Raw genomic sequence first — 115343 nt, forward strand, 5'->3', positions numbered from 1 at the left:
AAATTAGTTTAGGCGGCACTCCCCAGGTGCCGTTTGAGGAACTTGATGTGGGAATAAGTTTCATCGAGCATTTGCATCTGACGCTCAATTAAATCTGTTGTTGCTTCTGGCGATTCGCTGTTTAGGGCGTCACGGAATTGTTCGAGTGCAACACTCTCCGCTTTTTCCAGCTTTCTTAACAAGGCGATTTCCATATCATCTATCTCGGTCCTTAATGGCCTAAATAAATCTGAAGTCCGACCATCGCCGATCTCCTCTTCTGCTGCTTCACCGGCAATCGAAAGCGCGTGTAATCTAAGGTTAATTATGACGCTTTCTCGTGTTGAGGCAATCCTTCGGAAGGTTTCCCCCAAACTCCGACTTTTCGTGCGATACGCCGCAGTTGCGTAGAATTCACGCGCGTCTTCGCAAATGTTAATGAGATCACTCAGCATCTCTATCGTCGTATTTGGCATAATAAAACTTTCTTTGGCCTCTGCGTTCATTCGCATCAGCACCCCAACCAACAAACTGCTGAAAAAAAAGTTCCTGAATGTGGGAACCTTTTGGCGAGTTCGGTGTTTGTCATTTGTGTAACGACTTCTGAACACAAAAGAGGATTAGATAATGCAAAAGAAATTTTTAGCGACAGCATCCATCATCGCCCTTATGGCTGTATCTCCCGCGCTTGCCGGAACCGCAAATACGGAAGACAGTACGGCGAAACAAGCCACTGAGCAGGTTAAAGAAGGCTGGGATAAAACCAAAAAGGCAGTCAAGGAAACTGCCGAGGATGCCTCTGATGCAACGAAAGACGCTTACAGGGATTTCAAGGCCTTTATCTTCAGTGATGATGACGGAAAGCTCGGCGTCGAGCAGGTTCAGGTTAATCCTCGTACGACGGCAACGGGCATCATTGGAGAACCCGTTTATAACTTTAATGATGAGCGGGTTGGCGTCGTAGAGGACGTTATCCTCGATCAGGATGGCAAGGCCGTCATGGTTATCATTGGTGATGGTGACTTCTTCGGTTTGGGCAAACTCGCGGCATTTGACTATAACTCCATGGTCGAAATGGATGCGGATGGCGATATTGTCATGCCCCTCACGGAAGAAACCATCGAGCGTGCCGCTGAATTCTCATTTGACCGGAATGACACAGGCGAGAATGTTCGCTTGATGCCGGCCAGCGCATACAGCGTGGAAAAACTTCTCGATGCCCAGCTCGTGAACGCAAAAGGCGAGACGTTAGGTGAAGTCGATGACATCACCTTTAAGGACGGGCAAGCCGCTCAATTGATCGTGGGATTTGATAAAATTCTCGGCTTTGGCGGAGAGGAAGTAAGCCTGGCTTATAACGATGCGAAGCTCGTCAGGGACGGCGATGACGACGTCAAATTCACGCTTTCTGAAAAGAAGTCCTCGCTTATCAGTAATCATAAATCATTGATGAACTAAGTTTATTGGGCGAACTGAAAAGGAGAACGAAATGCTAAACCAAGATATCCTGAAGGGTAAATGGAAACAGATCAAAGGCGAGGCCCAGAAGAAATGGGGCAAGCTGACCGATGATGATCTGGAACAGATAGACGGCGACCGTGAGATATTCCTGGGGAAATTACAGGAGAATTATGGAGTTGCCAGAGAAGAGGCCGAAGACATGTTGGATGATTTTGAAAGAGATCAAGTGTCATAGGCTAACCTGACCTAAGAGAGCGCTGCATTCTATATGCGGCGCTCTTTTTGATTCTGACCTATTGCGCAGACATTAAAGGCAGGTTTCGTAACGTCGAAGCGCTACTGCACGTCGTCTTGTTTGCACAAATAGACTAAATGCAGCTATCTAGGTGAAATTCCCTGCAGCATCCACGCGGTGACAAGCAACACTATGTTCAGCGCTGATTTCGCGAAGCATCGGTGGGGTATCCTCACAGCTCTCAACGGCGAAGGGGCAGCGGCTTGCAAAGCGACAGCCTGTCGGAAGGGAAATGGGGCTGGGCGGATCACCATCGAGCATGATGCGGTCCTCTCGCGGCTTGCCGATTGAGTCAGTCGACGGCACTGCGGAGATGAGGGCTTTCGTGTATGGATGCCGGGGATTGCGAAAAATATCCTTTTTGCTGCCCTGCTCAACAATCTGACCGAGATACATCACCGCAATTTCGTCACAGATATGCTGGACAACAGCGAGGTCGTGACTAATGAAAAGATAGGTTAGCTCAAACTCTTTCTTGAGCTTGGCGAGCAGGTTGAGAATCTGTGCCTGAATGGCAACATCAAGAGCTGAGACAGGTTCATCGCAGACAATCAGGTCCGGCTGAGTTGCAAGGGCGCGGGCAATACCGACCCGTTGTCGCTGGCCCCCTGAAAACTGATGCGGGAAAAGCTCGCTCTGTTCAGGCCGAAGGCCCACAATCTCGAAAAGTTCCTTTACCCTTGCGTCACGTTCCGTCGCGGTCCCGATATTCATTAGCTTCAAAGGGCGCTTCACAATCGAACCGACGCGCTCCCTCGGGTTCAGGGAAGCATAGGGATCTTGAAAGACGATTTGCATCTTCTTGCGCGCATCACGCAGGGAGGTGCCCTGAATATTGGTGATGTCATCTCCGCCGAGGGTAATCTGCCCCGCCGTCGGATCGACCAGGCGAACGCAGGCGAGTGCAGTTGTTGTCTTGCCGGAGCCGCTTTCCCCGACGAGACCAAAGGCAACGCCGCGTTTGATGGAAAAAGTGACGCCATCCACGGCATGTACGATAGCACCGTCGCGGGTTGGAAAATGGACTTTAAGGTCGGAAACCTCAAGTAATGCGTCTTTTGAACTCATACGGTTTCCTCCTGTGCAAGCCAGCAGCTAACCGATCGATTGTTCTCTATCTGAGTGCTCGGCGGAAATTCTACTTTGCACCGGTCAATCACATTTGGGCAGCGCGGCGCGAAGGCGCAGCCAGGTTTCGCAAGTTCAACAGCGCTTGGAACCACGCCCGGAATTTCGAAAAGAGCGTCTGGTTCATCCGGGGGGTCGGCCTGTAGCGTGGGAATGCATGAAATCAGGCCCCGCGTATAGGGATGCTGCGGGGCGCGGATAAAATCGATCGCCGGGCCTTTCTCGATATTGCGGCCCGCATACATGACCATTACCCGGTCCGCCATTTCTGCAACAACCCCGATATCGTGGGTGATCAGTATAATGGCCGTTTTGGTCTTCTCTTGCAGTTCGCGGAAAAGATCAAAGATTTGCGCCTGAACCGTTACATCAAGTGCGGTCGTCGGTTCGTCGGCGATCAGCAGTTTTGGTTCACAGACGAGGGAAATCGCGATCATTACGCGCTGCCGCATACCGCCGGAAAGCTGATGCGGATAATCATCAACGCGCTTCTCAGGTGAGGGAATGCCGACAAGGCGCAATATCTCAATCGCCTTGTTCCGCGCTTCCGCCCGGGAAAGGCCGAAGTGAGCCCGCGCAGTTTCGGCGATCTGCTCGCCAACAGTAAATACCGGATTGAGGGAGGTCATGGGTTCCTGAAAGACCATGGACATGTCGTTCCCGCGCAAGGCTTGCAGGTCTTTCTCGCTGGCCGTGGTTATATCGATCCCTTCCAGCAAGATACTCCCTTTGGAAATACGTCCGGGAGGGTTCGGAACAAGCCCCATAATGGCGAGGGCTGTCATGCTCTTGCCGCAGCCGGACTCACCAACGATACCGAGTGTTTCTCCATGTTCTACATCAAAGCTGAGATCGCGAACGACGGGTACGTCTGAGCCGCCGATTTGAAAAGAAACCTCAAGATCGCGCACAGAAAGAAGAGGTGCCTGCATTATCGTTTCCTCAACTTCGGATTCAGGGCATCATTGAGCCCATCGCCGACAAGGCTGATTGCCAGGACCGTCAGGAAGATTGCAATTCCCGGGAAAGTGACACCCCACCAGCTATCAAGAATATAGGGCCGGTTGTCGCCAATCATGCGGCCCCAACTCATATTGTTAGGGTCACTCAAACCGAGGAAAGCGAGGCCTGCCTCAAACAGGATCGCGGTGCCGATGCTGAGAGCGGCGGAGACGATAAGCGGTGGTGCGGCATTGGGCAGGATCACAGCCCATATGATCCGCCGGTTCTTGGCGCCGATAGATCGTTCCGCCCGGACATAGTCCATGCTGCGCAGTCGCAAAAACTCCGCTCGTGTCAGGCGTGCCGTGCTTGTCCATGAAACAATACCGATGGCAATGGCAATGTTTGTCAATGTCGCGGAGAAGAGCATCACGACGACCATGGCCAGCAGAAGGTTGGGCAAAACCTGGAAAAACTCGGTTACCCGCATCAACAGATTATCGACCCAGCCCCCGTAGTATCCGGCGAGGGCGCCGATCGTTACCCCTATCACAATAGTTAGCAATGCGGCCGACGCGCCGATGGCGATTGTTATCCGCCCGCCATTGATAAGACCGGCCAGAATATCACGCCCGAGATAGTCCGTGCCCAGCAGATATTCCGATTCAAGCGGCGGGGTGAGCGGCATCCAGACCATTTCTGTTGGGGCAACTTGATAGACAAGAGGTCCAACCAAAGAAAAGATCAGCACAATGGCAAGCAGGATCAGACCGGCGACGGCCGATTGGTTGCTGCTGAACATCTTCCATGTCTGGCGCGCGGGAGATGCCGGTTTTTCCATCGGTTCCGTATTAAAATTATCAAGGGAGCTATCAATCATTTTGCGCTAATCCTTGGGTCGATAATCCGGTAGGCAATATCAACGACGATATTGACGACCAGAACGAGCACTGCAGAGAAAAACAGAATCCCGAGCAGGGTGGGGGAATCCCGTCTCAAAATGGATTCGAACGCCAAAGTTCCCAGGCCGGGCCAGGCAAATACAGTTTCCACCAAAACCGCACCGGAGATAACTTGTGCGAACTGAAGGCCTGCAAAAGTGACGACCGGCAAGACGGCGTTACGGAGGGCATGCTTATAGACAACAAGAAAGCGACTCAGCCCTTTTGCCCGCGCCGTCCGTATATAATCGGATTCCAAGACTTCCAGCATGCTGGCACGGGACAGACGACTGTAAAAGGCGAGATAGATGGAAGCAAGCGTCAGAGCAGGGAGAACGAGATGCCAGACGACATCAAGGATATAGGCAAAGTTACCTTCCGGTTCATCCGCTGTGGCCATGCCAGCAATGGGGAAAATTGGGAGAGCGACGGAAAGCAGCAGAATCAGCATGATCCCGATCCAGAACACCGGCGCAGAAAACCCTGCGAGCGATAATAAGGTAACAACATTGCTCAGCAAAGAGTTGCGCTTTTGGGCGGATGCGATGCCGAGCGCTGTTCCGACGAATAATGCAAATAGAAGGGCGGTGATGACGAGCAGAAGCGTGGCGCCTATGCGATCAAATATGAGTTCTGTTACGGGCTTGTCATAGTAAAAGCTATAACCAAGGTTGCCCTGCAGGACATTCCCAAGGTAGGTGAAAAGCTGTACATGAAAGGGTTGATCAAGGCCGAAATCGGCGCGAAGCTCTGCGAGAAGTTCTGGTGTGGCGCCACCCATTTCTCCGGCAAGAACTTCAACCGGATCGCCGGGGGCAATATGGATCAATGTAAAATTAAGGACCAGTACCGCGAGTAGCAGTATGACTGCATTGCCTATTCTTTTGGACAATGATTTTACCATTTAATGCCTCATGCATACCGCGAATGGAGACCGGGGCGAGGGTCTCTGTATAGGCCGCCGCCCCGGATATTCGTTTTAGTCTTTCAGATACACGTCATGCCATGGCGCCAGCGGGCCGAAGACACTTGACGGAGGATTGCCGACCTTATCGGAATAGACGGTCGCGGTGAAATCCTGCGGCATATAGATAAAGACAAGATCTTCTACTGCTTTACGCTGAATTTCAGCATAGGTAGCTTTACGTTTGTCGAGGTCTGTTTCAACGGCGGCAGCATCGAGAAGCGCATCCATAGCCGGATCGCAATACCCTTGTGTATTTGACCAGATCACATTGCGGATATTGTCGCAATCGAAATGCCGGTGAACGCCGATGACGGGATCCGGATAGTTGAAGGAACCATTCATTGTCGCCTGATAGTCAAAGCTGGAGATGCGTTTAACCCAGGTACCAAAGTCAGGTGCCTGACGGAGTTCAACTTTTATGCCAATCTTGCCGAGCTGAGACTGAATATATTCCCCCATCGGACCATGAGCTTGTTTCGCCCAGCTCGGAATATCGAGGGTGAAGGAAAAACGCTCGTCATTTGCGCCGACCGGGTATCCTGCTTCATCAAGCAGAGCCGCTGCTTTCTCGAGATCGGCTTCAAAACTCGGCACATCACCAGAATAGAACACGCTCCCCGTATGAAGTGGACCGGTGCCGGCATTGACACGGCCACCAAACAGAATTTTAGCGATAAAGGAGGTATCAATCGCATGTGCCAAAGCCTCGCGTACCTTGAGATCACTGAAAGGTTTGTCGCGAAGGTTCAGTTCCAGATAATGAATATAGCCAACCGCGCCATATCCCTCCGTTGTCACCGTAAGGCGACCCGTTTTTTCCAGGCGTCCGGCGTCAGTTGCGCGAATACCGGAAAATCCGACATAATCAATTTCACCCTTTTCCATCATAAGAACGCGTGTCAGGCTGTCTTTTACGATTGAAAAAACCAGCTTGTCGAGGTAGGGGCGGCCTTCAATAAAGAAATCTTCATTCTTCACAAGAACCAGCCTTTCCGCAGGAGTGTTCTCTGCGACCTTGAAGGGGCCGGAACCAATAACATTCTCCATGTTGCGCGGATGCTTCTTAAGTTCTTGCCCGTCGCCATAAACATGTTTTGGAATGATAGGCAGTAACAATGGCTCCATGGAAAGGAGCAAGCCCGGAATGGGAGCTGAGAGACGGAAGACAGCGGTGCTCGCGTCCGGTGTTTCAACGGCTTCAACATTGCTGAACATCGCCTTGCCGAAGGGGTGGTTGGCTTTCACTGTTTCCAGTGAAAAAGCAACATCTTCCGAGGTAATCGGCTGCCCATCGTGAAACTTCGCACCTTCGACCAGCTTGAAACTATAGGTCAGGTTATCGTCGGACACAGTCCAGCTTTCGGCAAGATAGGGTGTTGCCTTGTAATCTTCATCAATCAGGACAAGTCCGGCGAAAATCTGCGAACCGGGAACACCTGTCGCAGCGCCTGATTGCACTGCCGGGTTTAATGTACGGTAGCCGGTGGATGTTGTGTTCAGCGTGCCGCCTGCCTTCGGCTCAGCTGCGGAAATTGTTGTCGCGCTCAGCAAGGCAGTTATCGCCAAAGGCGCAATAATTGAAAGCTTACGCATTATTCTTGTATGAAACATATCCAGATATTCTCCCCACTAAAAATCGAGATTGCTAATTTCTTCGAGATGAAAAGGGTTGCATCATAACTGAAAAATTGCAACATTATTTTCAGTAACACGAAATTTGTTGTGAAAGTTTCCATATTATGTCGGGTAAAGGTAATAAAATTTCAGCGCAGGGTGTGAGCCCTGAAGCGCAGGTTCCCGTTGGGCTGCAAATCCGTGAATTGCGCCGTGCGCGCGGGCTGACGTTAACGGATATGAAGGAAATTACAGGCCGCTCTGTTGGCAACCTCAGTGAAATGGAGCGTGGTGTCAGCCCCATTACCATTGAGGCACTGGATATCATCGCCCGGGCGCTCGATGTGTCCATCAACTGGTTTTTCAGTGGAACCGCCGTTGCAGCGGCAGCGGAACGCGACGTTATTGTGCGCCGTTCTGCTCGTCGGGAGATTAACCTGAGTCAAGCCGGGACACGCGAAGAGTTATTGTCTCCCAACCTGAAGGGCCAACTGGAATTGATCCTGACAACTTTCTCCCCCGGCGCCGGAACGGGAGAGGCGGGTCGCGCCCGCAAGGGTGAAGAAGGCGGCCTGGTGCTATCCGGAAAATTAGAGTTGAGCGTAAATGGAAACACGCATGTTCTGGAAGAAGGAGACAGTTTTCAGATGCGCGGCGTCGGCAAGCATTGGTGCCATAATCCGGGCGAGGTGGATACGGTCGTTGTTTGGGCGATCAGTCCGGCATCCTACTAACCAGAACTGGGAATGACAGGGAAAGATATGAGCGAAATAACCGTCTTTACCGCGCGGAAAATCCGCACAATGAATCCGTCCATGCCAGAAGCGAGTGCGGTTGCCGTTCGTGACGGACAGATCATTGAGGTCGGAACATTGCAGACTATGAAGCCTTGGCTTGATGCGCATCCCCACCGCATTGACGAAAGTTTTGTAGATCATGTCCTGATGCCGGGGTTTATTGACCCGCATCTTCATCCGTCGCTTGGCGCGGTCCTTTTGTCCTGCCATTTCATTACGGCCATGGAATGGAAGCTACCGGACCGGACTTGCGCGCCGGTTCGCAGTCACGAGGCCTATCTTGCAAGGCTTAAGGAAATTGACGAAGGCATTGAGGATCCGGCAGAACCGTTGATTACTTGGGGATATCATAAAATTTGGCATGGTGCGGTAGATCGTGAGGCGATTAATGCGGTCTCCTCAACACGCCCCATCTTTGTCTGGCAGCGGTCCTTTCATGAAATTATTGCCAATGATGCGGCAATCGATTGGATGGGGCTAGACCGCGCAGAACTTGAGCGTCATCCTCAGATTGAACTCGACTCCGGGCGCTTTTTTGAAACGGGACTCTCCATCGCGGTGAAGGCCATGAACCTGTATTTGTTTGAGCCGGATCGGTTTAAGAACGGGTTGGAGCTGGTCAAGAAAGCCGTTCATTATGGTGGCCACACGACAATCGGGGAGATGGCCTATCCGCTTCTTGATGATTCGGCGGAGTGGAATTTCTTAGGTGAGGCGATTGAAAGGGACGATGTGCCCTTCCGCATGCAGATCATTCCACGTGGCGCTCTACGCGGTGTTTGGGATGGCGAGATCGAGGATGAGGTTGCACGTGTAGAAAGCTATGCGTCTCGTGGAAGTCATCGTCTGATCTTTGGTAATGGTGTAAAGCTCTTCACTGATGGTGGCTTCTTTGCAGAGCTGATGCAGATGCAGGAACCGGGTTTTATCGATGGTCATCATGGTGAATGGCTTATGGCGCCGGAGATGTTTGAGGCGCTTGCGCGTGCTTTCTGGAATGCCGGAAAACGTATTCATGTACATTGTACTGGCGATTTGGGGGTGGAACTTGCGCTCGATACGCTGGAAATGCTGCAGTTTGAGCGGCCGCGGGTAAATCACCGCTTTACGATTGAGCATTTTGGCGTCTCCACACCGGAGCAGGTTCGGCGGATTGCGGACCTCGGCGCGTTGGTATCGGCGAATGTCTATTATGTTCATGAACTGGGGGAGGCGTACTGGCAGCATTCGATCGGCTATGAACGGGCCTCCCAGATGGCGCGGCTTGGTACCCTTGCCCGTCATAATGTGACCACCGCGCTTCATTCCGATTTCACCATGGCACCGGCCTTGCCGCTTAATTCCGCCTGGGTTGCCGTGAACCGTATTGCCGAATCCGGAGCCGTGATCGGCCCGGAAGAACGGATAGACCTTGATGCGGCTATGCGGGCAATCACCATTGATGCCGCCTATGTGATCGGTATGGAACATGAGGTTGGGTCCATTCGCGCAGGCAAGAAAGCCGATTTCACGGTCCTTGAGGCCGATCCATGGGAAACGCCGGTCGAAAATCTGAAGGATATTCCGATTTGGGGCACCGTTTTTGAGGGCCAGCCCTTTCCGATCGCCAAATGAACGGGCGTATTCCGATCATCCTGATATCGGGGTATCTTGGCGCGGGCAAGACCACGCTTATAAATCATCTGCTCGCGGCGGATCATGGTCGCCGGATTGCCGTTCTGGTCAATGATTTTGGGGCGATTAATATTGATGCTGCCCTGATAAGCGATCAGACAGAAAACACCATCAGCCTGACTAATGGCTGCGTTTGCTGTTCAATTACGGATGATTTGGGCACCGCATTGGATGCCCTAACCCTTCGGGAGGAACTCCCGGATCTAGTTGTTTTGGAAGCAAGCGGCGTGGCAGAGCCTTCCCGCCTTGCCCGACATGCCGGCAATTGGCCAGGCTTCGAACTCGATGCCATCATCACTTTGCTGGATGCCGAGACAGTACAGCTAAGGGCCGTAAATAAATTCGTTGGGCAGCTTGTGAAAAGCCAGATAGAGGCCGCCGATTTATTGGTCCTGACCAAGGCCGACCTTGTTTCAAATGAAACATGTGAGAAATTGGCCGGGTGGATAGAAACTCTGGCGCCGGGTGTTTCTGTCATCATGGCCGAGGCAGGCAAAGTTGCACCGGAATTGATTGTTGGTCTGCCTGCCCGATCAAATTTATCCCAGACTATGAAAGAAGAGCCGCATGAGGACAATTTTTCCACATCCCACTGGACACCTCCGGGCCCAATACGCAAGGATAACTTGATCCGCAAGCTTGAGGAACTACCGTCATCGATCCATCGTGTAAAAGGTTTTTTTGTCGATGCGGACACAGGTGAGGCGGTTCTGCTGCAAAGAGTTGGATCCCGTTTTTCGTTTGAAGATGCGCCAACAAAAGCTGAGGTAGGTTTTGTGATGATTTCCGCCGGATCGCCGGATGAGTTGGAGAGAGGTATGAAAATCCTTTCAAGTATTGTGGATGTTTCTCCTCTCCACGGGCCGTCTGTCGTTCATTTCAATTAGTAACCCTTCGTTATATCAAGGAATAGATCATGAGTGAGTTGCCCAGCAAGGCCCGCGTTGTCATCATTGGCGGAGGCGTGATCGGATGCTCGGTTGCCTATCATCTAGCGAAACTTGGCTGGAAGGATGTAGTCCTTCTGGAGCGAAAGCAGCTCACGTCGGGAACCACCTGGCATGCGGCAGGGCTTATCGCGCAGCTCCGGGCTTCAAAGAATATGACGCGGTTGGCGAAGTACAGTCAGGAACTTTACGGCACACTGGAGGCGGAGACTGGCGTGTCCACCGGTGTCCGCGAAACAGGGTCAATTACTGTTGCCCTCACGGACGAACGGAAGGAGGAGATTCTCCGACAGGCATCAATGGCACGTGCTTTTGATGTTGAGATCGAAGAAATCAGCGCGGCAGAGGTTAAGGCGCGGTACGACTACCTCAATCTCGATGGCATAAAAGGGGCCGTCTGGCTTCCCCGCGATGGTCAGGGGGATCCGGGAAATATCGCGTTGGCCATGGCGAAGGGCGCACGCCAGCGGGGTGCGCAAATCTTTGAACGTGTGGCGGTGACGGATATCCGCCACGCCGGGCGACGGGTGACGGGCGTTGATTGGCAGCGGGAAGAGGGTGAAGCTGGGCATATCGAGGCCGATATGGTGGTGAACTGTGCTGGAATGTGGGCTCATCAGGTTGGCCGACTGGCCGGCGCCAATGTGCCCCTTCATGCATGCGAACATTTTTATATCGTCACTGAGAGCATAAAAGACCTCCCGCAGCTCCCCGTTCTTCGTGTGCCTGACGAATGTGCCTATTACAAGGAAGACGCAGGGAAAATCCTGCTTGGCGCGTTTGAGCCGGTTGCGAAGCCTTGGGGCATGAAAGGCATTCCGGAAAATTTCGAATTTGATCAGCTGCCGGATGACTTCGATCATTTTGAACCGATCCTGAGCGATGCCGTCAATAGAATGCCGATCCTGGCGGAGGCGGGCATTCATACCTTCTTCAATGGACCAGAGAGCTTTACGCCCGACGATGCCTATCACCTTGGCCTCGCGCCGGAGCTGGATAATTTCTGGGTTGCGGCCGGGTTTAACTCCATCGGCATTCAGTCCGCAGGCGGCGCAGGCATGGCGCTCGCCCAATGGATGGAGGATGGTATGAAGCCGTTTGATCTGGGGGATGTGGATATTGCCCGGATGCAGCCATTTCAGGGGAATCGCCATTATCTGTTTGAGCGGTCAAAGGAAACGCTCGGCCTTCTATATGCGGATCATTTCCCGTTCCGTCAAAAAGCAACGGCACGCGGTATTCGCCGCTCCCCCTTCCATCACGACATGCTTGAGCGCGGCGCGGTGATGGGGGAAGTCGCTGGGTGGGAGAGACCGAACTGGTTCGCCAATCCAGAGCAGGAGCGCAGCTATCAGTATAGCTGGAAACGCCAAAACTGGTTTGAAAATGCGGCGGCGGAACATAAGGCCATCCGAGAGAATGTCGGGATGTACGACATGACTTCTTTTGGCAAGATCCGTGTTGAGGGGCCGGATGCGGAAAAATTCATGAACTATGTGGGCGGTGGGGATTACGCTGTTCCTAATGGCAAGATCGTCTACACACAGTTTTTGAATGAAAGAGGGGGGATTGAAGCAGACGTCACAGTAACCCGACTCACGGAAACCGCCTATTTAGTGGTGACGCCGGCTGCAACCCGGCTTGCGGATCAACGCTGGCTGGAGCGTCATCGTGGTGACTTCAGGGTCGAGATCACTGATGTAACGGCGGGAGAAGCAATTCTGGCGGTGATGGGTCCGAATTCCCGCAGGTTACTTGAGCTGGTCAGCCCGAATGATTTTTCCAATGATCATAATCCTTTTGGAACAGCCCAGAATATAGAGATCGGAATGGGCCTCGCGCGTGTGCATCGTGTCACCTATGTCGGGGAACTTGGCTGGGAAGTCTACATTTCAACGGATATGGCGAGCCATGTATTCGAGACATTGATTGACGCCGGAGAAGAAATCGACCTGAAGCTCTGCGGAATGCATATGATGGATAGCTGCCGTATGGAAAAGGCGTTCCGTCACTTCGGACATGACATCACATCGGAAGATCATGTTATCGACGCCGGGCTTGGCTTTGCTGTGAAGGCGACCAAACCTGATTTTATTGGCCGCGATGCAGTGCTTGCGCGCAAAGAAAGCGGCCCGCATAGCCGCCTAGTCCAGTTTCTTCTGAACGATCCTGAACCGCTCCTGTTCCATCACGAACCAATTATTCGCGACGGAGAAGTGGTTGGGTACCTTAGCTCAGGGAACTATGGACATACGCTTGGCGGTGCTGTCGGACTTGGGTATGTTCCGAGCAAAGGCGAAAAACCTGCCGATGTTCTCGCCTCGGACTATGAGATTGAGGTAGCTGGTCACCGTATAAAAGCGACGGCATCTTTGAAGCCAATGTATGATCCGACCTCAAAACGGGTGAAGGATATGTAGGCTGTGTTATTCTCTATGATGTTTGGACCGATAAAAGTATATCCGAGGTCTTTTGATATTATGGGGAAATGACTTGTCTTTCGATCTGAAAACTCTGGAGCTGTTCGTTCGTGTCGCTATGCTTGGCGCGATTGGCCGCGCGGGTGCAGAGTTTAAGTTATCTCCGACGAACGCGACGCAAAGAATACAGGCTCTAGAGACGGGCCTTGGTGTAAAATTGCTCAACCGAACGACGCGGGCTATTTCGCTGACTCCGGACGGGGAAATATTCCTGGAGCACGCCAAGCGCATACTCGACGATGTAGAAGAAGCAAAAACAGCATTGTCGGATACGTCGACATCAATATCGGGATTGCTTCGGGTGACCGCTTCCGCGTCTTTTGGGCGGTCACATATCGTGCCGTTCGTCCCGGAATTTATGCAGCTTTATCCTGACGTGACGCTGGAGCTGAACCTATCGGATACCATCGTGGATATTGTTGAAATGGCTTATGATCTCGCGTTTCGCATAGGGGATCTTGCGCCTTCTACCCTGCTTGCCCAAAAGATTGATGATAATCCGAGAATGCTGGTGGCGTCCCCGGACTATCTGGCCCGTGCGGGAGCACCGCAAACGCCGGAAGATTTAGCGGACCACGCCTGTTTGCTGCTCGGGGCAACACGGACATGGGAACTTATCGGCCCCGATGGTGCGGTACATAAAATCCCCGTGAAGGCGCCCGTGACAGTCAACCTAGGCGACGCTGTCGGTGCCTGGGCCTTGGCCGGTATGGGCATTGCGCAGACTTCTTTATGGCATGCGGGGCCAGATTTGCGTGCAGGCCGTCTCGTGCATGTACTGGCCGGGTTTCGGGTTTGGCCCGAAATGAAAATCTGGGCTGTTCGCCCTCCCGGACGTCTGATGCCTGCGCGCGTTAAGGCATTCCTTGAGTTTATGCAGGAAAGAATTCTCGCCACGAATGAGCATATGTATGGCGGACTGATTGATTAAATTCCGCGAAATTATGTCGTCAGCATTTTGCATTAATTAAAGTTATGTCTTCCAACTGTTTTGGCCTTGCATTACTTTGCTCGCTCCTCACATCGAGAAAGAATAAAGGGATATGTGGATGAGCGGTGCGTTGCCTCTAACTGGAATTCGGGTCATTGAAATGAGCCATATGGTGATGGGCCCGACCTGCGGCATGATCCTCGCCCAGCTTGGTGCGGAAGTAATCAAGGTGGAACCTCCCAAAGGCGATAAGACCCGAAGCCTGAAAGGTATGGGGACAGCATTTTTCCCGCTTTTCAACCGGGGAAAGCGTAGCATGGTATTGGACCTGTCTCTGGAGAAGGATCAGCAAACCTTGCATGCGCTTCTCGATACGGCCGATGTTTTTCTTGAAAACTTCAAGGATGGCCATCTTGAACACCAAGGGCTGGGGCATGAAGAAATGCTCAAAAGACATCCATCCTTGATTGTCGCCGGCCATAAAGGTTTTCTATCCGGTCCCTATCAACATCGCCCTGCGCTAGACGAAGTGGTGCAGATGATGTCTGGCCTTGCCATGATGACAGGCACTAAAGAGAAACCACTTCGCGTTGGCTCTTCCGTTAATGACATCATGGGCGGGATGTTTGGCGTTATTGGTATTCTGGCCGCCTTGCGTGAACGGGACAAAACCGCACGCGGCAAGAATATTCGTATCGGGCTTTTTGAGAACAGCCTATTTTCCGTCGCGCAACATATGGTGCAGTATGAAATGACGGGCGTTCCCTCTGTGCCGATGCCTGAGCGAACGCATGCTTGGCCGGTTTATGATATTTTTGAGACGAATGATGGGCAGAAAATCTTTATTGCCGTTGTCACCGATGGTCATTGGAACGCTTTTTGCGAGACCTATGACTTGGATGAATTTCTGAAGGATGAGCATCTCAAGACGGCGACGGACAGGATTGAAGCGCGGTCCTGGACGATCCCGAAGGTAGCAGAAAAGGTCAAACATTATTCCATGGAGGCGTTGAGTATGAAACTTGATAGTCTCAGTATTCCGTTTGCACCAATTAACAGCCCGGAAGATTTGTTCGACGATCCGCATGTTCTGCGCGAAGGAGGTCTCGTGCATTTTGAAGATAGCGATGGGCAGATTTATCGCGCCCCGACAATGCCGCTGGAGTTGGATGGTGAATCGCTCGGGGAGGGGCTGCATGTACCGGCGTTGGGAGCGGATACTGATGACATCCTGAAAGAACTTGGTGTGACCCGAAAGTAAAATCAGGTTGTATTTTTGGTTACTAATTGCGTAATAATAATCTTAGAAATAAAACAATAACCCTGAGGGAGGGAGTTATGAGAAAACTATTCACAATGGCCGTTGGCCTTTCAGCCGTGCTTGGCACATTTGGTGCGACGGGCGTGGCTTCAGCCGCAACCGAAATGCGGTGCAGCCATCAGTTGCCGCCGGCGCATCATATTGCAAAAGTTATTGATCAGTGGGCAGCGGAAATCGAAACCCTGTCGGACGGTGAAATTGATGTACAGGTTTTCGGGGCAAACAGCCTGACCGGCGCAAAGGAAAATGCGACGGCAGTCGCCAAAGGCGATATTGACTGCGCCTTTTCGATTAATCCACAGTGGGGCAAGACATTACCACTGATGAATGTGACGCTTGGACCGTTCGCGGTCAGCAGCCTGGAAGCACTTCAAAAATGGGACGGCTCTGAAGCAGCGGGTTTTCTGGAAGAAAAATTGATGACCAAGGGCGTGAAGAATGTCGTCTGGCTATTCACCACACGCAGCACCGCCATCACCTCCAGCGGGAAGCCGTTAATCAAGCCAGCGGATTTTGAAGGTGTCAAGATCCGTGGGCTGGGACCTGTTCCCGATGCCGGGTTTGTCGCGATGGGTGCGGCTCCCTCTGCAATGTCGGGAAGCAAGGTCTATCAGGCGCTGTCGACCGGCGTGATTGATGCGGGCCTGACAGATGTTTCTGCGGCCGTCTCTCGTAAATATTATGAGGTGCAGGATCACGTGACTGTTCTGCCGCTTTTCAGCATTTACTTCCACGGCTATGTGAATCCGGCCTGGTACGATGGCCTTTCCGACAAGGGAAAGATGGCTGTTGATGAAGCTGGCAAAAAGGCCGCTGTTTGGGCGATTGAAGCCTCGGAAGCATCCGCAGCTGATGCACCGGAGCAGTTGGCGGCAAAGGGAATGAAGGTTCATATTGCGACGGATGAGGATATCAAGGCTTTGAACGCAGTAATGGCTCCGGCATTTTATAAGGCATTTAGCGATGCTTCAGGCGAGGATGGCAAGAAGCTTCTTGATTTGTTGAACTAGTCTGAGTTTGCCAATTCCATTATGGATATAAATGATAAATCGGCGGAAGAAGGAGCCTTCTCCTCTTCCGTTTTTATCCGTGTAATTGAGTATTTTTCTTTTGCCGCCGCAGTCATCAGTGCGGCCTTGGTCGTGTTTACACTTTTCATGACCGGTTACAGCGTTTTTCAACGATATATTCTTGGAACGCCGCTTACCTGGACGGATGAAATGTCCGGTTTTCTCGTGGTCGCTATCGTTATGCTCGGTGCGGCAGAAACTCTTCGGCGCGGGGAGCATATAAGCGTTGATCTTCTTTCTTCAAAAGTGACGGGTAGATCAGAAAAGCTGCTCGGTATCTGGAGCTATCTGGCGACCGCATTTCTCGCGGCTGTAATCTTCATTAGTGCATGGGAGGCAGTGCAGTTCTCCTACGCTATTGGTGTGTATTCCAGCGGCTATCTTGAGGCGCCGCTCTGGATACCCCAATCCTTTTTACTTGTTGGCGCGGGCCTCCTGTTTCTGATTTCCATCGCACGTGCCTTGGAAGAAATGTTGAAGCGGAGGGGGAATTAGTGGCCACGTTCCTTGTCCTGTTATTGCTGGTTCTTTTGCTCCTGACCGGCATCCCGATTTTTGTCGGCTTGGGTGTTGCATCCGTCATTATTATGCTGCTGACGGAAGGAAGTATTTCCAGTGTCGCGGATACTGTTTTTGCGAAGCTTGATAATGGCCTTCTGACGGCAATTCCCATGTTCGCCTTTATGGCGCATGTGATGATCAAGTCGAGGGTGGTGGACGATCTCTATGATGCGGCGAATGCCATGGTCGGGCATTTTAAAGGAGGGCTGGGGGTTGCCACAGTTCTCTCCTGCACGATTTTTGCGGCGATCTCGGGGTCTTCTGTGGCGACGGCGCTGACAATTGGATCCAGCGCCATTCCCCAGATGCAGCGTTTTGGATACCGCGCCCGGGATGCCTATGGTGTTATTGTCGCGGGGGGCACGCTTGGCATCCTGATCCCACCGTCCGGGCCTTTGATCCTTTACGCCATTGTCTCTGAGACGTCGATTGGCGCTCTTTTTATGGCCGGATTTATTCCGGGAATTTTGATGGCGCTGATTTTCGCCTGTTTTTGTATTTCGCAGGCCTATATCCGGGGAGATGCCAGAGGCAGCGATTGGGTTGGTTGGCGCGCGGGTCTTAAGGCGATCCGCAAATCGTTCTGGTCGCTTTCGATGCCACCGTTGGTTCTTGGCGGAATATATCTTGGCATTTTCACAGCCTCGGAAGCGGCGTCCATTGGGTGCATTTATGCTCTTCTTGTTGGTGCGCTGGTGTATCGAAATTTCGGACTAAAAGAACTTGCGGAAACGGCGTTTGAAACGGTCCGGACGACAACAATGCTGTTCATGATCCTGGGGGCTGCGGCATTATTCAGCCGGGCAGTCACGATTATTCGCCTCCCCATTGAGTTGATGGAAGGTGTGGTTACGCTCGGCCTCTCGCCGCTAGGCTTTATTCTCGTCGTCATGTTCGTCATTCTCATTTTGGGTATGTTTTTGGAGACGATCTCCATTATCCTGATCACAACGCCGATAGTCTTGCCGATCCTGATGCAGCTTGATGTTAACCTGATCTGGTACGGCATTCTTCTCATGATCAATTTGGAACTCGCGCTGATTACGCCACCAGTTGGTATGAACCTGTTTGTAATCAAGGGAATAGCCAATGCGCCGCTGGTTGAGGTGATTCTCGGCGCCATCCCTTATGTGCTCCTGCTCCTTGGGGGGCTTGCATTGGTAATTATATTCCCCGATCTTGCTCTCTGGCTTCCTGACCTTGCAGGCTTCGGCCGATAAAACCATATCTATTCGAGGAGGGACTGGCCCTGATATGCCGTTTGAGGCAAATCAATACGCCGCGCTTGCAATGTGATACTATGGCGACTTGCCGGTTCTATTACGTCAAGTGTAAAGGTGAAATTATAAGGTGAATGACAATCCATATGATTTGCTCGGCGTGAAGCCGACTGCTTCGGATAAGGAGATCAAGTCAGCTTATCGCAAGCTGGCGAAAAAATTGCATCCGGATTTGAACCCGGGAGATGTGTCCGCCGAAGAAAAGTTCAAGGCGATATCCAGTGCATATGCAATTCTGGGCGACAAGGACCAACGCGCTCGCTTTGATAAAGGCGAGATTGATGAGACTGGCAAGGAAAAACCGGACCCGCAATATTACCGCTCTTATGCCGATGCCGGGCCTGAGAATCATTACTATACCTCAGAGGGTTTCGGCGACTTCGGCGATGAGAGTGATTTATTCTCGGAGCTTTTCCGTCGATCGCGCGCTGGTGGTGGATCGGACGGCCGTCGAGCCCATGGGCCGATCCGCGGACAGGATGTTCAATATCAACTGAAGATCAGCTTTATGGATGCTGTGCTTGGCGCGAAAAAGCGGATAACGATGCCAGAAGGTTCTACATTGGATGTGTCAGTGCCTGCAGGAATACGCGACGGTCAGAGTATTCGTCTCAAGGGTAAAGGAACGCCGGGATTTAACGGAGGGCCCAACGGCGATGCTTATGTGAAGATTGAGGTTTCTTCCCATCGCCACTTCCGTCGGGAGGGGAAAGATATCCTGCTTGACCTTCCGATATCTCTAGATGAGGCTGTCCTTGGCGCAAAAATCGCTGTTCCGACAATTCATGGAAAGGTGAATATGACTGTTCCCTCCGGTGCGAGCAGTGGCCAGACATTGCGTCTTAAGGGAAAAGGAATTGCCGCCGGAAAAAATGCGGCCGCGGGAGACCAGCGGGTTCGTTTGAAGGTTATTTTGCCAAAGAAGATCGACCCAGAGCTAAAGGAGTTTATGGAGCAATGGCAGAAAGATAACGCTTACTCCGTGCGGGATGAACTGGAAGGAGCAGCGAAATGATCAGTGAACAGGACGTTGTTGAGCAACTGCAAGGTGTCAGCCCGACAAGACTGCGGGTTTGGATAAAGCGCGGCTGGGTTAGCCCGACTAAAACCGGCACGGTATATTATTTCCGTGAAATTGATGTTGCCCGCCTGGACCTTATTCGCCAGCTTCAGATGGATATGGCAATCAATAACGAGGCGGTCCCTGTTGTTCTGTCGCTTATCGATCAAATCCACGGGTTGCGATATGAGCTGAAAACTCTGGCCCGCGCAGTAGAGGCCCAGCATGAGGATGTTCAAAGTGCGATCCTTGATGTCTGCACTTCCATGCGGCCCGAGAAGGATGATAGTTGATGCGGGCGCTCCAAATTTGTAGAGACGGGAATTGGCGATGAAGCAGGTACCAGGCTGGACGTGGATAGCTATTGCGGGAATTTTTATTTTCTCGGTCCTGATGATGAGCCAGGTTGCGCGTGCGCCGGTCGATCCCGCGATATCCTTCAGCGAATTTAAGAAGATGGTATCCGACGGAGACGTTGCCGAGGTTACCTTGACAGGAGAGAATGCAGCGGTTGTCTTAAAGTCTCCTATAACATTGGGTGGTCAAAAAGTCGCCACAAAGGATTTGCAAACGGTCCTCCCGAGTAATGGCGATCCGGATCTGTTGCGCCTGTTCGAAGAGCAGGGAGTCATCGTCTGGAATCATCCTGTTGAGACCGGAAGTAATTGGTTTCTCTCTTTGTTGCCCTGGATTATATTCATTGGAATATATTTATACATCATGCGCCGTATGCAGGGTAATATGATGGATCGGTTTGGAGGACGGAGCAGTAGTGACTTTTTGACGGGGTCGGCCGCTAAAGAAGAAAAATCTGGCCGGCGTGTGACATTTGATGATGTGGCAGGGCAGGAACAAGCCAAAAAAGAAGTCGCCGAACTGGTCGAATTTCTAAAACACCCTGAAGGCTTCAAAAAGCTGGGAGCAGAACCACCGCGTGGAGTGTTGTTGGTTGGTCCTCCCGGAACAGGTAAAACATTGCTGGCGAAAGCACTTGCAGGAGAGGCAGGTGTCAATTTCTTTAACATTTCGGCGTCGGAATTTATCGAAATGTTCGTCGGGGTCGGCGCATCGCGCGTTCGGAAAATGTTTGACGAAGCCAAAAAACGAGCGCCCAGCATAATCTTTATCGACGAGCTGGATGCTGTCGGGCGGGTGCGTGGCACAGGACTTGGTGGTGGAAATGATGAACGGGAACAGACGCTCAACCAGATCCTTTCGGAAATGGATGGGTTTTCGGGTCGGGAAACCGTGATCGTTCTTGCGGCCACGAACCGCCCCGATGTCCTGGATCCGGCTTTGCTCCGTCCGGGTCGGTTTGACCGGCATGTGACGCTGGAGCTCCCCGACAAGAAAGCGCGAAAAGCCATCCTGCAGGTTCATACGCGCAAAGTACCGCTCGCAAAGGATGTGGACCTTGATCTTGTATCGGCGGGATGCCCGGGATTCTCCGGAGCTGATCTCAAAAATCTTGTGAACGAAGCGGCGATCGCGGCGGCGCGTGAAGGGGTTGAAGAAGTCAACATGCATCACTTTGATGAAATGCGTGACAGAATCATGATGGGTACCGTTCGTACGCTCGCAATTCAGCCGGAGGAGCATCACCGTCTGGCGGTTCATGAGGCAGGTCACACCGCTGTCGCATATTTTTTGCCCCATGCTGACCCGCTCTATAAGGTGACAATTATTCCTCGTGGACGTGCATTGGGTGGTACGCATCTCCTGCCAACGGAAGAGCGCCATACTCTGGATGAAGACTATTTACGGGATCGCCTTGCAGTGTCTCTCGCGGGACGTGGGGCGGAGGATTTTTTCATCGGGAATGTCAGCTCCGGTGCGGATGATGATATCAAGAACGCCACCAAACTTGCCCGTGCGATGGTGTCGCAATGGGGTATGTCCGATGACGTGGGTCCCATTGATTTACGTCAGAGTGAGGAGCATCCGTTTTTGGGACGGGAAATTGCACAACCGCGCCGATTCAGTGAGGAGATGTCGAGCCGTGTAGATGATGCTGTCCTCAAATTAATCCGCGAAGCGGAGGCACGAGGTCTCGATATTCTCAAAACGCATAGACCTCAAATCGAACTGTTGATTGAAAAACTTGAAAAAGAAGAAACAGTCAACTGGCCGGAAATCGACGCGACCCTCGGCCCAAAAGCTGCAAAGCAGGAAACAGCGTAGCCTGTCACTCAATGACCGGTTGATCAGGATCAATGACGGGCATGGGGTTTCTTATAATAATTCCAAACTAACGGTACCAAAATCAGTTAGGGGAATGCGAGAAAACCATGAGCAACTATCCCGTAAATATGAGCATCAAACCTGAGATTAAGGCTTTCTTTGATCAGGATACATTTACCTTCAGCTATGTTGTAAAAGACCCGGGGAGCAAGATATGCGCGATAATTGATCCGGTTATGGATATTGATTATGCCGCTGGGAGAATTTCATACGGCGGCGCAGATCGTATATTGGACTATGTCACGGAAAACGGTTTGACGGTTGATTGGATTATAGAAACTCATGTTCATGCCGATCATATGACGGCCGCGCACTATATCAAGGACAAGATTGGTGGGAAAATTGGAATTGGCGAGAAAGTCCGGATCGTTCAGGAGACATTCGGTAAAATTTATAATGAAGACAACCGTTTCAAACGGGATGGCTCGCAATTTGATCGGCTGTTCAAGGACGGTGATACGTATGAGATCGGTTCAATGCCGGCATTTGTTATTCACACCCCGGGGCACACTCCGGCTTGTATGGTCCATGTGATCGGGAATGCCACCTTTGTCGGAGATACCCTGTTCATGCCTGATGGCGGTTCTGCAAGAGTTGACTTTCCGGGTGGTGATGCGGCTACACTCTATGACTCCATACAGAAAGTTCTTTCTTTACCCGATGAGATGCGCCTTTTCATGTGCCATGACTATGGGCCGGATGGCCGGGACTACGAGTGGGAAACGACCGTCGGAGATGAAAAGCGGGACAATATTCATTTCGGTGAAGGAAAGACAAAAGAAGATTTTGTCAAACTCCGAAGTGAGCGGGACCCAACACTTGGGATGCCTCGTCTGATCCTGCCATCACTACAGGTCAATATGCGTGCAGGTGAAGTGCCAACGGATCGTGATGGGAACCAGATGTTGAAAATTCCGGTCAACGTGCTTTGACATAGGCTGACGTATGCGGTGACACCCAAGAGAAGGATATGAAGATGGACGTTAAGAGAATTAGCGAAACACTGTCCGTAAGCCCACAGATTCTACCTGATAATATTTCGGAACTCGCAAAACTGGGCTTTAAGGCGATTATATGTAACCGTCCGGATGGGGAAGGGGCGGATCAGCCGACCTTCGCCGAAATTCAGGAAGCTGCGCATAAAGCCGGTATGGAGGCGGCCTATATCCCGATCATCGCAGGTAAGGTACAGGACAGTGATACGACGACTTTTGGCGATACCTTGGCTTCACTTCCACATCCCGTGCTGGCTTATTGCCGGACGGGTACCCGTTCTGCGACTCTCTGGTCATTGAATGAAGGGGCGAAGGGCCGCCCGCTTCCAGAAATTCTGCAGACGACAAAAACTGCTGGCTATGACATGTCCGGTGTGGTCCGACGTATTGCAAATGGCGGCCGAACGCCCACGGATGTTGCCGATGCGACCCATGATATTGTGATTATCGGCGGCGGGGCCGCCGGAATTTCCGTCGCGGCAAGCCTGCTGCACCGTAAAAAAGGTCTTGATATCGCGATTATTGATCCCGCCGATGTGCATTACTACCAACCCGGATGGACAATGGTTGGTGGCGGCATATTCGATGCGGAGGATACGGTCCGGACGATGGGGTCTCTCATTCCGGAGGGAGTTCATTGGATCAAGGCAGCGGTATCGGCGTTTGAGCCGGAAAAGAACGCTGTTATTCTGGATGGTTGCCGCGTCGTTAAATATAACCGGCTTGTCGTTGCCCCAGGCTTAAAGCTCAATTGGAACGGCATTGAAGGGTTGGTTGAAACGCTTGGCCGGAATGGGGTTACTTCTAACTACCGGTATGACCTCGCACCCTATACTTGGGAGTTGGTGAACAGCTTGAAGGAAGGACGGGCGCTTTTCACCCAGCCTCCTATGCCGATTAAATGTGCAGGCGCCCCCCAGAAATCGCTCTATCTGTCCGCCGATCATTGGTATCGTAACGGCGTCATTAACGACATTGACATTGAATTCTATAATGCAGGCGGCGTTCTGTTCGGCGTGAAGGAATATGTTCCGGCACTTATGGAATATGTCAAAAAATACAATGCGGATCTGAAGTTCTCGCATAATCTTGTGCGTATTGATGGGCCAAAGAAGACGGCATGGTTCAATAAGACAGATGCGGACGGCAATAGCGAAGTTATTGAAACACGCTTTGATATGATCCATGTGGTACCCCCTCAATGTGCGCCGGATTTCATTCAGGTCAGTCCGCTTGCCGATGCGGCGGGATGGGTGGATGTTGATCAAACGACGCTCCGGCATAAGACCTATGAGAATATTTGGTCGCTCGGTGATGTCATGAATGCGCCAAATGCAAAAACGGCCGCTGCGGCTCGTAAGCAGGCGCCGGTCGTCGCGAATAATTTACTAAGTGATATGGGCGTTACTTCTGGCGTTGCACATTATGATGGGTATGGTTCCTGCCCTCTTACCGTAGAGCGGGGGAAAATTGTACTGGCGGAGTTTGGTTATGGAGGGAAGTTGCTTCCCAGCTTTCCGAGCTGGTTGATAAACGGGCAAAAGCCGAGCCGGCTTGCTTGGCTAATGAAGGAAAAAATTCTGCCGCCTATTTATTGGCAAGCCATGCTTCGGGGACGTGAATGGCTCGCTCAGCCGGAGATTACGGATTAACTTCCTAGAAATTGGCGAAAAGGGCGAGGGCAACGACGGCAAGCATTGCCAGCGCCATGAGAAGATTGATCCGAAATTGAATATGTGGAGCAAGCTCAAGCCGTTTGACCATGATACCTGCGGCGAGCCACAAGAAGTGGACTGGTACCCAAATTGCGTTCAGAAGTGCGAATTTGAGTAATGTCTCCCAGACAAGCGTATCGGCGAAGAAGGGAAACCCGGTAAAAAGTGTTGTGTTGACGGCGTAGGCTTTGGGGTTGATCATTTGCAGGGTGATGCCTGCAAAAATGCCGGGCTGTCTGGCGGATTCGATAAAAGCGATTTTCGCGCCTGCCGTGGCAATTCTGAACGCGAGATAAAGAAGATATGCTAGGGATAACACCAGCAGCATATTGCGTACTATCGGCACCGCGAAGACAATTGCTGCTAACCCCGAAACAACAGCAAGTGCCACAAGATTATTACCGATAAAAAGCCCGATCACATAGCGAGTTCCGGCTGCGCGGCCAAAAGCAGAGCCAACCCCGGCCGTTGAAAGAACGCCGGGCCCGGGAGTAATCACCAAGAAAAAAACCGCCAGGAAAAATGCAATCATCCTTATTACCCCGCAACGTCGGCGGGATCAGCCTGACGTGTTATCTGTTCTTTTTTCTTACCAGCGGACAACATATACAGCGAGCGCTGTCGTCGCACCATAAATTACCATGGCGGCCCCAATCAGCGCGAAAATCGTCCATTCCGGAGTATTGTTTGTGGCCAGAATCCAGCCTCCCAGTGCAACGATAACAAGGCGAAGGGTGCCAGCGATAACAGGCCCGAGTACTTTGCCTGCGCCTTGCGAGGAAAAATAGAGGCATAAAGCGAGCCCGAAGAGGCCATAGAAAGGGCCAACCCATGCAAAGTAGAGCCCTGCGGACCTCATCACAGGGAGGTCATCCGTAAACATCCCCGTCCAGACATTAGGAAAGAGGGCAACGAACAGCCCGATGGCTCCGATGAGTATTCCTGCACTGATGGCACCGGTCCAGGCCACCTGACGAGCGCGGGCGATATTTCCTGCGCCAATGGCCATGCCGACCATCGGGACACAGGCGACGCCAATGGCAAACGCGATGGGTACCAGCAGGAATTCCAGTCGTGCACCGATCCCGTATCCTGCGAGAACCTCGACCCCGAACTCCGAGGTTAGCCGCGTCAGAATAAGGACCGTGAAGACGGTTTGTAATGGCGATATACAAGAAACCGCGCCAACTTTGAGAATATCTCGAAACATCTCCGCTTTTAGCTGGACGCCTCTCAAGGTCAGCTTAACGCGGCCCTTTCCAGAGACCAGATACCAAAGAAGAAATATTGCCGAAGTACTAAAGGCAACGACTAAGCCAAGACCAATGCCCGCCATCCCGAGCGCTGGAAACGGCCCCCAGCCAAGGCTGAATGCCCCAGCTAGCAAAAACTGTGATAAGGCAACCGCAAGCAGGGTAATCGATGGGACTTTCATGTCGCCACCGCCCCGAATGACAGATGCAAAAGTATTGGTCAGCCAAAGACCGACTGTGCCGAGAAAGACGATATTGGAATAGGCCAAAGCCTCTGTGATTACTGTACCAAAACCACCGAGTAGCCGATAAATATACTCACCAAATATCAGAAAAAAGATGCCGAATACAATTCCTGCCATAGCGCCAATAACAACTGCATGGAAAGCAAGTTGTTCTGCGCGGTGAGTGTCATTTGCCCCGAGGGCCCTACTGATAGCGGATGATACGCCGCCGCCCATCGCTCCGCCCGACAACATTTGTTGCAGCATGACCATTGGAAACACAAGGGCAAGCCCGGCCAGCGCTGAAATACCAAGTTGCCCCGCATAGGCAGTTTCAGCAATGGCGACGATGGCCGCGGCGGACATCGCAAGCACATTTGGGATGCTGAGGCGCGCCAGTGTGCCAAGGATTGGAGCTGTCAGAAGGGGATTGACGTTCGCTGCAACTGCAGGAGAGTGGCTTTCAGCCGTCATTGGAGTTTCTTTCTATAATGACTGTATATACAGATATGTAACCAAAAAAATTCACTCCCTAAGGTCTTCTATCATCTGGTCAATTTTTGAAGATAGCAAACGGCCGTCTTCGGGTCCCAGAACATTTGCAATCCTCTCCTGCGCGGCTTGCCATCCTGGACGAGCGGCCTTGTATTTCTCAAGTCCAGTTTTTGTCAGGCTAAGCTTGCGGCTGCGACGGTCCTTGTCATCCTGGGTCAGGGACACAAAGCCTTGTCTTTCAAGGGGACGCAGGTTCCGGGTCAAGGTGGTTGGGTCCATTACCAGTTTTTCGGCAAGGCTGCCGACACTGATGCCATCGAAATATTTTAAGTGACCAAGCAATCCATATTGTGTGATTGTCAATCCGTAAGGCTCTAGCAATTGATCATAGATCTGCGTAATTCGGCGCGCGGCCTTACGAAAGCGCGACGCGCTACAGGTGGACTTGAACTCTCGATTTGCGTTTGCGGTCATACAGACTATATATCTGCATATGCAGGTAATTTCAATCGAAATTACTTTATCGCTTTGAAGCGCTGTTCTTAGCGGCCGATTATGTTGCGGGGGACAGCTTTCGGGCGGATTTGAAAGAGACGAGTCGTTGAGAGTTTTCATCCCACAGTGCGAGCCGTAAACAGGCAAAGCTTTCCCACAGACTGATTCGGTTCAGGGATTTGAGCGCCGGCAGTTCTGCAAGGCATGCCCCGAGGCGATAATTTGGGATACGGCAGGAAAGATGATGAATATGGTGAATACCAATATTTCCGGATAACCAACGGAGCGGCTGAGGAAGGTCATAATAGCTGCTTGCCATCACCGACGCTTCATGAATGTTCCAGTCTTTTTTGTTACGCCAATATGTATCTTCAAATTGATGCTGTACGTAAAAAAGCCAGACACCTGCCGTGGAAGATAACAGAATGACTGGAATCTGCACCATCAAGATGTCCATGAAGCCAAAACTAAACCCTAAGGCCAGGGTGATCGCAACAATCCCAAGATTGGTGCCCATAACCCCGATCAGCAGTGCTGGCCGTTGACGTATAAGATCAAGAGGCAATCTGTATTTAACTACAAATAGATACAAAGGGCCAATGCCAAACATCACGGCTGGCGTCCTGTAAATGCGATAAAGAAAACGCTGCCAACGGCTTAACGCCTGGTACTCGGCAACAGTGATCACATTGATATCGCCAATGCCGCGCTTTTCAAGATGTCCGCAGGTTGCATGATGGGTGTTATGAGAACGACGCCAATATTCATGCGGTGTAAGAGTGACAACGCCAATTAGCCGCCCCACCAGATCATTGAGGCGCGGTGACCGGAAAAAGGAATGATGTCCGCAATCATGTTGGATGATGAATAGACGAACCGTAAATGCTGCCGCCGGGATGGAGAGCAATAGCGCCAACCAGTACACATCGTCTACAACGATGATCATGCTTGCCCATAGGATCACCAGTGGAACAATCGTGGTCAACAGCTGCAGAACACTGCGCTTCGCATCCGGAGCGGCAAATCTCCGGGCAACTTCCGCCCATTTTTTGTCAAATGTTCTCGGAGAAGCGCTCGGCGCTTGTAATTCGCCGGATAACGGTGCGGCCTTTAGCGGCCCTGATAAACTGGAAATAGTCGTTCTACCCTGATAAAAAAGTCGACCAGACAATACCCGTCAATGCCTCAAAATACAAGTTGAAACGTGTTTCGCCACAACACTTCTGCGTTATATGGGCTCAGCAGCTTGCAGCGGCATGCCGAAAAGTTCTCGTAGATCTCGGAAAATTCGGACGATCCGTTCGACAAATGGTCGTTGGGACCTTATCGTTGAATTCGGCGCAGAACCCGTGACCTGTAAAAAAATGGTGGAACTCTATGACTCAACTGTCCGTGCTGGATCTGGCCCCGATCATCGAGGGGAGCAATGCTGCGCAATCATTCAAGAATTCTGTGGAAATAGCGCAACTTGCAGAGAAATTGGGATACAAGCGCTATTGGCTAGCAGAGCATCATAACATCCCCGGCATTGCGAGTGCGGCAACTGCTGTTCTGCTGTCCCATGTCGGCGCCCACACCAAAACAATCCGCATCGGTTCGGGTGGCGTCATGCTGCCAAATCATGCGCCGCTGATCATAGCGGAACAGTTTGGAACGCTCGCCTCCCTTTATCCGGACAGGATCGACCTTGGTCTGGGCCGGGCGCCGGGAACGGACGGTTTGACAGCGCAGGCGCTTCGCCGCGCAATGAACGCAAATGTGGACAGCTTCCCCCGGGATGTGCTTGAGCTGCAGCAGTATTTCGCGGATCTGGAGCCGGGCCAGAAAATTCAGGCGGTACCGGGTGCGGGACTTCACGTGCCGCTCTGGATACTCGGCTCCAGCCTTTATGGCGCAGAGCTGGCGGCACATTTCGGATTGCCCTACGCGTTTGCCTCACATTTCGCGCCGACAGATTTGCGTCAGGCGCTCCATATTTACCGGCAGAATTTCAAACCCTCCGTGCAGCTTGATAAACCCTATGTCATGGCGGCGATGAACCTGCAGGCTGCCGATACACGAGACCATGCAGAGCTTATCACGACTTCCCTGATGCAAGGAGTTCTGGGTCTTGCACGGGGAATGCCGATCCGGTTACCTCCGCCGGTAGAAGGATTCGCCGAAAGGCTCGGGCCACAGGAAATGGCAGCCATATCCCGATTCATGACCTATACAGCGCTTGGAGATGCAAATGACGTGTCAGAACGGCTGCAGGAATTCAAGGCGGAGACAAATGCGGATGAAATTATCCTGACGGCGCAGATTTTTGACCACCAGGCGCGCTTGCGGGCCTTTGAGATTGCGGCGAAGGCAATGGCAGCAATCGCCTGATTCAGGCGAAATTCAATTTATTCAGCTTTTGGCGGACTAAGTTCGGGTGTGTGAAATGCCGTTATATTGTGCAATATTGCTTAAATTTAAAGCATTGAAATTATTATTATAAATCTAATTTTTTGCACCGCAAAATAAAATCCATTTTGTTCGACAAATATACTTTTAAATACTGTATTTTCGGCTATCATGACATCCGGAAAAGCTGATTGCACGACACCCGCTGCAGTCCATTTGTAATAAAAGCGTCGCTAAACCCGTTCATTTACTAAAGATCTCGAAGCTATAAAATTCAAGGGAGTATAGAATGACCGTTAAATCTCAAAAACCCACACAGGCAGATGGAAAATCAACATCAGTCGTCAGTCGCCGGAATGTATTGAAAACGGCGACAGCTGTTGGTGCTTTTACTGTAGCTGGACCCGCGATTGTTAAAAACGCGTTCTCCTCTTCAGGGGAACTTAACATCTTGATGTGGTCGGATTACCTGCCGGAACCTTTCATTGCAGATTTTGCAAAAGAAACAGGCATCAAAATCAACTACACAGGTATTGGCTCGAATGAAGAGATCATCAACAAGATGAAGGCAAACAAGGGTCAGGGCTTTGACATTGTTTCGCCGACAAATAACCAGGGCTTGGAATGGGGGCCGCTCGAACTCTTACAGCCGTGGGATATGAGCCGTGTTCCTGTTGATAAAGTGAGCCCGACAATGGCGGCCATTGGAACAAAAGATTGGGATTTTGAAGGTAAGGGATCTCATTGGCTTCCACATATCTGGGGAACGGAAGGTATCGCCTGGCGGACCGATAAATGGGCGCCGGCTGGTGCTGCACCAAGCTACGGGGATGTCTGGGCTGAAGAGAACGCCGGCAAGACTATGGGACGCCCGCATTCCATGATGCTCTGTGCTGGCCTGTATATGGAAACAATCGGCGCACTTAACCCCGGCGATATGTGGAAAGCATATGAGTCTGAAGAGACGATGCGTCCGATCTGGGAAAAAGTGACAGACTGGTGCATCGCCCGCAAAAAGAATATCAAGCTTCTTTGGAATGATGCGGATACGCAGAAAAATGGACTGTTGAACGAGGGTGTCGTCGTTGGCCAGACTTGGGACGGTCCGCCAATGTCACTAAAAACTGCTGGTGATCCAATCATGTATCAGGCGCCGGTTGAAGGGGCGATGGCCTGGGTTGACGGCATGTCGTTGCCTATCGGGGCGAAGAATATGGATCAGGTTTATGAATTCATCAAATTCTCCTATGACGCCAAAAATGCCGGTAAGGCCATTGATTCTCATGGTTATAATTCGCCGGTTCTAGGGGCTGATCAATATGCGGGCGATGCCTATAAGAAGAACTTTGCGGATGCGTATCCAGGCGATTCACTCGATAACTTGAATCCTTGGCCACCTCAGGCACCTTGGTATGCTGCCGTACGTACTGAGTATGTGAACAAGTTCAAGAGCTCTTAAATCTTGATAAGATATGCCGGATCCGCTCTCGCGGGTCCGGCGCAATTCCCGTTTGTTTTCTTTGGGCCGAGGGGGTTTCGATGGAAAAGGGTGTCAATTGGGGAATGATCCATGACCAAAGGGGTTGATGTCGATCTGGAAAATGTCTGGATCAGGTTTGGTGATTTCGTTGCTGTACGTGAAGCGAATGTGAATATTAAGGGAGGAGAGTTCTTCTCGTTTCTTGGGCCGTCTGGGTGCGGTAAGACAACAATCCTGCGCTCCGTGTCGGGCTTTCTGGAGCCTAGCGAAGGCACAGTTCGAATTGGCGGCAGGGATATGACCGGGATCGGGCCGAACAAACGTCCGACGGCTCTTATTTTCCAAAATCTCGCCCTCTTTCCTTTAATGAAAATATGGGAAAATATTACCTTTTCTATGGAAGTGAAGGGTGCCAGTAAGGCGGAACGACGCAAGCGGGCCGACGAGCTCCTTGAAATGATTGCGTTGCCGGATCAGGGTGAAAAACTTCCATCCGAATTGTCCGGCGGGCAGAAGCAGCGCGTTGCAATTGCCCGTGCGCTCTGTGCGGAACCAGACGTTCTATTGCTTGATGAGCCGCTTTCTGCGCTGGACTTGAAACTTCGGCAGCATATGCGCACAGAACTTCGTGAAATTCAGCAGCGCGTTGGTATCACCTTCATTTATATCACGCATGATCAGGGCGAGGCATTGACGATGTCCGACAATGTTGCCGTCATGCGGGCCGGGGTCGTCGATCAGATCGGTTCGGGGCATACGGTTTACAATGATCCGGCAACACCTTTTGTGGCGTCATTCGTCGGGGAAAATAATGTTTTCCGGGGTAAGGTGAAATCCATCGATGGTGATATGGCCCTAATCAGCACCAATCGGACGGGAGAGTTGCTTGCCCGCATCGCAACGACTGCGCAGGGTACCTTGAAAGTTGGCGATCCCGCGATGTTGTTTGTTCGCCCCGAGGCGCTCAATATCGCGCCGGATATCACACCCGCGCCGAACCGTTTTGCGGCTATGGTCAAGCATGAGGAATTTGAGGGACAGATATATAATGTTTTCCTTGAAGGTTCCGAGGGCAAGGAAATCAAGATGTCTCTCGTGAATATCGGAACAGAACGGCAATCGGCGGAAGGTATGAACCTGACACTTGAGTATGTGCCTGAGCAGGCGGTCGTCTTGCCCGCCGGTGAGCTTGCCAGCGAATAGGATGGAACGATGAAAGTTGCACAGCTGTTCCGGGACTATTTTGCTAAAAACGGTATCGGGCTCGGTAGTTTCCTATTGGTCGCGGTGTTGTTCTGGGTTGTTATCCTGATTGTCCTGCCGCAGCTTTCCATGCTCGACTTTTCGTTCCGGCATCATCTTCCCCCTCCGGAGATGGGAGGGCCGAAAGACACCTATACGATTGAGCATTATAAATATCTGGTTCTCGGGGCACCGGGCGCGGATACGACTTATAATGTTGTGGATCTCGGCGTATTTGGCCGGACGCTTCTGGCCGCGTTATTTGTGACCATCCTCGACCTCGTGCTATGCTATCCGCTTGCGTATTACCTTGGTCAGTCGAGGGGCGGCGGGGCAATTCGCATTCTGGTACTGCTGCTGATTATTCCATACTGGATTAATGAAATTCTGCGCGCCTTCGCTTTTCGCATTATTTTCGGCGAAAGCGGCCTGATCAATGAAATGATGTTGGCTATGGGGTTGATCAGCGACCCCGTTGACTTTATCCGGGCAAATGTGGCGCTCTATGCAGGGCTTGGGTATGCCTATATCTTGTTGATGATCTTCCCGATATACAATGTGATCGAAAGCCTTGACCGTAACCAGATCGAGGCGGCGCGCGATATGGGCGCGCCTTGGTGGCGTATTCATTGGCGGGTGGTTATCCCTTACGCCAAGCCGGGCATTTCGTCGGGCTGTACAATGGTGTTCATGCTTTCGGCGGGCGCGCTGGCGGCCCCGCAAATTCTGGGTGGCCCCTCCAGTCTCTGGTTTACGCAGATTATCTATCAGTGGTTTAACACAGGCGGTAACTGGCCCCGCGGTGCGGCCTTTGCCATCGTCCTGCTTGTCACCTGTATTATCATCGTTCTTAGTATGATGCGGCTGTTCAAAGTGAAGATAGGAGATATTGGTAAATGAAGACCAACAATATTCTCCTCAAATTTATTCTAGGTGCCTATCTCGTCGTCTTTTTTGGATATTTGCTGGGCCCGCTTGTCGTTATGAGCATTACGGCTTTCAACTCTCCATCTTTTCCGAAACTGACGCCTTGGGAATGCCTAACGTTCGAATGGTTCGATGTCCTTGCCCATGATGAGCGGATATTGAACGGCATCGAGAACAGCTTCGTTATCGGTATTGGCACTGTCATTCTCTCCGTGATTATGGGACTTGCGGGCGCCCTGCTGCTAACCCAGATATGGCCGAAGCTTCGGGCAACCTATTACACCATCGTGATCGCGCCGATCCTTATTCCCGGGGTGGTGCTCGGTATTTCCACGCTCGTATTCTGGGATCGGATGAGCATTATGCTCGGTATGAGTAGCGGGGGCATTCTGCATAACGGCATATTTCTCACTATTCTGGGCCAATCGACCTTTATTGCCTCTTACTGCATGCTCGTCTTTATTGCCCGGTTGCAGCGTTTCGATACCGGCCTGACAGAGGCTGCGCTGGATCTCGGGGCGACGCAGGTACAGGCTTTCCGAAAGATCTTGCTGCCCTTCATGAAGCCCGCCATTGGCTCGGCCGCAGTTCTTGCATTTCTGGCGTCCTTCGAGAATTACAATACGACTACCTTCACCTTCGGCAAGTACCCAACGCTGACTATTGAACTTGCGCAAAAGGTTAGATATGGGATCAACCCATCCATTTCTGCACTTGCCTTCATTATTATAGCGCTGACTATTCTAGGCGCGCTCGCGCATGAAATCTATCGTCGGAGGCAGCAACTGGCGCTCGCAAACGGCGCCCCCGTTGCAGCGGTCTCGGGTGGGTTTCAGCTACCGAAATTCTTTCGGGGTAATCCGGCTGCTATTATCCTTGTCCTGTTGGCGTTGGGTGGTGCCTCCACGATATGGTTTGCCCAGAGTTACAGCCCGAATGCTTGCAAAATGGATGTTCGAGAGCAAAAGCAACTTCTGCAGCAGGAGCGGATTAAGGCCATTCGTGAAAAACGCCAATTGGAACAGCAGCAGAAGCAGCATCAAGGACCTGATGTGTTTAGTGGCAGTAAGTCAGGCTCACCGGCAACGCAAAGCCCGGGGAAAGGTGCTTTTGGCAATGTGTTTGCTCCGGGCAATCTTGATAAGAGTGGGCCAGCTGCAAAACCCGATGAGCCCGCCAAGAGTCCCGGGAAAGGGGCATTTGGGGATGTGTTCTCTCCGAAAAACCTGGATCAAGCGGCACCGAAGGAAGACTAGGGCAAGTCAGTCAATATCGGATAACTTGGGAAAGTCAAGAACTTGTCGAAGGCTGTCAAACTGGCTACCGCTCGCATCAATGCGATGCCATGTCAGGCCGGAAATGCCGCGCTTTACCTGTTGATGCACGACCGCCGGGGTCGCATCGGATGCGTCGCCCTTTCGTGCCTCCACGCGTGCGGAGATAACTTTTTCATCCGCCTCTAGCCAGATACCGATGAAAGGAACGTCCAGCTCTTCCGCGAGAGTCTCAAATTCCGCCCGTTCACTCTCCTTGGAGAAGACAGCATCGATAATAACTTTCTGTCCAGACTTCAGGCCGATGCGGGTTTTATGCAGCAATCTGGCATAAACCTTATCGTTCACTTCCTGAGTATAACTGGATGGGTCCAGCCGTTCTGTCTCGGATACGTTGAAAAGTGCTTTTCGTTCAAGATCCGTGCGGAAATGCAGGAAACCCGGCGCATGTTCCAGCGTGCCAGCGAGCAATGACGCGAGGGTGGTTTTCCCCGTCCCCGAGTATCCACCAATTGCCACCAGCGCGGGCTTCTTTGGCGATAGATATTGCATGGCGGTGGAAAAATATTTCCGTGCCGCCATTCTTTCTTCTTCTGCAGCCTTGCCGGAAAGCTGCCGCGCGTGATCATTGGCGACCATGGCTCTAATCCCTGCGCGGATCGCAAGGAAGAGCGGCATGGCCTTCATCCCGTAAATATCCTCAAGTGCGCCGGAAAGATAAAGATATCGGTTAAGAAGCTGATTTGCGCTTGGGCTCATTTGCTGCTGATCAAGATCCATGAGAAGGAACGCGAGATCATAGAGAGTATCAATAGTCGCCAGTTCCTCATCAAACTCCAACGCATCGAAAAGAACGGGTTTATCGTCGATAAGGACAATATTGCGAAGATGAAGGTCACCATGGCATCGGCGGATAAATCCATGGCGCCCCCGAAATCGCAAGCAAGAGTAGGCGAAGGATAGATGCTCTTCTGCCAGCTGTTGGAAACGTAATACATCTTCTTTTTGAAAAAGCTTTGGCGCGCCCTGAAAGCTATCTCTTAGTTCGTCAATTAATAGCTGAATACGCTTAGGGCCATCTGAGGCTCTCTCGATTGGAGCCTTTTGATGATAGTCGAAAACTGACTTGGCCAGCTTCTCGATCAGTGCCTTTTCAGTAACTCTGCTGTGCGGAAGCTGGTCAAGCATCATCTCCTGCTCAAAGCGTTTCATCTTTACCGCCCATTCAACAGTTTGGCCGGCTCCGTCAAATGTCAGGCTTCCATCAGATTCCTTTGTGATGGCCGTTAGGCCCAGATAAATCTCCGGCGCACCGGGCTGATTGATCGATATTTCCCGCTTACAAAAATGTCGCCGCTTTGCAAGTGTTGAAAAATCCATATAGGGAAATTTGACCGCCTTCTTTATTTTGTAGGCGAAATCACCCGCAAGAAAAATCATCGCGCCGTGGGTTTCATGCACGTCAACCATTTCAATCTCAGTTGGATAATTTGCGGGGTTCTTTAGAAAGGAGATTATCTCCTGTTGTGGTATGTCCGGATATTCTTGAGCCATCAGGCGCAATCAAGGTCTTTGAAGGCATCGTGGGTGCTGAGGTAAACTTTACCGGGCTTGAGATGCTCAAGGAAATGAGTTCGTTCCAATCGATCCATCACCGGCCCCTTCACTTCGGCCAGATGAAAAGTGACACCCGCATTTTTCAAGTCTGAAATGAGAGTCTCCAAAGACTCGAGCGCGCTGCCGTCGATCGCGTTGATGGCACTGCATATAAAGACAACATGTTTTACTTCTGGCTGGTCGACAATCGCTGAAAGGACATAATTTTCAAAATATCGGGTGTTGGCGAAGAACAGGCTTTCATCCACCCTCATCGCCAGAACATGCGCGCAGGTCCGGACCGTGTGACGCTTGATGTTGCGAAAATGTTCGCTGCTTCCAACGCGGCCAACGATGGCGATATGCGGTTTACTGCTGCGCCAGAGGAAGAGGATAAGCGAAACCACAATTCCCGCGATAATACCCAATTCGATACCTTCCGCCATGACAACGGCGAAGGTAACAAGCCAGGCGGCGGCGTCACTCTTGCTATAGGTCCAGTTTACTTTAAGGGCCTTTAGATCGACTAGTCCCAAGACCGCAATGATTATAATGGCCGCGAGTACGGCCTGCGGTAGGTAATAAAAAAGTGGTGTGAAGAAAAGCACGGAAAGTGCAATTAATGCGGCGGTTATAATGGCCGCTAACTGTGTATTCGCACCCGCATCAAAATTTACCACAGAACGACTAAAGCCGCCGCAAACCGGACTGCCACCAGTAAAAGCGGCACCGATATTGGCGACGCCAAGACCAACAAGCTCCTGATTGACATCTATCTTCTGGCGGCGCTTGCTGGCCAGAACCCGCGCGATGGCAACGCTCTCAACAAAACTGACAAGGGCGATCAGGGCCGCCGAAACCGCCAATTCACGCCAAAGGGTAAAATCGAAACTCGGCACGGTGAGCGGCGGTAGGCCTGCGGGGATACTTCCCACAACGACAAGCCCGTTAGTTTCATTCCACAGCATTTTCGCCGACAAAAGGGTCATCAACAGAACTACAAACATAGGCCCTGCTTTTACAAGCGTCTTGGCAATTTTTTCCGATAATCCAAAGCGAATGAGTAGGGGGCTAAGATACTGCCGCAAACTATACAAAAGTATGAGGCTTATCCCACTGATAATCACGGTTAAACCGTTAATGTCGGAAACATGATTGAAGATATAACTAAGCGATTGGTCTATGCGGCTACCGCGTGGAATTTCGATGCCCAATAGATGTTTTAGCTGGCTAAAGGCAATGACAATTGCCGCCGCGCTGGTAAAGCCAGACATTACAGGGTGGCTCAGGAAATTGGCGAGAAAACCAAGTTTTGCAATTCCCATGATCAGGAGAAACAAACCGATTAGGGCGGAAAGAACTAGCGCAGCATAGATATAATCAGCCGACCCCGGAATGGCAATGGTACCAAGTGCTGCCGCGACCATAAGTGAAGCAACGGCGACGGGACCAACAGCGAGAGTGCGGCTACTTCCGAAAAATGCGTAAAGAATGGGCGGCAGGATGCTTGCGTACAAACCTACTTCCGGCGGAAGTCCGGCAAGGATAGAATAAGCCATCGCCTGCGGAACCAGCAGGATAGCGGTGATAATTCCCGCAGTGAGGTCTCCCGGCAGGTCGTTGGATGAATAAGATTTAAGCCATCCAACAGCAGGTATAACTTTCTCAATTCCCTGAGTGGCCATTTGAACCCTCACTCATTGCCGTGTTGGAGGATATTAAAAGTCGCATCGGCAATCACACTTTCTTCATCGGTGGGAATAACTGAGACAACAATTTCAGAGTTTGCACCACTGATTATATGAGCGTTTGACTGATTTGCTTCACTGTCGAGGTTAACCCCGAGCCATTCCAGATTTGCACAAATTTGTGCACGAATGGGTGCGGAGTTCTCGCCTATGCCGGCCGTAAAAACGATGCCTTCCAGCCCTTTAAGCGGGACCATCAGGGACGCAATCTCGCAGGCCGCTCGATAACAGAAAAGATCAATGGCTTCCTTGGCGTGGGCATGATCGCTTTCAAGTAGTACCTGCATATTATTGCTTATCCCGGAAACGCCAAGCAGACCGGAATCATTGTATAAGAGACGCTGGATTTCCTCCTCATTCATGCCACGCTCCTGCATGAAATAAAGAACGACGCCCGGATCAAGGGTGCCACATCTAGTTCCCATCACCAACCCGTCAAGTGCCGTAAAGCCCATACTTGTGGCAACACTTTTCCGGTTTTGCATGGCGCAAAGGCTTGCGCCGTTTCCAAGATGTGCAACAACAATACGCCCCTCCGCTTTTTCTCCGAGGGTTTTGGGCAAAATACTTGAAATATACTGATAGGAAAGGCCATGGAAGCCGTATCGGATGATGCCCTCATCAGTAAGGTGACGGGGAAGTGCAAAAAGCTCTGCCAGATGTAACTGAGTTCGGTGAAATGCCGTATCGAAACAAGCGACCTGCAAGAGATCTCTGTTGCGTTTGATAAGTGCGTCTATCGGAGCCAGATTGTGGGGCTGATGGAGCGGCGCAAGCGACACAAATTGTCTTAGTTCTTGCAGGATTTCGATACTGATTTTAACTGGCGTGGCATACTCGCGTCCGCCATGCACAACACGGTGTCCAATGGCAACGACGTTATTATCCTGGTCATGAACATCCAACCAATCGAGTAATAGACTGGTTAGGTGTTGATGGTCGCTTGTGACTTCTATCGCAGCAAGCGGCCCTTTATCTATATTGCGGCCGGAAATATCTACCGCATTAAATTCCGGGGCGCGGCCTATTCCTTTTATTTTGCCACGGATCAACGGGCTGCTCGGTGTCTGCGCAGCTGGGTACAAGGCGAATTTGATACTCGACGATCCGGCGTTCAGAACTAATATTGTTTCTGTCATGGCGTTTGTTGCTGGACATAATTTGCGAAAAGGAGAGCAAGGGCGGAAGAGGCGAGGCGGGACAATGTGCCATCCGCTCGGCTTGTCAGAATAATGGGGACACGAGCGCCCAGGACAATTCCGGCAGATTCCGCGCCGGCAAGATAAATAAGCTGCTTGGCGATCATATTGCCGGCCTCAAGATCGGGTGCAATCAGGATATCCGCCTCTCCTGCAACGGCAGAGGTAATGCCCTTTGCTTCCGCCGCTGTTTTGGAAATGGCATTGTCAAAGGCGAGTGGCCCATCAAGCAGGCCACCGGTTATCTGTCCCCTGTCGGCCATTTTACAGAGGGCCGCGGCATCAATGGTTGAGGCAATCTTTGGATAAACTGTTTCCACGGCTGATAAAACAGCGACTTTCGGCACATCAATGCCAAGCGCGTGGGCAAGGTCGATAGAGTTTTGAATAATATCCCGTTTATCGTCCAGATCAGGATAGATATTGATTGCCGCATCGGTAATGAAAAGGGGCTTTGGATAATGCGGTACATCAAGCACGAAAACATGGCTGATGCGCCGTTCAGTTGTCAGGCCGTTTGCGCGATCAACAACCGCCTCCATAATTTCGTCTGTATGCAGTTTGCCCTTCATCAAAGCGGAGACAGTGCCTTGTCGGACCATTTCGACTGCTTTTTGGGCAGCTGCGTGACTGTGGGGCACATCAATAATGTCAATAGCGTTGATGTCGTAATTCGCTTCCTCTGCGGCGGCCTGTATTTTTTTCTTCGGCCCGATCAATACAGGGACAATTAGGTCATTTTTTGCGGCCTCCAGTGCACCGATCAGGGATATCGTATCGCAAGGGTGAACAACAGCCGTACGGATAGGGTCCAAGTCTCGAGTTGCGGCAATCAATCGCTGATACTGGGCGCCCGTCTCGTGTAAATGTACTTCGGGCAGGAGAACCCGGGGGCGACGGACCTTTTTGGTCGGGGCTATAACGGTCGCGTCGCCATCGATAACGATCTCGCCATTTTGATTGATACATTCACAGGCGAGTGTAACGCGGTAGCCTTTATCGTGTTTTTCTTTCACTGTAACCCGAACGGTGATCATGTCACCCAGTCCGACAGGTTTATGAAAATTAAGAGACTGATTTAGATAGATTGTGCCCGGACCAGGCAATTCAGTCCCCAGAACGGCAGAGATCAGGGATCCACCCCACATGCCGTGGGCAATCACCTTGTGAAACATATCTGACTTTGCATACTCTACATCTAAATGGGCAGGGTTGACGTCTCCGGACATAACCGCAAAAAGCTCAATATCCTTCGTGCTAAGCTTCCGTGCCAAGTCTGCGCTGTCGCCAACCTCTATTTCGTCAAATGTCTTGTTTTCGATATATTGCATGTTCCGCCCTGTTTACGACATTACGTGATAGCCCGCGTCGACATATGAAATGTTGCCAGTAACATTCTTTGCAGCATCGCTGACTAGGCCAACAGCCATGTTACCGACATCTTCAATAGTTACCAGACGATGTTGCGGCGCTCGTGCGCACGCCTCGTCGATCAATTCATCAAAATGCGCTATGCCGGAGGCCGCACGCGTCTTCAACGGGCCGGGTGACAGAGCATTTACGCGAATGCCTTTGGGGCCGAGTTCCGCCGCCAGATAATGCATGGAGGCTTCAAGCGCTGCCTTGACCGGACCCATAATATTGTAGTGGTCAACAACCTTCTCTGCGCCATAATAGCTTACGGTTAGCAAGCTCCCGCCATCTTTCATTAGCGGTTCAGCGTGTCGTGCCAGCCGGATAAAGGAATGACAGGAGATGTCCATCGCTTGGGCAAATCCAGCGCGAGAGCAGTCTATGACGCGTCCTTGTAGATCCTCTGCGGGGCAGTAGGCGATGGAATGCAATAAAAAATCAAGGCCACCCCATTCCTTTGTAATTCTTTCAAATACGGCCTCCATCTGCGAATCGTCCTCGACATCTAGTGGCAGCAGCATCTCGGCATTAACGCTAGTTGCGACCTTCTCAACATAAGGTCGCGCCTTTTCATTCAGATAGGTGAGCGCGAGTCGTCCTCCGGAGCCATGAAAGGCGCGCGCACAGCCAGCGGCAATTGAATGATCATTGGCAATGCCGACGACCAACCCCCGTTTGCCACTGATTAAATTCGGAATCATATGCAAATCATCCTATTCCTGAAAAACGTATGTACCGGGAGCATTTCCCAAAATTTCATAGCCTTGGTCGGTCAATCCCATAGCTGGCGGGGAGGTCTGCTGACCTGAACGGGCTTTTAGCCAAGCACTAAACTCCGGCCACCAAGATCCTTCCTGCTCCGTCGTGTCTTCATACCATTGCTCTGGATCCTTATAGCGATCATCCAATTTATGGAGGGCAAGACGATAGTGGCGCCGTGGATGTCCCGGCTCAGAGACAATCCCTGCGTTATGGCCGCCATTGGTTAGCAGGAATGTAATTTCGGTGTCGGACAGGATATGGAACTTATATACGGATTGCCACGGTGCAACGTGATCCCATTCGGTTCCGACCGCAAATATGGGCACAGTTATGTCTGAAACAGCGACTGGTCGCCCTTCGACGAGAAAGCGGCCTTCGGCAAGATCGTTGTTCAGGAATAAATGCCGTAGATATTCGGAATGCATACGGTATGGCATGCGCGTGGCATCCGCATTCCAGGTCATTAGATCATTGAGGTCTGGCTCTTCGCCCATCAGGTAATTTCGGACTGAGCGGGACCATATAAGATCGTTGGAACGTAGTAATTGGAATGCACCCGCCATCTGTTTTGTATCCAGAAACCCTTGTTCCCACATCATGTCTTCCAGGAAGGTGACCTGACTTTCATTGATGAACAGCATCAACTCCCCAGCCTCGGTAAAGTCGGCTTGGGCTGCGAAAAGCGAGAGTGATTTAAGTCGATCATCATTATCTCGACACATGGCTGCTGCGGCAATCGTTAGCAAGGTGCCGCCAAGGCAATAACCAACGCCATGCACTTTCTCATTCGGTATGATATTTTCTATAACATCAAGTGCTGCCATCACCCCGAGGCGTCGATAATCATCCATCGATAGGTCGCGATCATCAGGGTCCGGGTTTTTCCAAGAAACCATGAAAACTGTATACCCCTGCTCTGTTAGGAATTTAACGAGAGAGTTTTCGGGAGAAAGATCAAGGATATAGTATTTCATGATCCAAGCAGGCACGATGAGGATCGGTTCCGGATGAACCTTTTCCGTAGCGGGCTCATATTGGATTAGCTCTATCAGCCGATTTCGGTAGATTACTTTTCCGGGCGTAACCGCAATATTTCTGCCAACTTGATATTTCTGATTATCCGTCCGTTTTCGGCCGCTGACGGCTGCCTCAAAATCTTTGACGAAATTCTGATAGCCGCGAACAAGGTTTTGTCCGCTTTCATCGACGGTTTTTTGAAGAACTTCCGGATTTGTCAAAAAATAATTGGACGGCGAGAAAACATCAAGAACTTGCCGAGTTGCAAACTCCACGACATTTTCATGTTGTTGGGTAACTCCGCGCACCCCGGTCGTAGCGTTATGACACCATTGCTGTGTCATCAAAAAGGATTGATGAAGTAGGTTATATGGGAATGTTTGCCAAGCCGGATCGCTAAAGCGTTTATCTTGCGGCAAGGGCTCAATGCATCGTGGCGAAGCATCATCGTCATTTTTATTCTGCGCACACTGGGTCGCGTAGTTGGCAAGACGCAGGCTCTTCTTCACAGCCTTCTCAACAAGCTGAAGCCGCTTGCCCGGCGAGGTAGCCAGATGAACGACCCAATCGGCATAGGCTCCAGCAAGGGCGCTGGGAGAAAGTCCGCCTGTAAAACGAGCGGCCATTGCATGTGTGGAACGGTCCAGTATTTCCTGCATTGATGTTGAGAAATAGGAGTCGCGTTCAAATGGCGAATGCCCCATATCAGGGTTTCCCATGATTTTCTGATAGGGATATGCAATAGCAGAAGGTGGCGTCTTACCCTTGGTTGTTGTCACAGCGGGTAAATTTGTTTTGGTGGCGACCATTTTTGCGGGTCTCTTTCTCGTTTTGTGGGAAGCTTGTTTTTGTGCCATGATATTTCCATTCACGCCCATCATTGGGGAAGCCGGGGAAACTTAGCTATACTATCAGTGATTTGTGCGCCGCAGCATTGATCAGGATCAATCTCGAAAGCCTTTGCAGGCAATGTTTTTCTAAGTTCAGACCTCTGTACACAAGCAAGCTTTCAAATATATGCCGGATTTTAGACGTTTCGCCAGATAGCGGTTTAATCAAAGCAGTGAATTCCACGCTTCGAATTGATTTGGCTCATATTGGGCGACAAATAATATGCTAGAATCGCGAGATACTAAAAAAAGGATTTCCTGATGGTGGATACTAAGGCACTGCCCGCTTCACAATTATGCCGCAGATATGATCTTGAAGCACTTGGGTTTAAGGATACAACCGAATTGGAGGATTTGCGCGAGCCGTTAGGTCAGGATCGTGCGGTAGAGGCCATTCGCTTTGGTATTGGTGTGCGTCATCATGGCTTTAATTTGTTTGCATTTGGCCCTTCAGGATCTGGTAAAACAGAAATTATCCGTCGTTATCTTGAACCCGAAGCTGCGGCAAAGCCAGTCCCGGATGACTGGTGTTATATAAATAATTTTAAGGTACCGGATCACCCAAAATTGTTACGCTTGCCCGCAGGGCGCGCGAATGATCTCGCGCAGCAGATGGAGGCACTTACCGAAGAAGTTCGCGCCGTTATTTCCGCCGCCTATGAAAGTGAGGATTACCGCACACGGCTTGATGTTATTGTGGAGCAGTTCAAGCTAAAGCAGGAAGAAGCATTCGAGGATCTGCAGAAGAAGGCAGACGAGAAAAACGTCTCCATTGTCCGGACGCCGATGGGTCTCGCTTTGGCACCATCGCAAGATGGAAAGGTGCTAAATCCGGAGGCTTTTTCCAAGCTGTCCTCAGAGAGCCAAGAGAAATTCAAGAAAGACATCGGCGAACTGGAAGGTGATTTGCAGGCTGTTGTTCGTATGCTTCCGGAAGTGGAGCGCGAGCAGCGCCGGGAAATCACTAAGCTTAACCGGGAGGTCACAAGCTTTGCGGTCGATCACCTCATAGATGAAATTCGGGAAAAGTGGCGGGATTGTACGGCAGTGCTCGTCTTTTTTGATGAAGTTCAGGACTATATCATCAACCATAGTGATGTGTTCCGTTTAACCAAGGACGAGGCGGTGGAGACAGTTCCGGCCCGTATCGCCGCGGATTTTGTGATGCAGCAGGAACGTGTCATCGGGAACTGCCAGATTAATGTTCTGATCAGCCATGACGCCAATGGCGGTGCGCCGGTTGTCTATGAAGATAATCCTACGGTTGAGAACCTGATCGGTCGGATAGAGCATCGCTCGGAATTTGGCTCCTTGGTGACAGATTTTCGGTTGATTAAACCCGGTGCGCTTCATCGGGCGAATGGCGGTTATCTAATCCTTGATGCCCGCCGATTGGTATTTCAACCCTATGCCTGGGAAACTCTCAAGCGCGAACTCCGCAGCCAGGAAGTAAGAATAGAATCGCTCACCCAAATGATGTCACTTGGCAGTATGGTAAGCCTGCAACCAGAAACGATGCCATTAGATATTAAGGTGATCCTGATAGGTGACCCGCTTCTTTACTATCTACTCAGCCAGAATGATCCGGATTTTCAAAACCTTTTCAAGGTGCCGGTTGATTTTGACGATCGTCTACCGGTGACGGATGACGCCGTTGCGTTATATGCGAAATTTATTGCGACAGAAGCGAGAAAAAAACGGCTAATGCCGCTGGAGCGGGGTGCTGTTGAAAAAGTAATGGAAAGGATGACCCGCCTTACTTCAGATACGGAAAGGTTGTCTAGTCATACCCGCTCTTTGTCCGACTTAATGTCAGAGGCGGATTACTGGGCTGCGTCCCGGAAGGCATCACATATCGCCGCAGAGGATGTGACGCACGCGATAAAAGCCCATATTCATCGATCGGACCGGATGCGTGAACGCACTCAGGAACAGTTCCAGCGCGGTACAATGATGCTCGACACCTCGGGTGCCAAGGTCGGCCAGATCAATGGCTTATCTGTAATGCAGTTAGGTGATTTTGCCTTTGGTCGGCCGAGCAGGATTACAGCAAGGGTGCATCTCGGGCGTGGTCGCGTCATCGATATTGAACGTGAAGTGGAACTTGGCGGCCCGCTTCATTCAAAAGGCGTGCTGATCCTCTCTAATTTTCTGGCGGCACGTTATACCGAAAATAAGCCGTTGTCCTTGAATGCGAGCCTGGTGTTTGAGCAATCTTACGGCGGCGTAGATGGAGATAGTGCGTCTTCGACAGAGCTTTATGCACTTTTATCCGCGCTGGCAGATGTTCCAATAAAGCAGTCCCTGGCTGTTACGGGGTCGGTAAATCAATTCGGTGAAGTGCAAGCTATCGGGGGCGTAAATGAAAAGATTGAGGGATTCTTCGATCTTTGTAACTTCCGCGGACTTAGTGGTACTCAGGGTGTGCTTATTCCGGAGTCAAACGTCAAACATCTTATGTTGAAGGATGAGGTTGTGGAAGCGGCAGAAAAAGGCAAGTTCCATATTTTTTCAGTTGCCAGCATTGACGAGGGGATCGAGATTTTGACAGGCATGCCTGCCGGAGAGCTGGATGCGGCTGGAAATTATCCTAAAGATACGATCAATGGCCGGGTTAAATTACGGCTTGAGGCTTTTGCTGAATCAGCACGGCGATATGTAAAGTCTGGCGGCGAAGAGAAAATGTCGGAGGTAAATGATGACTGAGCCCTCGCCCCCGAAATATCACAGGGTATTGCTCCAGATTGATGCGGCGACGCATTGTCAGGAAACGGTTGGAGCAGCCATTGATATCACGGCGCGGCTTGGAGGGGAGTTGCATGGCATTTTTATAGAGGACGCGGACCTTATCACCGTCGGAGAGTTTGATTTTATCCGTGAGTTCCGCCTGTCCTCACCAACCGCACATCAACTGGATCGACTTACTTTGAAAGGTCAGTTGCGCGCAATGGCAAGAAGCGTTCAGCGACAGCTTGAGCGCGCGGGGAGCCGCCGTAAGGTTACTGTAGGCTTCCGGTCGGTTCGCGAGGATGTTTGGCGGAACGAGGGAGAAACACTTGTCGACGCTGATCTGATCATCATCGAAAGCACAAATAGACTGAAAAGCCGGGGTTACCGCGGTCAGCGTTCAAACCGACGTGCTCTTGCAACGATGCGTCCGACATTACTGCTGAAAGGCGGCGGGCGGCTGGTGCCTTATGTTACGGTCATCTGTGACTCCGTTGACGCGGCGGATCATGGCATGCGCGTGGCGCGGGCTCTTTTGGGAGCGTCTCTCAAAAACATAACGCTTCTTCCTTATCGTGTGACCGAGCGGGTGTATGGCGAGATACTTAATTTTGAACAGGAATTTTCTAAAAGCGCGGATCAGGCGACCGAAGGAAGCGGCCGAGTGCATGTTGCGCCTCTGGCTGCCGAAAGTGACAACTCAATCATGAGTATGCTTGCGCCTGAAAACGGTGTCGTTGTTTTGAAAACAGGAGGAGCACTCATGAACAATCCAACAGAACTGGAATCACTCATCATAAGTCAGCATCCCTTGCTGTTTGTTCAGTGACATTCGAAACTGAGTGTTTGAAATTCAAGTTTGCAATCATGAAGGTTTAATATGCAAGACGAGAACGTGAAAGATGCGGAGACAAGGCCTGCGGAACTTAAGCGACGGCTTACACTCCCTCTTCTCACCCTTTATGGCCTTGGTGTGACGATTGGCGCAGGAATATACGTACTCGTCGGAACAACGGCGGCGCGGGCCGGTATCTATGCACCGATTTCATTTCTGGTGGCGGCTTCTGTTGTTGCTTTTACCGGCTTCACTTATGCTGAATTGTCGACCCGCCATCCTGTCAGCGCAGGGGAGGCCGCCTATGTAAGGGCAGGGTTTAATTCCAATCTTCTGACGTTGATTGTCGGATTATTGGTCGCGTCATCGGGCATTGTTTCTTCTGCTGCCGTTTCAATTGGGGCGGCAGCCTATGTTGGCGAGATCATCCCACTTTCTCCGACGTTACTGACGATTGCAATAATATTGATAGTTGGTGTCATTGCTGCATGGGGGATACTGGAATCAGTTTTTGTCGCGGCCATCTTCACAGTAATTGAGATTGCGGGGTTGGGCCTTGTTATTTACTTCGGTGTGAGCGCCGAACCAGAGGTTCTGTTAAACATAGATACCTTGCTCCCGCCACTCGATGGCGTTATCTGGGGCGGCATAATTTCAGCGAGCTTGCTTGCGTTTTTCGCCTTTGTGGGCTTTGAAGATATTGCGAATGTCGCAGAGGAAGTAATTGAACCTCACAGAAACATGCCGCGAGGCATTATACTTACGCTCCTGATCGCGACGGTCCTTTACTTTCTGGTGGTTTCTGTTGTTGTTCTTGTGGTGCCTATTGCGGATCTTGCCGGATCTGCCGCTCCTCTTGCTCTTGTCTTTGAGTCGGCGGGAAGCACCGCATCGGGGATATTTCGCCTAATCGCTATTGTTGCAACGACCAACGGAGTACTGATCCAGATCATCATGGCCTCCCGGGTGATATATGGATTGTCAGTGCAGAAAAGCCTGCCGTCTTTTCTGTCGGCTGTTAACCCAGTCACCGGAACGCCGCTTACTGCGACCGCTGTGATTGTAGTGTTGGTCTTAATATTCGCGACCCTCCTGCCGATCGCACAGCTGGCGGAGGCGACATCGACGATTGTCCTGATCGTTTTCTCGCTGGTTAATCTTGCTTTGATCCGTCTTAAATTAACGGGTGAGCAACCAACGGAGGGCGTCTTTATTGTACCGCTCTGGGTGCCGATAATGGGGTTTCTGACCAGCATTTCACTGCTGCTGTCAGGGCTGTTGCCGATTTAGGGCGTCAGTATGACTTTGAAAAATAGCTAATGAGGCGGCAAAAAAGCCGCCTCATCCTGTGGGGTGAATTGAAATAAACGCTATTTACTGTTCAAGACTTCCGTCAGAAGTTCCGCTTGGCTCGTAAGTTCACTTGCGACGCTCGCCAACTGTTCAGAGCTGGCGCTGACTTCTTTGACATTCTCATTTACGACGCCAACATTGGTCGTGACATCCTGAACACCTGAAGCTGCTTCCTGTACATTTCGGGAAATCTCTTGTGTTGCGGCACCTTGTTCTTCAACGGCGGACGCAATTGCAGAAGACACTTCATTAATATTGGAAATGGATTTGCTGATTTCAGAGATAGAGCTGACAGCGGTTGTCGCCGCTTTCTGAATGGCTTCGACCTGTAGTCTGATCCCTTCAGTCGCTTTTTCCGTCTCTGCTGACAAGCTCTTGACCTCGCTAGCGACAACCGCGAAACCTTTACCGGCCTCTCCGGCGCGGGCGGCCTCGATTGTGGCATTCAGCGCAAGCAGTTTGGTTTGTCCGGCGATATTATTGATCAGTTTGACCACATTCCCGATTTCTTCAGATGCAGCGGAGAGGCTGGCAACCATATCGTTGACTTCTTTGGATTGAGTTACAGCTTCACTGGACATGTTCGCTGAACTATTGACCTGGCGGTTGATCTCTTGAATGGAGGAATTGAGCTCCTCTGCGGCTGAAGCAACCGTTTGGGTGTTCCGGCCAGCCTCTTCCGCCGCGGCGGCAACGGCAGCTGTTTTCTCGCTGGTGCTTTTGACCGTGTCGCCCATGAACTGGGCGCTGGTGTTCAATTGGCCTGCTGCAGTTGTAATCGCGGTAACGGCATCGTGGAATTTCGATATTTTTGCTTCAACACCATCTGCGGCGCTGTTTATCTTTTCGACAGCCACGCCATAGGAGCCCATAAGCCCTTCCGGTGCGATACGACGGAAATATTGATTTTCCGCAATAAAGCCAAGACACGCCGTGGATTCACGCAAGTAAGCATCGGCCCGGTCGATCATTTCATTTACCTTGGTGCAGAGCGCGCGTTCTATTCCCTCTTCAGCGGGAATATTTTTTATCCGACTTTCAAAATTGCCGCGACAGATGTTGTCGGCCACTTCCATAATTTCCTGAAGGCGCTCAGGACCAATACTCAATGTATCTTTTGCATCTATTTTCAGTTCCATGTTCATCTTATTGCTCCCTCATCAAGGAGGCTGCGAACTCGCCGTAGCTCAATCCTTTTTCCGTCAAAATTTCCTCAAGACGTGCAGCAGATTTCTGAGTGCCTTCCTTGCGGTTGGTAGAAGCAGCTTCGATATTGTTTAGCTCCGTGTAAAGCGGTTCAATCACTTCTTTGATTGTTCGAGGATTGGGCACCCGGCGCGTGGAATGGTAACCGGATACACTACCATTTTCGTAGCTTGGAGTTACATGGGCGATAACCCAGTAGTGGTCTCCGTTCTTTGTCGAGTTTACCACATAAGCGAAAATCTCTTCTCCTTTTGCGATGGTGCTCCAGAAAAGGTCAAAAACGCCGCGCGGCATATTGTCATGCCGGATAACATTATGCGGTTTTCCAATAACTTCACTATCATCATAACCAGCTATTTCAAGGAAGGTATGATTTGCGTAAGTAATATGCCCTTTTAGGTCAGTTTTACTTACAATCAGGTCATTTTTATCGAAATAGACCTCTTGTCCTGGATAGTTCACTTTATTCCTCCAAATTAGTGACAACTTACTAGAAATAAAACTCTTTTATACAGTACAAAGAGATGTATTTCTAAATTATACATATTGTTATACTTTATTATAGTTACTTATTAGTTAAGTAAATTTTTTGAATTATTTAAAAATAAAGTTTTTACTTGAATTAATATTCAATAATAGTAAAATTCTAAATTAGAAAATAGGTATATTAATTAACTATAATTAAACATGCCAAGGCAGAACTTATTCTACGCAATACTTTTGTATATATTTAAGGGGAGGCTTATTAGTTGCGGGAGTTTTTTATGAGTCCCATCAATCGCAAGAAAAATAATTTCTATACTTGTAATTTACATATTCGAATATTTTATACTACGGGGAGCATTGATCAGTTCGATAGATGGTTTCGATCCCGAAACCAGGCCATAAGATAGAGGATTCGCTTTCCTGCGCCATTACTGAGTTTGTACCAGAACCGATAGAATGGATGTAGTAGCTTCGTGAGCCCCCGGATTTGCTTTGCCTTGTCGAAACGTTCTTCACCAATGGTAGAGGGGCCTTCTAGGTCGGGTTTGACCGGCGACGGGTGAATCAGCAGGGTTTCCAGACGAGTCTGCCAGGCGCGACTGTGGATAATATCGACGGGCACCCAGTTCCGCTGCATAAAATGAAGAAGCCGTGTCGCGGCCTTCAGTGTCAGCAAATAGGCGTAGGCACCGCTGGGAGACGTTGGTACACGCGTAATGCTGTAGCCGTGGCTTAGCGGGGCGAGGGTGCGATAGCCAATATCAAAAACCTTGCCATGCCCTATAAACCGGATCAAATCCCAATGTATTGTGGTCTTTTGAATATCCTGCAGGACGTTTTTAAAATCATCGGCGAGGAAAGTATCGTCCTCCAGCACGAGAGCCTGTGGTATATTTTCGGCGACCATTTTCTCGTAAATGGCACGGTGGGAGAGAAGGCAGCCAATTTCCCCGGCCTTTAGGTCTTTGCCGAAATAGCGGCGACGCTTCTCACCGTCATAATCCGCGAGATTTGGAATATCAAGCTTGTAACCGTCAATGGCGTCGAAATAAATCGGCGTCAACCCTACTTTGGCAAGTCGCCCCGTCATATCCGCCCGGCGGTGGGTGTCTTTCGGTCGGTTGATGACAAAAATCGGCGGCAGATCGCTGGAAGGATTGGTGGTCAAAGCTTATCACTCACGCAATATAAAACAGGCGGCGAATTGTTAAGTGATGTCGGCGCGATGATCAAGCTCCTTCATTTTTTGTTGAATCGCATGAAGATATCGATCCTTCACATCCATTTCATCAAGATGCGCGACTGTGTTGTTGAGGTAATCACGACAGGAGCCAAGACGCCCCTCCCCGGTAGCAAGCAGGCGCGCTGTTTCTTCCATGCTGATTTCAGCAATATAACGCGGATGGGACCGGTTAATAACAAAGGTCAGTCCTTTCACGGTTCGGTCCCGCAGCCGAATATGGACGTGACGGGCATCGTAAGAGCCAGAAATCATTTCCCGCATCCAGAGGATATCTGTTTCAGTCTCAATCTTTTCCGGGGCGATATGAAAGGCACGTCCGTTACAGGAACCGCCATGATCAAGGGCGAGCATTAGTCCCGGCTTTTCCGGGCTTCCACGTCCGATTGACGCCTGAAGGCAGAAACGACGGCGAAAACCATGGAGGCGGGCGGGCTGCCATTCGGTGAAATGAAATGCCGGGTTCCAGAGGAGAGAGCCGTACCCGAATACCCAAAGGCCTTCTTCTTTTGGGATCCTGGATAAAAACTCATGGCGGGTTGCGTCCCGTTCTTCATGGGTCAGGGCGTGAAAAGGCCCGTGACGTTTTGCTTCCCGAATAAGCTCTTCTACCCGTTCGCGGCTGAATTCTTCTCGCACCAACATATTATTTGTTTGAACTTTCTGATCATATTTCGTTAATCTGGTCTTTCCCTGGATGATTACAGGTTTTTTACAAAGCGAGCCTCATCAATGTTGAAGAATCTTTTGAAAAAAGTCCAGAGACCAGAGCTGGATTTTTCGTCGCTTAAAAAACCCCGTAAGCCAAATACCTATCTTATGTCTCCGCCGGACTATTGTCAGTATCCGCCAAAAACGATCAGCCCTATATACGAAATCAGTACGTTGAATCTTGCCGGGTTGTTTGAGACGGTTGCTCTTGCGGAACCGAGAACTGAAAAGCTTGGCAGCCGGGAAATAGGTAAAGATCTGCAGGTCGACTATGTTCAATATTCGAAACTGATCGGATATCCGGATACGGTTACCGTTAGATTTATAGACCTTGGGGAAGGGCGATCAACTCTTGCAGTCTTCAGCAGAGCACATTATGGCTACCGTGATTTCGGCGTGAATGAGGCACGGGTCAAGGACTGGATGCGAAAGCTTGATCTAGCTGTCAAAAAAGGAGCGGGAGCCGGTTAAATCTTGCGGGCGCGCAACTCATCATAAAAGGGCATTTGCTCCGCTAGCAAGTCCATCAAACCTGGCTTAAGCTCAACTTCCCGCTCTTCATAGGGGGCAAAGCCTGTCGTTTCTTCAACAGACGCATACCAGTGGGCAGCCCAGACGCCATCTTCAGGGTGGCGACCTTTTTGCCAACTGAGCATTTCTTTTTCCCATGGGATTCCCAATGCCGCGCAAAGATTTTTCAGCATCGATTCCGGATGTTTTAAGATATCTTCCGCTTCGATAACGACAGGCGTTTGACCCGTCAGTTTTTCAAGAGTTCTGAATATCTCAAGCTGCCGCTTGATGCCGATATCCTCCGTTGTGATCCGGTCCCATTTGGCGGCATAAGAGGCAATCACTCTTTTCGGGTCCCGTATCAGGAAGCAGTTGCGATGGTCTTGGAATGAGCTGAGATCGACATCCGGTGTCATGTGATGGGTCATGTGCTTGATGTATAACATACTGCCCGGCACAAGGGGCGCGTTCAGATTGTTCGCAACGGTCCGCCAGTCGGCCGGCTGGCTGGCGATGACTTCCTGATACATCGGATGGTGGAGGCCTGTCTTGGCGAGGTAGTGGGCGTAAAAAGGCTCATCCACCGCATGACACCCCGGTCGGCTTCCGAAGGACCGCATCATTGCGGTCGAAATATTGCGCGGGCCGGACCACATCGAAATTCGGATGGCGTCATCCGTATTCGTCATGATCTGATCCACATAGGGTAGCTGCCTTTAGACAAGAGAGATGCGCTCGCCACTTAGAGGCCGAGGATGAGCTTTGCCATGATATTGCGCTGGATCTCGTTTGATCCGCCATATATGGAGACCTTACGAGCATTAAAGTAACGAGGAGCAACACCACTTGCGTAGTCCGCGCCGATCGGTTCCTCGTTCTGGCCGGGGTACAGAGGTGTAAAGGGCATTGAATAGGTGCCCACCGCCTCAAGCGCCAGTTGGACAACTTCCTGATAAAGGTCGGTGCCCCGACATTTCATGAGGGACGATTCCGGTCCCATATTCTGCCCGGAACTTAGTTTGCTCAAGATTCGAAGTTCCGTCATCTCAAGTGCCTGCACCGCAACCTCCAGCCGCGCAAGTTTTGCGTTGAAGGCGGCGTTTTTGATCACAGGCTCTTGCCCGTCCACTTCCGACGCGGCAATGGTGCGTATTTTTTCAACACCGCGTTTGAGGCGTCCTGCATAGGCATTGCCGCGCTCAAATTCGAGAAGATACTTTGCGTAGGTCCAACCTTTGTTGACCTCACCAATCAGATTTTCCTTTGGCACTTTCACGTCATTAAAAAAGACCTGATTGACTTCCTGTGCGCCCTTAATTGGCAAGTCGATAGTTTGAATAGGATCGACCGTCACGCCCTCTGATTTCATATCGATCAGCAGGAATGATATGCCTTCCTGACGTTTACCTTCAGTAGAGGTTCTGACAAGGCAGAATATCCAATCGGCATATTGTGCGAGCGTTGTCCAGATTTTTGAGCCATTGCAAAGGAAATGATCGCCCTTATCTTCCGCTTTCATCTGCAGGCTGGCCAGGTCGGAACCAGATCCTGGTTCCGAATAACCCTGACACCACCATACTTTGTTGTCGCGAATGTCTGGAAGGAAGCGCTGTTTTTGTTCCTCACTCCCAAACTTCATGATGACCGGCGCGCACATGCTAATGCCGAACGGAACAATGCCGGGTGCATTGGCGTTCGCCATTTCAGTCTGGAAAATATACTTCTGTGTTGTGTTCCAACCTGGACCGCCATGTTCTACTGGCCAATCCGGCGTCAACCAGCCTTTCTTTGCCAAAGCATCCTGCCAGCGGACATGATCATCTTTCGGAAGATAGCTGTTCCTGTTCTCTGCCATTTTCTGTTTGAGATCTTCATCAAATTCGTCTGCCAGAAACTGGCGCACTTCGTCGCGAAAGGCATTGTCCTGCTTGGTAAATGAAAGGTCCATTCTCATTCTCTCTTTATTTTTTATCTCGACGTACGCTACCGGCGTCATGTAAGGGTAAATAGTAACATCATATATAGGGCAGAAGACAAGATTGTTTTCGCAATTTGAGGCGAGAAGGAGCGATAATAATGAAAAAAGGTGTTAAACAGCTCGTTGAAGAGGCGAACAACGAAATCGAAACAGTATCGATTGAAGAGGCATTCACACTCCTTGGTCAGGACAATGTAACCTTTGTTGACATCCGCGATATTCGGGAACTGGAGCGGGACGGTCAAATATCCGGCGCCGTTCATGCGCCGCGCGGCATGTTGGAATTCTGGGTTGACCCCGATAGCCCCTATCACCGGGACCTGTTCGCTAATGGCAATCGTTTTGTTTTCTATTGTGCGTCAGCCTGGCGGTCGGCGCTTGCAACGAAGGCTGTCCAGGACATGGGCTTGCCGAACGTGTGCCATCTTGAGGGCGGATTTAGTGCATGGAAGAAAGCCGACGGCTCTATAGAAGAACGCAAGCCGCGGGGAAGCTAACTTCACCCACGGCTTACTTTTTGGTTACTAGCTCTGTGTGTTAATCCTTTTTGCCACCAAGAAGACCTCCCGCAGAATCAAGCAGGTTCTTTATGGCTGCGGGATCCTTTTCCTTGACGCCTTTAAGAGCATCCTTGACACCATCGCCTGACCCCTTGGCTCCTTCAAGGAGTTTCTTCACGCCTTCAGGGTTAGCCGCGTTCTTGAGGACCCCGGCGAGGTCGGGGGCAAAACTCAGATTGTCCCAGGGACCGGTCACTATAATCGGGACGGCAACCCCGGTGGCTTCTCCGCCACCCTGTCCTTCTGTTGTAGCCACCAGTTTCGGTTCAATCCGATAATTCATGGTTTGCGGCGGAAGTTCAACTGTTCCCGAACCAGAAAGGCGGAGGAACGGGTTCAGCATTTTAAGGTCATTATTCGTGAGAATACCGTTTGTGATCTGATAGGTTCCCGAAATTTCGGCAAAATCTGTCTTTTGCTCTTCTCCCTTATTCGTGAAAGCAGTTGTAACGTTCCGGGCCATTGATGCCAGATTGACACCAGAGATTGAGCCGTCTTCGAAGAGGATCTGGCCGGTTCCGTTCAGGGCGCTGACCATATCGGCCTGCGATTTGCCACTGGTGGATAAGTCTGTCTGGAACATCCCTTTACCTTGCAGCTTCTCGAAATCCGCTGCGTCAGTCAGCAATGGCTTCAACTGGATATTCTCAATAGCCATCGCATTGGTAATCTTCAATGTCGGCTGCTGGGCGTTCACTCGAACAGTGGCTGTGCCGGTTCCGTCATACAGGTTCATTTCACTCAGCTCGAGGTCAAGAATTCCGTTCTTGATCGTGGTTGCAAGAGCGCTGGCGCCAATCTTGATTTTTTGGAATAGAATTTGTTGAACTGACAGGTCGAATTTGGCGTTGACCGATTTCAGTGCGGAAAGATCAATTGGGGTCGTATCCCATTTCTCTGTCGATGTTTTTTGTGCCGGAGCAGCAGGTGCCGAGCTTTCTGCGCCCTGCTCAGCCGGGAGGTAGGGGTTAAGGTCGAGTGTCTCAAGTGCCAGCTTGCCGACGATATCCGGAACCTTGCCGCCCAGTTCAATACTGAAATCACCAGCCCCGACAATTTCATCAAAACTGATAGTAGCCTCTGAGAAACTGTATTTAGTATCGTTTGCGCCAAGTTTACCGCTGATCTTGAGCGGGCCGAAGCCGGTTTCCGACACGCCCTCCAGAGGGGAGCCTGCCCAGGCCGCGAGATCCTTTACCGATGGAACATCAAGAGTTGTCGTGCCGCCAAGGTTTAGAGGTTGAGTGCTTTTTACCAGACCATCAAAATTGAGATTAATATTCTTGGAGGCAACATTGAGGGTCGTCGTTGTCTCGATATTTTCAAGAATGCTGCGAAGAGCACCGACATTGACATCAAGTTCGACCTTTTCGCTGTTCCAGACGGCGCTGCCTTTTGCTTCGAACGGTTGATCAAGACCAAGAAGCACAAGCTCAAGATTGATATCGCTTAGGTTTATATCTGTGCCGCCTTTCTGATCGACAAAATTGACTACACCTTCGACGATACGTACATCCCCGAGGTTAAGGTCAGATATACCGAGATCAGGCGTCCCGCCGTCAGAGCTAGTGGCTTCCGTTTCTTTTGGAGCTTCTGCTTTAGCGGCATCAAACTCCCAGTTTGCCTTCCCGCTTTTATCGACTTCAAGGTTGATGACCGGTTTCGTCAGGACAAATTCATCGACTTGTACATTTCCGGTTATCAGGGGCAATAAGCTAAGCTTGACCGTAAGGCTGTCGATAGCCGCCATATCGGCATTTTGGGCACCTTCAGCATTGGAGAAGGTGACCGACTCTGCGGTTACGCCCAATGTTGGAAAGACAGTAAAGTTAAAATCGCCCTCAATCGCCAGTTCCCGGCCTGTGGCGTCATTGGCCGCCTGGATCAGTTCCTGTTTGATCCTGTCGGTCGGCACAATGAAAGGAAGTGCTACCGCCAATCCGACGATTACAACCAAAATCACAACAATTGCGATGACGATTTTTTTCATGATCTACTCTCTGTTAAATTCTCAAACTCTCTGGATGATGACATAAAAGACGGCCCGGGTCATGACCCTTTGGTTAAATGGTCATACTTTTGCCGTGAAATACGATAAACTTGGCTTGATCTTCCTTAACTGGGGCACGAGAACGTAATTGCAATGAAATGGCCATATTTGATCGCGGCACTGGTACTTGTGCTTGCCCCAAGATTAGATGTCGTTGCAGACGAGGTGGATATGCAGCTTGTCCTCGCAATCGATGTCTCCTCCAGCGTGAATTACGATGAGTATAATCTGCAAATGCGCGGTTTCGCCGAGGCATTTCGCAGCGATCTGGTGATAGAAGCAATCGCGGCGGGGCCACGGGGGCAGATCAGTCTTGCCGCCACTCATTGGGCCGGGCTTGGTGAGCAGCAGGTAATTCTTAATTGGCGCACCATTGCGACTCAGGAAGACGCTCATGAATTTGCCCGCCAGCTTGATAACGTACCGCGGACCTTCCCTTATGGGGGCACCGCGATTGCGGGGGCATTGGATCACGCCTTCTCTCTTTTTTCGCGCGATCGCAACACGTCACTGCGCAAAGTGATTGACATTTCGGGCGACGGCGTAGTTTCCATAGGGCGCCCGCCCGAGGCGGCGCGGGACCGGATTATTGCTGCAGGTGTTATCATCAACGGCCTACCGATCCTCAATGATGAGCCTGCGCTGGAGAGCTATTACCAGGAAAGAGTAATTGGCGGCATTGGGGCCTTTACTGAACCGGCAAAAGGGTATGAAGACTTCGCCCGCGCCATCGCTGAAAAGCTGGCACGGGAAATTCGGGGAACCTGGCAGGGTGTTTAGCTCCCCGCTGATCAGTTAGACAATTGGTCGGTCCATAGAGAAGATATCGTCAACATGGCAGTAGTCCATATATCCAAGGCGCGCGAGCGGCTGATATTTTTTCATATCGATCATGCCATCGACGATAATTTCATCGCTGATATGGATGCCGACGACTTCTCCCAGAACCATGCTATTTACCACCTTCGGGTTATCAGAAGGTAAGATAATTGTCTTGTAATGCACACATTCCAAATGAGCGAGGCTTTCCTTGACGCGCGGAGGCTTGACAAGCGTTGAGGTTTCCTTTGTCACTCCCGCATAGTCGAATTCATCAACGGAGCGGGGTAACATGGCTGAACTTAAATTCATTTTCTCCCGTTGATTATAGGAAACCATGTTGCAGACAAATTCCTTCGTCGCCTCAATATTATCAAGTGAATCTTTCGCACCGCCTTCGCTGTGGCTACCATTGATACCCATCGCGACGATCGGCGGATTTTCGGACATTGCATTGAAAAAGCTGAACGGTGCCAGATTGACGGTACCATCAGTAGCAAGGCTACTTATCCAGCCTATAGGGCGAGGCGCAACAATGGCCTTGAAGGGGCCATGTTTCAGGCCATGTGGTTCGGATGGTTTGTAAAACATTCGGAAAGTCTCCGGCTAAATGCGAGGGTTGCGCGCCCGTTCTGTTATAAAGTTGGAGGCTAACCTTTGAATCTAGCGCAGGCAAGGCATGATTTATTTCTTTCCTTAATACCGTCCCTATGATATTTGCGCTTTATGAACAAACAGATGACCAAACTTCGACGACGACAGGCTGCTGCCCTTATTTGTGCTGCCGCTTAAATAGCCTGTGCGTTGGTTATCCAAGATTTCATGACGGTTCGGGGCTCCTTTTGAGAGGCATATTGTCTACCCCGTAATTTATTGGAATTCCGTCATGCCCCAGATTATTCACGAGCAGCCAGAACATGTAGAGCAGATCGAGCCTCTGCTTGATCGTTGTTTCGGTCCGGACAGATTCAAGAAGACAGCTTATAAAGTTCGTGAAAACACAACACCCTTGCCAGAATTGAGTTTTGTCACGGTAGAGGGCGACAAGCTCCTCGCTACAATTCGTTACTGGCCGATCATGATTGGCAATAGTACGTCAGCCCTGCTCCTTGGGCCAATCGCTGTTGAGCCGGATTTGCAAGGCAAGGGCATTGGTGTCGGTCTCATGCGGGAGACAATAAAGGTTGCCATTGAACTCGGTCATCATCTGATTGTTCTTGTCGGAGATCCGGAATATTATAGTCAGTTCGGGTTTCAAAACGCCGCCGTCCTTGGGTTCGAAATGCCTGGCCCTGTGGAGGAGCGCAGGCTACTTGTGAAAGAATGCGCGGCGGGTGCGTTGGGAAATGTCTCCGGTATGATATCAGGCGTATCAGATACTCTATCTCTACCGGGCCGGATTGCCTCTAAGGTGGAAACTGATGAGATGATTGCAGGGCTAGCGGCCTTCGCGCCACCATCCGATGCATAAAAACGCAAGCGCGAGAATGAGGGCGACTAGCGGTGGTAACAAGGCTTGGCGATTGTAGCCTGTAATCTGATAATTTTGGTTAGCACGCAGGCCGAACCAGTAGTCCGCTGACTGGCGATTGTCCGGCTTCGTACGCCTGAAATCCGGAAGGCCGTCAGTCTCCAGCCAACGGATGCCGCCTCCGGTTACCTTGGCTATGTCCGCAATTTTGTCTTTACTTGCGCGGATATCGTGAAGTTCCTTCGGATTGAGCGCCCCGACGGCAACTAATGATTTCTGCAGGCCATCTTCCAGAATATGCAGGCCGCTGGTCTGAAGTGGAATGCTCCCAATCTGTTCCCCTTTTTCCCCTTCGGATAATGAAAGCTGCGTCACTTTCCCGTCTGGATCCGTTACAGTGACAGTCACTGGCGCAGAATCAAGTGAGCGGCGCTGAATTTGGAGATTATCCCCCGCGACAACGGCTTTCAGCTGTTCTTCCTCGAGCTCGGGTTCCTTCATCAACCAGTGAGAAATACGCCGAAGAAGTTCAGACTGTGGACCGCCACCTTCAAACCCTCGTCCCCACAGCCAGGCATGATCCGAGAGAAGCTGTGCTACTCGCCCATCACCGCTACGTTCCAATATAAGGAGCGGTTGGTCCGACGGGCCGGTCATCAAGGTTTCCCCGCCAAGCGGCTCTGCCTCGATCATCCGGAACCAGCGACCCCAGCTTTCGCTCCCTTGCGTATTTGTTTTTAGTAGGCCCGTAACCGGATGTCGCTTGCCTGTCTCACTAACAGTCGGGACATAGCCTTCAGTAAAAATATACCCAGTGGGCTTTCCGGGCAGTACTTCTGCCAAAGGAGTCTGGTAGAGGCTCAGCGGTGTCGCAAAGGCGGGGCCGGCCGCCTCAAGCAGCGCGCCTCCAGCTTTCACATAACGAGAGATATTATGAAGGTAACTGGATGGAAGGACGCCGCGCCGCCGGTAACGATCAAAAATAATCAGGTCGAAATCGTTGAGCTTTTTCTCAAAAAGATCGCGGATCGGAAAGGGAATCAGCGAAAGCTCCGTGATTGGCGTGCCATCTTGCTTCTCTGGTGGACGCAGGATCGTAAAATGTACGAGATCGACGGACGGGTCGGATTTAAGAATGTTGCGCCAGCCCCGTTCGCCCATATGGGGCTCCCCCGAAACAAGGAGGACCTGTAACCTGTCTCGGATGCCATTGACTGTAACATAGGCGCTGTTGTTTTTCTCGGTCAATTCCCCGTCTAGCGGATCGACAGAGATTTCAAAAAAGTTGGCACCGCCATGCGTCAATGTCAGATCAAGGATGAGTTCCGATCCGATTTGTGCAAGATCTGCGGCTACTTCTTCCCCATCCTGCGAAATCGTCACGCGCGCCGCCTGAACAGGTTCAGTGAGGCCAAAATCCTCAATTTTGATGATGAATTGCAATGGCTGATTGACAATGCCGAATGTCGGGGCTTTTACCACCCGGAGCACTCGGTCTTTTTCATTATCTGCACCCGTCAGGAGAAAATGAACAGGTCCTGCTTCTTTAGCTTCGGTTTCATTCTCCGGCACATCATGTATTTGGCCGTCCGTAATAAAAATTGTGGCGGCAATCCGGTCAGGGGGGATGTTTTTTAGCGCCTCTTCTCGGCTCTCAAAGGCATGTGTTCCGTTCTCGTCTCCCAGAAGCGATGTCGTCTTGTTCTTAACCGTGACAGTTTCGACATTCAGGTTTTCGATTGTCGCAAGTCGGGACTTAAGGTCTCCAAAGGCGGCACTGGCAGTTTCACCGCGGCGGCCGATTTTCTGGCTGTTGGTCTCATCCAGAACTATTACGGCGATGTCATCGAGAAATTTTCGCTTCTCCGTCAATAGAACCGGATTGGCGAGTACCAGTAACAGAAGCGCCATAAGCGCACTCCGCAACAAGGTGCCGCGCCCGCGCCGCCACAGAGCGAAGATAGAAATACCCGAACAGATCAACGCAAGGACGATCAGCCAGTCAAGCGACACATAGGGGCTGAAATCGAGGGATGAGACAAAGCTTTCCTCTCTCATTGCCCAAGTCTCTCGAGTATGGCGGGGATGTGGACCTGATCGGCTTTATAGTTTCCGGTTAGCGTATACATTACCAAATTAATACCGAAACGATATGCCAGTTCCCGTTGCCGTTCGTTCCCAGGGAGCGTTGCCGCCTGATAGCGACCATCGGCATCAATCGCCCAGGCTGCGGCCCAGTCATTACTGCCGATAACGACCGATGCGACGCCGTCGTTCCCTTGGATGCCTGTGGTATCTTCAATCCAAACCTCGCCGCCATCATACCGGCCGGGGAAAGTCTGCATCAGGTAAAAAGACCGGGTAACCACATGATCAGTCGGCACCTGATGCACTCTTGGAATATCCAGCCTTGCGGTCAGTTGGCGTAAACGGGCGTTCTCTGGGCTGTTGTACAGATCGGGACCAAACTGTCCGACGTTATTCTGGTTGCGGGTGTCAAACAGGATGGTGCCACCGCCACTGAAATAGTTATTCAGCTTGAGAATCGCTTGATCGGAAAGGGCGGGAAAATCCGGGGTGATGGGCCAGTAAATCAAGGGGTAGAAAACAAGTTCGTCTTGCTCGATATCCACTGGGAGCGGGTCTTTGGCTTCAACGGCAGTCCTGTTTCTCAATTGCCGGCTGAGACCGGCAAGCCCATTGTGGCTCATCCTGTCAACCGCTGTATCGCGGGTGCGTATGTAGCCGAGCCGGGTGTCGAGCGTCGCAGCAAGCGCCTTGGCGTCACCGTCGAATTCCGTTTCCTGTGCCAATGTTCCGGTTGGCATGATGAACACGCTAAGCCCGATAGCAATGAGTATCACGGAGGCGCGAGAAATCGTTTTGAACGCAGGAAGCTTCCCCTGCAAATGAAGTGAAGTAATCTGATCGATCAGGACAAGAAGAAGCGCCGCAAGAATTATCGGCATAACGAGATCAATAACGGTCGATTTGTCAAAATATCGGATAGTCGCTGGAAATTGGCCCATATCAATCAGGGAATAGCTTGTGTCAAACTGGCCGATATTGATCGCTATGTTGAAGTTTTCGTCCCCGTAATAGCCAGGCGGATGACTTGCATCCAGAAGCAGTGTTTCCATCTCGGCTGTATTTACCGGTTCGGCTATACCAATTTCACTCTGAATGCCACCAAAGCCATCCATAAGACGAAATGGCGGCAGACTCCGCTGATCAGAAAAGTTCTGGTTTGAAATTTGACTAAGGTTGCCGATTTCACGCAGCATTTCAACGAAGAGGCCGGAAATAGCAAGATTTGACCATTCTGGCGTGGCTGTCGTGTGGAACAAAACCAGCCATCCAGCGTTTTGACGGTCAGCCGTGACCAATGGCGTGCCATCTTCCAGCTGCGCCCAGGTTTTGTCGAGAAGTTCGGGCGATGGATTGGCGAGAACCTGCTTTTTTACGGTCACATCCGTGGGAATGTTGAGGCCAAAAAACGGACTGGATTGCGGAATGGGGCCGAGGTGCGTCGGCTGGTTCCAGGACATTGCGCCTTGAAGGCTGCGGTTGCCCGAACGAAGATTGACCGGCACAAGTGTACCACTGGAATTCGCGATCTTCGGCCCGGAAAATCGCACCAGCACGCCACCCTTTGCAATCCAGTCGAGGAGCTTTCTTTCAATACCTTCGGATAAATTGGCGGCATCCCCAAGAACGATGAGTGAGCGATCCTCTGTTAAAAGTTCTTCAATCTGCCCGCGCGTGATGTCAAAGAAGGGGGTCAGTGCCTGGCTCAAATAGTGGATTTCATCCAGAAGCGGCTGATCAACCTGCTCGGAAACAGTCGTCACCAGACCAACCTGCCGCCGTTGCCAGCGATGGTCGAGCAGAAAGACAGAACCAGTGTTCCGGCTGCTCGCGATTTCCAGACGTCGGATATCATTTCTGACCTTGTTGGGGATTTTCAGACTAACATTCGTCGAGATGCCGTTCTCTGAAAAGGTAAAAGGAACCGATGTGATGATTTTCCCGCCATCTGCTTTTGCGGTTAAGACGCCATTGTCTATGGCGGCGCCCTCCGGAAGAAAGAGCGGTACGCTCAGCTCTTCACTATTCAGATTGGGCAAGCCGATGATAGGCGCAGCGGTGATGCTTTCTTCACGATAAATGGTAAGCGGGCCTATGTTCGAAAGCTGATGTATTAAATCGTTCAGATCAGGGAGGTGGGCGCTTTGCAAAATACCGCTTGAAAGCCAGATGAATTCGGGATTGTCGAGAAATTCAAGACGAGGCAGAAGATGGACTAGGCTTCCATAATGCGCTGGCCATGATTTAGGTTCCAACGAAGCGGCAACCCCATATGCTTCTTGATCTGCAAGTGGTTTTAAGATTACCTGTCGTCCTTCGCCCTGCCGGGCTGCCGTGATAATATATAGCTGTCTTTCCTGTCGGGTTGTCTCTTCAACCAGCTTATTCAAAGTGGCTTTCAGGCTGTCCCAAGATTCAGCAGCGGTCCAGCCATCATCAACGATTATGACAACTTCGCCTTTGCTGTCACGTTGCTCCGGGAGATTAAGGATCGGTCTGGCAATGGCCAGGATGATGAGGGCCGCGATCACCAGCCTTAACAGCAAAAGCCACCAAGGTGTTGTGGCTGCCGACTGTTCATCTTTCTTCAGGCGATAAAGAAATCGGATCGCCGGGAAAATGACTGATTTGGGGCGCGGCGGAACAATACGCAGGAGCCACCAAATCAATGGTAGCGTCAACAGAGCAGCGAGTACCCATGGGAAAAGGAAAGAAATCGAACTGATTGCCACCATTATGCCTTCGCCCCGCGAATATTGAGAGCGGTATAGAGGGCGGCAAAGGCCTCACTTGCCGGGGCGTCTGTCCGGTGAAAGCAGTAATCCCAGGAAACATTTTTCGCTATCTTGAGCAATTCCTGTTGATGTGCATTAAAGAGAGACTGATAATCCTCGCGAACAATCTCAACCCGGCCCAAGGTTATGTCGTCTTCTTCAGTCAACGAGACAAACCGGGTGCGCCCGTTGAAAGGAAGATCTACTTCCACCGGATCGGCGATATGCATTAGGAAACCGCGACAGCCGAGACTGACGACATGACGTATGACTTCAATGATTTCTGACGGTTCGACGAGAAAATCACTGATCAGGACAACAGTTGACTTGCTGGACAGCTGATCGGCAAACGTCAGATCAGTTATGGATGGACTCTGAACTTCCGCAGTGCGGTCAACAAATCGATTAAAGGAGGCAGGGCCAGTCGATGCTTTCTCGGTCTGGCCGACCAAGCCGAATTTTTCGCCGCTTTTTGAAAGAGAGAGTGCCAGTGCCAAGCTAAGCAATGTGGCACGATCCAGTTTGGACTGTTCCGTCTGACCAGAGCCATAGTCCATGGTTTGCGAGGTATCCCGCCAGATCCATACAGTTTCCGCCGTTTCCTGCTCTTTTTGCCTGATATATATATGCTCACGTTTCGCGCTTTGCCGCCAGTCGATACTGGACACTGGATCGCCGGGGCCGTATTGCTTGAACTGCCAGAAATCCTCTCCGGTTCCGGCGCGGCGCCTACCGTGGACACCCATATCATGCGCGTTCACCAGATTTTCCGCGGCAAGTATCAGGGGCGGTAACGTCTGCGCAAGTCTCTCGGCTTTAAACCGTTCATCCAGTTTTGGAGCGTTCACGCGACGCGGCTTGAACATATTTTACTCCAGCGGAACAGTAAGCGAGTTGATGATATCCTCCATCGTTATATTCTCTGCCCGGGCCGCATAGGAAAGGGCCATCCGGTGACGCATCACTGGTTTGGCAAGCGCGACTACATCATCGATCGACGGGCTCATTCTTCTTTCAAGCAAGGCCCGCGCGCGTACCGCTAATATAAGCGCCTGGCTCGCCCGTGGACCGGGGCCCCAAGAGACATATTTATTGACAAGCTCGTTTTCGCTCTCGCCGGGGCGGCCTTCTCGCACCAACTTCAATATAGCATCGATGACGGCATCGCTCACAGGCATTTCGCGAACCAGATGCTGCGCTTCCATCAGTTCTTCGGGAGAAATAATCTGCGCCGGCACGGCCTCCTCATTGACGGTGGTTTCAAGCAGGATACGCCGTTCAGTGTCACGGTCCGGATAGCCGACGTCTATCTGCATCAGAAAGCGGTCAAGCTGTGCTTCGGGCAGAGGGTAGGTTCCCTCCTGCTCAATGGGGTTTTGCGTGGCGAGAACATGAAACGGTTTTGGCAGGGGATAGGTTTGTCCCGCGACAGTGACCATTTCCTCCTGCATTGCCTGAAGCAGAGCAGACTGGGTACGTGGGCTGGCGCGGTTGATTTCGTCCGCCATCAATATTTGCCCGAAAATAGGCCCTTTGAGAAACTTGAAGTGGCGGCTGCCGTCGTCGGCTGTTTCAAGAATTTCTGATCCCAGTATGTCGGCGGGCATCAAGTCGGGAGTGAACTGGACGCGCTTATCGTCGAGGCCAAGCACGCCGCCCAGGGTTTCGACGAGCCGGGTTTTCGCTAGGCCCGGCACGCCGATCAACAGGGCATGCCCGCGTGCAAGTAAAGTAATTAAGGTGAGTTCAACAACCTGATCCTGGCCGAAAATAAACTCTCCAATACCGGATTTCAGATCGGAAAACTTTTCAGACAGGCTGTCGACTCTTTCAACTATTTCCTGTTCAGTATTGCCAGTTGTGTTCATGTGAGCCTGTCATCATCTGTGAAAAATGAGTAATCTGAACTGGCGACTTGGTAGCCAGCAACGACTAACCTAAATATAGTATCAAAAAATGAGCATTTAAGGCCAAAATTATGACAACTCCGGACACGAATGACGGCCTCGGGGCCATCATCAAGCAGATCGAAGGGCAGAAGCATCCGCCAGTTCATCTGTGGAACCCTGAATTTTGTGGCGACCTAGATATGCGCATTGCCCGTGATGGTACCTGGTTCTATCTTGGTTCGCCCATCGGTCGAAAGCCGCTAGTAAAGCTGTTTTCCGGGGTTATCCGGTTCGATGATGACGGTAGATATTATCTTGTGACACCGGTCGAAAAGATCGGAATTAAAGTCGATGACGCGCCGTTTGTCGCCGTAGAAATGTTTGTCGAGGGGGAGGGGACGGAGAGAATTATCAGCTTCCGTACGAATGTTGACGATTTCGTGATCATGGATAAGGATCATCCGTTTCGTCTGGAAATCGATCCGGAGACCAAGGAGCCGTCTCCTTATGTGCGTGTTCGTGCAAATTTGGAGGCGCTGATCAACCGCCCGGTATTCTATGATCTTGTAAATCTTGCCGGAGAGGAAAATATAAATGGTGAGGACCGCTTCGGGTTCTGGAGTAGCGGACAGTTTTTTGAACTCGGATTAGTGAATGACATTTTTGATACATAAGAAACAAGAACTGACGAAAAAGTTACAGCAGTCATTGGGACCAGTGCCGACGACATTATCGCCCGCATTGAACCTGTCCGGGAGTATGCGGGGAGATCATGATTTGAACCCCGCGAGCGCTCCTGATCGAAATTTACCCTTCACCCCTGCGGCGGTTCTCGTCCCCATCGTTCTCCGGCGGGAAGGCCCGACCGTCATTCTAACCCGCCGTGCGACACATCTTTCAAAGCATGCAGGGCAGATAAGCTTCCCGGGCGGACGAGCAGATGAAGGCGACGAAAATGCCGTTGCGACGGCCCTTCGTGAGTCGCAGGAAGAAATTTCGCTTGATCCGAAACTGGTGGAAGTCGTCGGGACCCTGACAACTTATGTCACCGTAACCCAATATTCAGTAACGCCGGTTGTCGGGCTTGTCGAACCCACATTCGATTTGCGGCCGGAAGCCGGTGAGGTGTCAGAGATTTTTGAGGTGCCACTCGACTTCCTCCTTGATCAGGCGAACCGCAAAAAACATAGCGGTTTTCGCGATGGCGTGGAAAGGTTCTGGTATGCGATCCCGTTCGGTGACTATTATATATGGGGTGCCACAGCCGGCATGATTAAAGATTTATCGGAACGGATAATGCTGAAATGATCAGATCAATACTTTTCCATATTATCCCGCTCATTCTTCCATTCGTCGTTTATGGCGTTTACCTGTATTTCAATGGACGTGCAGGCGGAGATAAAACATGGGGTAAAGCATCCCTTGCCATTGCAACGATAAGCGGACTGCTGTTGATGGCGGCCAGCCTGATTGCGCTGGGACTGATAAGCGGAGAACCAAGCGAGGGAACTGTCTATGTGCCACCCAGATTTGAAGATGGCCGGATAATAGACTCGCAAGTATTGCCCTCTGAACAGAAAGAGTGATGGCGCAATGCCAATCGGAGAGAAGCTCGCTGATATTTTCACGCATCCTCCTCTCTGGCGAAGTTGGCCGGAAACGCAAGCGATAATCGACGCCCTGAAAAATGAAGGCGGTGTGGCTCGTTTCGTCGGTGGCTGCGTTCGTGATGCGCTTTTGGGACTCGAGACTGAGGATATTGACATTGCAACGGATTTGCTTCCCGGCGCGGTAATACAAGGGCTTGAGCGAGCGGGCATCACGGCGCTTCCCACGGGGCTTGATCATGGCACCATCACGGCGGTCCTGAACAAACGGCATTTTGAAATTACAACCCTGCGGGTCGATGTTGTCGCCCATGGTCGGCATGCGGATATTGCCTTCACTCAAGACTGGGAACGTGATGCGGAACGGCGGGATTTCACCTTTAATGCGCTGTATCTTGATCCTGAAGGTGAACTCGTTGACCCGGTAGGAGGGCTTGCAGACCTTGCATCAGCACATGTCCGCTTTATAGGAAATGCAGCGGACCGCATCCGCGAAGACTATTTGCGTGTTTTGCGCTATTTCCGTTTCTACGCCCGATTTGGCGACGAAAATCCCGATGAACACGCGTTGCGTGCCTGCGCGAACGCGGCGAGTCAACTTGATCAGTTGTCGGCAGAACGAGTGCAGAAAGAACTGTTGCTGCTGCTCGGCACCAATAACCCGGTTCCTGCTATAACCCTTATGGAGGAAACAGGCGTATTGACCGCGGTCCTCAATGGCCCCGCAGATGTGTCACGACTGAATGGAATGCTGTCTCTGAGTAGACCAAGCGACGCGATTTTGCGGTTTTCGGCGCTTCTGCAGGGTAAAAAGGAGAGGGTCTTAAAGGTTGCAGAAAAGCTCCGCTTCTCCAATAAGCAAAAAGAGCGACTTTCAATGATGTGCGGAAACGAAGTAGAGATTGATATGCCCCCGTCCGCCTGTCGAGAGCTTCTTTATAAAATCGGTAAGACAGGCTTTGTGGATCAGACATTGCTGCTTTGGTCAACGCTTGGGACGGACGCTAAGCTCGAAGCTTACCTGAAAGAAGCAGACCAATGGAGCGCCCCCCAGTTTCCCGTCACGGGCCGTGATCTGCTGAACCTTGGTGTCGAAGAGGGGGCGATGCTGGGAAAGTTATTGAAAAAGATGGAAGAGAGCTGGATCGCCTCCGGGTTTACGCGTACCAAAGCTGATCTCATTCAAGAGTTTTTACCGGACGCCTAAAATCCAGCCTTCCTCAATCCGGCATTTTCTTTCTTGTGGCGGGGTAAGCCATTGAGGCGCGGCAAAGGCTTCACGCGCGTCGTCTGAGGCTATTTTTTCCAACAGCCAGTCCCGACAGGCCAACACCTGCCGCGCATCCTTGATCGGGTGATCATAGGACGCATGGCTATTCAGGCTTGGCCAGATTTCTGTTAGGATAATGCCGTTTAGGTCGACTTCCCAGCTTGTCTCAAACGGCCAGAATTTGATGCGATGCGCGATGTCAGGCTGGCGAGCGAGCTCATTGAGCTCTTTTAGGCCGGTAAGGGACTGACTACCGACGGATCCTGTTGTGTATAGTTTCCAGACGGTGGAAATAGAGTGTTCTTTCTTTTCTTCCCGGAGGAATTTTTCGACTGTTCGCCACTCCGTGAATTCGGTATGAGTGAACTCTGGTTTCTTGACAGTCAGATAGTCTGATGCAGCAGCTGCCGGACAACCCCAGAAGGGGCCCGCGTCGCTTGATATGTCCTTATTGAGTTTTGCCGCAACCTCAAAACGATTGTTCTTGTCCAACTCATCCGAAGTGAGGTCTCGGGCGATATGGGCGGCGGCGGCGCGTCCGCCACCAAGGCCGCTTCCGGCGGGATATCCAAAAGGGAAATCGAACCCGACACAAGCGGCGCCGTCAAAATTCGCAAGCAATTCATGAATGCGCGTCATGCAGGCAGCGCGGGTACGAAAATATTCCGGGTCAGAGAGATCACCATCGGCGGCCCAAGCGAGCCAGCATCTATCTGGGGAAGGCTTCGCGGGTCCCGGAGAGGCAGCGGCGGACCAATCAACCATGATGACGAGATCAAACATTGCCGACTCTCCTTATCGTATTTCTAATGCTCTATGTTAGGGCTATATTATGATAATGCAGTGCATTGGCCACGAAATTCCCTACATATAAGGGGTGGTGTATATTATTTCGCCGGAGGATTTTGCGATGAAACGGGTCATTTTGGCTTCTGCGTTCACAGTTTTTATAACTTTCGCTCCACCAGCCTTGGCGGACGAAAAGAAGGACGATCCTGAGAATCTTGCGCTTCAGGGTATTACCAAGCTTATGGACGCGTTAGGGGCCTTTATTGGGTCCATTCCGCAATATGAAGCGCCGGAGATGAATGAAAATGGCGATATCATTATTCGCCGGAAAAATCCCGACAAGGATGAGACGGAGCAAGATCCCAAGCTTGAGGAAACGGCAACCTGAGCCTCCTGGCCGCGTTGGCAATATCATCGCGGAAATCGGATAGTTTATGTGCGACGGGGTGCCTAAATTACCTCTCAATGTAATTGAGATGGGCTTAAGAAAATGACGAATGATACAAGACTGAACGCGGTCATGACCCGCAATAAGAACGAAGACGGCAAGTTTGTTTATGGGGTGAAGACAACGGGTGTCTATTGCCGCCCTTCCTGCTCCGCCCGTAATCCAAAGCCGGAGAATGTTCGATATTTTGATTTGCCGGAATTGGCAGAGGCGGAAGGATTTCGTGCCTGTCGCCGGTGTCGGCCGGATTTGGTGAAAATTGCCGATCCGGGATTGTCGCTTACTCGCCAGATTTGTCAGTTAGTTGAACGGCATATCGGGGAATCTACAAATGAAAAGCTCAGCCTTGGGTGGCTGGCGAGTGAGACGGGCTACAGCGAGGATCATCTTTCCCGAAGTTTCAAGAAAATCCTCGGCATTTCTCCGATGGATTATTACGACAATCGCCGGACGGTGGCGTTCAAGGAAAACGTGAAAGCCGGCGAAACAGTGACCGAGGCTGCCTATGGCGCGGGGTTCGGGTCCGCTTCCCGGCTTTATGAAAAGGCACATGCGCGTTTTGGCATGACACCGGCATCTTACGCAAAAGGTGGGGTGGGCGCGGAGATCGCCTATGCCTTCGCGGAGTGCTTTCTTGGGCAAATGTTGGTCGCCGGGACGCGTCATGGCGTCTGTGCCATCTATTTTGGCGACGATAAAACTGAGTTGATTGAAGAGTTGGAAGGCGAGTTTCCACAGGCAGAAATTGCGGCTGATATTGGGCAACTTGCGAATTGGACAAGAGCAATCGTCGATTTTCTGGAGGAAACTTCAGCAGCTTTACCTGAGATCCCGCTCGATATGTATGGCACCGCCTTTCAGCGGCGGGTGTGGCAGGCTTTACTTCAAATAGGGCCGGGCGATACGAAAACCTATCGTGAGTTGGCGGAGGATATGGGTGCACCAAAATCGGCACGCGCAGTGGGGCGTGCCTGCGCGACTAATCCGGTTTCCCTTATTGTCCCGTGCCACCGGGTAATCGGCACCGATGGCAAGTTGCATGGTTATCGATGGGGATTGGAACGGAAAGAGGCTTTGCGCAGCTGGGAAGGTGCGCAATGATCTATAATCAGGACGACGGACTCATCGCTAGTTTTTGTTGATTTTCCTTAGTGAAACGGCGCTGGCTCGCTTCCTTGATCCGTTCGGCGAGCTGCTCCCGCTTGAGTCGGTAGGCCTCGCGGGTTGCCGCCATTCTGGCCTCTGTGTCTTTGCGCCGTTCCTTCTGCCATATCTTCAGAACTTTCTGCCGGTACGGGATGTTATATTTGTGTGTACGAGAATGGTAATGTGCAATTGCTGTGTTCCAGGACCGGCTTTCCTCTCTGAGGCTTTTAAGGAGTTTTGCCGCATACTCGGTATTTTGTTTAGGGTCTAGCGCTGCGTCCAGATCCTCAAATGCATCTGGATGATAATAGAGATTGACCTGCATGCAGCCGACATCAATATTTTTGACGCCCTTAGCCTTAAGCGCCTTCACTTCTTTGATAGCAATCTCCTTACTGGGCAGATATCTCCCCCGTCCCTCGGCATAAACGGTCCAGGGCCAGGCAATCATTTCCTGCTTTTCCTTGTGCCAATGACCGCTCTCAGTCAAGGAAACAGCCGTTAAAAGCCGTTTCGGCAGACGGTGTGCTTTTTCAGCCGCCGTCACTGCTTTACCGCAGGTTTCGGCGTGTTGCGGCGCGTTTGCGATAACGCTCGCGGCATTAGACACCGTTGGTTGCAGAGCAATCAGAATAAAAGCAAGTGACCATATTAATATACGCATTTACATCCTCCTGCCCTAAGAGGAGCAAATACCGCGCCAGTTTTATTCGTCCGTCAGATTTTTTTGCATAATGACCGTATCAAGCCACCGTTCATGTTTGTAACCAACGGATTCAAGGATACCGACGAGCCGAAACCCGAGACTTTGATGCAGCTTGATTGATCCGCGATTGCCTGAGTCACCAATGACCGCAACCATCTGCTTTTTCCCAGCCTTCTTACATTCCTCGATCAGAGTGGAGAGGAGAGCTTTTCCGACACCTTTTTTCCGCCCGCCTTCGCGGACATAGACCGAATTTTCCACGGTGTTTTGATAAGCGGGACGCGGTCGGTAGACACCCGCATAGGCGAAACCAACAACCTCTCCGTCATGTTCAGCAACCAGATAAGGGAGTTGTTGTTCCAAAATTGTATTTCTGCGGGCTGTCATTTCCATCATGTCGGGCGGTTTGATTTCAAAGGTGCCGAACCCGGTCAGGACGCTCACTGCGTAGATATCTGTGATAGATGCGATATCTTCAGAAATTGAAGTGCGGACAACTATTTTTGCGTGTTCGTTCATTTGCTTCAGGCCGTTAGTAAAGAGCTATAGTTCGCGCTCATACCCTGCACAAATCCGGCAATAGCTTTCTTGAGCATGCAGAACCCGTCCGTTGTTTGCAGGTTTTCCTGATCCATATAGAGCGCCCTGTTAATCTCTATCTGCAGGGCATGGATGTTCTTTTCAGGGTTCCCATAATGGGCTGTGATATAGCCACCTGCGTAGGGTGAGTTCTGACCGATATGATAACCATGGTCTTCAAGCCGGGTGAAAGCTTCCTCAAAGAGTCTTGGTGAGCAGGATGTACCGTACCTGTTGCCAAGAATAATGTTCGGTCTTTGATCGGATGCCCGGAAAAGTGACCCGCCTTTGGATACATTTGCCGGGGGCATGGAATGGCAATCCAGCAAATAGATATACCCAAATTTTTTCCGCCCTTCTTCAAGAAGTTGGCGAAGCGCGTGATGATATGGAAAATAGCATTCATTGATACGCTGTCTAGCGTCTTCAAAGTCAAGTTTTCCGGCATAGATCTCCTGTCCGGCACCAACGACCTTCGGGATGGTGCCGATTCCGCTGGCCAGACGCGGACTTACCGTCATTACATAGTCAGGCAGCGGTGTCTTGTACATATGCGGATCGAGTTCAAATGCTTCGCGATTGGCGTCGCAATAAGCACGCGGGAAATTCGCTGATAGCAGCGGCGCCCCATAATCGGGCGCGCAGGCAAACAGCTCATCGACCAGAAAATCCTCCGACTGGCGCAACTTTGTGAATTCCAGTTTTGTGCTTTCGATAAATTCTTCTGGATAGTCTCTCCCACTATGGGGAGAGGAAAATATAAAAGGAATGCGCCATTCCGAGGGCCACTCAATCTTTACAGGGGATGCAAAAGCCGCCATGATGGGGATGCTCACCTTAGTTGCTATTGAAAACTATTTGGGCTCATTTTGCCAGCCGTACTTGTATAGTATAGTCTGATTCCAGTTTGTATTTGAATGACAATTATATAGATTTTGCCATGGCGCGTATTTTGCTTGCAGAAGATGATGAAAACTTGCGCCCTTTTCTAGCGCGCAGCCTCGAAAATGCCGGGCATGAAGTCCTTGCTTTCAGCGATGGGGAAGATGCATTGCCGGCGCTTGGGACCGGGCATGTGGATATTTTAATTTCGGATCTTGTGATGCCGGGAATGAACGGAATTGAGCTTGCCCGTCATGCCAGAGAGAAAGATCCGGATTTGCCGGTTATCTTCATTACCGGGTTTTCCGCTGTGGCGATGGAGGCATTGGACACCGTTGATGGTGTTAGCAAGGTTCTCTCAAAGCCGTTTCACCTAAATTCCCTTGTCGAGGCTGTGAGCAACGCTCTCGATGACCGTGCCATATCCTGATTGCGGTTGGAGTTTCTTTATCCACTGCCCAATCTAGATAGGGCTTGCAATGGTTTTCACAGGGCATTATAAGTCGCCATTCCCGCCGCAAATGATGCGAGCATACGGGCGTATAGCTCAGTTGGTTAGAGCGCTGTGTTGACATCGCAGAGGTCACAAGTTCGAATCTTGTTACGCCCACCATTCCCAAGCCATTGATATAGATGAAAAAGCGACCGAAGTGTTTACTCCGGCCGCTGTAGCGCCTTCAATTGGAGCAGCACTCCTTCAGGATTACTGTGCCGCCGCGTTTTTGAGCAAGGTAGGGCTTCCCATCGGGAAACGGATAAGTGTCTGTTCCCCACCGGCTTGCTGCAGAACAATTTTCCATTCCATAACAAAGACAAAAGGGGCTTTTGGTGGGGTCGCTAGCAACTCGCCCGTATTGACATTAAGATAAGTCAGCTTGTGCGGCATCGGGCCAGATTTTACCGTAAGATAGGTAGCGTCCGAACTTTCAATCACGATGCCCGGTTTGGGCCAATACTCAACATCCATTAACAACGCGCTCTCTGCGATGAGGGATCGGAAGATCGGGCCAGAGACGCGATAGGCCGTTTTGGCCGTTAAGCTTCGCTCTTCCAGCAATCGCGGAAGCTGAGATCTGTCTCTTTCCGACGGCATGAAGGAAACGACATAATCAATGATTTCCGTATCATTTTTGACCATGAAGGTTTTGATGCAGGGGTAAATTCGCTCACCGACCTGCGTGTAAAATAGATCGCCATACTTAATGTCTGTCAGGAAAGCGGGCTTGCCAATTAGATCAACATTCATCTTGAATTCGCCTTTACTGTGCCCCTAATTTTTAAATTTGCAAATCGGTTAAAATAGATTTCCGACTATGTTTTTCTCGTCTGTTAAGGCAGTCGACGTGATTATTTGCAGTTTTCCTTGTGCCTTGACCTTATGACTGGACAAATAACTCAAAGAAACTGCTGATGAAATTATATCTAAAATTTGCATAAAAGTAAAAATAATTGCTGGATATGGTTAATACCAATTTCGGAAAAACAGATAAAAAGCGAATGATCTTGCCTGCGTCATGTTGATTGAGAACATTGACGGCACAATATTAGAAGACTATGCCGATCAGGAAGCTGTTGGAGTGAGTTTATGAGAGTCGTAATTCTAATCATGACGGGCCTGTTGTTGGCAGCCTGCGCAAAACCGACGGTAGAAGCGAACGTAACAGCCTTCTTCACGCCGGAACTTGCTAGTATCAAAGGCAAGACAATTGTGATCCGCGCGCAACCGGAAGCAAAAGAATCGAGTCTCGAATTCCTGAACTATCGGCCGAAAATTGCCGATAAGCTTAGGTTTGTGGGTTTCGAAGTGGAGGAGAACCTGCCGGACCCGGATTATATCGCCTATGTTTCCTATGGTGTTGACGGGACGGAACCGCGAGTTTCGACCAGTTCGACCCCTGTGTTTGGAGGCCTTGGACTCGGTGTATATGGTGGCAGCGGACCATTTTATGGTGGCTCCATCGGGCGTACCTACAATACCGAGAGCTGGGTGGAATATAACCGGTTCATCTCGATTGATATCGTCGAAGGGAAGACTGCAGGCACCGCTAACCCGGTCCGGATTTATGAAGGGCGCGCGCAGTCCGCCGGGCGATGCCCAACGCTTACCGGAGTCTTTGATGAGGTGTTGGACGCATTATTTCAGGATTTCCCCGGTGTCGATGGAAAGACCGTATTTATCAGTATCCCTTGGGACGGGTCCTGTGAATAGGGAGGGTTAAGCTACTCTACTTTATAAACACTGTACTTCGGGCCTTGGGCGTTGCGTTCTCCGGTGCCAACAAAAAGATGCTTGTTCAGCCATTGATGCGATGAGGCGGAGGTTTCGAAACGCGGCGAAATACGGAAGTAGAACTGGTTGGGATCGACTTCCTCTCCCCGTGCCATTTTTTCCATAACTTCTTTTGGCCCATGGCGGAGCCCTTCGTAGCGAGTGTAGATCAGCCCACCATCTTCCGCCTCGATTGTCAGGCGTACGTCAAGCTGCATAACGCCATCATCGCGTATCAGAAGCCAGTCCGCGCCGCCGCCGTGTATATGGCCATTGAGCATGGGGCCGATGACATCGCCGCCTGTAACTTCGGCTATCAGTCGTCCGCCCATCGGTGTTTTTCCAAGGTCAGCAATCGGTGTTTTAACGGAAAGTTGCATATCAAAAGCATGTGTCAGCTTCATTCCAGACATGGTACTAATCCTTTGTTATTATTATCGGCGCGGTCCGTTACCTTGCTGACAGCAATCAGAATAGTCATAGGTATAGGTGCTGTAAGGGTTGGGGTTATCAACCGAAAATTTTGCACACCCAATTAGGAATAAAGCTGTGCCTGCAATGATTACGTATTTCATGTGATTTGATCCCTGTTCCCGTTGCGGTCCATTCTATCGGGGAACGAACGCGAATGTTATCAGAAATTTGGCTTTCATGTGAAAATCTGTCTTCAAGCAGTACTTATAAAATCGGGGGCGGTGTGGCGGGTCCTGTCCCTTCGTTCAGTCGGGGCAAAGAAAGGCTCGCGCTTTCAAATTTCATCAGTTCGATGCCGTTTTCCTGAAGGGCATTATAGATCGCGGCATTAATAACATATCGATCCTCAAAATACTGAAGACCCGGAACCCAGACACGCGTGCCGATGACAAGGCCGCCATAAGTAAAATCCTGAATACCAACTTGTGGCTGCGGGGCGTCTTTATCGTCGATGAATTTCACAAGGGCATCCTGTACGAGCTTGATAACCCGGTTCGGCTCAACGTCAGTGGCAATACAAAAATTGCTTTCGACGATCCGCACTTCCATGGAATTGACGATTACCTGCCCGACAATTTCCTTGTTGGGCACAGCGATTTGCTCTCCGTCTTCACCCGTGAGGAAGGTGATGCCAAGGGTGATACGATCGACCACCCCGCTGACACCTTGCACAGTGATAACATTGCCGATTACGAACGGCCGGGTCAGGATAATGGCAATGCCCGCCCCAAAGTTGGATATAGGCCCTTGCAAGGCAAGGGTTGCGCCGAAAGTAACGGCACCGGCAAGGGCGATAAGCGGGGCAATGCTCACCCCGAAATTGCCAAGCGTGATGATGATCAGGAGAACAATCAATACTGCCTTGGCAACGCTTCCCAGAAACTGGGACAGAGTGACATCGATATTCTTGGCCGTTGCCAGGCCAACTAGCCGGTTGCCAATCCAGTTGGCGACGAGCAAGCCGACAAGGAAAAAGACAATTGCACCTAAAATCTGAAACCCGTACTCGACGGCGAAATCGGTGGCGAAATCTATCCAGACCGAAACGGTCTCAATATTCTCAGTTACTTTTTCCATTGCAAATTACTTACTCTACCGCGACCTCAGTCACCCAATAACTTTTTGATAGATTTGCCGGCACCGTCAACGGCTTCGGTCGCGCCTTTTGTCGCATCCTTTGCGGCCTCGCCAGCCTTTCCGACCCCCGTTTTGTTGACAAGGTCGCCAGCATTTTCAAGCAATGACCCGAGGTTCTTGCCGATCCCAAGGTCGGTGATAACGTTCATGGCTTTTCCGGTCAGTTCGTCAATGATTTTTGCTGCAACCTCTCCGGGGCTTGCACCTCCTTCATCTTTGCCGATGTCGCTCATTTGAATATTCGGAAGCTTGCCATCGATTTTTTGACCGGCCAGCATGTCTGCTTTGACCGAGACCTGCCCGCCATTGATGAAAATGTTATCGATGATAACTTTCGGGCCGCTCTCTTCGCTGCTTTCTTCTGACTTTTCGCCCCCGGATAATCCGTTTTCTTTCATAAAGGCGTCGACATTGTTTCGAATGGTGTCCAGATTGTTAGTCGTCTGATTCACCTCATAGATTATCGACGGATTTTCGACCCTGATCTCGAGGATATGGATTACCTCGTCATTTGACCCGGATATATCGACCTCTACGGCGACGCTATCGAATTTAATGGAGTAGTCTTCGTCGAAACCTTCAGGGTTGCCGACGCTGAACCCTTTCAGGGCCCCTTTGCCGCTTGTCACATCCAGATCGACTTCATTCAGGACCACATCCGTTTTCGTAACTTCCGAGCCGTATTTCTCGACCGAGGCAATAATCACTTTATCCAGATTGAAATAAAAGACGCCCACAACAATGGCTATGATAATGACAAGACCGACAACAATGCCGCCGATGATTTTACCCATTTTTCTCAATGCCCCTTTGCCTGATTCCATGCAAATTTCTATGGGCCGATTAAGCCAGAGAATACCCTGATAGGCAAATAAATATCCCTGAAAAAGATGGCTGCTTTACACGATCTGTCACCTCACCTAGGAATAGACGGTTCCCGACAGCAGAAAGATACGTGACGTGGCGCCATTTTTTTCCAATGATTTGTTTATGTCGATGCGGCTCGCGCCTTTCTATATTGCACTTTTCCTTATTGTAGGGTTTCAGCTCCCCTTTTGGCCGGTTTGGCTTTCGTTTAAGGGGCTAACAGCGGAGGAAATAGGCATTGTTCTTTCCGCGCCTGTCTGGTCTAAAATTCTGTTTACGCCGATGATTGCCTCCCTCGCAGATTACTTTGGCCGGCGTCGGGCTCCGCTCGTGATCATGTCAGGGTTTTCTCTTGTCTTGTTTCAATTCTACTTCGTTGTTGATGGCTTTTTTCAGATTTTCGCTGTGGCACTTTCGATTGGGATGTTTATTTCATCCTTTAGTGCTATCGGCGATAATCTGGTTCTCACTCTCGGTCGTTCACGCAACATAGACTATCCGCGCATTCGTTTGTGGGGATCGGTTGCCTTTATTGCCGGTTCATTCTTCGGTGGTCAGCTATTGGTTGGCCGGTCGCCGGACTTCATCCCGGTCATGCTCTCGGCGGCATTTTTGTTTTTGTTTTTATGTTGCCTTTTGCTTCCTGAAATACGTGTTAGCCGGAGTGATCAGGGCAAAAAGGGCTTGCGCCGCCTGTTGAAATGCCCGCCATTTCTAATTTTTCTGATCGCCGCCGGGCTTATCCAGGGTAGCTACGCTGTCCTTTATTCGGCGGGGACACTTCATTGGCAAACACAAGGGATCAGTGACGCGACCATCGGCTTCCTGTGGGCGGAGGGGGTAGTTGTTGAAATTATTCTGTTCGCCTTTGCCCGAAAGTTATTCAAATCTTTCAGCCCCATACAGCTTATCTTCCTAGGCGGTGCTTCGGGCATGATAAGGTGGATCGTCATGGGATTCTCGCCGGACGTTCCTGTGCTGTTGGTCATCCAAATGCTTCATGGGGTCACATTTGCGACCGCCCATTTAGGGGCGATGCGATTTATCGTGGAGAAAATTCCGATTGAGATGTCAGCGCGGGCTCAGGGTCTTTATTCTGCTGTATCCCTTGGCCTTATTTTGGGCGGTAGCCTTCTTTTTTCAGGCTATCTTTATGAGGGGTTTGCGGCTGAAGCCTATTTCTTTATGGCGGGAGGATGCGCGGTAGCTTTGCTGATATGCCAGTATTTACGGCGTGTTCCTGAAACACTGCAACTTTAAGGGATGACAGTTTAAACGGGAACGGTTTAAATTGGCTGGAATCACGTAGGTCTAAAATAAATAAAAAGGGAAATATAATGGGGCCATTAGCTGGATATAAAATTGTTGAAATGGGCGGGATCGGTCCCGGTCCAATGTGCGCAATGCTATTGGCGGATCTGGGCGCTGATATTGTCCGTATCGATCGCCTGTCTGATCCGGGTCTTGGAAGTATGCCTAGTTCCCGGAACAGCTTGTTGATGAGGAGCCGACGCTCTATCGCTGTGGACACGAAAAGTGAAGCAGGGCGTGAAGTTGTCCTTAAATTGATCGAACAGGCAGACGGCCTTATCGAAGGATTTCGCCCCGGTGTGATGGAACGTATGGGGTTAGGCCCGGATGACGCGCTCAAGCGTAACCCGAAGCTTGTTTACGGCCGTATGACGGGCTGGGGTCAGGATGGGCCAATGGCCCAGGCGGCGGGTCATGACATTAACTATATCGCCCTTTCTGGTGTGCTGCATGCAATTGGCCGAAAAAATGAAGCGCCGGTTCCCCCGCTCAACCTCGTCGGTGATTTTGGCGGCGGGGCACTTTATCTCGCACTTGGCCTTGTCTGCGGTATCCTTGAAGCGCAAAAATCGGGCAAGGGACAAGTTGTCGATACAGCGATGGTCGATGGTGCCGCTTCGCTGATGACGATGTTTTATGGCCTCATGGCCGCCGGTAACTGGAAAGACGAACGCGGCGTGAATATTCTCGATACCGGCACGCATTATTATGACGTTTACGAGACTTCGGACGGAAAACATATCTCGCTTGGTTCCATAGAGAAAAAATTCTATGAGGAACTGCTTGAACGCACTGGACTGGACAAGGAAGATCTGCCACCGCAGATGGATCCGAAAAGCTGGCCGGTGATCAAGGCCCGGTTGACGGAAGTCTTTAAGACGAAAACCCGAGACGAATGGGATGAGATTATGTTGGGGACAGATGTATGCTATGCACCTGTTCTGTCTATTGTGGAAGCAACGCAGCATCCCCATAACATCCACCGAAAAACCTTTGTTGAATATGACGGGATTGTACAGCCTGCCCCGGCGCCACGATTCAGTCGGACGGAGCCGGCCATTCAGAGTCCGCCGTGCCTGCCAGGAGAGCATACGACAGAAGCGTTGCGAGACTGGGGAATTACGGATGGCACCATTGAAGAATTACAACGGGCAGGTGTTATCAAGTAATCGTTTTTGAAGGGTTTTCCCGTTTTGGGGAGGGGTCAAATTAATCAGAAAACTTGACGTCGCGAAGCTTTTGCGGAACCCTTCCCAGATAGTTTAGTAGGAGAGGGGTGATGTTGCAAAAACATCAGAAAGTAAAAGTTCGCAGCGGCGAGAATATGCCCGCCGCGGAAAAAGTCGCTGTGCCACAAAAAGCACCGGAAAATAAAGGGTTATCCGGAGCTGCCTGGTTGTTCGGCATTGGGGTTCTGTTAACCATAGGCTGGCTCGTCGCCGTTGGAGCCTTTGTCTATACAAGAATCGGCTGGCCGGATGTTCTCCAGATCGCCCCTTTCGATCTGGGTATCCTCTTGCTTGGATCTTTTGCGCCGCTTGCCTTTTTGTGGTTGCTACTCGGTTACTTTTATCGTGGTCTGGAAGCCCGCTTGAAGGGCAACGCCCTCGACCAACTGATGTCTAACCTTGGATACCCAAGCACCGAGGCGGAGAACCGCGTAGCGCGGCTAACGGCGGCCCTCGAACGTCAGTCAAAAGCCGTTCAGGACGGCACAGAAAGGGCGGCCCTCCGTATTGAGGATGCTTCCGGTCATCTTGAAAAGCAGGGGAACGCGGCCAATTCTGCGACGGATGGACTGCTTAAGACATCTGATCGAATAAAGGGTGAGCTTGAAAACAGGGAGCAGCAGCTTAACGCATTGATCGATAAGATCAATGAACAGGGCCTGCGTCTTAATGATGCCATAACGCTGCAAACGAGCAACCTGCAAAGCGCAGCCACTGAAACCGAAGAACGCAGTAAATCCGTTCAGGGCGCACTAACCGCGCAGATATCGGCGCTTGAAAATGCTATTCGTGTCGCAGATGAAAAATCTCAGGACATTACGCAAATTCTGGGCGATACGAGTGAAAAGATATTTGCTACTGCGACACAAACCCTCGACAAGACAGTCGAAGCGAAGGATGCGCTCGGCAATCAAATCAAAAGCCTGGAAGATGCCGCCAATCAGTTACGCCAGCAAATTGATGAGGGCACGTCCCATCTTGGCGAACGCGGCCAGGAAATAGCTGAGATTTCACGTAATTCGTCGACAGAGCTTTCCAAGACCGCTGATATCCTGCTGCAAAGCACCACGGATTTGAGCATTGCAAGTGATGAAGGCGTTACACGCCTCAATGCGCTTCGAAATACGCTTGCGAACAGCGTTGCCGAAGTGGATAAGGCGCTTGAACAGTTGGAGAGCAGGGAAGGTGGCCTGTTGCAGGTTGCGAAGGAAGCGGAGGCGGGTGCAAAAGATTCCGCTGAACTGCTGCGTGAAAATACGCAGGATCTTGCTGTTAGAACCAGCGAGATGACGGAGAAAATGCTGCTGAGTAGCATGAAGCTGAAGGATGAAACTGCGGCACTAGATGACGTCCTGAGATCGACAGGACAGAGCCTTGGCGCGATTGATCAAAGCCTTCGTCAAGGGCAAGAGCTTCTGGATGCAGCGAGTGAGAAATCCTTGCGGAATGCGGATCAGCTTGGTGAAAAGCTTGCTAGTCATGCGGCCAGCCTGAACGAAGCTTCTGAGACCACCGGTGCGCGCACGACACTCATTCAGGAGCAGCTTCGCAATCAAATCGCGGTATTTGAGTCTGCTTCTCAACAGATTTTGGAAATGTCGCGTGAGATCAGCGACCGGCTTGGGAAAGATGTTGTGCTTTTGGCAGAAGCCAGCACCGACACAAACAGCCGGATTGCCGAGGTTGGAACCAACCTGCAGCGTCAGGCGGAAGACTTGAAGCTGACATCCGATGCGGTTACAGGAAAGATGCGCGAGGCCGGAGAAGAATTGCGCCGGGAAGGATCCGAAATTGAAGTAAGCGCTGATAAGGCCTCTCGTACCTTGGCTTCGGCGAGCGAGGCTTTAAGCAAGCAACAAAAAGAACTTGGCGCGTCTGCAGATCACTCGAAAAGCAAGCTTGCCGCCGCAATTGAGGAAACCATTCGGCATCATCAGGACTTTATGGCGACGGCGGAACGTGCAACCTTGCAAGCACGCCAGTCCGGTGAGGCAGCACATTCCCAAACAGCGGAACTCGCCAAGACGGCAGAGCGCGCTTCTGCCGAATTGCGGGCGATGGGCGATCAGGCCTCCGACCATATCGAGCAGTTGAACATGGCAGCTGGTAAAGCGGAAAGTCAGGGAAGTCGGCTTGCCGAAGTTACGCGTTCATCTCTCGCAAATATCAGTGAAGCAAGTGGCTCCGCCAAGGTGCATATGGAAGACCTCGCGGATATTTCTGTTCGTGCGAAAGATCATGCGGAGGCGATGGAAGAAATTCTTCAGCAGGAAACATTGGCCCTTGCAGATATTGCTCGTCAGCTAACTGAACAGGTGGAGACAGTTGAGAAAACACTATCGGAACGATCCTATATGCTGGATCAGTCTGTGGATCAGGCTTCCGAGGCGAGTGAGCGGTTCCATCAGCGTTCGATCGAGCTAGCAAAGGCCAGCGAGTTGATGATTAAGGGCATTCAATATGCCGATCAGGCACTGGCCAAGCATAAGATGGAAATTGATGATACGCGAAAGCATATCCATGATGATCTTGATCGCGTGACGGCAAAAATTTCTGAAGCAGGTTCGCAGGTGAAGAAAGCTGGAACCGGCGCGGCGCAATTATTCCATGGCCAGGCCGAGGACATCATCCGTTTTACTAACAAAGCCAACGAAAGTGCGCGGGCACTGGGCGAACAGTTTGAAAGCCAGCATAAGAGACTCACTCTTTCCGTGAAACAGGTGGAAGATACACTTAGTCACTCCACTGGATTTCTTAAAGAAGAAAGCGCAGCCTTTAAGTCGGCGGCGGAAAAGGCCGCGGAAGATGCGTTGCTATCCGGTCAGAAAATTGAACAGCAGACTATGAGCCTGACCACTGCCGCAGCCAGAGCAAAAAAGGAAGCTGATCGTCTGGCGGAGAAGAAGCACAAGATCCGCAACGAACAGTTCATGAAATCCACAACGTTTATCATGGAAAACCTGAATTCCTTGACCATCGATTTAAATCGGATCATGGACAGCAGCTTGTCTGAGGAGCTTTGGAAGCGCTATCGGAAGGGTGAAAAGGGTATTTTTACCCGGAAGCTTTTGAAATCACGTGACGCAGACAAAATCCGTGCACGGTATCGCGACAACGGTGACTTCCGCCGTTTCACCGATCAATATGTTTCTGAGTTCCGTGAGATCATGACAGAAGCCGGAACCGTTGATCATTCCGAGTTGCTGTCAGACGCTTTCATTACGGCGGACGTCGGGAAAGTTTATCTCCTGCTGCAGGAAGCGCTGGAAGGTCTGGAATAGGTTGGAGAAGGCATCTGGATGAATGATATCACAGGCCAGACTGAGAATGAGGCCCGGATGCAGGGCGCAGTGAAGATGGCTCAGATCATCTACTTTATCTATCTGGCGGGCCTTATCTTTCCGATCGCGCATGTGGTCGGTGTTGTTATGGCCTATATTAACCGGGGCGATGGCGCACCTTGGGTTGAAACGCATTTTCGCTTTCAGATACGCAGTTTCTGGATACTTTTCCTTTACTGTGTTATCGGGTCTTTGCTGATGTTCGTCGGCATCGGTTTCTTGATAATTCTGGCGGCTTATATCTGGTTTATTATACGTTGCGTTAAGGGCCTCAAACTGCATGCGCGCAACGAGCCAGTCCCCAATCCGGAGACTTGGCTCTGGTAGCTGGAATTTGGGATTACCGTGAAGGTCAGCTTAGGCTTCAATTCTGGCAATAACCTGATCTTCTGCCACGGCGTCACCTTCGCCGACCAGAATTTCCTTGAGAGTGCCATCGGCAGGCGCGCCAACAGGGATTTCCATTTTCATGCTTTCAAGAATGACAATGTCATCCTCTTCATCGAGCTTCTGCCCGACTTCGGCTTCGACTTTCCAGACTTTCCCTGCAACTTCGGCAACTACATCGATCAACGCCATCATACCCTCGTTTAGTTTTTTGTTCTTATTAAGATGGGTATATGTTTTCACAAGACGTGAATTATCGCCACCCTTATTTTAGGGCGTTGTAAGGATGCCGGAAATTAACGGCGGAAAGTTAGCTGGCGACCTTCTCGCGGGAGGCTTTTTTGCGCTCATGCGGATCGAGATGACGTTTGCGCAGGCGGATGTGGTTAGGTGTCACCTCCACCAGCTCATCATCGTCAATATAAGCAATCGCTTGTTCCAGGCTCAACTTGCGCGGGGTCGTCAGGCGAACTGCTTCATCTGTTCCCGACGCCCGGATGTTGGTTAGCTGCTTGGCTTTAAGCGCATTGACTTCCAGATCGTTGGGGCGGTTATGTTCGCCAAGGATCATGCCCTCATATACGTCGATGCCGCTTCCGACAAAGAAGAAACCGCGTGCCTCAAGGTTCCAAAGCGCAAACGCAACGGACTTGCCGGTCGAGTTGGAGATCAGTACACCATTGCGCCGACCGGGAATTTCACCCTTATGCGGTACATAGGAATGGAAAAGCCGGTTCATGATACCGGTGCCCCGCGTATCGGTCAGGAACTCGCCATGATAGCCGATCAAGCCACGGGTGGGGCAAAGGAATGTGATTCGTGTCTTGCCGCCACCTGAGGGGCGCATATCGGTCATGGTACCCTTGCGAAGGGCAACTTTTTCAACGACGACGCCCGAGAACTCGTCATCGACGTCGACCACGACTTCTTCGAGCGGTTCCAGCGTTTCGCCATTTTCGCCTTCGCGGAAGAGAACTCTGGGTCGACTGATCGACAGTTCGAACCCTTCGCGGCGCATGGTCTCGATTAAAACACCGAGTTGCAATTCGCCTCGCCCTGAGACGATATAGGAATCCGCTTCCGCGCTATCTTCAACACGAATAGAGACATTGCCCTCGATCTCTTTCATAAGGCGTGCCCGGATTACCCGGCTTTGCACCTTGTCGCCATCACGACCGGCAAGGGGCGATGAGTTAATCGCGAATGTCATAGAGATAGTAGGCGGATCGATTGGCTGCGCATCGATGGGAGTAGATTCTTCTGGCGTGCCAAGCGTGTCGGCAACTGTGGTTTTCACCAGACCGGCAACCGATACAATGTCACCAGCGCGCGCCTCCGCGATGGTTTCACGCTCAAGGCCGCGAAACGCCATGATTTTTGTTGCACGCGCATCCTCAATCTTACCGCCTTTGCGGCTCAAGCCCTTGATCGGATCATTTGTCTTGAGGACACCGCTTTCCACCCGGCCTGTCAACAGGCGTCCGAGATAGGGATTAGCTTCAATCGTCGTAACAAGCATCCGGAAGGGCGCGTTCTCGTCAACTTTCGGTGCATTCACATGCTTGACAATCAAGTCGAACAGCGGATGAAGGTTTTCTTTGGGTTCGGATAAATCCGTTACCGCCCAGCCTTCCTTCGCGGAGGCATACAGTACAGGAAAGTCGAGTTGATCTTCGTTCGCGTCGAGGGCGACAAGCAGGTCAAAACATTCGTCCAACACCTCATTTGAACGAGCGTCGGGACGATCGGCCTTGTTGATCACGATAATTGGCTTCAGACCAAGGCCGAGCGCTTTCTGGGTCACAAATTTTGTTTGTGGCATCGGGCCTTCGGCAGCATCTACAAGGACGACAACACCGTCGACCATGCTGAGAATGCGTTCAACCTCACCACCGAAATCGGCATGACCCGGCGTATCCACAATATTCAGGCGATAGCCTTCCCATTCGACCGAGGTACATTTGGCAAGAATCGTAATGCCGCGTTCCCGTTCAAGGTCGTTACTGTCCATGGCACGTTCGGCCACATTCTGGTTGTCCCGAAACGTCCCGCTTTGTTTCAAGAGGCCATCCACAAGGGTCGTCTTCCCATGATCAACATGGGCGATAATCGCTACGTTCCGAATTTCCATGATAAATACTTCAGTCTTTTAGTAAAAAGCGCGCGCAGTATAGCGCCGATCCGGGGATTAGCAAGCTATCCTTTCGCACATGCACACAAGCTCTCTCATATAGTCTACAAATGAAGAAATAAAAGAAGATTGTGACGTGCTAATGTTCTATTTCAATTTAATGTGCCTTTTGTGCAGGATATTGCCATTCCACTGAAAGGATGGCACCATGGATAGCAATCAAAACACGAACAAAATTGGGGAGCAAGATGCCTGTCAATAACCGGATTGCGGAGACTCATAGCGAGATGCAGGCGTGGCGGCGGGATCTTCACCAGCATCCCGAGCTTTGCTTCGAAGAACGCCGGACAGCGGCGATTGTCGCAGAAAAGCTGCGGAGTTGGGGCATCGAAGTTCATGAAGGCATCGGAGTGACCGGTGTTGTTGGTGTCCTGAAAGGGCAAGGGACAAGTCCCCGCACTATCGGCATTCGGGCCGACATGGATGCGCTCCCGATGCAGGAAGAGAATGATTTCGACCACAAATCCACCATAGACGGGAAGATGCACGCCTGCGGCCATGATGGCCATACGGCAATTTTGCTGGGAACTGCTAAGTATCTGTCCGAGACACGAAACTTCGACGGCACCGTGCATTTTATCTTCCAGCCTGCGGAAGAGGGGGGTGGGGGTGGTGACGCCATGGTCAAAGACGGTCTTTTTGAGCGATTCCCTTGTGATGGTGTGTATGGCCTTCATAATCAGCCCGGTATGCCGCGTGGCACATTCAATGTGCGGACGGGTCCGATAATGGCGTCGGCCGATACTGCGGAGATGAAGATTACAGGCAAAGGCGGGCATGCGGCCTATCCGCATCTGACCAATGACCCGATCGCGGCCGGAGTGCAGCTTTACACAGCCCTTCAGACGATTGTGGCACGCAATGTCGGTCCGGTCGAAAACGCCGTGGTCAGCGTCACCCAATTTCAGGCGGGCACCGGCATCAATATAATTCCGCAGGAAGCGAAACTTGCTGTGTCTATCCGGGCGATGACGGCTCAGATACGTGATCAAATAGAAGCCCGTGTGAAGGAAATTTGCGCGGGAGTGGCGGCGACGCATGGTGTGGAGATAGACCTCGATTATCAGCGGCGCTATCCAAGTGTTGTGAATCACGAGAAAGAAACGCAGATTGTTGCGCGCGCCGCGACCGAGGTTGTAGGGCATGAAAATGTGAATATGGAAACGCCAATCCGCATGGGTAGTGAGGATTTTGCTTTCATGCTGGAGGCGTGCCCCGGTTGTTACTTCTTTCTCGGCACCAATGATGAAACGCATTTTCAGGCGGTGCATCATCCGGAGTTTGATTTTAATGACGAGGTGCTATCGATTGGTGCCAGCATATGGGCGCGGCTTGTCGAGCAGCAGCTGCCACGCCAGTAAGAACTTTTTTCAGATGAACTTAAAATAAGGAAAACAAAAAATGTCTGATGTACTTCTTGAAAAAATTGAAGATGGGATTGCGACCCTGACTATGAATCGGCCAGAGGCGCGCAATGCTTTCACGCGAGAAATGATGGATGGATTGAGCGAGAGTCTTGCTCGTCTTGCGAAGGATAATTCAGTTCGTGCTGTTCTGCTGACGGGGGCTGGCGGTGCTTTCTGCGCAGGTGGTGATGTGAAGGGATTTGCCGCGAATGCAGGTGCGAAGGTCAATCTCGATGAGCGGATCCAGGATTTGCGCGAACGGATGGAGGTAAGTCGCCTCCTTCACGAGATGCCGAAACCGACGCTTGCTGTGATTCCCGGTCCGGCTGCGGGAGCAGGGTTCTCACTCGCTATGGCATGTGACATGCGGATCGCGTCGGATGATGCCAAGATCACCACGGCTTTTTCAAAAGTCGGTCTTTCCGGTGATTTTGGCGGTTCTTATTTCCTGACCAAGCTTCTTGGAGAGGCCAAGGCAAAAGAGCTATATTTCACTGCGGATGTGGTCCTCGGCAAGGAGGCCGAAGCCATCGGTATGGTCAATAAATCAGTTCCGGCGGATGAGCTTCCCGCCGCCGCCGCCGCCATGGCAAAAAAGCTTGCCAGCCTTCCGACCGTTGCTGTTGGCTATATGAAGAAGAATATCAACACAGCGTCCGAAGGGACTTTAAGTGAAGTGCTGGACTGGGAAGCAAACCAGATGATCCGGTCTTTCGAGACAGAGGATCATCGAGGGGCTGCTGTTGCTTTCGTCGAAAAACGCACGCCAGAATTCAAAGGCCGCTGAACCGTCGAGGGAGTGGGGGTACTACCCCCACAATTCCCGTGATGGTGGATGCATGACATTCCCGTCGAACTGAATGCCGTGCTCGCGATCTTTTTCAAGCAGCAGCGGACCATCCAGATCAACGAAACGTGCGTAGGACGAAAGATACATCGCAGGGGCCATAGCCAAGCTAGTCCCTAACATACATCCGACCATGACACCAAGACCGAATTCCCTTGCGGCTTCTGCCAGTAGCAGCGCCTCTGTCAGTCCGCCGGTTTTATCGATCTTGATATTGATATAGTCATAGAGTTCGACGACATCATCGAGAGTGGCCGTATCATGAGCGCTTTCATCGGCGCAGATCGGAACGGGTCTCTCCATGTCACCAAGTACCGAATCTTCGCCGGCGGGCAAGGGTTGTTCGATCAACTCGACCCCAAGGTCGGCCATTTTGGGGCAGAATTCCCGCATCATATCTGCGGTCCAGGCCTCGTTCGCATCAACAATCAGTCGTGTGCGCGGCGCTGCATTACGCACCGCAGCCACTCTTTCCAGATCACCTTCACCGGCCAGTTTGAGCTTGAAGAGCGGACGACTGCTATGCTTCTTCGCCGCCGCCGCCATATTCTCCGGGCTATCGAGTGACAGGGTATAGGCTGTAATGGTCGGTCCCGGCGCGGGAATGCCGGCAATTTCGGCAATGCTTCTGCCGCTTTGCTTAGCTTCCAGATCCCAGAGCGCGCAATCAATCGCATTGCGGGCTGCGCCGGATGGCATGACAGTCAACAGACCGTCCCTGGTCAATCCATCGGCGATATAATCGCGAACAGAGGAGATCTGGCCAAGGACAGATCGGATACTCTCGTCATAGCGGGCGTAGGGAACGCATTCCCCGCGCCCTGTAACGCCATTATCGGTAATTTCCGCGACAATGACGTCGGCCGAGGTTTTTGCCCCCCGGCTGATCCTGAAACTACCCGCAATCGGCCAGCTTTCCGATCGCGCTACAAGCTGCCGCTTTGTCATGACAGATTATCGACTATTGACGCTGTCCCGTCCTTGAAAGGATCCACTGTCGGCAGTCCCAGTTCTTTTTCGATCTTTGCCAGATAGTCCATTCGCTCCGAATCTTTAAGACCTGACGTGTTGACTGCAACGCCGACAAATTCCGCATTTTTGTTTGTCAGCCGTGCGGTGGTAAGGTTCAACTCCATGCAAGTTTTAAGGTCCGGCAAAGGCTGATGCGGCAGTCCGCGCATATGAGTGCGTGTCGGTTCATGGCAGAGAATAAGGGCATCGGCCTGAGCTCCATGTAGAAGCCCGAGGCTGACACCAGCAAAGGACGGATGAAAGAGAGAGCCTTGCCCTTCGATAATATCCCAGTGATCGGCGTCATTTTCTGGTGATAGTTCTTCGACTGCACCAGAAATGAAATCAGCAACTACAGCATCAATGGAGATGCCAGAGCCAGCAATGAAAATACCCGTCTGCCCCGTCGCACGGAAATCTGCATTCATGCCTCTAGACCGCATTTCTTTTTCGATCGCGAGGGCGGTGTACATCTTTCCAACAGAACAATCTGTTCCGACGGCGAGAAGTCGTTTCCCTCGGCGCGGCGTTCCTTTTCCAGTTGGCAGGCTACGCGACGGATGACGGACATCAAACAAGGCACGGCCGTTTCGCTCTGCGGCGGCCCGAATTTCAGGAACGTCTCCCAAGCGAATATGCAGGCCACTTGCGATATCCATGCCGGAATCAAGTGCTTCGACGATCACAGAAATCCAGTGATCCGGCAGAAAACCGCCGGAGTTCACGATGCCAACCACCATGGTTTTTGCGCCGTTTTCTATTCCCTCGGCGATGGTCATGTCCGCGATGCCAAGATCTGCGACGCATCCGTCCAGCTTCAACTGGCCAACGCACCATTCGGGACGCCAGTCGACAATACCTTTTGCTGTCTTTGCAGCCAGTTGATCGCCCACATCCCCAAGGAACATGAGATAGGGATTTTGCATTTCCGTCATATCGCCTCTCAATAAATTAATAGCCCAATTTAAATTCAGTTTTGCTGTTCAAGGGCAGCTTGTTCATTCTGAAGTTTTTCCATTTCATTCTGCATTTCCTTCCGGCATTCGTCTGACGCCCACTCGCGATGTTCATCGCGTGTGAAGGCAAGTGCGTTGCGATAATACATGAAGGCGTTTAACCGGCAACGGGCATAATTATTTTGTGTCCGAACGACCTTGCCCGGCGTTCCCATGACGATGGAATTATCCGGTATGACTGTTCCTTCTTTCAGAAAACTATGCCCCGCAATGATACAGTTATTCCCGACAACACAGCCATCCATGATGGTCGTGTTGATGCCGATCAGACAGTTGTCGCCGATTGTGCAGCCATGCAATGTACAATGATGTGTGATGGAACAGTGTGAGCCGACAATAGTGCCCGTTGACTCACCAACATGAATCATAACGAAATCCTGAATATTGGTATATTCTCCGATCACGACTTCCTTGGATTCGGCGCGAATGACTGTGTAGGGCCAGAGCGATGCGCCTTTTTCAATGCGGACCTTGCCATAAATCAAGGTGCTGGGGTGAAGGTAGGCGGCGCTATTAATGGTGACGTCAGGACCGAATTCCGACATGCGTAACTCCCTTGTTTTTGGTTATTCTCAGGGATATCTGCAGCGGCGTCAAACGGAGTTTAACCGGGAAGGCTAATTCAGTTCGTCTTTCCAGGGCTGTGTCGTGAACCAGGCGTTAAATGTATCCAGATCGATCGGCCGGCTCATGAAATAGCCTTGCGCAACATCGCAATCGAGGGCCTCTAGGATTTTCCATATCTGCGCATCTTCCACACCTTCCGCAACCACTGAAAGCCCGAGACTTTTTGCGAGGTCCAGCAAAGTGCGGACAATCACTTCGTCATCGGCGACATGCATCATGTTCATGACGAAGCTCTTGTCGATCTTGATTTCGTCAACCGGGAGGCGACGTAAGTAAGCAAGTGAGGTATATCCCGTTCCAAAATCGTCAATTGAAAGGCAAACACCCATTTCATGCAGGCGGGTTACGATTTCCGTTGCCCGATAGACATCCGAAATGATGGCGCTTTCCGTGATTTCCAGTTTTAGAAGTTCTGCAGGGAAGCCAGTCTTCTCCAACTGCTTTGCTACCATATCCGGGAAGGTGGGATTATGCAGAATCAGAGCTGAGATATTGACTGAAACCGAGAGCTTTTTCCCTTCAGCGATCCATCGGCCACCCTGATGGATCGCTTCATCAAGAACCCATTCTGTCAAGGCCTCTATTGAACCTGAACCTTCGGCCAGCGGAATGAAGCTGTCCGGAAAGATAAGGCCTTGTTTGGGGTGCATCCACCTGACCAACGCTTCGACACCGATTACTTCTTGATCGCTGATCCTGACAATCGGTTGGTAATTCAGCAGGAGCTGGTTGTCTGCGACAGCTTCCGGCAAATCCTGCGCTAGTCGCAATTGCTGACGGCGCTCAAGGTCGTCCTCATGGGTGTAGACTGTATACGGCGTCTTATCGCGCTTCGCGGCATAAAGTGCTGATATGGATTTATGTAGCAGTCCATCCGCTGTGTCATGATCATCGAGTTGGGCCAGACCGATGGTTGCACTCACGTCCGTTTTCTGACCATCAATAATGTACGGTTTACGGATTTCACTCATCAGTCGCGCAGCAATATTGTCTGTCTTCGTACTGAAATCCTGATCAACAGCGAGAAGGGCAAATTCGTCATCGCCAAGTCGTCCAACGATTGAATTATTGGGGGCGAATTTAAAAAGTCGTTTGGCAACCGTTTTTAGAACCTCGTCACCAAAATCATGGCCACGGCTTTCGTTCAATTCTTTGAAGCTGTTTAAATCGAGAATGATCAGGGAGACTGATTTTTTCGCGTTATGCGCTTTCTCTATTGCTTTTGCCATGCGCACGCGGAACTTGCTGCGCCCAGGCAGAGCCGTCAATGGATCTTCCTCAATAAAGGCGGAAAGCTCCAATTCAAGGATTGCCGTTCGGTTATTCAATTTACACAGACGATCTGAATTGAAGAGGGCCGTTTCCAATCTCTCCGCTGAGAGATCTTTACTGGCGATATTCTCTGAAGCGCCCGCGCGCAGGAAATTGAGCGTTCCATCGATAACGATCACTGGCAGGAACGGCGGCTTGCTGGAGACCTCTGTTAGAATTTCCGTGTATTTACAATCGCCCTCTGCGCCGTCAATGATAATGCAGTTGTAAACGCCAGCAGCAATGTCTTTCGCAATGGACTGGCTGTAATTTCTTTCCTGGGCAGCGACAGGAATGCTGACGTCGTAGCAGAAGTTAAGGATATGGTCGTGTGGTTCAAGGATCAGCAGCCGCAATTTGCTATAGTTCAGTTTAAGCGCAGGTCCATATGGCTCCGCAGATCGATTGACCTCGGCGGGATCACGGCCCGAAGGTTGTTGCGATACCAAACCTCTTGTATTCAATGGACTAATTCTCTATCGAAATAATTATTTACAGATTTCTACGCGGCAATAGCTGTTGCATTGTAGATAACGTATAAACTTACTGTGTAAAGAAGGTCTTAACTTTTTAAAATGGTTGGCGATATCACGCCATGCTCGCCACCCTGACGCCAGCAAGGCGCCAACAAACGATTTATGTATCGCTTTATTGTCGTGAATAGGGGCGAGATTATGTTGTATTTAAAAAAAACTGCTACCTTAGAGCCGAATACTCCACGATAGCAGGCTGTCAGCTCAGCAACTAAATATTGTTGCGCTGAACATCTCGGATATATTCAGAATTGAAGATTGATCTGGAATGTAGCTCTACTGAAAAGTTTTTAAGTAAGCGATAAGATTATCCCGATCACTTTCTTTTTTGAGGCCTGCGAAGCTCATCTTCGTGCCTTTGACGAGAGCTTTTGGCTTCTTCAGATATTCATTCAAAGTTGCTTCATCCCAAGTCAGATCTGCATTTTCCATGGCCTTTGAATATTTGTATCCTTCAGCGGAACCGGATTTTTTTCCTACAATGCCAAACAGGTTCGGGCCAATCTTGTTTTTGCCACCTTGTTCAATTGTGTGACATGCCTTGCATTTTTTAAAGACTTTCTCGCCTTTCGCTGCGTCGCCGTCTGCGAATGCCGAGGTCGCGGCAAGAGAGATAGCCAGAGAAACTCCTAAGGTTGCCAATTTAGTCATTTTCATGGTTTTTCCTTTCACCATTTACTTGTAGGCATCGATATTTCGATGATGGAATAACATAGTTGGATTGGGTGGGATAGAGGCATAGTGTCGCGCTTGAAGTAATGGCTCAACACAATCCATCACCTTCTCGTGAAAGAGTGTTTCGCCGTGTTGTCCATCGTCTATATTGGCGGCGTAACAAGCGCTCCGGCGGTATTGAAATGGACTTATCGGATTCCGCTTGGTAATGGAGGAAGAGGGCATAGAATGAACAAGATGAGTAATCTTGAAAATAATATAGCAAGTGGAATGATAAATACGTCAAAAGAATTACGCACCACATTGAGGGCATTGCCGCCGGAACGGCTTGCCCGGATGAATGCGGCAGCGGACGAAATTCTGGAATGCTACCGCGTCCTTAAAAAGGGCGATACGAATATCGTTGGCGAAATTCTGAAAGGGCAAGGGACATTCTATGAGTGGGACCACTACCCGGAAGGGGATGTCTATGACAGCGAGACCCATGCACAGTATTACTATCATGCACATCGTGAGGAAGAACATGGACATTTTCATACATTCCTACGCAAAAAAGGAATGAGTGAAGGTGTGTCGCCGGTGTCCTACGATGGGGATGCCGAATGGCCAACTGAAGAAGATGAAATTATCTGCCATTTGATTGCCATATCAATGGATAGTGCAGGTTTTCCTGTTGCGTTATTTACTACAAACCGCTGGGTGACCGGGGAGAACTGGTACGATAAGGCAGATGTCATCGACATGCTCGATGGATTTATTATTGATCATTGCTCGCCGTCCTGGCCGGCAAACCGTTGGCTAACCGCTATGTTGGGGCTGTTTCGTCCGCAGATTGAGCAGCTGATAATCGCCCGTGATTTGAAAATCAACGAGTGGCAATCAAAAAACCCTGATCTGGATGTGTTTGAGGATCGGGATCTAGAAATTACCAGTTACCTGAATATAACTGTTGAAGATCAGATCCGTGCCGTTAAAGAAGTCATTGAAGGGCGAATGGATTAAGGAAATATTAATATAATTTGGCCAGAGTGAAGCTTCCTAATAACTTAAAACACTGGAGCCAATGTGTCTAATAACGGTTCTTTAAGCCCTGCGGATGTCGAACGACTGCTTAACGATCGATCTGCCGCCGCGCGCGCGGAAACAGTTGAAAAGATCGCGGGTAGTATGACAGACACGGGCTTCAGCGAGACAGAACGTCGCGAAGCCGAGGAAATATTCCGCATTCTTGTGAGTGATGCAGAAGTTCTAGTGCGCAAGACACTGGCGGAAACCTTAAAGTCGGTTCCTGATCTGCCGCACGATATTGCGAAGACATTGGCGAGCGATATCGCCGATGTAGCAACGCCTATGCTCAGCTTCTCTAGTGCACTCACCGATGAAGATCTATTTGACATCATAAGTTCAAAATCCGATTTGCATCAGATGGCGGTAGCGAGCCGTGAAGTCGTATCCGAAGCGGTTTCCGAAAAGCTGGCGGATAGTGGATCTGAAGATGTTGTGGCAACGCTTATGCAGAATGGTGGTGCAGAAATCTCCGATGCCACCTATGAAAAGGTGCTTGACCAGTTTGGCGAGAGCGAGAAGATACAGGCGCCAATGGCGCATCGGAGCAAATTACCGATTACGGTTACTGAGCGCTTAGTGACGATGGTGTCGGATAAGCTCCGTGAGCATTTGGTGACACATCACGAAATGTCCCCCGGCATGGCAACCGACCTCATTTTAGAAAGCCGTGAAAAGACTATGATCGGCTTTATCAAGGATGGCGCTAGCCATTCTGACCTTGTTGATCTGATTGATCAGCTTCATGAGAACAATCGTCTGACCCCGACAATTATCTTGCGGGCTCTTTGTGTTGGGGACGTTGATTTCTTTGAAACAGCCATGGCGAAATATTCGAATATCGCGGTTTCAAATGTGCATATTCTTGTGACTGATGCAGGCGGCAACGGGCTAAAACAGCTTTGCGAGAAATCCAATATCCCCGGCGGTTTGCAGCAAATCATGAGAGTTGGGCTGGATGTTGCCAATGAACTGGATTTCGACGGTACACCAGGAGATCGGGAGCGCTACCGCAATCAGGTTATCGAACGCGTTTTAACTCATTTCCAAGATGAGTTCGATGGCGAGAATGTCGACTACTTGATCGCTAAGCTGGGTAATAGTTCAGCTGCCGATAGTCAAGCTGCCTGACCTACCGCACAGACAATCAGAGTTCTGTATGAAACACCGCCACATTGGGCGGTGTTTTTTTATGATTTTCGCCGAATACCAATCACAGCGCCGGCTTGCTTCGGTAGAGGATCGCCCGCAAACTGGTCTTTATGTTTTTGCAGGTTTGTCTGCAAATTCTCCGGCATGGGCGCTGCTTTTGGCCCATCCTTTGTGCTTAGATGCATGATCATCTGCTCGGAAGTTGCGGCGAGGAAGCCTTTGTCGCGGTGGCGCATTTCCAGAAAAAGATGCATTCGCTTTTCGTCACAATCCAAGACCCGTACATACATGTTCAAAGCATCACCCTCATGTACCTCCTGGATATAAGTGACGTGCGTTTCCAGCACATAGACGGTGCAGTTAGCTGATTGACGATACTCCCGGGTAAGCTCAATCTCATCGAGAAAGTCATCCAGAGCATGGTCGAATATCAACACGTAATATGCCACGTTCATGTGTTTATTGTGATCGATCCATTCTGGGCGGACAGTTTGCTCGTGGATCAGAGGCATGGAGGTTTCGTTCATTATCAGTCCTTAATTCTTCTTCCTTTAAATGGACGGCAGGTTATATGATACTGTCAAAGAAAGTGGCTGACCACCCCAGTCGGCAGAGCAAAGAGGGAGCTATCATGACGAGCAGACATCCGGAGATGGATCAGGTGATTTCCAAACTAATGGAAATTCTCGGGCCGCGCTGCTCAACTGCCGCTGCTGTTCGTGAACAGCATGGCAAGGACGAAAGCTGGCATTTTCCAAAGGCACCGGACGTTGTCTGTTTTGCCAGAAGCACAGAAGAAGTCTCCCAGATTGTGTCTATCTGTGCTGCACATAAGGTCCCTGTAATACCTTTCGCGGCAGGCACCTCGTTGGAAGGGCATGTAAATGCTGTTTCAGGGGGTGTTTCGATTGACCTAAACGAAATGAACGAGATTTTACGGGTGAGTCCTGAAGATCTGGATTGCACGGTACAGCCGGGAGTTCGGCGCAAGCAACTCAACGAATATCTGCGCGATACCGGCTTGTTTTTTCCGATTGATCCGGGTGCGGATGCTTCTATTGGCGGCATGGCGTCGACCCGGGCGTCGGGAACAAATGCGGTGCGTTATGGCACGATGCGGGAAAATATTCTTAGTCTTAAGGTGGTGCTCCCCGATGGGCGCGTCATCTCGACTGGTCACCGGGCCAAGAAGAGTGCCGCGGGCTACGATCTCACTAAACTCTATATCGGGTCGGAGGGGACGCTTGGCGTCATTACTGAAATTACGCTCAAGCTTTATGGAATTCCTGAAGCAATATCAGCGGCGACAGTCTCGTTCCCGGATATCGAAGGGGCCATTCAGAGCGTGATCCTGACAATCCAGAGCGGTATTCCAGTCGCGCGGATTGAATTGCTGGACGAAGTGCAGGTGGATGCGGTGAACCGCTATTCAAATCTCGATCTCACGGTGCAGCCAACGTTATTCCTTGAGTTCCATGGGAGTGATGCCTCCGTTAAGGAGCAGGCAGAGCAGGTGAGCACAATCTGCTCTGAGTTCGGTGCGCAAGGATTCAAATGGACGACACAGGCGGAAGAACGAAGCAAGCTCTGGCAAGCCCGTCATGATGCTGCCTATGCGGCGATGGCGCTTCGCAATGGCGCGCAGATTTGGGCAACGGATGTTTGCGTTCCCATTTCACGCCTTGCCGATTGTATTCTGGAGACCAAGAAGGATCTCGCCGACAGTTTCCTTGTGGCGCCTTTGGTTGGACATGTGGGGGATGGCAATTTCCATCTTTCCTTCGTCATCAAGAAGGAAAACCCTGAAGAACTGGAGGAAGCGGAACGGCTCAACAGCCGTCTGATCGAGCGGGCATTATCCATGGATGGCACCTGCACGGGGGAGCATGGCGTCGGCCTCGGCAAGAAGAAATATATGTATATGGAGCATGGGGAGGCCGTCGATGTTATGGCTGCGCTAAAACATGCGCTTGACCCGGATAACATTATGAACCCTGGTAAGATAATTCCAGACCGGGCAGCGGAATAATTACGGATATCCAGCACGCAGTTTAAAGATTGATCCGCGAAATGGTTTCTAACTCCCTGACAGTTATTGGTTTCGATGCCGATGACACCCTTTGGCAAAACGAATATTTTTTCCGCATGACGGAGGAAAAGTTTGCCGCGATGCTTAGCGACTTTGCCGAAAGCGACCATATAACAGAACGCCTGCTGGAGGCGGAGCGCCGAAACCTGGAATTCTATGGATATGGTATCAAGGGGTTTACTCTATCGATGATAGAGACGGCGATAGAAGTAACAGAGGACAAGGTGCCGGCCTCAGTGCTGCATGATATCTTGCGCACTGGACGGGAAATGCTGCGCCATCCGGTTGAAACGCTGCCAAATGTTCGGGAAACCCTCTTGGAGTTGCAGGGCCGGTATCAGTTGGTACTGATTACCAAAGGTGACCTGTTCGATCAGGAGCGTAAGCTGGCCCAGTCAGGGCTTGGAGATCTCTTCGACGATGTTCAAATCGTTAGTGAGAAAAATCAGGATACTTATCAACGAATTTTCAGTACAGCCGGGCGATCACCGCATGAAAGCATGATGGTGGGGAATTCACTTAAAAGCGATGTAATTCCGGTGATTGAGGCTGGTGGCGTTGGGGTTCACATTCCCCATGATTTAACCTGGGTGCATGAGCATGCGGAGCCGCCGGAGGGAAACTCCCGTTTCCATAGCATAGAACATCTTGGTGAACTGCCGGAGTTACTGATAAAGCTGACTTAGCGTTAGCGCAGAACTACGGTGTGCATTCCTTGATCTTGAGCTTGTTGGGCAGGATGGTTTTGTTATCACCACATGCGGTGTCCAGCTGTTCCTGTTCCAATCCTGTCACATCTTCCAGATTCGCGCCGGAAAGATCGGCGCCCCAGAAGGACGTATTTGAGAGCCGAGCGCCTGATAAAACAGTATTTGTCAAATGCGCGCGGTAAAAATTTGCGTGTCTCAGGTCTGTCTCTTCAAGGCGGGCATCCGTTAAATCTGCGCGAGTGAAATTTGCGTCGTTCAGTTCCGCCCTGGTCATAATAGCACCGGACAAGTTTGCCCGCTTGAAATTTACCTCTGTTACCTTGGCATTGCTAAAATTGGCATTCGTTAGATTGGCGCGTTTAAAGTAGGCCTTTCGGATATCAGCTTCCTGAAACTTTCCACCTTCCACGTCCGCGCTGTCAAAGTCTGCACTTCGTAAGTCTGTGCGCCGGAGGTTTGCATTGGTCATTTTGGCCTTTTCCATATCCGCATCCTGCAGGATAGCATACTCAAGATCGGCAGAGACAAGTGTTGCCTTCTCAAGATCGGACCGGCGCATGTCCGTTTCCGTTAGATTAGCCCGGCTGAGATTTATCTGTTTCAATACGGAATCGCGTAAATTCGCGCCCTTAAGATAAGATTCGCTGAAATCCTTATATTGCAGCTTTGCCCCTCGCAGGTCGCATCCACCGCAGCTCCCTGTTTCTGTCAGTTTTTTGATATCTTGACTTTCAAACGCACTCGCGCTGGCAATTCCAACGAAAAGAATGATGGCGCTTAACATTGAGGCTCTCATAAAGGACGCTCCCGCAATAATTTAGTCTCGACTTCACTTATGTCATGAATTAGTGGGTAATATGATGAATTCAATCTACCTCGATGTTTGACAGGATAAAATACGCCTGTCACTATTTAACAAAAGTAAGAATAAAATTCGGCGGTTGAATTATCTGTAATCGTCTTGCCAATAGGGAAAATTTCTAATGATAAAAGCCATCCTGTGGGATTTCGGCGGTGTTTTGACAACGAGCCCGTTTGAGGCCTTTGCGCGTTTTGAAAAGGAACGGGGGCTGCCCAAGGATTTTATTCGGCGCATAAACTCGACGAATCCCGACAGTAACGCCTGGGCAAAATTTGAGCGCAGTGACGTGACGATGGAAGAATTCGATAAACTGTTTGAATCGGAAAGTGGTGCTTTGGGGCATGCCATTCCGGGCACGGAAATTATTAAACTTCTCGCGGGTGATGTCCGGCCGAATATGGTCAATGCCCTCAAAATATGTGGCGAAAAATATAATTGTACTTGTCTGACGAATAACGTCGCCGCGGGCAAGGGTCCTGGTATGACCCGGGACGCCGCTGCGCAAGCGGAGGTCGCGAATGTTATGACAATGTTCCGGCAGGTGATAGAATCAAGTAAGATCGGTCTGCGCAAACCAGACCCACGTATCTATGAGTATGCTTGCGAACAGATGGAAGTTATACCGGAGGAAGTTGTCTATCTTGATGACCTCGGTATTAATCTAAAGCCAGCTGCGGCGATGGGGATGAAGACGATAAAGGTTGTCAGCGAAGCGCAGGCCCTAGAGGACCTTTCCGCAGCAGCGAACGTCTCATTTGCCTGACGGTCAACAATGGACTGGATTGTATGATCTCAGCTCGTTTCTCTGTCATTTGTAAGGCAAGAAGGCTCGGGATGATGCCCTTCTGTCATTAAAGTGTGGTGATAGCCGACCACCAGATTGAAGCCGTCAGCATGGACAAAGGCACGCCGAGGCCGATCATCAGAACTACGAGGTTCGGCTCGAGATCGTACTCCATTGCGATAATGCTGGCGCCTAGCATCGGAGGCATGCCCATTTCCAGAATGGCGATTTTGGAGACTGGATCGCCTAGTCGCCCAATCAGCAAATACATTAATAAGATTGCCGCAGGAGCGACGAGCAAACGAAACCCAAGTCCGAAGCTTAAGGCAATTAGTCTTCCGGAAAATCGATCAAACCTCAAGGAAAAGCCAACTGCTGCCAACGCCAATGGTGTGAGTGTTGCGGCTAGAGAATCAACGACATCGTTAATCCAGATTGGCCGATCCAGATGGTTGGTGGCGATGGCTAATACAACTGCAATAAAAGGTGGAAAGGTTACAATGCGGCGCATCACCAATTTAATGTCGAAGTTCCCTGAGCTGCATATCGTCGCAATTGAAATACCTACTATGGACAGGGCGAGGTAGGATCCGAACAGATCAATCACCAGCCCTAAGCCAAGCCATTGCACTCCAGCCAGGGCGGATATCATCGGCAGTCCGACAAACGATGTGTTTCCCCAACCGGCGACCAATAAAAGAGCTCCAATCCGCTGCCGTGACCAGCCAAAAAACCGGGCAACCGGGAGAAAGATAACAATTGAGATTGCGACGCCGATCCAAGGCGACGCCGCAGCAAGCCACCAGTCTGAGCTAATCGAAACATCATGCAAACTTTTGAGTGCCGCAGCTGGCAGTGCGACATTGATTACCCAGCCACCAAGTGCTTTCGAAGCATTATCCGGAAGACGCCCAGACCATCCAAGTACCAAGCCAATACTCAGGCAAATTAAAATAAGTTCGATCTGTTGCATGATGAGTTTTTCTCAAAAATTCTCTATGTCGAAACTCTTGTGTCATTACGAGGCGGAATAGGAAAACCGTTTTTTGGTGTACTCAGAAAAATTGGTTTATTCACCCTTCTGGCGCTGAGAGTTATTATTCGGTCCAAAATCCGACCAGTCATTTTGAAAGAGCTCGATAGACGCCATCCCAATCCAATGGCGGGGGCGTTTCTTTAAAACTGGAAATGCGATCCCGATAGAGGGTAACAAATTTTTCAAGGCGAGGATTCAGGTTTTCGATGATCGATAGCTTGTCCAAGGCTGCGCCCCAGTCTTTAGAAAAGTACAGCCCGAGAAATGTCTCAATGGCCTCTTTTGCCTCAATAAATTGGGGGCTTTTTGCATGATCCTCATCGCCGAGTAGTCCGAATATCTTGACGGCCTCCTGTTTGCCTTTCACAGCAATAAGGTCTAATTCAATCATAGCATAATTCGGGATAGAGGACGCGGTACTCTCACCGAGGATAATGCTGAAACCATACTCCTTTGTTTGGCCTTCAAGACGGGAGGCCAGATTGACTGGGTCGCCAAGAACGGAATAATCAAACCGCTGCTCAGATCCCAGATTGCCAACGATACACACTCCGGTGTTTAGGCCAATCCCGACCCGAAGCGCTTTGAACTCGCGGCTATCCAACTCGGCTTCTTTTTCCAGTTCCGCATTCAAGGCGGCAAGACGGACAATCATTCTCAACGCTGCATCCGCGGAATCCTTTGGATGGTGTGGATTCTCAAGGGGCGCATTCCAGAAAGCCATAATGGAATCGCCCATATATTTATCGATTGTCCCATTGTGATCAAGAATTTCGCCCGTCATCGGCGTTAGAAAGCGGTTGATCAGATGGGTCAGTCCTTGTGGGTTATGTTTATATCCTTCGGAAATGACGGTGAATTCACGAACGTCACAGAACATGAACGTCATTTCCCGCTCTTCGCCGCCGAGAACCAGGCTATCGGGTGACGCCGAAAGTCGCTTGACGAGTTCAGGCGAGAGATAATGGGCAAAGGCCGTTCGAATGCGCGTTCTCTCTTGTTCTGTGCCACGATAATTTGCATAAACCATTGTGATGTAGACAAGGATGGATATGAACAGGGTATAGCTTACATCTACCAGAATAGAGTTGGAGATGAAGAAATAGATCGATGAACTGGTTGCAGTGACCGAGATAAATACCAATAGCCCAAGAGTCGTTCGGGCTCCGGCAAGAGGCACCAGAATGATTAGCGCAAGACCGGTCAACAATGTGCCTGCCCATTCAAAAATGGCGATGAACTCCGGTCGAAACATATAGGTTTGTGTCCAAATGTTCTCTAGAAGCTGCAAATGCATCTCCACACCGGGTAGGTTCGATGTGAGGGGGGACGCCCGTAGATCTTTCAGGCCGGTCGCCGAAGTGCCCACCAGAACAAGCTTTCCGCCCAGGACCTCTTCACCAATATCACCGTTAATGACGTCGAGGGCAGAAACATAAAGAGAAGGGTCATATGGTGCGTATTTTAACCAGATCCGTCCCTTTGTATCTGTTGGTACCAAAGTTCCCGCCACCTTGAAGCCGACGACTCCGTTTTCATTTGTCTGGATAATGACATTTCTCCCAGTCGCGACACGGAGCATGTCCAAGGCAAGGGAAGGTATAATCTGTCCTCCGATCCGATTGGCGAGCGGAATCCTGCGGACGATTCCATCAAAATCCTGATCAAGGCTGATCATGCCTCGTCCGGATGCGGCGATATCGAGTGTATCAATGTTCCCGATGAGAGCAGGGTAATTTCTCAAAAATGGTTTCGGATCATGGCCGAGAAGCGCGAAAGAGGGGATACGTCCAAGCCCCAGATTATTGGCACCAACACTTGCAGGGCTCACCGAAATGCCAAGGACAACACGGCTATCCTTGATCGCTCGTGCAAAAATGTTATCGAAAGAGGTCAGGGTGCTGAGTTGGCGCTGTAGTATAGGGGAAAGGTCAGGAATATTTTGTGACATTTCAGTCGGGGACAGGCGATCCGATTCGGCAAATAACATATCGAAACCGATGACGGCGGCACCGGCTTTTGTAGCATTTTCAACAAGTTTTGCGAGATATGATCGGGGCCAGGGCCATTGCCCTAGGTTCAGAAGGCTTTTCTCATCAATATCAATTACCACAACCGGGCGTGGATATTGCGCTTCGCGCGGTTGGGATTGCTGATAAACATCGAAGATACGATCCCTGAAACTGGAGAGAAACTGCGGGTCAGAAATTTGCAGAAACAAGGCTGCCATGAGGAGCACAAAGGCAGGGATGCGTCCGCCTCTGGCGAAGGAAAACCACCTAAGGCTGTTTGATTTTCTTGAGGGCTCTCGCCCTTTCCTTTTCTCCGCCATACGGGGGTCCACACTCTTTTGCGGGCTTCGTTGTCTGTACGATAGTTTATAGAAATTTCCAGTATTAACTATAGTTACCGAAAATTTTATGAAATTTGTTCAAAATGTGGCATAGTGGTTTCTTTCAAATAACAATACTTTATTAATTGCCCTAGAAGAGATTTTTTATTTCGCAAAAGTTTGGGCAAATATTTTTGACAACTTGTTTTAGCCGTTCGACGGTCTTATTTGATTTTTACTGACGGACGAAGAACAGGATGTGCTGCCGAAGGGTAATTAAAGAATGAAACAGAATAATATTTCGGACCTTGGTGGCAACCCCCTTGCAACTCATGAAATTTCTGACGGCAACCCAGTCCAGTTGGGGGACGAGATCAAGCCACTTATCGCGGAATATTCTCGCGAAGGTGTCAATCTAAATCTGAGTTCCGATACGGGCGATTACATTACGATATATGACTATTTTTTTACCGGAAATGCCGTCGACCTTATAACCGATGGTGGCGCGCGTATTCCGGCGGATCTGGTTGTCAAGCTTGCCGGGCCGGGACCAATGGCACAGTCCGCCGGTACGCAATCCGATGCGGATGGCCCGATAGGCGAAGTCTCGGAGTTATCCGGAACAGTGACTGCGCGCCATGCGGATGGAACCAGTGAAGAGCTGGTTCCGGGCGGCGCGGTTTTTCAGGGTGACGTCATTGAGACGGCGAGTGGCTCATCTTTCACCATAGTGTTTGGCGATGATACGCAATTCTCCATGGGGGAGAATGGTCGTGCCGTTCTTGATGAAATGATCTACAATCCCTCCTCGGGTGATGGGAAGTTTGGCGTTTCCCTTTTGCAGGGCGTCTTCTCGCTGGTTAGCGGACAAATCGCCAAAGATGACCCGGAAAATGTAGACGTAAGGACACCTGTCGGCACCATCGGTATTCGCGGCACGAGTTGGTCCGGGCATGTGAAGAACATCGGTGAAGAAACGATTTTCACGCTTTTTACCGGTGCGATTGTTATCACTAATGAGGCTGGTTCGCAGCTGTTGGATGTTCCGAACCAATCCGTCTTTGTCACTAGCTTTTCGGCATTGCCGAGTGTTCCCTTCATTCTGACAGGGGAGCAGCTTTTCAATATCTACGGAGAGGCATTGCGGCTGGTGAATCCGGAATGGTTCGATGATGAGGATAACTTCGATCCGGATGAGATTTCACCGGAAGCGGGCAGGCGTGCACAAACGGGCGGGGGTGCAAATTTTCAGCCGTTCAGCGAGGGTGGCATTGATGGTGGCCAATCGATAGGTGATCTCCTCCGCGCGGCGGGATTGCTCACGGGGACAGATCTTGAGTTTCGTAATACTCAGAATAGTGAGGAAATTATTGGCCTAGGCCCACAGACAGGCTTAAACGTCGTCTCGGTTGTAGATCAGGAATCAGGTGATCTGGAAAGCTTTCAAATATTTATTACCCTAACCGAACCAACGAATGTCCCAGTGACGGTAACGTATGAGATTCGCGCGGGTTCCGCGTCGGGAACAGGGTCTGGACTTCCTGGCGATCTTGATTTTATTAGTAATGGCGACGGGACAATTACTATTCCGCCCGGCGCAACCGAAGCGGCTTTCACAGTAACAGTTATCGATGATGATGTTATTGAGGATCTTGAATTCTTTATTGTTGCCATTACTGGCGCAGAAAATGCGGATATTGACATCACTTCCGGTCAGGCTTTGGTTGTTATCACTGATGACGACATCGGGTTGGTTACGATGTCTGAGGTTACGGTTGGTGGGGTTGGGATCGGCGAAGGCGATCTCTCTGTCGGAGAGGGTGCCGGTGCGCTATCCTTTACTCTCACACTCGACAAGGCCGTCGCACCCGGTGTTACGGTAAGTGTAAACTATCAGATTACGGGCACGGTAACGGCGGGCAGTGACTATACGACTGACACTGTTCAGACCATTACATTTGACGGCGGTGAAACAGGTCTGGCTCCCGGGGCGACTACGACCATTGTCATACCAATTCTTGATGACAGTCTTTTTGAAGGACCGGAATCGCTGACACTCTCACTGGTCGGTGCATCTAGTAATGCAACAATCGACACAGATTCTGCGTCTGTCACCTTAACAATCGAGGATAATGACGATCCAGTCGTTGTGGAGGAGGGAACGCCCGCAGAACTAGTAGAAACGGAAGAGGGGGATGTAATTGAAGGTGCCTCCTTAGGCATTGGTGGCGGCAGCGGCGAAATTTCTGCGGTGACCTTCGATACAAGCCAGGCGAATTTTGATGCGGCTGGTCTTACCTCCAACAGTGTGCCGATTGTTCTTTCCGGGCTGGGAACGAATATTGTGACTGGGGCCGCCGGAGGCGTAACGGTTTTCACGGTCACACTGAATACCGATGGTACCTATGACATGTCGTTGGTAGGGCCGATTGATCATCTCGGAAGCGACGGAGAAAATGTTGCGGATCTTTCGTTTGATCTCGCCCTTTCTGTCACTGATACGAACAATTCATCTGCTACCGGCACATTGACTGTCGAAATTGAAGATAGCGGGCCTGCTTTAGGTGCCGCAGCGGACATTTTTGTTGATGAGGATGATCTCCCCGCTGGTGGAGATGTGGCTCCGGAGTCAACCTCTGTAAACGGGATTGCGGAAATTGATTTTGGCCTTGATGGAGCGGGAGCCGTGATACTTGATATCAGCGAATTACCGGCCATTACGTCTGGCGGGGATCCCGTTGTTTATGAACTTGTGACGCTCGCGGATGGCATAACGCAACAGGTCATTGCGACAGCGATCCCCGATGGCGGCGCGCCGGCGCGCCCTGTATTCCTGTTGGATTTCGGCCCGAATGGCGATGGTGATAACTATGGATATACATTGACGCTTAACGATGTTGTCGATCATTCGGGTGTGGGGGAGGATGGACTGGCGCTCCCCTTTTCATATGATGTGGTAGATCAGGATGGATCCGTGATTAGTGGGTCTTTCACCGCTACGATTGTTGATGACGTGCCAATTGCAAGTTCAGATGCTGTTGAATTACCGGCACCAATGTTACCGGCGTATAATCTTGTTTTTGTCCTCGATGTTTCGGGGTCGATGGCTAGTTTTGTTCCAGGGACGGGACAAACCCGCATACAAATTCTAAGGGCTGCCGTGGACAATGTTCTATCGGAATATGAGGCTGTTTCGAGTGAGACCAAAATCACGATTATTGGCTTTGCGGCTGCCTCGTCCGTGGTTTTTGAAGGTACTTCCGTTCAGGCGGCTCAAGATTTCGTTATGGACACGGGCAATCTGGCGCCAGGGGGCGCAACGAATTACGCGGCCGCGATTGCAAATAACGAAAACGGCGCACAGGGAATCCTTGAGGCGGACCTCGCTGATCCTACATTAGCTTTCGATCAGACCACTGTTTACTTTATTTCCGACGGGGAACCGAGTGGCGGGCAAGAGGTGCCGACGGACGGTGGAAATGAATGGCAGCAATTTGTTGACAGCAATGACATTGAAGTCGTTGCCGTGGGGCTGGGGTCCGGCATAAGCACGGCTGAACTGGCGAAAGTTGAAAATGCGGCGGATGAACCAACCGTCGTGATTGATCCGGGCGACCTCGGGTCAGTTCTGGTCGACACTATTCCCGTCGTGGAGACGGATAACGTCGTCAGTTCTGGCGCAATAGACCAGCTCGGCGCAGATGATGGGACCTTGACGTTGCTTGTCCACAATGGCACGGAATATGCTATCCCGCAAAATGGTGATCTTCTTATCGTTGAGTCTGACCTTGGCGGTAGTCTCTCGATTGATGCTGCCGGGGACTATACTTATACTGCTCCGGACCAGGCTGGTCCCGGTGAGGTGGAGAGTTTCGAATATGTGTTGACCGATGGCGATGGTGATACCAGTAGTGCATTTTTGACCTTCACTTTCGTCGACGGAAGCGCAGGCGGATTAGCCGTCTTGTCGGCCTTCACCGTTTCGCCGAGTGTTGTCGAGAAAAGTGACGAAAGTGAGCAGCTGTTTGGAAGTCCGGGAGCGGATGTCTTTGCCTTTACAGCGGCCGACACTGGAGATGTGACAATCACCGATTTTGACGTCACTGAAGACAGCATAAACCTTGATCAGATATTTGATGATCTTGGTATTCTCGTAGATGAACGCGGCAATGGAGAGGCTTGGGAACTTGGGGAAATGGATGGTAAGGCTACGCTTTCTATGCTTGTCGCAAATGGTCCGACTATAATTTTCGATAATTATGTCAATCCGGATGTGCAGGCTCTTGAAGACATTGCCTCAAGGATCATTGTTGATGAATCTTAACGATCGCGCTTTCGATTGTGAGATTTGATTTCAGCTACTTTACGCTTTTCCCAGTCTTCCGCCCTGTGCCCAATGCCGAATATCCGAACAGCATCCGTTATCAAAATAAAGAGAAATGGACCTGCAGGCCATAGAAACCACCAATAGTTGGGCGATGTGGTCATGTTAATTACGAAAAGAAACAGAATGATTGTCCCGAAGGTAAGCGCGCGACGATAAAAACCTGCCTGCCTTTTTACATATGCCCGAATTCGTTTGTCTTCCTCGGTATCTTCTTCCGTGTCTTGGGGCGTGCCGTCAGATAGGGGAATATGATAGGTCGACGAGTGAGGCTGTTTATCGGGCATTTCGCTCAAAGATAGGGAATAAACTGCGACGGGTTCGGCAATGTTTTTGACGCCCTTGTTTCCAAGAAACTTAAATTCCCGGGGGAGCTTGTTTTTGACCTGATCAAAGACAGAGCCGGAAATACAAATGCCGCCCACAGGTGCCATTGCCTCCAATCTCGCAGCTACATTGACACCATCGCCGAAAATGTCGTCTTCTTCGATGATGACATCGCCAAGATTGATTCCGATGCGATAGAGCATCTGGTCGTTCGCCGGGAGGGATGCGTTTTCCTTATTGATCGTGTTCTGGACTTCGACAGCGCATTGCACGGCTTTTACGACACTCGAAAATTCGCAGACGAGCCCGTCGCCTGTCATATTGACGATGCGGCCCCCATGACGATCAATAACTTCCCGGAAAATTTCCCGCGTTATTTTCAGCCGGTTGAGGGTTTTTCCCTCATCATCACTCATCAGACGACTATATCCGGCGACATCCGCACAAAGGATTGTGGTCAGTTTTCTGTCCAAATCAACATTCATTGGCGGTACATTCTCCGGCTACGCGCTATTTACTTTGTCCTAGTGATCAGATGCCGTTAAAAATTTGTCCTCAAGCCCGGTAGAAAAGTTGAGCCCTTCCGCCGTCAGCAAGATTTCCTCTTCCCAGTTTTCGCGAACAAGGCCCTTGCGGCTGAGCGCAGTCCAAACAGACTTATTGTTCAGGCCACTGGCGTCCCGGCTCAACACCGTATAATCCCCGACATGCATGTGATTGCCATGGGCATGGGGCAGGCGAGTAATGCGGACATCACCATTATCGCCAGCTGGGCTGGAACTATCGGCGTCGCGTGCCAGTATTTGCAGCAGAGCCAGAGTCTTGCTTTGAAGGGCGTTCAGTTTAATTCGCTTTTTTTCCACAATAGTTTCCGCTGAAAAGATGTGATCTATGATTTTGTTACAAATTCTGAAATAGCCTGACCAATCTCGTCCGGGCTGTCTTCCTGAACGAAATGTAGCCCCTTGACGGTTACCTCCGTCTGGTTTGGCCAGGATCGGCAGTATTCGCGTTGAGGTCCGACAAGTATGGAGCCGGGGTCTGCATTGATGAACAGCTTGGGCATGTCAGATTTGCTAAGCCAAGCGGAATAATCATCAACAATCTTCACCACGTCTTCAGGCTCTCCGGCAATGGGTATTTGCCGAGGCCAAGTCAGTGTTGGGCGTCGGTCTTCCCCGGCATTTCGGAACGGCCGGGTATATTCGCGCTGCTCATCATCCTCAAGTTTGCGGATGATGGAGGAGGGTAAAACCCGTTCGACAAAGATATTTTTCTCAAGGATGAGGTCTTCACCAGCGGGGCTACGGAACGCTTGAAAAATATTCCGGGCACTCTCGGGCCAATCATCCCAACTGGCAATAGTTTGAACGATTGCTTCCATATAGACGAGGCCTTTCATCGCAGACTGATTCTGGTAGGCCCAATCGAATCCTAGTGCAGAGCCCCAGTCATGAACGACGAGGGTGACGTTATCCTCAACCATTAAATAAGCAAGCAGATCGTTCAGAAAAGCTCGATGTTCCTTGAATGTGTATCGGTCCGGACCACTGTCATGTAGTTTCTCGGAATCGCCCATACCGATAAGATCCGGCGCAATCAGGCGCCCGCGTCCTTCCAGATGTGGCATAACATTGCGCCATAAATAGGATGATGTCGGGTTCCCGTGTAAAAATATTATCGGATCACCTTCGCCCTCCTCAATATAGGACATTTTAAGCCCCCGGATGGTCGCCGATTTCTTCTTATATCTTAATGCAGCCGTCACGCTAGGTTTGTCTCCCTGATTGCTGATTTCGTAAAAGTTACGCAAGTGAGCATCTGCCCGGATAATAACGCGAGCGCATGAATTTACACAACAAAAGAAGTCAGATGCCAAATTGGCTATGGAGAACAGCGGAGTGAAGTCTTCAGGATGGGCGCAAGCGCGTTTTTTCCTGATAGGTTTTTACAACTTCTATAACATCATTAACGGTTAGCCCGTCTCGCTTCAAAACAGCCAAAATAACAGGATCTGCCAGCAAATCTTGCAATGCGGGTTCTTGGTATTTCCGTACACCGGTTTCCATTTATACCTCCTATTGCGCTCGCCTTTGCGACACGCCGCTACTCAATAGAAGAAGGTTGAGTCATTTCTATGACGTTAATCTGCTATTTTTAAATGAAATGTGTAAAGAATTAGCTAATTTTCGGAAGGTGTATCCTCCTCGCTTTGGCCGGGCAGTTTTTTCTGGTCAAGCAAGGCGTCCCGCTTTTTCTTTTTGTCCAAATCCTTCTTTTTCTGCGCGGAGGTCCGGCCAAAACTCGCCCGGTTGTTCCGGGCCAAATCTTCTGCTGCCTTACGATTTCGTTCCTTACGAAACTGATTCAGATTGACGATATCACCCATGTTGATAACGACCTCTATTCATTGTTACTGCTAACTTTATATAGGGATGGCGTAGGGCAATCCCAAAATAAAATTTGCAGAAAGCCCCTAATCCTGCTTCTTTTCGAGAAGCTCCTCCAGTACAAAAAGACGAATTGCGCTAGAGAGATTTCCTTGACGTGTCGCGTCTATTTTTGTGATCAGTTCGTTAATGCTAAGGTTCTGGCGCTTGGCGTTTTTTTTGAACAGTTCCCAGAATTTCCGCTCCAGCGACACACTGGTCCGATGGCCGGAAATACTCACCGAATGCTTGACAATATCCGTGGGAGCAGGCCCGGCCGCAAAGGGTTCCTTAGTCATCTTTCTTTCGGGCGAAAAAGTCATTCCCCTTGTCATCCATGACGATAAAGGCCGGGAAGTCCTCGACTTCAATGCGCCATATTGCCTCCATTCCAAATTCCTCGAAGGCCTGTACTTCAACTTTTTTGATATTATTCTGCGCGAGGATTGCGGCCGGACCGCCAATGGAGCCAAGGTAAAATCCACCGTGCTTATTGCAGGCGTCAACAACAGCCTTGCTGCGGTTGCCCTTAGCAAGCATCACCATACTGCCACCTTCGGCCATGAACTGATCAACATAGCCATCCATTCGGCCGGCAGTCGTTGGCCCGAAAGAACCTGATGCATAGCCTTCCGGTGTTTTAGCGGGACCAGCGTAATAGATGATATGATCCTTGAAATACTGTGGTAATCCTTCGCCACTTTCCAGAAGTTCGCGCAATTTGCGATGGGCGAGATCGCGGGCGACAATAATTGTACCGCTCAGACTCAGGCGGGTTTTGATAGGATATTGCGAAAGCGTCGCCAGAATATCTTTCATCGGCCTGTTAAGGTCAATTTTTACCACTTCATCATTGAGATCCGTGTCCGTGACCTCCGGTAGATACTTGGCGGGGTTGGTCTCCAATTGCTCGATAAAGACCCCTTCTTTGGTGATCTTGCCCTTAACCTGACGATCCGCAGAGCAGGAGACGCCGATTCCGATTGGTACACTTGCGCCATGGCGCGGCATTCGGATAACACGGACATCATGACAGAAATACTTGCCACCGAACTGTGCACCAATCCCGATCCCTTGCGAAATTTTCAGGACTTCCTGCTCCATTTCCAGATCACGAAAGGCGCGGCCATGTTCATTTCCCGTGGTGGGCAACGCATCGTAATACTTGGTAGAGGCAAGTTTGACAGTCTTCATAGTGTCTTCTGCAGAAGTGCCGCCAATGACTAATGCAAGGTGGTACGGCGGGCAAGCGGCCGTTCCGAGAGACATTAACATTTCCTCGATAAATGGTACCAGACGTTCAGGCGTCAATACACTCGGCACGGCCTGATGGAGGAAGGTTTTGTTGGCTGAGCCGCCACCCTTGGCTACGAAGAGAAATTCATAAGAATCGCCATTTATGGCATACAGGTCGATCTGAGCAGGCAGGTTCGTACCTGTGTTCTTTTCTTCAAACATGCTGATCGGCGCCAGCTGCGAATAACGGAGATTTGTTTCGGTATAAGTCTTGTAGACGCCTCGGGAAAGCTGCTCTTTATCAGTTCCGTCAGTCCAGACATATTGGCCCTTTTTGCCCATAATAATCGCCGTGCCGGTATCCTGACATCCTGGCAGAACCATACCGGCCGCAATATTGGCATTCTTAAGAAGCTCCGTTGCAACGAATTTGTCATTTTTAGAGGCTTCGTCATCTTCAAGAATTTTCGCAAGCTGCTGAAGATGCTTGGGCCGCAACAGATGGGCAACATCATGCATTGCTTCCGCCGCGAGCAGGCTTAGTGCCTCTGGTTCCACTTTCAGGATTTGCTTGCCGTCCACGTCGATTGTTGAAACATAATCAGAGGTCAGTTTGCGATATGGGGTGTCGTCTTTCCCGAGGGAAAACATGTCCTGATAGTGAAATTCGGGCATGGGCTGGCTTTCAGTTGATGTCGAAACAGAAGAACGGGTTGTTTGGAAGATTAGCTATTTTTTACGGAATGCATCAAGGGTTATTACTTCCCCTTGTTTCTCTGGTACGCCGTTTGCTTCCTCATCTGCAGTTTTTGCAGGTTCCGTTAGGGTAGCTTCAGGAGCGGACACGGTCTCGCTTTCGGGAGTAGTTACAGAGAACTGTAAGCCGAACTGTACAGACGGATCGGCAAAAGCCGTTAAGGCATCAAAGGGAACCTTTAACGTCTCACGTTTGTGATTAAAACTCAGGTCGACGGTGAAGTAGTCCTGCTCCACAACGATATCCCAAAATTGGTGCTGCAGCACTATTGTCATTTCATCTTTATAGCGCTCAGACAGATGTGTCGGCACGGAAACCCCGGGGTAGGAGGTTTTAAAGGTAATATAGAAATGCTGGTCCCCTGGCAGGCCGTTGACCGCAGCATGACGAAGCGCATTGCGAACTACTTCCAGCAGCGCATTTTCAACCATTTTCGTGTAATTGATTTCGTCATCCATGTCGTGAATAATCCCCGCCTTCGACGCTTTTTACTTAATTACATTAATTCAATTTATGCGACGAGATGCCGGCTAAGGCATCGCGTGATGTAGAACAAGTGAAGGGGCTTCTGTTGCCAGGTGCCCCTCCGAACCCCGTGTAGTGCGATTAAGCAGCTACGGCAAATGCTTCGTTATTATCGTTAGCATTTATAAAAATGACCCGATATCGGTGGTATCATACCGAGCAAAAATTACATCTTTACTGCGCGCGTCGAGCCTATTTCGCCCCCATCAAAAAGACAGTTGTATTCTTGTATATTACTGTCTTTATGGTGGAGGCGCCGGGTACCGCCCCCGGGTCCGCAACGTTTATTCCATGCAACGTTTATCGCCATAGTTGGTTACCCAACATCATGAATATAATTCTTTTGCGTTGATATTAAAAGGGGCGATCGCGGCAATTTTTTTTAAGGCTGTTTCCGTTTGAGTGTTATGAAACTGTGATCGTAAGTATCTTTTTCCGATTTTTTATGAAACTCGCGTGATAGTTCGGTCCAACTCGCCGGGTCAAGTTCCGGAAAAAAAGTGTCTCCGGTTACTGTCGCATGCACCCGGGTGAGATATATTTGGTCCAGCATTTCCATGGCTTGTCGATATATTTCCGCTCCGCCAATTATAACCATTTCGCGGGCGTCAATTCGTTGCGCAGCATCTTTGCCTAAACGTATGGCCTCATCAAGGCTATGTGCAACGATAGCACCTTCAGCAATGAAATCAGGGTCGCGGGTAATCACGATGTGGGGGCGCCCGGGAAGCATGCCGGGCAGGGATTCAAATGTCTTTCGTCCCATTATGATTGGTTTGCCGGTGGTTGTTGCCTTGAACCATCTCAGATCATTTGAAAGGCGCCATGGCAAGCCATTATCCACGCCGATTACCTGATTTTCAGAGACGGCAACCATGGCCGAGAGGAGAATGGAGGGCATTGCGGACCTAAACGGCAACCTGCGCCGGGATATGTGGGGCGGCCTGATATCCTTCGAGATTGAAATCATCAAAAGTGAAGGCAAAAATGTCTTTGATGTCGGGGTTGATCTGCATGGTGGGCAGTTTGCCTGGGATGCGTTCCAGTTGCAAATCCGCCTGCTCAATATGATTGGAATAAAGATGCGTATCACCAAAACTGTGGATAAATTCGCCCGGCTTCAGTTCACACACTTGCGCCATCATCATGGTAAGCAAGGCGTAAGACGCTATATTAAACGGGACACCAAGGAACACATCAGCGCTGCGTTGGTATAGCTGGCAAGAAAGTCTGCCGTCTGCCACATAAAACTGAAAAAGACAATGACAGGGCGGTAGAGCCATATTGTCAACTTCCGCCGGGTTCCAGGCGCTGACAATCAGGCGGCGAGAATTTGGATTAGTTTTGACCTGGTTGATGAGATTAGTAATTTGATCAATTGAGCCACCGTCGGGGCGTGGCCAGGACCGCCACTGCGCGCCGTAAACCGGGCCGAGATCACCATTCTCATCGGCCCAATCATCCCATATCCGCACACCATTTTCTTTGAGATATCGGATATTTGTCTCGCCGGAAAGAAACCAGAGTAATTCATGTATGATGGACTTCAGATGCAGCTTCTTGGTCGTGAGCACCGGGAACCCCTGGGAGAGATCAAAGCGCATCTGATGGCCGAAAATGCTATAGGTTCCGACGCCTGTGCGATCCGACTTGAAAACGCCCTGGTGGCGAACGGTGCGCAAAAGATCTAGATATTGTTGCATCAAGCGGGTTCCTGTTGAATCTAAGGCATATGTAGTATGAGAATAAGTTAAGCCTGTGACGAATGCCAGCCCAAATTAAGCGGGATTACATCACCGTTCTGGTAATTTCATTCAATTTTTTCGTCCAGAAATGCGCGACCTTCTCTATCCTCAATTTCCAGCACCCACAAATCAGGATCGTTTTTAACTCGCCTGTCAATATAGGCGTCGGCGTCTGCTTCCTCAACCCAGTCAGGGCCCGTTCCTTTCAGCCACATGCGTGCGCCGTCATCGAAATTCGTCGTGGGGGAGAGAACCATACAGCCCGGCCCCAAGCGGTTTATTTTCAACAAGACAGATCCCGCCGTCTCATCGCCGCGCCGGGTTACCATAACCGGCACATTAAGCGTGG

General features: G+C 50.7%; 106 protein-coding genes, 1 tRNA gene and 1 other RNA gene (1 of these 108 only partly in view). 49 read left to right on the forward strand and 59 right to left on the reverse strand.

Features of this window, described 5'->3' with window-relative positions:
• Positions 1–8: 8 nt before the first annotated feature.
• Entirely contained in the window at positions 9–485 is a 477-nt protein-coding gene (locus LKE13_RS16470) for a PA2169 family four-helix-bundle protein (protein WP_227952527.1), read from the reverse strand.
• Positions 486–606: 121 nt separating this feature from the next.
• Here LKE13_RS16470 and LKE13_RS16475 point away from each other — a divergent pair, with 121 nt between their 5' ends.
• Together LKE13_RS16475 and LKE13_RS16480 are read left to right on the forward strand one after the other, a co-directional pair.
• Positions 607–1437: a PRC-barrel domain-containing protein gene (locus LKE13_RS16475; protein ID WP_227952529.1), complete on the forward strand. Its 831-nt coding sequence runs from the start codon at positions 607–609 to the stop codon at positions 1435–1437.
• 31 nt (positions 1438–1468) lie between these two features.
• Positions 1469–1675 (forward strand): CsbD family protein, encoded by a 207-nt coding sequence (locus LKE13_RS16480; protein ID WP_227952531.1) that lies wholly within the window; start codon positions 1469–1471, stop codon positions 1673–1675.
• A 147-nt stretch (positions 1676–1822) separates the two neighbouring features.
• On the opposite strand, the gene LKE13_RS16485 is transcribed toward LKE13_RS16480, so the two are convergent.
• The 5 genes from LKE13_RS16485 to LKE13_RS16505 all read right to left on the reverse strand — a co-directional run bounded on the left by LKE13_RS16485 (position 1823) and on the right by LKE13_RS16505 (position 7324).
• A complete protein-coding gene (locus tag LKE13_RS16485) occupies positions 1823–2803 on the reverse strand; it encodes an ABC transporter ATP-binding protein (protein WP_227952533.1) in 981 nt (326 codons plus the stop codon).
• On the reverse strand, positions 2800–3795 hold the full coding sequence (locus tag LKE13_RS16490) for an ABC transporter ATP-binding protein (RefSeq protein ID WP_227952535.1): 996 nt from the start codon (positions 3793–3795) through the stop codon (positions 2800–2802). The genes LKE13_RS16485 and LKE13_RS16490 overlap by 4 nt, the downstream gene beginning before the upstream one ends.
• The gene (locus tag LKE13_RS16495; protein ID WP_227952537.1) at positions 3795–4685 is read right to left on the reverse strand and encodes an ABC transporter permease; all 891 of its coding nucleotides are present in this window, start codon (positions 4683–4685) and stop codon (positions 3795–3797) included. Before LKE13_RS16495 ends, LKE13_RS16490 begins: the two co-directional genes overlap by 1 nt.
• Positions 4682–5650 carry an ABC transporter permease gene (locus LKE13_RS16500; protein ID WP_227952539.1) on the reverse strand — a complete coding sequence of 323 codons (969 nt, stop codon included), beginning with the start codon at positions 5648–5650 and terminating at the stop codon, positions 4682–4684. The genes LKE13_RS16495 and LKE13_RS16500 overlap by 4 nt, the downstream gene beginning before the upstream one ends.
• A 75-nt stretch (positions 5651–5725) precedes the next feature.
• The gene (locus LKE13_RS16505; protein WP_227952541.1) at positions 5726–7324 is read right to left on the reverse strand and encodes an ABC transporter substrate-binding protein; all 1599 of its coding nucleotides are present in this window, start codon (positions 7322–7324) and stop codon (positions 5726–5728) included.
• A gap of 128 nt (positions 7325–7452) precedes the next feature.
• On the opposite strand from LKE13_RS16505, the gene LKE13_RS16510 reads away from it, so the two are divergent.
• The 14 genes from LKE13_RS16510 to LKE13_RS16575 all read left to right on the forward strand — a co-directional run bounded on the left by LKE13_RS16510 (position 7453) and on the right by LKE13_RS16575 (position 24336).
• Positions 7453–8061: a helix-turn-helix domain-containing protein gene (locus LKE13_RS16510; RefSeq protein WP_227952542.1), complete on the forward strand. Its 609-nt coding sequence runs from the start codon at positions 7453–7455 to the stop codon at positions 8059–8061.
• Positions 8062–8088: 27 nt separating this feature from the next.
• Positions 8089–9738: an amidohydrolase gene (locus LKE13_RS16515; RefSeq protein ID WP_227952544.1), complete on the forward strand. Its 1650-nt coding sequence runs from the start codon at positions 8089–8091 to the stop codon at positions 9736–9738.
• Positions 9735–10685 (forward strand): CobW family GTP-binding protein, encoded by a 951-nt coding sequence (locus tag LKE13_RS16520; RefSeq protein WP_227952546.1) that lies wholly within the window; start codon positions 9735–9737, stop codon positions 10683–10685. The genes LKE13_RS16515 and LKE13_RS16520 overlap by 4 nt, the downstream gene beginning before the upstream one ends.
• A 29-nt stretch (positions 10686–10714) precedes the next feature.
• A complete protein-coding gene (locus LKE13_RS16525) occupies positions 10715–13165 on the forward strand; it encodes a GcvT family protein (protein WP_227952549.1) in 2451 nt (816 codons plus the stop codon).
• Between the two features lie 73 nt (positions 13166–13238).
• Positions 13239–14156 carry a LysR family transcriptional regulator gene (locus tag LKE13_RS16530; RefSeq protein WP_227952551.1) on the forward strand — a complete coding sequence of 306 codons (918 nt, stop codon included), beginning with the start codon at positions 13239–13241 and terminating at the stop codon, positions 14154–14156.
• A 118-nt stretch (positions 14157–14274) separates the two neighbouring features.
• Positions 14275–15417 (forward strand): CaiB/BaiF CoA transferase family protein, encoded by a 1143-nt coding sequence (locus LKE13_RS16535; protein ID WP_227952554.1) that lies wholly within the window; start codon positions 14275–14277, stop codon positions 15415–15417.
• Positions 15418–15494: 77 nt separating this feature from the next.
• Positions 15495–16487 carry a TRAP transporter substrate-binding protein DctP gene (gene dctP, locus LKE13_RS16540; RefSeq protein WP_227952556.1) on the forward strand — a complete coding sequence of 331 codons (993 nt, stop codon included), beginning with the start codon at positions 15495–15497 and terminating at the stop codon, positions 16485–16487.
• A 21-nt stretch (positions 16488–16508) separates the two neighbouring features.
• Complete coding sequence (locus LKE13_RS16545; RefSeq protein WP_227952558.1) at positions 16509–17042, forward strand: TRAP transporter small permease subunit; 534 nt, start codon at positions 16509–16511, stop codon at positions 17040–17042.
• A complete protein-coding gene (locus LKE13_RS16550; RefSeq protein WP_227952560.1) occupies positions 17042–18328 on the forward strand; it encodes a TRAP transporter large permease in 1287 nt (428 codons plus the stop codon). The genes LKE13_RS16545 and LKE13_RS16550 overlap by 1 nt, the downstream gene beginning before the upstream one ends.
• Before the next feature lie 130 nt (positions 18329–18458).
• Positions 18459–19403 (forward strand): DnaJ C-terminal domain-containing protein, encoded by a 945-nt coding sequence (locus tag LKE13_RS16555; protein ID WP_227952562.1) that lies wholly within the window; start codon positions 18459–18461, stop codon positions 19401–19403.
• Complete coding sequence (locus LKE13_RS16560) at positions 19400–19741, forward strand: chaperone modulator CbpM (protein WP_227952564.1); 342 nt, start codon at positions 19400–19402, stop codon at positions 19739–19741. Before LKE13_RS16555 ends, LKE13_RS16560 begins: the two co-directional genes overlap by 4 nt.
• A gap of 37 nt (positions 19742–19778) precedes the next feature.
• On the forward strand, positions 19779–21629 hold the full coding sequence (gene ftsH, locus LKE13_RS16565; RefSeq protein WP_227952566.1) for an ATP-dependent zinc metalloprotease FtsH: 1851 nt from the start codon (positions 19779–19781) through the stop codon (positions 21627–21629).
• A gap of 107 nt (positions 21630–21736) precedes the next feature.
• A complete protein-coding gene (locus LKE13_RS16570) occupies positions 21737–22621 on the forward strand; it encodes an MBL fold metallo-hydrolase (protein ID WP_227952568.1) in 885 nt (294 codons plus the stop codon).
• 44 nt (positions 22622–22665) lie between these two features.
• A complete protein-coding gene (locus tag LKE13_RS16575) occupies positions 22666–24336 on the forward strand; it encodes a TIGR01244 family sulfur transferase (RefSeq protein WP_415776553.1) in 1671 nt (556 codons plus the stop codon).
• Between the two features lie 4 nt (positions 24337–24340).
• Here the strand turns inward: LKE13_RS16575 and LKE13_RS16580 are convergent, their stop codons facing one another.
• The 4 genes from LKE13_RS16580 to LKE13_RS16595 form a co-directional block, all read right to left on the reverse strand.
• Complete coding sequence (locus tag LKE13_RS16580) at positions 24341–24931, reverse strand: LysE family translocator (RefSeq protein ID WP_227952575.1); 591 nt, start codon at positions 24929–24931, stop codon at positions 24341–24343.
• 57 nt (positions 24932–24988) lie between these two features.
• Entirely contained in the window at positions 24989–26350 is a 1362-nt protein-coding gene (locus LKE13_RS16585) for an MATE family efflux transporter (RefSeq protein ID WP_227952576.1), read from the reverse strand.
• A gap of 51 nt (positions 26351–26401) precedes the next feature.
• On the reverse strand, positions 26402–26845 hold the full coding sequence (locus tag LKE13_RS16590; RefSeq protein WP_227952577.1) for a MarR family winged helix-turn-helix transcriptional regulator: 444 nt from the start codon (positions 26843–26845) through the stop codon (positions 26402–26404).
• A 79-nt stretch (positions 26846–26924) separates the two neighbouring features.
• Complete coding sequence (locus LKE13_RS16595) at positions 26925–28037, reverse strand: fatty acid desaturase (RefSeq protein WP_227952578.1); 1113 nt, start codon at positions 28035–28037, stop codon at positions 26925–26927.
• A 206-nt stretch (positions 28038–28243) separates the two neighbouring features.
• Between LKE13_RS16595 and LKE13_RS16600 the strand changes: the two genes are divergently transcribed.
• The 5 genes from LKE13_RS16600 to LKE13_RS16620 all read left to right on the forward strand — a co-directional run bounded on the left by LKE13_RS16600 (position 28244) and on the right by LKE13_RS16620 (position 34159).
• On the forward strand, positions 28244–29236 hold the full coding sequence (locus LKE13_RS16600) for an LLM class flavin-dependent oxidoreductase (protein WP_227952585.1): 993 nt from the start codon (positions 28244–28246) through the stop codon (positions 29234–29236).
• A gap of 307 nt (positions 29237–29543) precedes the next feature.
• Positions 29544–30713, forward strand: a complete 1170-nt coding sequence (locus LKE13_RS16605) for an extracellular solute-binding protein (RefSeq protein ID WP_227952587.1) — start codon at positions 29544–29546, stop codon at positions 30711–30713.
• Positions 30714–30824: 111 nt separating this feature from the next.
• Positions 30825–31937 (forward strand): ABC transporter ATP-binding protein, encoded by a 1113-nt coding sequence (locus LKE13_RS16610; protein WP_227952588.1) that lies wholly within the window; start codon positions 30825–30827, stop codon positions 31935–31937.
• A 9-nt stretch (positions 31938–31946) separates the two neighbouring features.
• Complete coding sequence (locus tag LKE13_RS16615) at positions 31947–32876, forward strand: ABC transporter permease (protein ID WP_227952590.1); 930 nt, start codon at positions 31947–31949, stop codon at positions 32874–32876.
• Complete coding sequence (locus tag LKE13_RS16620) at positions 32873–34159, forward strand: ABC transporter permease (RefSeq protein WP_227952592.1); 1287 nt, start codon at positions 32873–32875, stop codon at positions 34157–34159. Before LKE13_RS16615 ends, LKE13_RS16620 begins: the two co-directional genes overlap by 4 nt.
• 6 nt (positions 34160–34165) lie before the next feature.
• Here LKE13_RS16620 and LKE13_RS16625 read toward each other — a convergent pair whose 3' ends face one another.
• The 6 genes from LKE13_RS16625 to LKE13_RS16650 form a co-directional block, all read right to left on the reverse strand.
• Positions 34166–35647 (reverse strand): AAA family ATPase, encoded by a 1482-nt coding sequence (locus tag LKE13_RS16625; protein WP_227952594.1) that lies wholly within the window; start codon positions 35645–35647, stop codon positions 34166–34168.
• Positions 35648–35730: 83 nt separating this feature from the next.
• Positions 35731–37458 carry a SulP family inorganic anion transporter gene (locus LKE13_RS16630; RefSeq protein WP_227952601.1) on the reverse strand — a complete coding sequence of 576 codons (1728 nt, stop codon included), beginning with the start codon at positions 37456–37458 and terminating at the stop codon, positions 35731–35733.
• A gap of 8 nt (positions 37459–37466) precedes the next feature.
• Positions 37467–38660: an acetate/propionate family kinase gene (locus LKE13_RS16635; RefSeq protein ID WP_227952604.1), complete on the reverse strand. Its 1194-nt coding sequence runs from the start codon at positions 38658–38660 to the stop codon at positions 37467–37469.
• Positions 38657–40051: a bifunctional enoyl-CoA hydratase/phosphate acetyltransferase gene (locus LKE13_RS16640; protein ID WP_227952606.1), complete on the reverse strand. Its 1395-nt coding sequence runs from the start codon at positions 40049–40051 to the stop codon at positions 38657–38659. The genes LKE13_RS16635 and LKE13_RS16640 overlap by 4 nt, the downstream gene beginning before the upstream one ends.
• A gap of 12 nt (positions 40052–40063) precedes the next feature.
• Positions 40064–40834 carry an enoyl-ACP reductase FabI gene (gene fabI / locus LKE13_RS16645; protein WP_227952608.1) on the reverse strand — a complete coding sequence of 257 codons (771 nt, stop codon included), beginning with the start codon at positions 40832–40834 and terminating at the stop codon, positions 40064–40066.
• A gap of 12 nt (positions 40835–40846) precedes the next feature.
• Positions 40847–42721, reverse strand: a complete 1875-nt coding sequence (locus tag LKE13_RS16650) for a PHA/PHB synthase family protein (protein ID WP_227952610.1) — start codon at positions 42719–42721, stop codon at positions 40847–40849.
• A 342-nt stretch (positions 42722–43063) separates the two neighbouring features.
• Between LKE13_RS16650 and LKE13_RS16655 the strand changes: the two genes are divergently transcribed.
• From LKE13_RS16655 to LKE13_RS16665, 3 genes are read left to right on the forward strand one after another with little or no spacing between them, the layout of a single operon-like run.
• Entirely contained in the window at positions 43064–45508 is a 2445-nt protein-coding gene (locus LKE13_RS16655; protein ID WP_227952611.1) for a Lon protease family protein, read from the forward strand.
• A complete protein-coding gene (locus tag LKE13_RS16660; protein WP_227952613.1) occupies positions 45498–46358 on the forward strand; it encodes a hypothetical protein in 861 nt (286 codons plus the stop codon). The genes LKE13_RS16655 and LKE13_RS16660 overlap by 11 nt, the downstream gene beginning before the upstream one ends.
• 51 nt (positions 46359–46409) lie before the next feature.
• The gene (locus LKE13_RS16665) at positions 46410–47654 is read left to right on the forward strand and encodes an APC family permease (RefSeq protein WP_227952614.1); all 1245 of its coding nucleotides are present in this window, start codon (positions 46410–46412) and stop codon (positions 47652–47654) included.
• An 80-nt stretch (positions 47655–47734) separates the two neighbouring features.
• Here LKE13_RS16665 and LKE13_RS16670 read toward each other — a convergent pair whose 3' ends face one another.
• The 4 genes from LKE13_RS16670 to LKE13_RS16685 form a co-directional block, all read right to left on the reverse strand.
• Complete coding sequence (locus LKE13_RS16670) at positions 47735–48862, reverse strand: methyl-accepting chemotaxis protein (RefSeq protein WP_227952616.1); 1128 nt, start codon at positions 48860–48862, stop codon at positions 47735–47737.
• Between the two features lies 1 nt (position 48863).
• Positions 48864–49385, reverse strand: coding sequence for a PAS domain-containing protein (locus LKE13_RS16675; protein WP_227952618.1), 522 nt, complete (start codon positions 49383–49385; stop codon positions 48864–48866).
• 385 nt (positions 49386–49770) lie between these two features.
• Positions 49771–50577 (reverse strand): glycosyltransferase family 25 protein, encoded by an 807-nt coding sequence (locus LKE13_RS16680; RefSeq protein ID WP_227952620.1) that lies wholly within the window; start codon positions 50575–50577, stop codon positions 49771–49773.
• 39 nt (positions 50578–50616) lie between these two features.
• Complete coding sequence (locus LKE13_RS16685; RefSeq protein WP_227952622.1) at positions 50617–51288, reverse strand: gamma-glutamylcyclotransferase; 672 nt, start codon at positions 51286–51288, stop codon at positions 50617–50619.
• A gap of 93 nt (positions 51289–51381) precedes the next feature.
• Between LKE13_RS16685 and LKE13_RS16690 the strand changes: the two genes are divergently transcribed.
• Positions 51382–51831: a DUF1499 domain-containing protein gene (locus LKE13_RS16690; protein ID WP_227952623.1), complete on the forward strand. Its 450-nt coding sequence runs from the start codon at positions 51382–51384 to the stop codon at positions 51829–51831.
• Here LKE13_RS16690 and LKE13_RS16695 read toward each other — a convergent pair.
• Both LKE13_RS16695 and LKE13_RS16700 read right to left on the reverse strand, forming a co-directional pair.
• Positions 51828–52562 carry a sulfotransferase gene (locus tag LKE13_RS16695; protein WP_227952625.1) on the reverse strand — a complete coding sequence of 245 codons (735 nt, stop codon included), beginning with the start codon at positions 52560–52562 and terminating at the stop codon, positions 51828–51830. The two genes, LKE13_RS16690 and LKE13_RS16695, sit on opposite strands and share 4 nt — an antisense overlap.
• Positions 52563–52615: 53 nt before the next feature.
• Positions 52616–53821: an acyl-CoA dehydrogenase family protein gene (locus LKE13_RS16700; RefSeq protein ID WP_227952627.1), complete on the reverse strand. Its 1206-nt coding sequence runs from the start codon at positions 53819–53821 to the stop codon at positions 52616–52618.
• Positions 53822–53943: 122 nt separating this feature from the next.
• On the opposite strand from LKE13_RS16700, the gene LKE13_RS16705 reads away from it, so the two are divergent.
• Entirely contained in the window at positions 53944–54348 is a 405-nt protein-coding gene (locus LKE13_RS16705) for a rhodanese-like domain-containing protein (RefSeq protein ID WP_415776554.1), read from the forward strand.
• Positions 54349–54388: 40 nt separating this feature from the next.
• On the opposite strand, the gene LKE13_RS16710 is transcribed toward LKE13_RS16705, so the two are convergent.
• The gene (locus tag LKE13_RS16710) at positions 54389–56401 is read right to left on the reverse strand and encodes an AsmA family protein (RefSeq protein ID WP_227952631.1); all 2013 of its coding nucleotides are present in this window, start codon (positions 56399–56401) and stop codon (positions 54389–54391) included.
• A gap of 153 nt (positions 56402–56554) precedes the next feature.
• On the opposite strand from LKE13_RS16710, the gene LKE13_RS16715 reads away from it, so the two are divergent.
• Positions 56555–57241 (forward strand): DUF1194 domain-containing protein, encoded by a 687-nt coding sequence (locus tag LKE13_RS16715; protein ID WP_227952633.1) that lies wholly within the window; start codon positions 56555–56557, stop codon positions 57239–57241.
• A 15-nt stretch (positions 57242–57256) separates the two neighbouring features.
• Here the strand turns inward: LKE13_RS16715 and LKE13_RS16720 are convergent, their stop codons facing one another.
• The gene (locus LKE13_RS16720) at positions 57257–57871 is read right to left on the reverse strand and encodes a flavin reductase family protein (RefSeq protein ID WP_227952635.1); all 615 of its coding nucleotides are present in this window, start codon (positions 57869–57871) and stop codon (positions 57257–57259) included.
• 295 nt (positions 57872–58166) lie between these two features.
• Here LKE13_RS16720 and LKE13_RS16725 point away from each other — a divergent pair, with 295 nt between their 5' ends.
• Positions 58167–58751 carry a GNAT family N-acetyltransferase gene (locus tag LKE13_RS16725; RefSeq protein WP_227952637.1) on the forward strand — a complete coding sequence of 195 codons (585 nt, stop codon included), beginning with the start codon at positions 58167–58169 and terminating at the stop codon, positions 58749–58751.
• On the opposite strand, the gene LKE13_RS16730 is transcribed toward LKE13_RS16725, so the two are convergent.
• Genes LKE13_RS16730 through LKE13_RS16745 form a run of 4 tightly spaced genes read right to left on the reverse strand, consistent with a single transcriptional unit; the run spans position 58719 to position 65481 of the window.
• The gene (locus LKE13_RS16730; RefSeq protein ID WP_227952639.1) at positions 58719–60809 is read right to left on the reverse strand and encodes a hypothetical protein; all 2091 of its coding nucleotides are present in this window, start codon (positions 60807–60809) and stop codon (positions 58719–58721) included. The two genes, LKE13_RS16725 and LKE13_RS16730, sit on opposite strands and share 33 nt — an antisense overlap.
• A complete protein-coding gene (locus LKE13_RS16735; protein WP_227952641.1) occupies positions 60806–63574 on the reverse strand; it encodes a DUF4159 domain-containing protein in 2769 nt (922 codons plus the stop codon). The genes LKE13_RS16730 and LKE13_RS16735 overlap by 4 nt, the downstream gene beginning before the upstream one ends.
• On the reverse strand, positions 63574–64479 hold the full coding sequence (locus LKE13_RS16740; protein ID WP_227952643.1) for a DUF58 domain-containing protein: 906 nt from the start codon (positions 64477–64479) through the stop codon (positions 63574–63576). Before LKE13_RS16740 ends, LKE13_RS16735 begins: the two co-directional genes overlap by 1 nt.
• Positions 64480–64482: 3 nt before the next feature.
• Positions 64483–65481 (reverse strand): AAA family ATPase, encoded by a 999-nt coding sequence (locus tag LKE13_RS16745; protein WP_227952645.1) that lies wholly within the window; start codon positions 65479–65481, stop codon positions 64483–64485.
• Positions 65482–65591: 110 nt separating this feature from the next.
• Here LKE13_RS16745 and LKE13_RS16750 point away from each other — a divergent pair, with 110 nt between their 5' ends.
• Genes LKE13_RS16750 through LKE13_RS16765 form a run of 4 tightly spaced genes read left to right on the forward strand, consistent with a single transcriptional unit; the run spans position 65592 to position 68316 of the window.
• Complete coding sequence (locus tag LKE13_RS16750; protein WP_227952647.1) at positions 65592–66176, forward strand: DUF1285 domain-containing protein; 585 nt, start codon at positions 65592–65594, stop codon at positions 66174–66176.
• Positions 66157–66810 (forward strand): CoA pyrophosphatase, encoded by a 654-nt coding sequence (locus LKE13_RS16755; RefSeq protein ID WP_227952649.1) that lies wholly within the window; start codon positions 66157–66159, stop codon positions 66808–66810. The genes LKE13_RS16750 and LKE13_RS16755 overlap by 20 nt, the downstream gene beginning before the upstream one ends.
• The gene (locus LKE13_RS16760; RefSeq protein ID WP_227952656.1) at positions 66807–67088 is read left to right on the forward strand and encodes a DUF6111 family protein; all 282 of its coding nucleotides are present in this window, start codon (positions 66807–66809) and stop codon (positions 67086–67088) included. Before LKE13_RS16755 ends, LKE13_RS16760 begins: the two co-directional genes overlap by 4 nt.
• Before the next feature lie 7 nt (positions 67089–67095).
• Positions 67096–68316 carry a CCA tRNA nucleotidyltransferase gene (locus tag LKE13_RS16765; RefSeq protein WP_227952658.1) on the forward strand — a complete coding sequence of 407 codons (1221 nt, stop codon included), beginning with the start codon at positions 67096–67098 and terminating at the stop codon, positions 68314–68316.
• Here the strand turns inward: LKE13_RS16765 and LKE13_RS16770 are convergent.
• The gene (locus LKE13_RS16770; protein WP_227952660.1) at positions 68302–69162 is read right to left on the reverse strand and encodes a hypothetical protein; all 861 of its coding nucleotides are present in this window, start codon (positions 69160–69162) and stop codon (positions 68302–68304) included. The genes LKE13_RS16765 and LKE13_RS16770 overlap by 15 nt on opposite strands.
• A 127-nt stretch (positions 69163–69289) precedes the next feature.
• Between LKE13_RS16770 and LKE13_RS16775 the strand changes: the two genes are divergently transcribed.
• Positions 69290–69556 (forward strand): hypothetical protein, encoded by a 267-nt coding sequence (locus LKE13_RS16775; RefSeq protein ID WP_227952662.1) that lies wholly within the window; start codon positions 69290–69292, stop codon positions 69554–69556.
• A 102-nt stretch (positions 69557–69658) separates the two neighbouring features.
• On the forward strand, positions 69659–70717 hold the full coding sequence (locus LKE13_RS16780; RefSeq protein ID WP_227952663.1) for a bifunctional transcriptional activator/DNA repair enzyme AdaA: 1059 nt from the start codon (positions 69659–69661) through the stop codon (positions 70715–70717).
• A 7-nt stretch (positions 70718–70724) separates the two neighbouring features.
• On the opposite strand, the gene LKE13_RS16785 is transcribed toward LKE13_RS16780, so the two are convergent.
• The 3 genes from LKE13_RS16785 to LKE13_RS16795 are packed head-to-tail and all read right to left on the reverse strand — an operon-like array spanning position 70725 to position 72868.
• Entirely contained in the window at positions 70725–71426 is a 702-nt protein-coding gene (locus LKE13_RS16785) for a transglycosylase SLT domain-containing protein (protein ID WP_227952665.1), read from the reverse strand.
• A 42-nt stretch (positions 71427–71468) separates the two neighbouring features.
• Positions 71469–71987, reverse strand: a complete 519-nt coding sequence (locus LKE13_RS16790) for a GNAT family N-acetyltransferase (RefSeq protein ID WP_227952667.1) — start codon at positions 71985–71987, stop codon at positions 71469–71471.
• Between the two features lie 5 nt (positions 71988–71992).
• Positions 71993–72868: an N-formylglutamate amidohydrolase gene (locus LKE13_RS16795; protein WP_227952669.1), complete on the reverse strand. Its 876-nt coding sequence runs from the start codon at positions 72866–72868 to the stop codon at positions 71993–71995.
• 119 nt (positions 72869–72987) lie between these two features.
• Here LKE13_RS16795 and LKE13_RS16800 point away from each other — a divergent pair, with 119 nt between their 5' ends.
• Together LKE13_RS16800 and LKE13_RS16805 are read left to right on the forward strand one after the other, a co-directional pair.
• Positions 72988–73359: a response regulator gene (locus LKE13_RS16800; protein WP_227952671.1), complete on the forward strand. Its 372-nt coding sequence runs from the start codon at positions 72988–72990 to the stop codon at positions 73357–73359.
• Positions 73360–73465: 106 nt separating this feature from the next.
• A tRNA-Val gene (locus LKE13_RS16805) sits at positions 73466–73542 on the forward strand.
• Between the two features lie 90 nt (positions 73543–73632).
• Here the strand turns inward: LKE13_RS16805 and LKE13_RS16810 are convergent.
• On the reverse strand, positions 73633–74175 hold the full coding sequence (locus LKE13_RS16810; protein WP_227952673.1) for a hypothetical protein: 543 nt from the start codon (positions 74173–74175) through the stop codon (positions 73633–73635).
• 339 nt (positions 74176–74514) lie between these two features.
• On the opposite strand from LKE13_RS16810, the gene LKE13_RS16815 reads away from it, so the two are divergent.
• Positions 74515–75138 carry a hypothetical protein gene (locus tag LKE13_RS16815; protein WP_227952675.1) on the forward strand — a complete coding sequence of 208 codons (624 nt, stop codon included), beginning with the start codon at positions 74515–74517 and terminating at the stop codon, positions 75136–75138.
• An 11-nt stretch (positions 75139–75149) separates the two neighbouring features.
• Here LKE13_RS16815 and LKE13_RS16820 read toward each other — a convergent pair whose 3' ends face one another.
• From LKE13_RS16820 to LKE13_RS16830, 3 genes are all read right to left on the reverse strand, one after another.
• Positions 75150–75611 (reverse strand): DUF3237 domain-containing protein, encoded by a 462-nt coding sequence (locus LKE13_RS16820; protein WP_227952677.1) that lies wholly within the window; start codon positions 75609–75611, stop codon positions 75150–75152.
• Positions 75612–75876: 265 nt separating this feature from the next.
• Entirely contained in the window at positions 75877–76749 is an 873-nt protein-coding gene (locus LKE13_RS16825) for a mechanosensitive ion channel family protein (protein ID WP_227952679.1), read from the reverse strand.
• Positions 76750–76775: 26 nt separating this feature from the next.
• Complete coding sequence (locus LKE13_RS16830) at positions 76776–77603, reverse strand: hypothetical protein (RefSeq protein ID WP_227952681.1); 828 nt, start codon at positions 77601–77603, stop codon at positions 76776–76778.
• Between the two features lie 166 nt (positions 77604–77769).
• Between LKE13_RS16830 and LKE13_RS16835 the strand changes: the two genes are divergently transcribed.
• The 4 genes from LKE13_RS16835 to LKE13_RS16850 all read left to right on the forward strand — a co-directional run bounded on the left by LKE13_RS16835 (position 77770) and on the right by LKE13_RS16850 (position 83884).
• A complete protein-coding gene (locus tag LKE13_RS16835) occupies positions 77770–78936 on the forward strand; it encodes an MFS transporter (RefSeq protein WP_227952683.1) in 1167 nt (388 codons plus the stop codon).
• A gap of 77 nt (positions 78937–79013) precedes the next feature.
• Positions 79014–80156 (forward strand): CaiB/BaiF CoA transferase family protein, encoded by a 1143-nt coding sequence (locus LKE13_RS16840; RefSeq protein WP_227952684.1) that lies wholly within the window; start codon positions 79014–79016, stop codon positions 80154–80156.
• Positions 80157–80266: 110 nt separating this feature from the next.
• Positions 80267–83497: a hypothetical protein gene (locus tag LKE13_RS16845; protein WP_227952686.1), complete on the forward strand. Its 3231-nt coding sequence runs from the start codon at positions 80267–80269 to the stop codon at positions 83495–83497.
• 18 nt (positions 83498–83515) lie between these two features.
• Positions 83516–83884 (forward strand): DUF4870 family protein, encoded by a 369-nt coding sequence (locus LKE13_RS16850; RefSeq protein WP_227952694.1) that lies wholly within the window; start codon positions 83516–83518, stop codon positions 83882–83884.
• 30 nt (positions 83885–83914) lie between these two features.
• Here LKE13_RS16850 and LKE13_RS16855 read toward each other — a convergent pair whose 3' ends face one another.
• Both LKE13_RS16855 and typA read right to left on the reverse strand, forming a co-directional pair.
• A complete protein-coding gene (locus LKE13_RS16855) occupies positions 83915–84139 on the reverse strand; it encodes an acetyl-CoA carboxylase biotin carboxyl carrier protein subunit (RefSeq protein WP_227952696.1) in 225 nt (74 codons plus the stop codon).
• A 115-nt stretch (positions 84140–84254) separates the two neighbouring features.
• Positions 84255–86075: a translational GTPase TypA gene (gene typA, locus LKE13_RS16860; protein ID WP_227952698.1), complete on the reverse strand. Its 1821-nt coding sequence runs from the start codon at positions 86073–86075 to the stop codon at positions 84255–84257.
• A 248-nt stretch (positions 86076–86323) separates the two neighbouring features.
• Between typA and LKE13_RS16865 the strand changes: the two genes are divergently transcribed.
• Together LKE13_RS16865 and LKE13_RS16870 are read left to right on the forward strand one after the other, a co-directional pair.
• Entirely contained in the window at positions 86324–87496 is a 1173-nt protein-coding gene (locus tag LKE13_RS16865; RefSeq protein ID WP_227952700.1) for a M20 aminoacylase family protein, read from the forward strand.
• A gap of 40 nt (positions 87497–87536) precedes the next feature.
• Positions 87537–88328 (forward strand): enoyl-CoA hydratase, encoded by a 792-nt coding sequence (locus LKE13_RS16870; RefSeq protein ID WP_227952702.1) that lies wholly within the window; start codon positions 87537–87539, stop codon positions 88326–88328.
• Positions 88329–88349: 21 nt separating this feature from the next.
• On the opposite strand, the gene dgcA is transcribed toward LKE13_RS16870, so the two are convergent.
• From dgcA to LKE13_RS16895, 5 genes are all read right to left on the reverse strand, one after another.
• Entirely contained in the window at positions 88350–89336 is a 987-nt protein-coding gene (dgcA, locus tag LKE13_RS16875; RefSeq protein WP_227952704.1) for an N-acetyl-D-Glu racemase DgcA, read from the reverse strand.
• A complete protein-coding gene (gene dgcN / locus LKE13_RS16880) occupies positions 89333–90334 on the reverse strand; it encodes an N-acetyltransferase DgcN (RefSeq protein WP_227952706.1) in 1002 nt (333 codons plus the stop codon). Before dgcN ends, dgcA begins: the two co-directional genes overlap by 4 nt.
• Positions 90335–90369: 35 nt before the next feature.
• Complete coding sequence (locus tag LKE13_RS16885) at positions 90370–90960, reverse strand: gamma carbonic anhydrase family protein (RefSeq protein ID WP_227952713.1); 591 nt, start codon at positions 90958–90960, stop codon at positions 90370–90372.
• Between the two features lie 72 nt (positions 90961–91032).
• Positions 91033–92817 (reverse strand): putative bifunctional diguanylate cyclase/phosphodiesterase, encoded by a 1785-nt coding sequence (locus LKE13_RS16890; RefSeq protein ID WP_227952715.1) that lies wholly within the window; start codon positions 92815–92817, stop codon positions 91033–91035.
• A 345-nt stretch (positions 92818–93162) separates the two neighbouring features.
• Positions 93163–93561: a c-type cytochrome gene (locus LKE13_RS16895; protein WP_227952717.1), complete on the reverse strand. Its 399-nt coding sequence runs from the start codon at positions 93559–93561 to the stop codon at positions 93163–93165.
• A gap of 228 nt (positions 93562–93789) precedes the next feature.
• Here LKE13_RS16895 and LKE13_RS16900 point away from each other — a divergent pair, with 228 nt between their 5' ends.
• Positions 93790–94563, forward strand: a complete 774-nt coding sequence (locus tag LKE13_RS16900; protein ID WP_227952719.1) for a DUF6969 family protein — start codon at positions 93790–93792, stop codon at positions 94561–94563.
• A gap of 63 nt (positions 94564–94626) precedes the next feature.
• Positions 94627–95757, forward strand: coding sequence for a DUF2336 domain-containing protein (locus tag LKE13_RS16905; RefSeq protein WP_227952720.1), 1131 nt, complete (start codon positions 94627–94629; stop codon positions 95755–95757).
• A gap of 59 nt (positions 95758–95816) precedes the next feature.
• Here LKE13_RS16905 and LKE13_RS16910 read toward each other — a convergent pair whose 3' ends face one another.
• The gene (locus tag LKE13_RS16910) at positions 95817–96305 is read right to left on the reverse strand and encodes a thioesterase family protein (RefSeq protein ID WP_227952722.1); all 489 of its coding nucleotides are present in this window, start codon (positions 96303–96305) and stop codon (positions 95817–95819) included.
• Between the two features lie 104 nt (positions 96306–96409).
• Here LKE13_RS16910 and LKE13_RS16915 point away from each other — a divergent pair, with 104 nt between their 5' ends.
• Together LKE13_RS16915 and LKE13_RS16920 are read left to right on the forward strand one after the other, a co-directional pair.
• Entirely contained in the window at positions 96410–97807 is a 1398-nt protein-coding gene (locus LKE13_RS16915) for an FAD-binding oxidoreductase (protein ID WP_227952725.1), read from the forward strand.
• A gap of 41 nt (positions 97808–97848) precedes the next feature.
• Positions 97849–98553: an HAD family hydrolase gene (locus tag LKE13_RS16920; RefSeq protein WP_227952727.1), complete on the forward strand. Its 705-nt coding sequence runs from the start codon at positions 97849–97851 to the stop codon at positions 98551–98553.
• 13 nt (positions 98554–98566) lie between these two features.
• On the opposite strand, the gene LKE13_RS16925 is transcribed toward LKE13_RS16920, so the two are convergent.
• Positions 98567–99373 (reverse strand): pentapeptide repeat-containing protein, encoded by an 807-nt coding sequence (locus tag LKE13_RS16925; RefSeq protein WP_227952729.1) that lies wholly within the window; start codon positions 99371–99373, stop codon positions 98567–98569.
• Positions 99374–99560: 187 nt separating this feature from the next.
• On the opposite strand from LKE13_RS16925, the gene LKE13_RS16930 reads away from it, so the two are divergent.
• Positions 99561–100202 carry an HAD-IA family hydrolase gene (locus tag LKE13_RS16930; protein ID WP_227952731.1) on the forward strand — a complete coding sequence of 214 codons (642 nt, stop codon included), beginning with the start codon at positions 99561–99563 and terminating at the stop codon, positions 100200–100202.
• Between the two features lie 88 nt (positions 100203–100290).
• Here LKE13_RS16930 and LKE13_RS16935 read toward each other — a convergent pair whose 3' ends face one another.
• Together LKE13_RS16935 and LKE13_RS16940 are read right to left on the reverse strand one after the other, a co-directional pair.
• Positions 100291–101196 (reverse strand): AEC family transporter, encoded by a 906-nt coding sequence (locus LKE13_RS16935; RefSeq protein ID WP_227952733.1) that lies wholly within the window; start codon positions 101194–101196, stop codon positions 100291–100293.
• Between the two features lie 148 nt (positions 101197–101344).
• The gene (locus LKE13_RS16940) at positions 101345–103591 is read right to left on the reverse strand and encodes a CHASE2 domain-containing protein (protein WP_227952735.1); all 2247 of its coding nucleotides are present in this window, start codon (positions 103589–103591) and stop codon (positions 101345–101347) included.
• 283 nt (positions 103592–103874) lie between these two features.
• Here LKE13_RS16940 and LKE13_RS16945 point away from each other — a divergent pair, with 283 nt between their 5' ends.
• A complete protein-coding gene (locus LKE13_RS16945) occupies positions 103875–107915 on the forward strand; it encodes a Calx-beta domain-containing protein (protein WP_227952737.1) in 4041 nt (1346 codons plus the stop codon).
• Here the strand turns inward: LKE13_RS16945 and LKE13_RS16950 are convergent.
• The 12 genes from LKE13_RS16950 to LKE13_RS17005 form a co-directional block, all read right to left on the reverse strand.
• On the reverse strand, positions 107912–108787 hold the full coding sequence (locus LKE13_RS16950; RefSeq protein ID WP_227952738.1) for an adenylate/guanylate cyclase domain-containing protein: 876 nt from the start codon (positions 108785–108787) through the stop codon (positions 107912–107914). The genes LKE13_RS16945 and LKE13_RS16950 overlap by 4 nt on opposite strands.
• Positions 108788–108826: 39 nt before the next feature.
• Positions 108827–109165, reverse strand: coding sequence for a hypothetical protein (locus tag LKE13_RS16955; protein ID WP_227952740.1), 339 nt, complete (start codon positions 109163–109165; stop codon positions 108827–108829).
• A 26-nt stretch (positions 109166–109191) separates the two neighbouring features.
• Positions 109192–110070, reverse strand: coding sequence for a haloalkane dehalogenase (locus LKE13_RS16960; protein ID WP_227952743.1), 879 nt, complete (start codon positions 110068–110070; stop codon positions 109192–109194).
• Between the two features lie 142 nt (positions 110071–110212).
• Positions 110213–110371 (reverse strand): hypothetical protein, encoded by a 159-nt coding sequence (locus tag LKE13_RS16965; RefSeq protein WP_227952745.1) that lies wholly within the window; start codon positions 110369–110371, stop codon positions 110213–110215.
• 113 nt (positions 110372–110484) lie between these two features.
• Complete coding sequence (locus LKE13_RS16970) at positions 110485–110691, reverse strand: DUF4169 family protein (protein ID WP_227952747.1); 207 nt, start codon at positions 110689–110691, stop codon at positions 110485–110487.
• Between the two features lie 87 nt (positions 110692–110778).
• A complete protein-coding gene (locus LKE13_RS16975) occupies positions 110779–111030 on the reverse strand; it encodes a ribbon-helix-helix domain-containing protein (protein ID WP_227952749.1) in 252 nt (83 codons plus the stop codon).
• Complete coding sequence (locus LKE13_RS16980; RefSeq protein WP_227952751.1) at positions 111023–112642, reverse strand: fumarate hydratase; 1620 nt, start codon at positions 112640–112642, stop codon at positions 111023–111025. The genes LKE13_RS16975 and LKE13_RS16980 overlap by 8 nt, the downstream gene beginning before the upstream one ends.
• 54 nt (positions 112643–112696) lie before the next feature.
• Entirely contained in the window at positions 112697–113182 is a 486-nt protein-coding gene (locus LKE13_RS16985; RefSeq protein WP_227952753.1) for an SspB family protein, read from the reverse strand.
• Positions 113183–113279: 97 nt separating this feature from the next.
• Positions 113280–113613, reverse strand: a transfer-messenger RNA (tmRNA) gene (gene ssrA / locus LKE13_RS16990).
• 18 nt (positions 113614–113631) lie between these two features.
• Positions 113632–114150 carry a dihydrofolate reductase gene (locus LKE13_RS16995; protein ID WP_227952755.1) on the reverse strand — a complete coding sequence of 173 codons (519 nt, stop codon included), beginning with the start codon at positions 114148–114150 and terminating at the stop codon, positions 113632–113634.
• A 7-nt stretch (positions 114151–114157) separates the two neighbouring features.
• Positions 114158–114952, reverse strand: a complete 795-nt coding sequence (locus LKE13_RS17000) for a thymidylate synthase (protein WP_227952757.1) — start codon at positions 114950–114952, stop codon at positions 114158–114160.
• A 107-nt stretch (positions 114953–115059) separates the two neighbouring features.
• Positions 115060–115343: the 3' portion of a DUF1491 family protein gene (locus LKE13_RS17005; RefSeq protein ID WP_227952758.1), read on the reverse strand. Its footprint extends 55 nt past the window's final position; only the last 284 of its 339 coding nucleotides appear in the window; its start codon lies off the right edge, out of view; its stop codon occupies positions 115060–115062.

Source organism: Sneathiella sp. HT1-7 (assembly GCF_020731145.1).
Lineage (GTDB): Bacteria > Pseudomonadota > Alphaproteobacteria > Sneathiellales > Sneathiellaceae > Sneathiella.

Coding starts and splice junctions, on each gene's coding strand:
- LKE13_RS16470 (WP_227952527.1), bottom strand. CDS start 485: ATGAACGCAGAGGCCAAAGAAAGTTTTATTATGCCAAATACGACGATA.
- LKE13_RS16475 (WP_227952529.1), top strand. CDS start 607: ATGCAAAAGAAATTTTTAGCGACAGCATCCATCATCGCCCTTATGGCT.
- LKE13_RS16480 (WP_227952531.1), top strand. CDS start 1,469: ATGCTAAACCAAGATATCCTGAAGGGTAAATGGAAACAGATCAAAGGC.
- LKE13_RS16485 (WP_227952533.1), bottom strand. CDS start 2,803: ATGAGTTCAAAAGACGCATTACTTGAGGTTTCCGACCTTAAAGTCCAT.
- LKE13_RS16490 (WP_227952535.1), bottom strand. CDS start 3,795: ATGCAGGCACCTCTTCTTTCTGTGCGCGATCTTGAGGTTTCTTTTCAA.
- LKE13_RS16495 (WP_227952537.1), bottom strand. CDS start 4,685: ATGATTGATAGCTCCCTTGATAATTTTAATACGGAACCGATGGAAAAA.
- LKE13_RS16500 (WP_227952539.1), bottom strand. CDS start 5,650: ATGGTAAAATCATTGTCCAAAAGAATAGGCAATGCAGTCATACTGCTA.
- LKE13_RS16505 (WP_227952541.1), bottom strand. CDS start 7,324: ATGTTTCATACAAGAATAATGCGTAAGCTTTCAATTATTGCGCCTTTG.
- LKE13_RS16510 (WP_227952542.1), top strand. CDS start 7,453: ATGTCGGGTAAAGGTAATAAAATTTCAGCGCAGGGTGTGAGCCCTGAA.
- LKE13_RS16515 (WP_227952544.1), top strand. CDS start 8,089: ATGAGCGAAATAACCGTCTTTACCGCGCGGAAAATCCGCACAATGAAT.
- LKE13_RS16520 (WP_227952546.1), top strand. CDS start 9,735: ATGAACGGGCGTATTCCGATCATCCTGATATCGGGGTATCTTGGCGCG.
- LKE13_RS16525 (WP_227952549.1), top strand. CDS start 10,715: ATGAGTGAGTTGCCCAGCAAGGCCCGCGTTGTCATCATTGGCGGAGGC.
- LKE13_RS16535 (WP_227952554.1), top strand. CDS start 14,275: ATGAGCGGTGCGTTGCCTCTAACTGGAATTCGGGTCATTGAAATGAGC.
- dctP (WP_227952556.1), top strand. CDS start 15,495: ATGAGAAAACTATTCACAATGGCCGTTGGCCTTTCAGCCGTGCTTGGC.
- LKE13_RS16545 (WP_227952558.1), top strand. CDS start 16,509: ATGGATATAAATGATAAATCGGCGGAAGAAGGAGCCTTCTCCTCTTCC.
- LKE13_RS16560 (WP_227952564.1), top strand. CDS start 19,400: ATGATCAGTGAACAGGACGTTGTTGAGCAACTGCAAGGTGTCAGCCCG.
- ftsH (WP_227952566.1), top strand. CDS start 19,779: ATGAAGCAGGTACCAGGCTGGACGTGGATAGCTATTGCGGGAATTTTT.
- LKE13_RS16570 (WP_227952568.1), top strand. CDS start 21,737: ATGAGCAACTATCCCGTAAATATGAGCATCAAACCTGAGATTAAGGCT.
- LKE13_RS16575 (WP_415776553.1), top strand. CDS start 22,666: ATGGACGTTAAGAGAATTAGCGAAACACTGTCCGTAAGCCCACAGATT.
- LKE13_RS16580 (WP_227952575.1), bottom strand. CDS start 24,931: ATGATTGCATTTTTCCTGGCGGTTTTTTTCTTGGTGATTACTCCCGGG.
- LKE13_RS16585 (WP_227952576.1), bottom strand. CDS start 26,350: ATGACGGCTGAAAGCCACTCTCCTGCAGTTGCAGCGAACGTCAATCCC.
- LKE13_RS16590 (WP_227952577.1), bottom strand. CDS start 26,845: ATGACCGCAAACGCAAATCGAGAGTTCAAGTCCACCTGTAGCGCGTCG.
- LKE13_RS16600 (WP_227952585.1), top strand. CDS start 28,244: ATGACTCAACTGTCCGTGCTGGATCTGGCCCCGATCATCGAGGGGAGC.
- LKE13_RS16605 (WP_227952587.1), top strand. CDS start 29,544: ATGACCGTTAAATCTCAAAAACCCACACAGGCAGATGGAAAATCAACA.
- LKE13_RS16610 (WP_227952588.1), top strand. CDS start 30,825: ATGACCAAAGGGGTTGATGTCGATCTGGAAAATGTCTGGATCAGGTTT.
- LKE13_RS16615 (WP_227952590.1), top strand. CDS start 31,947: ATGAAAGTTGCACAGCTGTTCCGGGACTATTTTGCTAAAAACGGTATC.
- LKE13_RS16620 (WP_227952592.1), top strand. CDS start 32,873: ATGAAGACCAACAATATTCTCCTCAAATTTATTCTAGGTGCCTATCTC.
- LKE13_RS16625 (WP_227952594.1), bottom strand. CDS start 35,647: ATGGTTGACGTGCATGAAACCCACGGCGCGATGATTTTTCTTGCGGGT.
- LKE13_RS16630 (WP_227952601.1), bottom strand. CDS start 37,458: ATGGCCACTCAGGGAATTGAGAAAGTTATACCTGCTGTTGGATGGCTT.
- LKE13_RS16635 (WP_227952604.1), bottom strand. CDS start 38,660: ATGACAGAAACAATATTAGTTCTGAACGCCGGATCGTCGAGTATCAAA.
- LKE13_RS16640 (WP_227952606.1), bottom strand. CDS start 40,051: ATGCAATATATCGAAAACAAGACATTTGACGAAATAGAGGTTGGCGAC.
- fabI (WP_227952608.1), bottom strand. CDS start 40,834: ATGATTCCGAATTTAATCAGTGGCAAACGGGGGTTGGTCGTCGGCATT.
- LKE13_RS16650 (WP_227952610.1), bottom strand. CDS start 42,721: ATGGTCGCCACCAAAACAAATTTACCCGCTGTGACAACAACCAAGGGT.
- LKE13_RS16655 (WP_227952611.1), top strand. CDS start 43,064: ATGGTGGATACTAAGGCACTGCCCGCTTCACAATTATGCCGCAGATAT.
- LKE13_RS16660 (WP_227952613.1), top strand. CDS start 45,498: ATGATGACTGAGCCCTCGCCCCCGAAATATCACAGGGTATTGCTCCAG.
- LKE13_RS16665 (WP_227952614.1), top strand. CDS start 46,410: ATGCAAGACGAGAACGTGAAAGATGCGGAGACAAGGCCTGCGGAACTT.
- LKE13_RS16670 (WP_227952616.1), bottom strand. CDS start 48,862: ATGAACATGGAACTGAAAATAGATGCAAAAGATACATTGAGTATTGGT.
- LKE13_RS16690 (WP_227952623.1), top strand. CDS start 51,382: ATGTTGAAGAATCTTTTGAAAAAAGTCCAGAGACCAGAGCTGGATTTT.
- LKE13_RS16695 (WP_227952625.1), bottom strand. CDS start 52,562: ATGACGAATACGGATGACGCCATCCGAATTTCGATGTGGTCCGGCCCG.
- LKE13_RS16700 (WP_227952627.1), bottom strand. CDS start 53,821: ATGGACCTTTCATTTACCAAGCAGGACAATGCCTTTCGCGACGAAGTG.
- LKE13_RS16710 (WP_227952631.1), bottom strand. CDS start 56,401: ATGAAAAAAATCGTCATCGCAATTGTTGTGATTTTGGTTGTAATCGTC.
- LKE13_RS16715 (WP_227952633.1), top strand. CDS start 56,555: ATGAAATGGCCATATTTGATCGCGGCACTGGTACTTGTGCTTGCCCCA.
- LKE13_RS16720 (WP_227952635.1), bottom strand. CDS start 57,871: ATGTTTTACAAACCATCCGAACCACATGGCCTGAAACATGGCCCCTTC.
- LKE13_RS16725 (WP_227952637.1), top strand. CDS start 58,167: ATGCCCCAGATTATTCACGAGCAGCCAGAACATGTAGAGCAGATCGAG.
- LKE13_RS16730 (WP_227952639.1), bottom strand. CDS start 60,809: ATGAGAGAGGAAAGCTTTGTCTCATCCCTCGATTTCAGCCCCTATGTG.
- LKE13_RS16735 (WP_227952641.1), bottom strand. CDS start 63,574: ATGGTGGCAATCAGTTCGATTTCTTTCCTTTTCCCATGGGTACTCGCT.
- LKE13_RS16740 (WP_227952643.1), bottom strand. CDS start 64,479: ATGTTCAAGCCGCGTCGCGTGAACGCTCCAAAACTGGATGAACGGTTT.
- LKE13_RS16745 (WP_227952645.1), bottom strand. CDS start 65,481: ATGAACACAACTGGCAATACTGAACAGGAAATAGTTGAAAGAGTCGAC.
- LKE13_RS16750 (WP_227952647.1), top strand. CDS start 65,592: ATGACAACTCCGGACACGAATGACGGCCTCGGGGCCATCATCAAGCAG.
- LKE13_RS16755 (WP_227952649.1), top strand. CDS start 66,157: ATGACATTTTTGATACATAAGAAACAAGAACTGACGAAAAAGTTACAG.
- LKE13_RS16760 (WP_227952656.1), top strand. CDS start 66,807: ATGATCAGATCAATACTTTTCCATATTATCCCGCTCATTCTTCCATTC.
- LKE13_RS16765 (WP_227952658.1), top strand. CDS start 67,096: ATGCCAATCGGAGAGAAGCTCGCTGATATTTTCACGCATCCTCCTCTC.
- LKE13_RS16770 (WP_227952660.1), bottom strand. CDS start 69,162: ATGTTTGATCTCGTCATCATGGTTGATTGGTCCGCCGCTGCCTCTCCG.
- LKE13_RS16775 (WP_227952662.1), top strand. CDS start 69,290: ATGAAACGGGTCATTTTGGCTTCTGCGTTCACAGTTTTTATAACTTTC.
- LKE13_RS16780 (WP_227952663.1), top strand. CDS start 69,659: ATGACGAATGATACAAGACTGAACGCGGTCATGACCCGCAATAAGAAC.
- LKE13_RS16785 (WP_227952665.1), bottom strand. CDS start 71,426: ATGCGTATATTAATATGGTCACTTGCTTTTATTCTGATTGCTCTGCAA.
- LKE13_RS16790 (WP_227952667.1), bottom strand. CDS start 71,987: ATGAACGAACACGCAAAAATAGTTGTCCGCACTTCAATTTCTGAAGAT.
- LKE13_RS16795 (WP_227952669.1), bottom strand. CDS start 72,868: ATGGCGGCTTTTGCATCCCCTGTAAAGATTGAGTGGCCCTCGGAATGG.
- LKE13_RS16800 (WP_227952671.1), top strand. CDS start 72,988: ATGGCGCGTATTTTGCTTGCAGAAGATGATGAAAACTTGCGCCCTTTT.
- LKE13_RS16810 (WP_227952673.1), bottom strand. CDS start 74,175: ATGAATGTTGATCTAATTGGCAAGCCCGCTTTCCTGACAGACATTAAG.
- LKE13_RS16815 (WP_227952675.1), top strand. CDS start 74,515: ATGAGAGTCGTAATTCTAATCATGACGGGCCTGTTGTTGGCAGCCTGC.
- LKE13_RS16820 (WP_227952677.1), bottom strand. CDS start 75,611: ATGTCTGGAATGAAGCTGACACATGCTTTTGATATGCAACTTTCCGTT.
- LKE13_RS16825 (WP_227952679.1), bottom strand. CDS start 76,749: ATGGAAAAAGTAACTGAGAATATTGAGACCGTTTCGGTCTGGATAGAT.
- LKE13_RS16830 (WP_227952681.1), bottom strand. CDS start 77,603: ATGGGTAAAATCATCGGCGGCATTGTTGTCGGTCTTGTCATTATCATA.
- LKE13_RS16840 (WP_227952684.1), top strand. CDS start 79,014: ATGGGGCCATTAGCTGGATATAAAATTGTTGAAATGGGCGGGATCGGT.
- LKE13_RS16845 (WP_227952686.1), top strand. CDS start 80,267: ATGTTGCAAAAACATCAGAAAGTAAAAGTTCGCAGCGGCGAGAATATG.
- LKE13_RS16850 (WP_227952694.1), top strand. CDS start 83,516: ATGAATGATATCACAGGCCAGACTGAGAATGAGGCCCGGATGCAGGGC.
- LKE13_RS16855 (WP_227952696.1), bottom strand. CDS start 84,139: ATGATGGCGTTGATCGATGTAGTTGCCGAAGTTGCAGGGAAAGTCTGG.
- typA (WP_227952698.1), bottom strand. CDS start 86,075: ATGGAAATTCGGAACGTAGCGATTATCGCCCATGTTGATCATGGGAAG.
- LKE13_RS16865 (WP_227952700.1), top strand. CDS start 86,324: ATGCCTGTCAATAACCGGATTGCGGAGACTCATAGCGAGATGCAGGCG.
- LKE13_RS16870 (WP_227952702.1), top strand. CDS start 87,537: ATGTCTGATGTACTTCTTGAAAAAATTGAAGATGGGATTGCGACCCTG.
- dgcA (WP_227952704.1), bottom strand. CDS start 89,336: ATGACAAAGCGGCAGCTTGTAGCGCGATCGGAAAGCTGGCCGATTGCG.
- dgcN (WP_227952706.1), bottom strand. CDS start 90,334: ATGACGGAAATGCAAAATCCCTATCTCATGTTCCTTGGGGATGTGGGC.
- LKE13_RS16885 (WP_227952713.1), bottom strand. CDS start 90,960: ATGTCGGAATTCGGTCCTGACGTCACCATTAATAGCGCCGCCTACCTT.
- LKE13_RS16895 (WP_227952717.1), bottom strand. CDS start 93,561: ATGGTGAAAGGAAAAACCATGAAAATGACTAAATTGGCAACCTTAGGA.
- LKE13_RS16900 (WP_227952719.1), top strand. CDS start 93,790: ATGAACAAGATGAGTAATCTTGAAAATAATATAGCAAGTGGAATGATA.
- LKE13_RS16910 (WP_227952722.1), bottom strand. CDS start 96,305: ATGAACGAAACCTCCATGCCTCTGATCCACGAGCAAACTGTCCGCCCA.
- LKE13_RS16915 (WP_227952725.1), top strand. CDS start 96,410: ATGACGAGCAGACATCCGGAGATGGATCAGGTGATTTCCAAACTAATG.
- LKE13_RS16920 (WP_227952727.1), top strand. CDS start 97,849: ATGGTTTCTAACTCCCTGACAGTTATTGGTTTCGATGCCGATGACACC.
- LKE13_RS16925 (WP_227952729.1), bottom strand. CDS start 99,373: ATGAGAGCCTCAATGTTAAGCGCCATCATTCTTTTCGTTGGAATTGCC.
- LKE13_RS16930 (WP_227952731.1), top strand. CDS start 99,561: ATGATAAAAGCCATCCTGTGGGATTTCGGCGGTGTTTTGACAACGAGC.
- LKE13_RS16935 (WP_227952733.1), bottom strand. CDS start 101,196: ATGCAACAGATCGAACTTATTTTAATTTGCCTGAGTATTGGCTTGGTA.
- LKE13_RS16940 (WP_227952735.1), bottom strand. CDS start 103,591: ATGGCGGAGAAAAGGAAAGGGCGAGAGCCCTCAAGAAAATCAAACAGC.
- LKE13_RS16945 (WP_227952737.1), top strand. CDS start 103,875: ATGAAACAGAATAATATTTCGGACCTTGGTGGCAACCCCCTTGCAACT.
- LKE13_RS16950 (WP_227952738.1), bottom strand. CDS start 108,787: ATGAATGTTGATTTGGACAGAAAACTGACCACAATCCTTTGTGCGGAT.
- LKE13_RS16965 (WP_227952745.1), bottom strand. CDS start 110,371: ATGGAAACCGGTGTACGGAAATACCAAGAACCCGCATTGCAAGATTTG.
- LKE13_RS16970 (WP_227952747.1), bottom strand. CDS start 110,691: ATGGGTGATATCGTCAATCTGAATCAGTTTCGTAAGGAACGAAATCGT.
- LKE13_RS16975 (WP_227952749.1), bottom strand. CDS start 111,030: ATGACTAAGGAACCCTTTGCGGCCGGGCCTGCTCCCACGGATATTGTC.
- LKE13_RS16980 (WP_227952751.1), bottom strand. CDS start 112,642: ATGCCCGAATTTCACTATCAGGACATGTTTTCCCTCGGGAAAGACGAC.
- LKE13_RS16985 (WP_227952753.1), bottom strand. CDS start 113,182: ATGGATGACGAAATCAATTACACGAAAATGGTTGAAAATGCGCTGCTG.
- LKE13_RS16995 (WP_227952755.1), bottom strand. CDS start 114,150: ATGCCCTCCATTCTCCTCTCGGCCATGGTTGCCGTCTCTGAAAATCAG.
- LKE13_RS17000 (WP_227952757.1), bottom strand. CDS start 114,952: ATGCAACAATATCTAGATCTTTTGCGCACCGTTCGCCACCAGGGCGTT.